Below are 112,336 nucleotides of genomic sequence, written 5' to 3' on the forward strand. Positions count from 1 at the left end.
CATGTGAAAATGGCGGTGGATCGCTCCACCGCCATTTCTCCGAAATATTGATTGCTCAGGCCGCGTTGCGCCTTCGGTCGGGCGAAACAGCCTCGTCGGAAAGCAGCTTCAGCGCGTCGGCCAGCTTGAGCGATTCCTGATCGCGCGAGCCAAGCCGGCGGATGTTGACCGTCTCCTCCTCCGCCTCGCGCTTGCCGCAGACGAGGATCACAGGAACCTTGGCCAGCGAATGCTCACGCACCTTGTAGTTGATCTTCTCGTTGCGCAGATCCGGTTCGGCCAAAAGTCCTGCCGCCTTCAACTGTGCGACAACCTTTCGCGCATAGTCGTCAGCATCCGAGGTGATCGTCGCCACAACCACCTGCAGCGGCGCGAACCACAGCGGGAAATGGCCGGAATAATGCTCGATCAGGATGCCGAGAAAGCGTTCCATCGAACCGCAGATGGCGCGATGCACCATCACCGGCTGCTTCTTTTCCGAATCCGAACCGATGTAGAAGGCGCCAAAGCGTTCCGGCAGATTGAAGTCGACCTGCGTGGTGCCGCACTGCCATTCGCGGCCGATGGCGTCCTTCAGCACATATTCGAATTTCGGCCCGTAGAAAGCGCCCTCGCCCGGATTGATCGAGGTCTTGATGCGGTTTCCCGATCGCGTCCTGATCGTATCCAGCACGTTGCCCATGATCGCCTCGGCATGATCCCAGGCCTCGTCGGTGCCGACGCGCTTATCCGGCCGCGTCGACAGCTTCACGCTGACATCGTCGAAGCCGAAATCGGCGTAGGTCGACAGGATCAGATCGTTGATGCGCAGGCATTCCGCGGCCAGTTGCTCCTCGGTGCAGAAGATATGCGCATCGTCCTGCGTGAAGCCGCGCACGCGCATCAGCCCGTGCAAGGCGCCGGACGGTTCGTAGCGATGCACATTGCCGAATTCCGCAAGCTTTACGGGCAGATCGCGATAGGATTTCAACCCATGCTTGAATATCTGCACGTGGCCCGGACAATTCATCGGCTTCAGCGCGAACACGCGGTCGTCGTCGGTGTCGTCGCCGGCCACCGTCACCTTGAACATGGCATCGCGATACCAGCCCCAGTGGCCCGACGTCTCCCACAGGCTCTTGTCGAGAACCTGCGGTGCGTTGACCTCCTGGTAGCCTTGCTCGTCGAGGCGGCGGCGCATGTAGTTGACCAGATTCTGGAACATCTTCCAGCCCTTGGCGTGCCAGAAGACGACGCCCGGCCCCTCTTCCTGGAAATGGAACAGGTCCATCTCGCGGCCGAGTTTGCGGTGGTCGCGCTTCTCTGCCTCTTCCAGCATCGTCTGGTAGGCATCGAGTTCAGCTTGCTCGGCCCAGGCCGTGCCGTAGATGCGGGTCAGCATCGGGTTGTTCGAATCGCCTCGCCAATAGGCGCCGGCCACCTTCATCAGCTTGAACGCGTTGCCGATCTGGCCGGTCGAGGCCATGTGTGGGCCGCGGCAGAGATCGAACCAGTCACCCTGGGAATAGATCTTGAGATCCTGGTCTTCGGGAATGGCGTCGATCAGCTCGAGCTTGTAGCGCTCGCCCTTCTCGGCAAAGACCTTTTTCGCCTTGTCGCGCGACCAGACTTCCTTGGTGAACGGCTTGTTACGCGCAATGATCTCGCGCATCTTCTTTTCGATCACCGGGAAATCGTCAGGCGTGAACGGCTCGTTGCGGGCGAAGTCGTAATAGAATCCGTTCTCGATCACCGGCCCGATGGTCACTTGCGTTCCCGGCCACAGTTCCTGCACGGCCTCCGCCAGCACGTGTGCTGCATCATGACGGATGAGTTCCAGCGCGCGCGGATCGCTGCGGGTGATGATCTCGACCTTGCCGGACTTGCCAAGCGGGTCGGAAAGATCGCGAACGGTGCCGTCGATGGCATAGGCGACAGCCTTCTTGGCCAGCGACTTCGAGATCGATTCGGCGAGGCCCGCACCGGTCATCGCCGCGTCATAGTCGCGGACGGAGCCATCGGGAAATGTCAGGGAAACGGAATTCAGCATCGGGTATCTCCTATCCAGTCCCGCAAACGAGCGCGGGTGGTCGTGGTGTGAAGCCGGAGGCATCCGGCAGCGGGCGGGTTTTAGAGGCCACGCGGCATCAGGTAAAGAGCCGTCGTTGGCGCAGCTGTCAGGAAATGGCGCGACAGATGTCGCAGGCCAGTCGCACAGGCTTGCGAATTTCCCCGACACGAGGTTGGAATCCCCGGCATGGAAGACGCAAAATCCAGCCGAACCGCCTTGGGCGTCGCGCGCATGCGGGCCCTCCACCAGTTCTCGCAGCAGGCGGCGCTGTTTCGCGACCCATATGCGAGTGCGATACTGGGCGATGCCGCACCGACGGTGCAGGAGCTCGAGCAGGAAGGTGAGCGCAGCCGGCGCATGCGCCTGTTCGTGGCAGCGCGCGCCCGCCTCGCCGAGGACTGGCTGGCTGCGGCGGTGCGCCGGGGCGTCCAGCAAGTGGTGGTGCTCGGCGCCGGCCTCGACACTTTCTCGCTGCGCAATCCGTACCCTGATGTCGCGGTGTTCGAAGTCGATCACCCGGCGACACAGGCCTGGAAACGGAAATGCATCGCCGATGCTGGTCTTGCCGAACCGCGGGCCACCATGTTCGTGCCGGTCAACTTCGAGCGCCAGCGCCCCGCGGATGGCCTGGCATCGGCCGGTTTGCGGCAGACCGAGCCCAGTTTCTTCATCTGGCTGGGTGTCGTTCCGTATCTGAGCCAGGACGCAATCTTCAGCACCCTGTCCTGGATTGCCGGCATGCCCGGTTCGGAGGTCGTCTTCGACTACAGCGAGCCGGCCGAGAACCGCGATGCGGCTGGACAGGCTGCCCTCTCTTTCCATGCGGCGCGCGTCGCCGCTGCCGGAGAGCCCTGGATCAGCTTCTTCGTGCCCGCGGCACTGGCGCAATCGCTGCGCGAGCTCGGCTTCGATGAGATCGAAGATCTGGAAAGCAGCGACATCGCCGCCCGCTTCTCCAGGACGCCAAAGGCGGAGACAAGGAATTCCGGCGGCCACATCCTTCGTGCCCGCCGGAGCACTTGAAGCTAAAGCAAGTTCACTTCACCAGTTGCGGCAACTCCCTCAGTAACGCCGCGCGTGTCGCCGGGCCTTTCGGCATGTCGATCGGCTTGGTGTCGACGACCAGCCGGGCGAAGACGATCCGGCGGCCGCCCTTTTCGGCCCAGCCGACGAACCAGCCCAGCGCGCGCTTGTCCTTGCTGTTTCCCAGCCTGGTGCTGCCGGTTTTGCCCCGCACCGTCCAGCCGCCGGCCTGGAAAGTCGGCAGGATGGCTCGGGTCATCTCATGCGCCTTGGCAGAAACCGGCATCTTGCCGGCGAGCAGCTGGCGCAGGAAGGCTGTCTGTTCGACCGGCGATATCTCAAGCGAGGAATTTATCCAGGATTGCGTGAGCCCGTTGTCCTTGTCGGCATCGCCCGAGACATCCATGTTGCCGTAGCCGAATTTCGAGACGTAGAGGGCAAAGCTTTTTGCGCCGAGCCGGCGCACGATCTCGCGCGAATACCATACGATCGAGTCGCGCTCCCAGATAGTCGGGTCGACGGCTTTGTGGTCGCGGCTCACGGCCCTGAATTCAGGCTTGTAGTCCCAGGTCGGCGTATGCGCATCGCTCAGGATACCGCTGTCGTAGCCGATCAGCGCCAGCGGCACCTTGAAGGTCGACGCCGGGCTGACGCGTTGGTCGCAGACGCCGCTTTGATAGAGCGTCTCGCCGCTCGCCGCGTCCTGGATAAGCGTGCAGGCGACATCGCCAAGCGGCGCCGATTGCGCCCGCATCGGAAATCCCAGAAACCAGGCCAGCAGGAAGAGGACCGCGGCAATGATGAAGGGATGGGTTTCGATCCGACGCATGTGGGCTCTCCTGGGAATGAACAGGAGGCGCTTAGCGAAGTGTCTTGGCTCGATTTTGACTCAAATGCGCAGTCTTTGTGCAGCCCGTTGTTAACCTTACCGGATTGTAAAGAAATGCCGCGCTGGCGATCTGGATCAGGGACCAGCGCGCCCGCCGTCAGGCCTCGCCGCGCTTCCTGCCGATCTGCCAATAACGCCATGGCATGAACCAGACATAGCGCTGATCGAGTACCTCCGGCACGCGATCGATGCCATGCGAACCGAAAGGGCCGCAGCGCAGCACGCGGAACAGCCCCATGAAGCCGCCGGCCCACAGACCATGGCGGGCGATCGCCTCATGCGCGTATTCGGAACAGGTCGGCAGATGCCGGCAGGAATTGCCGACAAATCCGGACAGCGTCAGTTGATAGAGGCGCACCAGCGACGTGCCGAAAATGCGGCCGGGTGTTTTGCGCCAGGGACCGGGCCAGTTGCGCCCGCGCCGGGTCCGTCCGGCGGCATGCACATGCCGATGCTGGTCGCCCACCGCAGTCTCTTTCCGAACGCGACCCGAAACCGGCTTCCGGGTCAGCTTGCGTTTCCAAACCGATAGATGTGAGCTTCGGCCGGCAAACGCAATCCTCTTCACTCACTCGCCTCTTTGTCGGCTTCAGGGTCGCGAGCGGCGAAAGGGATGCCGCTCCGCTGGAGCCGCCCAGCGGGTGGCCGGCCTTTGCTCGGTGCGCTGCACATGATGCTGCCTGTCGCCACGCCATTGAAACGTCGCGATCCGCATCACATCGCCAGAGATTTCCAGAAACTGGATCATGTCCGTGTCTCCTCTAAGAGCGGATTAGACGCCCGCTGGCCTTCGCCTTCAAACGAGTATAATTTCCGGTTCGGATAACTTCGGGTTATGCGAAATGAAGCGCGGACGGTTGCCCCTGACGGCGTTGCGAAGTTTCGAGGCAGCCGGCCGGCAATTGAGCTTTAGCCGGGCCGCCGAGGAGCTGTTCGTCTCGCAGGCCGCCATCAGTCGGCAGATCCGCGAACTCGAGCAGTTCCTGCACCAGCCCTTGTTCCACCGTCACCACCGCCGCGTCGAGTTGACCGAGGCCGGCCAGCGCCTGCTCGATCAGCCGGTCAGGAGTTTCGATGACATCGACAGGCTGCTTTCGGACCTGGTGGCTGTTCCGGCGCAGTCGGTGGTCCGCGTCAGTGTCGAGCCGTCGCTGGCCTCGGTATGGCTGTTGCCGCGGCTCAACCGCTTCAGCCAGTTGCGGCCCGATATCGACGTTTCCCTCGAAGTTGACCCAAGGCCGATCGAGTTCCGCAGCGATCAGCCCGAACTCGCCTTGCGCTTCAGCGCGCGCGCCACCTCATGGCCGCGCAGCGAGGCCGAATGGCTAGCCTCGACCGTCGATTCACCGGTCCTGTCGCCTGCCTTGCTGGGATCGGGCCCTGCCCTCGAAAAGCCGCTCGACCTTGCCCGCTACACGCTGTTGCACGAGGAAAATCGTCAGGGCTGGGCGCGCTGGTTCGAAGCGGCTGGCGTCGCCGCCGACGCCATTCCGGCGCGCGGCCCTATGCTGGCGGATGTGTCGCTGTCGAAGCAGGCCGCCCTGCTCGGCCACGGCGTGGCGCTGGGCGACCTCTTGCAGATCGGCGAGGAGATTGCGTCCGGCGCGCTGATCAAGCCGTTCGACATCGACGTCGCATCCGGCGCCTACTGGCTGGTGGCCAGGAGTTTGAAGGACCTGCCGGAGCCGGCTAAGGCCTTTGCCGACTGGGTGAGAAGCGAATTTGCCGAAAGCAGACGGGCGCAGGAACAGCAGACCTAAGCCGTCGTGCTTCTTAAGCCCTCGGTTCTATTTCTGCTGCGCGCCGGATGACATCACTCGGCCGTCGAAATTGACCGTCGTCTCGCGCCAAGCCTGGTAGCTATCGGCATAAATCGCAAGGCCAATGAAGGGCGCACAACGGGTAATCGCCCGAACTGCGCTGTCATCGAACTTCTTGCCCTGTGGTTCTGTTGCAAGATTGAGTACCTTCGGCGGCGCCGCCAGCGAACCATCCCGGTTAAAGCTGATTTTGACGCGTGTGGCCACAAGTTCGTCGCCGACGGGGATAATCCAGCAGCCAGCCAGCTTGTCAGCGAGGTAGGCGGCAGCCTTCTGCTGCGAGGCGTTTTCTGCGCCGGCAGCATAGCCACTCGTGACCAGCGAAACCACAAGGCCCGAAGCCACCATCAACCAATGCAAACACTTCCTCCGTCATGTCCTGCGCGAAGCCCGCGCTATGTCACGCTGCTTCTTCTGCGCGTTTCTTCTCGATTTGACCGATGGCATCGACGACCGCATCGAAGGTCAGCATGGTCGAGGCATGGCGCGCCTTGTAGTCGCGCACCGGCTCCAGATATCTCAGATCGGCAAAGCGGCCTTGCGGCGGCGCGCCGTTTTCCTTGAGCATCTTCAGCATGGTGTCGCGCACCGCCCGCAATTCGTCGGCGCTGGCGCCGATGACATGTTGAGCCATGATCGAGGACGAGGCCTGGCCGAGCGCGCAGGCCTTCACGTCATGCGCGAAATCGGTGACGACGCCATTGTCCATCTTGAGGTCGATGGTCACCGTCGAGCCGCACAATTTGGAATGGGCCTTGGCCGTCGCATCCGGATGATCGAGCCGGCCGACGCGGGCGATGTTTCCGGCAAATCCCAGAATTTTCGCATTGTAGACGTCGTCAATCATATTTTTCCAATCCGTCGCCGCCAAGCGAACAGCGATTGCCGTTGTACCGTCTTTCATTCGCTGCGTACGAGCATATATAATGGTGGCAGTCGGGTATCGACAAGGCAACGCAAAGCCATCGTCCTTGCCCATTTCGTTCACGCCGCTTGCGGGCTGGAAACCGGGCGAGTTTTCAGCACCCGAAAGGTCGTGGTCCGTTCAACTCGTTCCTCCTGAGAGAGGAACTACGGGAGACGCCTTTATGGATGCCGTCATCAAGAAAATAATGCCCCCTTCCGACTATCTGGACAAGCCGGTCACCGACAGGCCGAGCGAAGCCGAGGTCGAGGCCGCCGTGCGCACGCTGTTGCGCTGGACCGGCGACAATCCGGACCGCGAGGGCCTGATCGACACGCCCAAGCGCGTCACCAAGGCCTTTCTCGAAATGTTCAACGGCTATGACATGTGCCCGGCCGAAGAGCTCGGCCGCACTTTCGAGGAAGTCGCCGGCTATGACGATCTCGTCATCGTCAGGGACATCCAGTTCCACTCGCATTGCGAGCACCACATGGTGCCGATCATCGGCAAGGCGCATGTCGGCTACCTCCCGGATGGCAAGGTCGTCGGCCTGTCCAAGATCGCCCGTGTGGTCGATATCTTCGCCCATCGCCTGCAGACTCAGGAGGCCATGACCGCACAGATCGCCGGCGTCATCCAGGACGTGCTCAATCCGCGCGGTGTCGCCGTCATGATCGAGGCCGAGCATATGTGCATGGCCATGCGCGGCATCCGCAAGCAGGGCTCCACCACGCTGACCTCGACCTTCACCGGCGTGTTCAAGGACACGCCCGAGGAACAGGTCCGTTTCGTCACCATGGTGCGCGGCCTCGGGGCGTAAGCCTCTCGCCGGCATCGCTAGATCAAGGACCGGCGATGTCGGCACTAACATTTCCCAAGGCTCCATCAGACAAGAAGGCTCTCGAAGAAGGCGCGGTGTTTTCCCCGCGCTTCGATGCTGCCGGGCTGGTCACCGTCGTCGTCACCGACGCCGCTGACGGTATGCTGCTGATGGTCGCGCATATGAATGCCGAGGCGCTGGCGCTGACGCTCGAAACCGGCATCGCGCACTACTGGTCGCGCTCGCGCAGCACGCTGTGGAAGAAGGGCGAAACATCAGGCAATTTTCAGACCGTCGTCGAGATGCTCACGGATTGTGACCAGGACGCCATATGGTTGCGCGTCAAAGTGTTGGGCCACGACGCAACTTGTCACACCGGCCGGCGTTCATGTTTTTATCGGACGGTGGGGCTAATCGGCGGCAAGGCAACGCTTGCCGACGATGGCAGCACGCCGCTGTTCGATGCGGAAAAAACCTATCGGAAGCCCGCGTGAACCATTCAACAGTCGCAAACCACTCATATTCACTATTCTCAAACGTCCTTCCTGTAGAACGGACGCGGGACAAGGGAGATCATGATGCTCGAGTGGGCGTCATTGCGTAGCAGACCGGACGTGCGGGAGGCCAATGGCCCCTCATCGTCCGGCGGGGTGCCTGACCCGCAACCCGCGGGCAAGACAGGCATTTCGCTCGCGCTGGGCGGCGGCTGCGCACGCGGCTGGGCGCACATTGGCGTGCTGCGCGCGCTCGACGAAGCCGGCATCGAAGTCTCGATGATCGCCGGCACCTCGATCGGCGCGCTGGTTGGCGGCTGCTATCTCGCCGGCAAGCTGGACGAACTCGAGGAGTTCGCCCGCAGCCTGACCAAGCGGCGCATCTTCGGCCTGCTCGATCTCAATCTGCGCGGCAGCGGCCTGTTCGGCGGCATGAAACTGGACGTCAGGCTGCGCGAGCACATGGCAGGCATCCGCTTCGAGGATCTCACGAAACCCTTCGTCGCCGTTGGCGCCGAAATTCGCACCGGCCATGAGATCTGGCTGTCCAGCGGTTCGCTGATCACCGCGATGCGGGCTTCCTATGCGCTGCCCGGCGTGTTCGAACCGGTGAATTGCAACGGCCGCATTCTGGTCGACGGCGCGCTGGTCAACCCGGTTCCGGTTTCGGTCTGCCGCGCCTACGAGCAGCCGCTGGTCGTCGCGGTCAACCTTCACTACGATCTGTTCGGCCGCGCCGCCGTCATCAAGCACAGCGCCGGCGAACTGCTCATCGAGAAGGACGCGCCCCGGCCAGGCCAGGCCAGCCCCGACCACCAGCCGCACCAGAGCCGTCTCGGCATCACCGGCGTCATGGTCGAAGCCTTTAACATCATCCAGGACCGGATTTCACGCGCAAGGCTGGCGGGCGATCCGCCCGACATGTCGCTGCAACCGAAACTCAGCCATATCGGCTTGACCGAATTCCACCGCGCGGATGAGGCGATCAGCGTCGGTTACCAGGCGACGATGGCGCAGATCAGCGAGTTGAAGCGGCTGCAGACGGTTCTCGCTTAAACCAGTTCGGCAATGTCAGGCTTTGGCCGCATCGGTGATGCGGAACTGCACCGTGCGGTTGCCGTTCCAATAATTCCCCGACAGCGAGCCGGCTACATGGATCGTGTTGCCCCTGTTCTTGAACAGGAATTCGCCCAGCGCGGTATCGACGGATCGAAAGGCGATGCCCTGGATGCGGCCGCCGCTTTCCGACTGCAGATCAGCCCGGATGTGGTTGGTGCCGACAGCCCGCGCGTCGGCCAGCCGATGGCGCGGCAGCGCGAACACCGGCGCGACATGGCCGGCGCCGAAAGGCCCGGCCTTTTCCAATGCATCGAGCAAAGCAATCGTCGCGCCCTCGGCGGCGAGCGCGCCGTCGACGGCCAGACTTTCTTCGTCCTGCAGCCGGAACACTTCGGCCGCCGCGCGCTCCTCGAAGAAAGCACGGAGTTCGCCGAGCTTGGCGCGTTCCACCGTGATGCCGGCGGCCATGCCGTGGCCGCCGCCCTTGACGATCAGCCCGGCATCGGCGGCTGCGCGCACCAGCCGTCCGAGATCGAAGCCCGACACCGAACGGCCAGAGCCGGTGCCGATGCCATTGGCGTTGAAGGCGATGGCGAAGGCCGGCCGCCGCGCATGGTCCTTCAGCCGCGAGGCGATCAAGCCGACAATGCCGGGATGCCAATTGGTGCTGGCGGTGACGATGATGGCCGGCCCGTTGCCGCCGGCAAGTTCGGCGTCAGCCTCGGCGCGCGCCGCTGCCAGCATCTCCAGCTCCATCTGCTGGCGTTCCTGGTTGAGCCGGTCGAGTGTCTCGGCAATGGTCCCGGCCTCAACCGGATCGTCGGTGGCGAGCAGCCGGCTGCCAAGTGCTGCATCGCCGATGCGGCCGCCGGCATTGATGCGCGGCCCAATCAGATAGGCGAGATGAAAGGTGCTTATCGGCTCACCGATGCGGGACACCCGCGCCAGTGCGGCGAGCCCCTCATTCTTCTGCTGCCGCGCCATCTGCAGTCCCTTGACGACGAAAGCGCGGTTCACGCCGATGAGCGGCACCACATCGCAAACCGTGGCCAGCGCCGCCAAGTCGAGCAACGACAACAGGTCCGGTGGCGCTGCGTCGGGCAATCGGCTGCGCAGGACCCTCGCCGTCTGCACCAGAGTGAGGAAGACGACACCGGCGGCGCACAGATGGCCTTGCCCGGAAAGGTCGTCCTCGCGATTGGGATTGACGACCGCGGTCGCCTCCGGCAGCGGGCCGCCGACCTGATGGTGGTCGAGCACCACCACATCGGCGCCTGCGGCCTTGACGGCATCGATGGAGACAGCGCTGTTGGTGCCGCAATCGACGGTGACGATCAGCGTCGCGCCGCGCGAGACCAGTTCGCGCATAGCCTCCGGATTGGGGCCGTAGCCCTCGAAGATGCGGTCGGGAATGTAGATCTCCGAAGGCACCGAGAAATGCGTCAGGAAGCGCTTGAGCAACGCCGAAGAGGCGGCGCCGTCGACATCGTAGTCGCCGAAGATTGCCACCTTCTCCTTGGCCATGACCGCTTCGGCGATGCGGGTCGCAGCCTTGCCCATGTCGGTCAGCGAAGCCGGATCCGGCAACAGATTGCGGATCGTCGGATCGAGGAAGCGCTCGGCCTGGTCCGCGGTGACGCCGCGCCCGGCGAGCACGCGAGCCACAATGTCGGGCACGCCGTGGCCCTGCGCTATGGCCAGCGCAGTCATGTCCTGCCGCTCGCTCAACCGGTGTTCCCAGGAAACACCGGTCGCCGACTGCCTGACGTCGAGGAAGAAGCGTTTGTCGCCCGTCATAGGAGGCGTAGTCTACAGATTGTCATTTCCGGCAATATGCGACGGCTAAACAGGAAAGTCTCAACTTTTCCACCTCCTGGTGACGCGCCTTGATCTCGCGGCTCACGCCTCCGCCAGAACCCGATGATGACTGGTGGGTTCGACCTGAAATCTCAATCCGGCTCCAAATCAAAGAGAGAGAGCATTATGGCGTCCGAAACCATTTTCAGCAGCAGCATCAATCGGTTAAAGGAGAAAAATGACTTGGCCTAGCCCGCACGCTCGATGCGGATAACCTGCGGCTTGTCTGTGAGGTGGCCGTCCTTGGTGATGCCGTCGACAGCCTTGCGCACCGCTGCTTCCGTCGTCTCGTGGGTGACCAGGATCACCGTCTTTTGCGCGTCCGTCTCGCCGCTGACGGCATGCTGGACGATCGATTCCAGCGAAATGTCGTTGTCCGCCATGCGCTTGGCGATCGCGGCGAAGACGCCGATGCGGTCGTGCACGGTCAGCCGGATGAAATAGCCGCCGGCATGGCTGCGCATCTGCGCCTTCTTGTAGGGGCGCAGTTCCTTGGCCGGCAGGCCGAACACCGGACCGTGCTGGAAGCCCGGCCGGCTCTTTGCGATGTCGGCGATATCGCCGACCACGGCGGACGCGGTGGCGTTGCCGCCGGCGCCCGGGCCGGAGAGCAGCAGTTCGCCCAGAATGTCGGTTTCGATGGCCACCGCATTGGTAACGCCATGCACCTGTGCGATCACCGACGCGGTCGGCACCATGGTCGGGTGCACACGCTGCTCGATGCCGCTGTCGGTGCGCTGCGCGACGCCGAGCAATTTTATCCGGTAGCCAAGGTCGCCCGCGGCGCGGATATCGGCCTGGCTGATATTGGAAATGCCTTCCATGTAGATGTCGTTGGCGGCGATCCTGGTGCCGAAGGCCAGGCTGGTCAGGATCGACAATTTATGCGCCGTGTCATGGCCCTCGATATCGAAAGTCGGATCGGCTTCGGCGTAGCCCAGCCGTTGCGCGTCCTTCAGGCACTCGTCGAAGGAGATGCCCTCGGCCTCCATGCGGGTCAGGATGTAGTTGCAGGTGCCGTTGAGGATGCCGAAAACGCGGGTGACCGAATTGCCGGCCATCGCCTCGCGCATCGTCTTGATGACCGGGATGCCGCCGGCAACTGCCGCCTCGTAGTTGAGCAGCACGCCCCTCTTCTCGGCGATTTCGGCAAGCGCCACGCCGTGCTTGGCCAACAGCGCCTTGTTGGCGGTGACGACATGACGTCCGGCTTCAAGTGCTGCCTTGACCGACGCGCGCGCTGCCCCTTCGTCGCCGCCGATCAGTTCGACGAAGACGTCGATATCGGCGGCCTGCGCCATCTTGATCGGATCGTCGAACCATTTGGCGGCGCTGAGGTCGACGCCACGGTCGCGCTTGGGATCGCGCGCGGAAACGGTCGTGACGATGACATCGCGTCCGCACTGGCGCGTCAGCTCCGCTGCCTTGTCGCGCAGCACGCGCGCCACCGAGGCGCCGACCGTACCCAGACCCGCAATTCCAACACGCAACGCTTCAGCCATGCCCGGCGACGCCCCTCAAAAAATCTGCTCGAATAAGATGTGCGGCGACTTTAGCGATGCGCGGCGAGCGGCACCACATTGTTCGGCTGCTTGGCGCTGGACGCCAGGAAGCGCTTGATGTTGCGCGCCGCCTGCCGGATCCGGTGCTCGTTCTCGACCAGCGCGATGCGGACGTGATCGTCGCCATGCTCGCCAAAGCCGATGCCCGGCGCCACCGCCACGTCGGCGTGCTCGATCAGGAGCTTGGAAAACTCAAGCGAGCCGAGATGCTTGAACGGCTCCGGGATCGGCGCCCAGGCGAACATCGAGGCAGCCGGTGCCGGAATGGTCCAGCCGGCGCGGCTGAAGGCATCGACCATGACGTCGCGGCGCTTCAAATAGACCTCGCGCACTTCGGCGATGTCGGCGCCGTCGCCATTCAGCGCATGCGCCGCCGCCACCTGGATCGGCGTGAAGGCGCCGTAATCGAGATAGGACTTCACCCGCGTCAACGCCGAGATCAGCCGCTCGTTGCCGACGGCAAAGCCCATGCGCCAGCCGGGCATGGAGAAGGTCTTCGACATCGAGGTGAACTCGACGCAGACATCGATGGCGCCCGGCACTTGCAGCACCGAAGGCGGCGGATTGCCGTCGAAATAGATCTCCGAATAGGCAAGGTCCGACAGGATGATGATGTCGTTCTTCTTGGCGAAGGCGACCACGTCCTTGTAGAAATCGAGCGAGGCGACCAGCGCCGTCGGGTTAGACGGATAGTTGAGGATCAATGCCAGTGGCTTCGGGATCGAATGACGGACACCGCGCTCGAGCGCCGGGATGAAGCCGTCATCCGGCTCGACCTGCAGCGAACGGATGACGCCGCCCGACATGATGAAGCCGAAAGCATGGATCGGATAGGTCGGGTTGGGGCACAGGATCACGTCGCCCGGCGCGGTGATCGCCTGCGCCATATTGGCGAAGCCTTCCTTCGAACCGAGCGTCGCCACCACCTGCGTGTCGGGATTGAGCTTCACGCCGAAACGGCGCTGATAATAGGCGGCCTGGGCGCGGCGCAGACCTGGGATGCCGCGCGAGGAGGAATAGCGATGCGTGCGCGGATCGCGCACCACTTCGCACAATTTGTCGACGATCGCCTTCGGAGTCGGCAGGTCGGGATTGCCCATGCCAAGGTCGATAATGTCGGCGCCGCGCGAACGGGCGCTGGCCTTCAGCCGGTTGACCTGCTCGAACACGTAGGGCGGAAGCCGGCGGACCTTGTGAAATTCTTCCATGTCAGTTCCAGACGATTTAAGATTGGCTTCAGCACAGTTGGTTTGGCTAGGCGCCCTTGGCAAAGACCGCTTTCGGCGCGCGATATAGCCTTATTTGCAGGTAGGGTCGAGGGCGGGATCGCATTTGGCTTCGATCTGCTTCAGCGTGTCCTTGCCATGGTTCTTCGCCAGCGAATTCAGCGCCGCCGGGCTGGTGGACGGGGCACCGCCGCCGCCCTTGGCCACTTGCCCCTGCTGTTCGCCCTTCAACTGGGCAAGCTTGGCCTGCGTCTCCTCAGGGGTGAGTTGCTTTGCCGCCACCTGCGGTGGGATGTTGAGATTGGGATAAGAGCCGGTGTCCTGCGCGCCCTGGGTCAGGCCGACATTCATCCCGTTGCCGGTGTTGGCGCTCGTGCAGCCACTTGCCGCCAGCAGCCCTGGCGCCAGACAGGCGATTGCAACCGCGATGCGGCAAAAGCGGCCTGCCCCCGAAAAAATGGTCTCGCCGGTGTTAATCGTCATATTGTTTTCCTGGCAGCCGGGGTACAGCGCATTGGACCCGGTCAGATGTCCCATGATAATATGTCAAGAAAACGCCTCGGGAGGAACCCCGCGAGCCATGTCCAAAACACCTGATTCGAGCAAAGCGGAAGATGATCAATCTTCGACCGTCGAGCAATATCTGGTGAAAGACCCGGAACGCTTCGCGTTGAACATGGCGCGCATGGTCGAGCAGGCCGGCAAAGCCGCCTCCGCCTGGGCCGAGCCGCGCGAAAAGGGCGAGGTGCGCGATCATGTCGCCGAACCCGTGGTCGACATGGTAAAAACCTTTTCCAAGCTCAGCGAATATTGGCTGGCCGACCCGCAACGCGCGCTGGAAGCGCAGACGCGACTGTTCGCCGGCTACATGACGGTCTGGGGCAACGCCATCCAGAAGGTTAGCCCGAATGCCGAGGCGCCCGAAGATGCGGTCAAGCCCGAGCGCGGCGACAAGCGTTTTCAAGACCCCGAATGGGGTCGCAACGCTTTCTTCGATTTCCTCAAACAGGCCTATCTCGTCACCTCGCGCTGGGCGGCCGACCTGGTCGAGCACGCCGAAGGCCTCGACGATCACACCCGCCATAAGGCCAGCTTCTACGTCAAGCAGGTGTCCAATGCCATCTCGCCGTCGAACTTCATCCTGACCAATCCGGAGCTGTTTCGAGAAACCGTTGCCTCGAATGGCGAAAACCTGGTGCGCGGCATGAAGATGCTGGCCGAAGACATCGCCGCCGGCAAGGGCGACCTGAAGCTGAGACAAGCTGACTATTCGCCCTTCGAGATCGGCAAGAACGTCGCGACATCTCCCGGCAAGGTGGTCGGGCGCAGCGATGTCGCCGAAATCATCCAGTACGATCCGACGACGGAGACGGTGCTCAAGCGCCCGCTGCTGATCTGCCCGCCCTGGATCAACAAGTTCTACATCCTCGATCTCAACCCGCAAAAGTCCTTCATCCGCTGGGCGATCGAGCAAGGCCATACCGTGTTCGTCATCTCCTGGATCAATCCCGACGAGCGGCACGGCGCCAAGGGCTGGGAAGCTTACATACGGGAAGGCCTGCAATACGGCCTCGACACGATCGAGAAGGCGACCGGCGAGAAAGAGGTCAACGCCATCGGCTATTGCGTCGGCGGCACGCTGCTGGCGGCCGCACTCGCACTGCTGGCACAGGAAGGCGACAACCGCATCAAATCGGCGACCTTCTTCACCACGCAGGTCGACTTCACCCATGCCGGCGACCTGAAAGTCTTCGTCGACGAGGACCAGGTGGCAGCGGTCGAGAAATCGATGAACGAAAAGGGCTACCTCGACGGCACCAAGATGGCGACCGCCTTCAACATGCTGCGCTCGGGCGACCTGATCTGGCCTTATGTCATCAACAATTACATGCGCGGCAAGGATCCCCTTCCCTTCGACCTGCTCTACTGGAACGCCGATTCCACCCGCATGGCGGCCGCCAACCACTCCTTCTACCTGCGCAACTGTTATCTCGAGAACAATCTGACTCGTGGCGTGATGGAACTCGCCGGCCGCACTGTGTCGCTGGCCGACGTCACCATCCCGGTCTACAACCTGGCGTCGAAGGAAGATCACATCGCGCCGGCCCTTTCGGTGTTTCTCGGCTCGCAATATTTCGGCGGCGACGTCGAGTTTGTGATGGCTGGTTCCGGCCACATTGCCGGTGTCGTCAACCCGCCGGCAGCCAAGAAATACCAGTACTGGACCGGCGGCAAACCGACGGGCGATTTTGGCCAGTGGCTCGCCTCGGCGGTGGAGCATCCCGGCTCCTGGTGGACGCACTGGCAGCACTGGATCGAAACCCAGGACGACACCCTCGTTCCGGCCCGCAAACCGGGCAAGAATATGAAAACCCTGGGTGATGCCCCCGGCACCTATGTGAAGGTCCGCGTGTAACGCCGGCACCTTTTGCAGGTGCCTGTGTGTAACGGAATGTAATGTCTGGTGAGTTGACGGGCCGGCAAAACGGGGCGAAATGGTGTCGTCAACCTTCAAGAAGCCTCAATTGGCCTCCAACGAGCAAATAATTCAGAGGCTTGCAGAATTGACACAAGTCTCGTTTCCGGTTTGGGAACACAAGGTTATTGGATGTGAACGTTTCGACGCCGCACCAATAGCAGGCCGACCGGACACCGAGGGGGAATCTAGTTTTGAAATCAGTAGGATCGCGTCTCGCGGGGAGAGAAGGTCGCACTATAGCGGCAGCGCTTTTCTCCGTGCTTCTGGCGTCCTGCACCTCCGCTGGCGACCCCACAATGTCCGCCGGCATGCCTGGCTACAACGCGACCGCTTCTGACATCGCCGCGGCTTCCGGCGCCAGCCCTGCGGCGCCGGGCGATTCGACCGTGCAGGTCACATCCACCGGGCCGCAGATGATGATGACGGCAGCGGGCGATGCGACACTGCCCGAGCAGGTCGCCTATGTGCCGGTGGCCAAGCCCGGCACCGGCTTCCCGGTCAATGTTCCCGCCGGCTCCGAAACCATTGTCGGCCAGACGCCGCAGTCGCTGCAGCAGTCAGCACAGACCGCGGCCGCAACGGACGCCGTGGCGCAGAAGATCGCCGCCGCCGATGCCGGCGTGACCGCGCCGAAACCGACTGCCGCGGCACCCGCGCCCGGCGAGGTCTACGTGACCGCCGCGCCCCAGCAGATCGACACGCCGAAGAAGGGCTTCCTGGCCTCACTGTTCAGCACCACGCCAACCTCGGCGGCACCTGCTCCGCTGGTCAACTCGCGCTCGGGCGAACAGCCTGCGGTTGCTGCCCAGAAGGCCGCCCCGGCAAAGCCGATCATCACGTTGGCCTCAGCCAGTTCGGCCGACAAGCCCTTGCAGCTTGCCTCGCTTGGCAACGAGAGCAACCACATCACCGGCAGCGATGCCTTGCCCGGCGTGCGCCAGACGGCGCTGTTCGAGATCAAGCGCAAATCCGGCCTCGACGACGAAAGCGACGTCGACCTGAACGAGGACGAGGGTTCGGGCGGCGCCTATCAGGTGGCTTCCGCCGCCGGCCTCGCCCGGCTGGCGCCCAACGGCCTGTTGAAGCAAAACGAGAGCGTCGACGTCGCCTGCCTGAAGCCGTCGCTGGTGCGTGTGCTGAAGACCATCGAAGGCCATTACGGCCGCAAGATGATGGTCACATCAGGCTACCGCGACCCGGCCCGCAACCGGCGCGCCAACGGCGCCAAGAATTCGCTGCACATGTATTGCGCCGCCGCCGACATCCAGGTTCCCGGCGTCTCCAAATGGGAACTGGCGAGCTACATCCGAACCATGCCCGGCCGCGGTGGCGTCGGCACCTACTGCCATACCGAATCCGTTCACGTCGACGTCGGCCCCGAGCGCGACTGGAATTGGCGCTGCCGCCGGCGGGGGTAGCATCCCCATTCGGCAAACGGGCCGAGGGGCTGTTAGCAGCCCGCCGTTTTTTCCGATTACCTATCAGCGACGTTCGAGATTAGCCGAGGCACCCGCGACTTCGTCATCCTATGGCGAAGCAAGGAGCGCAGCGACGCAGCGCAGACGCGAGGATGACGACTGCGCGGCGCATTCGTCCAAAGATGTGCAACGACGCGAGGCCAGAAAACCTGCGCTTGCTCACCAAACTGGCCGTTTTCGCCCCTCTTGAAAAAAGTTTCTGCATCTGGCGGCTGATGGGTTGCCGGTTGGCAACAACGCAATTATAAGCCGCTTCGTCTGAGCGCGCCCATCGTCTAGCGGTTAGGACACCGCCCTTTCACGGCGGTAACAGGGGTTCGATTCCCCTTGGGCGTACCAGATCTTTCAGGAAAACAGGAAGCCTCGCGGCAGCCGCCGAACTAGCAGCGGCTGGAAGGGTGGCGCGGCGCATCGGTTGAAACGGCGAACAGCGGCTGCCGTGCCGAGGTTTCCCTCGGCGCCTGCTCGCGGCAATCTCCGGCCACTCACCCTTGGTCGTGCGCTACCTGCGGCCAGCGCTGTAACGCCGCGTGGCCACCCTCGGTCAGCGCGTAGACGCCGCGCTCGGCCCTGGCGAACCAGCCATAGACATTGTCCAATAGGATGCTGGCCGCGCGCGGCGAAATCGCTTTCAGATCGCGCGGGCGTTTCGGCCCGTCGGTCATGGCTGCGGCGCAGGCCAGCGCATCCTGCCGGTAGGCAGTCATGATCGGGGCTCGCGAGCCACCGCCGACCACCGGATCGCCGCGCCGGCGCCGGTGTTCCTCCATCAGCCGCGAGCGCCGCTTTGGATCGCGACGCGGCGGCAAAGCGGCCGGGCTGAGCAGCAATTCGACCTCCCCCTTGCCGCTGACAGCCAGAAGCCCGAAGCCGAGCCGCCGGCACAGCGCGCGAAAACGGCGGTCGTGCTCGCGGCCTTTGCCACGCGCCGACATGCGCGCGGCCAGCCACACTTCGTCGCATGCCGCGGCGCGATCGACACCTTGCAGCACCAGTTCGAGGTTGAACTGCAATTTCAGTTCGCAGATGACCAGCACAGGCGGCTCGCCGTCGCGCACCGCCACGATATCGCAGTGGCCGACTTCGCCCTTCACCGTGAATTCCAGGCTCTCGAGAAACCGCTTCACCGGGATGTAGAGAGACGTTTCCTGCATCGCGCAGGCATAGCCGATTCGGATCGGGTCGGCACAGGGATCGCCGAGAGGCCGACGCTTGCGCTAAACCGCCTCGATCCCACCATCTGCAAAAGCCATCCGTCAGGCAGGTTCTCCGGCGTGACGGTCCCGCCATAGCGCTCGACGATTTCCTTGGCGATGACCGACGTCGCCAGGGCCGAGCGCGACCAGTATTTCATCGCCTGTCTCGCGTTCAACAAGGCGCTCGCCGTGGCTGGGACGGCACGATCGACAGCGTAAGGCCCGAGATTCGTCGACGCCAAGACCGGTCCACGGTTGGCCACACAATGATGAGCGCGTGTGTGCTCTGTTTGAGGCTAGGGGCGGGTGCGCGTCCGGCGCTGCCCCGGTGCGGCATCGTCCGCCTTGAAATGCATCTCGTCCTGGACCGCGGCAAAAAACCGGCGGACATCGTTGGCCGCCGAAGCTGCATCGCTGCCGGCTGCGACCGCCTTGTCGAGGAGTTCGCGCGCCGTGGCCTTCCAGAACGACGTGGCCGTGTCGCCGTGCAGTCTGCCCAGCCTTGCGGCGACCTCGCGCACCAGCACGGTCTGCCGATCTAGCGGGAAGGTACGCACATTGGCTGAAGACATGTTCTGCACCATGAAACCGACGCAACGAATCAGACGCTGCTCTATGGCTCATGCCTAGCTGTGAAGTCGGAAACGGAACCTTAACGCCGCGGAGTCCGCGCCGATTGGAACGAGTCGGTTGGCCGGCCTCCAGGCCAAGCAGAACTCTAGACCCTCAGGCCCCTCGCCTCGCCGGCGCGCTTGGCCGTAACCATCATATCCCTGGCCAGCAGGCCACTGACCCGGCAAAACGCCATGAAGGCGCGCCAGGCATCCTCAGTCCTGACCACATCCACCGTGGCCCCGAAGCAGGCATTGAACGCCGCCTCATAGACCTTGCCCTGTCGCTTCTTTGGCCAGTCATGCAGGATATCCAGCGCCTGTTCGACGCTGTATATTTCCTCTACCGGCAGCCCGGGCGCGGGCGCGATGCGCACCGGCACCTCGAATTGCAATCTGTCCATTCTATATCTCCCGAACTGGCGTCGACCACAGCAACGCCGTTCGTCGTCAAAAGTTGCTTTGGCTGCTTTTGCGCGAAAATGTGTAGTCAGTGCGATCTCGGCATTCGGAGGAGATCGCGCACCTGGTGTCATCTGAGCGGCCGCGCAAGCCAGGAATATCGCCAGTATCAGTCCATTGCCGGCAGTTCTTCCTTGAACCTTGCGGCTTGCAGTGCCAAATCTGGGGAAATTTTCTAACGGGCTGATATGCGCCGCCCGCTTACAGGCAAACGGACACTATGGTCACCTATCTCGACGCCGCCACGGCACCCCTCAGGAACACCGGCCAGATCCGCCTCTACGGCGAAGAAGGATTTGCCGGCATGCGCAAGGCCTGCGATCTCACCGCGCGCTGCCTTGATGAACTGGTGCCGATGGTCCAGCCGGGTGTCACCACCGAGACCATCGACCGTTTCGTCTTCGAATTCGGCATGGACCAAGGCGCGCTACCGGCGACGCTCAACTACCGCGGCTACACCAAATCGTCCTGCACCTCGATCAACCACGTCGTCTGCCACGGCATTCCAGACAACAAGCCGTTGAAGGATGGCGACATCGTCAACATCGACGTCACCTACATCCTCGACGGCTGGCACGGCGATTCCTCGCGCATGTATCCCGTCGGCACCATCAAGCGCGCCGCCGAACGCCTGCTTGAAGTCACTCATGAGTGCCTGATGCGCGGAATCGCGGCGGTCCGGCCCGGCGCCCGCACCGGCGCCATCGGCGCCGCCATCCAGACCTATGCCGAGGCAGAGCGCTGCTCGGTGGTGCGCGATTTCTGCGGCCACGGCGTTGGCCAGCTGTTCCACGACGCACCCAACATCCTGCACTATGGCACCGCCTCGGAAGGCGTCGAGATGCGGCCGGGCATGATCTTCACCATCGAGCCCATGATCAATCTTGGCCGGCCGCATGTGAAAGTGCTGTCGGACGGCTGGACGGCGGTGACGCGCGACCGCTCGCTGTCGGCGCAGTACGAACACACGATCGGCGTCACCGAAACTGGCTGCGAGATTTTCACCCTGTCGCCAAACAAGCTCGACCGCCCCGGCCTGCCGCCGGTCAGCTGAAAACAAGATCGCCTCAAGCCGCAGCTTTGAGGCGCCGTCGCCGAAAAAACTCGACCGCGCGCTGCTTACCGCTCTAATCTGCCGTCGAAGCCTCGGGGAGTGTGGGGGATGGATGGGGAACAGCGGTGACGACGAACGGGGGTTCTTCTCCGAGCGGTGGCTTGAACCACCGGCGAAGGACAAGGCACCAAGAGACAAATCGGCGGAGAAGCCACACTATCACGGCCATCGCGACCGTTTGCGCGAGCGCTTCGTTGCCGGCGGCGCGGACGCCCTGCCCGACTACGAACTTCTCGAACTGCTGCTGTTTCGCCTGATCCCGCGCGTCGACACCAAGCCGATCGCCAAGGCGCTCTTGGCGCGCTTCGGCACTTTTGGCGAAGTGCTTGGCGCACCGGTGGCGCTGCTGCAGGAGGTGAAGGGCATCGGCCCCGCCGTGGCGGTCGACCTGAAGGTGATTGCCGCTGCCGCGCAGCGCATGGCGCGGACCGAGGTTCGCGACCGCGAGGTGCTGTCCAACTGGGCGCAGCTTCTTGCGTACTGCCGCTCGGCGATGGCGTTCGAGAACCGCGAACAGTTCCGCATCTTGTTTCTCGACAAGAAGAACGTGCTGATCGCCGACGAGGTACAGCAGGTCGGCACCGTGGACCACACGCCGGTCTATCCGCGCGAAGTGATCAAGCGCGCGCTGGAACTATCGGCCAGCGCCGTCATCCTGGTGCATAACCACCCTTCCGGCGATCCGACACCATCGCGTGCGGACATCGAAATGACCAAGCAGATCATCGACAGCGCCAAGCCGCTCGGCATCGCCGTCCACGACCACATCATCATCGGCAAGAAAGGCAACGCCTCGATGAAGGGCCTGCTGCTGATCTGAGCCTGATGGGCGCCGGTGCCGTCATCCCAAACGCCACCGCTCGCGAGCCAATCAGCAACATTCCGGCTTGGCTCAAACGCCCACGCTTGCGGTGTAGAAGTGATATTGCGACAGAAGCGCCCGCTTCGGCGACAATGTCGTAGACTCGCGAATACGAAGCAGCCAGTTCCCGTCAGCCATTGCAGGAGATCTATTCAATGATGCTCGAATGCATAAATCCAAATGATCTGCCGATTCCGGAAATGTACTCCCAGGTCGTCGTTGCGACAGGAAGCAAGCTGGTGTTCGTCTCGGGCCAGCAGCCAGAAGACATACACGGCAAGCTCGTTGGCCATGGTGATTTCGCAGTCCAGGCGCGCCTGGCGTTCGGGAATCTCGGCCGAGCGCTTGCTGCCGCCGGCGCTCGGCCCGAGCAAGTCTGCAAGATCACGATCTACATCGTCGATTACAAACGCGACGAACACGTGCCGATCATCGAAGCGGCCCAGGTCGAGCTGTTCGGCGATCACAAGCCGGCAAACGTAGTGGTCGGGATAGCAGTGATGTCTCCCGGCTACCTGATAGAGATCGATGCGATCGCGGTCATCGACCCGTAGGCCAAGCGAGGACGCGTCAAGTCGCCCAAACCAATCCCGGAGCTCGCTGCGAGATTGCCACGACTTTGATCTCTCCATCCATCCACGATCACATCGTCATCGGCAGGAATTGCGATGTCTCGATGAAGAGCCTGCTGCTCACCTGATCAACGTCGGAAACAGGAAACACGCAATGCCCCAGCCCGGCGACGAACCATGGCCGTTCGACAAGCAACGCGCAGCCCTTCTGGTCATCGACATGCAAAGCGACTTTGTCGATGAGGGCGCCGTCATGGAAGTGGCCATGGCCCGCCATCGCATTCCGGCGATGCGGCAGGTGGTCGAGCTTTGCCGCGCGCAAGGCGTCCCGGTGATCTACACCCAGCATGTGCTCAGCGACCATTTCGATATCTCGCCGCTGGAAACCAGCTATCAGCCGAAGCTGAAAACCAAAGGCATGCGGGAAGGCAGCGCCGGCGCCGAAATCGTCGCCGCGCTTGCGCCCTTGCCTGGGGATGTCGTCATCAAGAAGCACCGCTACGATGCCTTCCACAACACGCAGCTCGAGACCGTGTTGCGCAACATCCGTGGCGCAGGCCGGGTCGACACGGTGATCATCATCGGCACCGTGACCAGCATCTGCTGCGAATCCACCGCGCGGAGCGCCTTCATGCGCGACTACAAGGTGGCTTTCATCAGCGACGCCAATGGCGGACTGGACGAGGCATCGCACAATGCAACCCTCGACATCATAGGCAAGGTGTTCGGGCGCGTGATGACGGTTGCCGAGCTTGGGAACCTGTTGCGGAGTTGAACCCCAGCGTCAGCTGGCGTGCGTCTCAAGCTCCGGCGCCGAGCCTGCCCTCAAGAAGGTCGCGCCGCTGCTGCAATTCGCCGGAGACGAATTTGGTGAAGGCGTGGACGCGCGCCGTGCGGCGCAAATCGTCGTGCACCAGCACCCACAGCGCCGAGCCGATCTCCTCGATCAGCCCTCCGACGCTTACAAGCCCGGGCAGGCTGTCGCCGAGATAACAGGGCAGCGCCGCAACCCCGATTCCGGCGCCCGCCGCATGCGACATCGTCACCAGGGAATCGGCGCGCATGGCGATCTCGACATCGGGCAGCGACGACCGCATCCAGCGGGCGACGCCGGTGTTGGCCAGGCTGTCGTCGGGCGCGATCCAGCGCAGCTGACCCAATCTCGGCTCCGGGGGTAGCGTTTCGGCGTAGGAACGTGTCGCGTAGGCGGCGAAGGCGACGCCCGAAATGCGCCGGCCCACCAGGATTTCCTGCGGTTGCGACACCGGCCTGATCGCCACGTCTGCATCCCTTTGCGTCAGGTTGGCGATGGAATTCTGCGTCATCGCCTCGACCCGTATGCCGCGATGGAGCTTATGAAACGCCGCCAGGATCGGCGGCAGCACCGACGCCATCAGCGTGTCGGTGGTGGTGACCCGCAACGTGCCTTCGAACCTGAGATCCTGCCCCGACAGTTTGCGCGCCAGTTCATTGACCGTCTCGGCCATTGTGCGTGCCGCGCCCAGCAGTTCCTCGCCGCCCGGGGTGAGGGCATAACCAGTCGCCAACCGATCGAAAAGGCGGATGCCCAGCCGCGCCTCGAAGGCGTTGACGCGACGCAGCACAGTCGTGTGGTTCACGCCCAGGATCCGAGCCGCCGCCGCCAGCGAAGCGCCATCGGCGACGGCCAGCACCATGCGCAGATCTTCCCAGTCGATATCGCGTGAGCTGTGCATTCTTGCAGAAAGATAAAAGAAAGCGCTGCGCTCTGCGAGTCAAATGACGCTTCGCTGTGCAAAAACGCAGAGCAAGCGGGCGAATCGGCATGTCGATCTGCGCATGCACGCACGCCATATGGAGTCCGACGACAAAAGAACGGTCGCGGAGAAGAGCCATGACGCCGATAGAACTCTACACCTGCCAGACACCCAACGGGCACAAGGCCTCGATCATGCTGGAAGAGGTCGGCCTGCCCTACCCGGTCCGCTTGGTCGACATCGAAAGGGGCGACCAGACCAAGCCTGATTTCCTGGCGCTCAATCCCAACAACAAGATCCCGGTGATCGTCGACCGGGACGCCGGCCGCACGGTCTTCGAATCCGGCGCCATCCTACACTACCTGGCGCGACGGTCGGGCAAGCTTCAGCCGGTGGGCGCGCAGGACGCGGACGATACGCTGACCTGGACCTTGTTCCAGGCGGCCCATGTCGGCCCGACGCTTGGCCAATTGTGGAATTACAAAATCTTCGCGCCGGAAAAAATCCCTTACGTGATCGAGCGTTTTGAGCGCGAAACCGGACGTGTCTTCCGCGTTCTCGATAGCCGGCTAAAGCACCATGAGCACATTGTCGGCAAAAGCTACGGCATCGCCGATGTGATGACATGGCCATGGATCAACGCGGCCGTCACCAGCTCGAACTCAGCCTCGATGACGCGCCAGACCTGGCGCGTTGGTATGCCGCCATAGGCCGACGCTCCGCAGTTGTCAGAGGCATTGCCGTTCCCGCCCTGCCCGAAGCATCGGCTGCCGCTTAGATCATGATGAGATTTGGTTGAAATCTCATCATGACCTAACCCTTTGTTGTAGCATGATCTTTTCCAAAAACCGGCGCCCACTTTTTGGGATCATGCCCTAGCCGCCGCACCTCGCATTCAAGGAATACAATCGTGGAAATCCTCTTCATCCCTCTGGCGCTTGTCGCCGGTGGCCTGCTCGCAGTGCAGGCTGGCGCCAACGCCCAACTTTCAAAGGCGGTCGGCTCACCCTTTGCCGCGACCACGCTTCAGCTCGCGGTCGGCGCCATCGTGCTGTTGTCGATCACGGCCCTCACCGGAACGACACCGGCTCTGCTTGCCGTTCGGCAAGCCGAATGGTGGCATGCGATCGGCGGCATGGCTTCGGCCTTCTACGTCGTTTCGACCATTCTTCTGTTCCCTCGCCTTGGCGCCGTCGTGTCCGTCGGGCTCTTCATCGCTGGGCAGATGCTTGCATCCTTCGCCCTCGACACGTTCGGCTGGCTCGGGATCCCCGAAGCCGGACTGCGAGCCGGGCCTGCCTTCGGCATGCTCGTCTTGCTTGCCGGGGCTGCCCTCATCGTTCTGGGACAGAAGGGCGCGGCCGACAATACCGCATCCTCAAGACCAGGGTGGATCGGACTGGCGCTGCTGGCAGGCGCCGTGCTTCCGGTGCAAGGCGCTGTAAACGCCTTGCTTCGGCACGACCTTGGCGGCGCGCCGTTTGCGGTCGGCACCATCTCGTTCCTGGTGGCGATGCTGGCCATGGCCGCGGTGCTTCTGATCGCGCTTGCCCTGACGAAGACGCCCCGCCCTCGCCTCGCCGGCTTGTCGTCGATGCCCTGGTGGGGCTGGCTCGGAGGTTTTGCCGGCGCCACCTATGTCACGACCGTGTTCACCGCCATCCCCGTCATCGGAGCGGCAGCTGCCGTCAGCCTGACGGTGGCCGGCCAGCAGGTCGCCGGCATCTTCGTCGACACCTTCGGCTGGTTCCGCCTGCCGCAGCGGCTTGTCTCCGGCATGCGGCTCGCCGGCGTCGTGCTGCTTTTGGCCGGCTGCATCATCATCAAGGCGCTTTGATCCCGCTGGAACAAGGCAAGCCGAATCAAACCAGCCCCTGCCCTCCCTGATTTGGGGGGTCAGGTGTCGCTCCGGCGTCACCAACGAAGCAAGGTCCGGGCGCCGCAGAAGCAATTTTTCGCTCCTTCCACAACCGGCTCTAGAATTTCGATCGCAAATCACGCATGATGCACTTGGTATTTTCCCGGGACGGCTTCGCGCCCCCTGAAATACCGGGAGGAACGGGACATGCCCATAGTGGTTGTACTCGTTTTGATCGTCGTGGGCTCGGTGTTGTTCCACTTCCTGAGCCCATGGTGGTGGACTCCGATTGCCTCGAATTGGGACTATATCGACAACACCATCATCATCACCTTTTGGATTACCGGCGTCGTCTTCGCCGCAGTCGTCCTATTCATGGCCTATTGCGTTTTCCGCTTCCGTCACCGCGAAGGCAACCAGGCGGCCTACGAACCGGAGAACAAGCGGCTCGAATGGTGGCTGACGATCGTCACCGGAGTGGGTGTTACCGCCATGCTGGTTCCCGGCCTGTTTGTCTGGAGCCGGTTCGTCAACGTTCCAAGCGACGCAACCGTGGTCGAAGTCGTCGGCCAGCAATGGCAGTGGAGCTTCCGCTTGCCCGGCAAGGACGGCAAACTCGGCACATCCGACACCCGCGACGTCACCGCTGAAAATCCGCTGGGCGTGATCGCCAAGGATCCCAGCGGCCAGGACGACGTCGTGGTCGAAGCGGCCGACCTGCATCTGCCGGTCGGCAAGCCGGTCAAGATGCTGCTGCGCTCGATCGATGTGTTGCACGATTTCTACGTTCCGGAATTCCGCGCCAAGATGGACATGATACCGGGCTCGGTCACCTATTTCTGGTTCACCCCCACCAAGACCGGGACCTTCCAGGTTCTGTGCGCCGAACTGTGCGGCCAGGGGCACCCGATGATGCATGGCATCGTCATGGTCGATACCGAGCAGGACTATGTGGCCTGGCTCGACCAGCAGCAGACGTTCGCGCAGTTGTCGGCGCCGCAGCAGACGGGCTCGGTGGAACAGGCGCCGGGCAACGCGACGGCGTCAGCTCTAGAAGTTGCGGCAAAACTCGAAACTGTCGGGTCCCGCTGAAGGGCACGGAGGTGCTCCGCCTATGGTCGATATCACGCCTGCAGATGCCGTCCCGCCCGCCGAAGTCGCGGAAATGGAGCTTTACCATCCGCACAGCTGGTGGACGAAGTATGTCTTCTCGCAGGACGCCAAGGTCATCGCCATCCAGTATTCGGCGACCGCAACGGCCATCGGCCTGGTCGCGCTGGTGCTGTCCTGGCTGATGCGGCTGCAGCTCGGCTTCCCCGGCACGTTCGATTTCATCACCCCCGAGGCCTACTACCAGTTCATCACCATGCACGGCATGATCATGGTGATCTACCTGCTCACGGCACTCTTCCTCGGCGGCTTCGGCAACTACCTGATCCCGCTGATGGTCGGCGCCCGCGACATGGTCTTTCCCTATGTCAACATGCTGAGCTACTGGATCTACCTCCTTGCCGTGCTGGTGCTGGTGTCGAGCTTCTTTGCGCCCGGCGGACCGACCGGTGCCGGGTGGACGCTCTATCCGCCGCAAGCCATCATGACCGGTACACCTGGCGGCCAGGAATGGGGCATCATCCTGATGCTCGTCTCGCTGATCCTGTTCATCATCGGCTTCACCATGGGCGGTCTGAACTATGTCGTGACGGTGCTGCAGGCCCGCACGCGCGGCATGACGATGATGCGCCTGCCGCTGACCGTCTGGGGCATCTTCACCGCCACCGTCATGGCGCTGCTCGCCTTTCCGGCGCTGTTCGTCGCCTGCGTGATGATGCTGCTTGACCGCGCGCTTGGAACCTCCTTTTTCATGCCCGCGGTCGTCGAGATGGGGGAACAGCTACAGCACAATGGCGGCAGCCCGATCCTGTTCCAGCATCTGTTCTGGTTCTTCGGCCACCCGGAAGTCTACATCGTGGCGCTGCCGGCCTTCGGCATCGTCTCCGATCTGATCAGCACGCATGCGCGCAAGAACATTTTTGGCTACCGGATGATGGTCTGGGCCATCGTTGGCATCGGCGCGCTGAGCTTCGTGGTCTGGGCGCACCACATGTATGTCAGCGGCATGCACCCCTATTTCGGCTTCTTCTTCGCCACCACGACACTGATCATCGCCATCCCGACGGCGATCAAGGTCTACAATTGGGTGCTGACGCTGTGGCGGGGCGACATCCATCTCACCATACCGATGCTGTTTGCCATGGCTTTCATCGTCACCTTCGTCAATGGCGGGTTGACCGGGCTGTTTCTCGGCAACGTCGTCGTCGACGTCCCGCTGTCGGACACGATGTTCGTCGTCGCCCACTTCCATATGGTCATGGGTGTTGCTCCGATCGTCGTCATCTTCGGCGCGATCTACCACTGGTACCCGAAGGTCACCGGCCGGATGCTGAACGAGACGCTCGGCCGGTTCCATTTCTGGGTCACATTTCTCGGCGCCTACCTGATCTTCTTTCCCATGCATTACATCGGCCTGATGGGCGTGCCGCGGCGCTATGCCGAACTGACCGACGTGACGGTCATGACGGAGTCGGCGCATCACCTGAACTCGTTCATCAGCATCATGGCGTTTATCGTCGGCTTCGCCCAGATCGTTTTCCTGTTCAATCTTATCTGGAGCATCCGCCATGGGCGCGAGGCCGGTGGCAATCCATGGCGGGCCACGACACTCGAATGGCAAACGCCGCAGACACCACCCGCGCATGGCAATTTCGGCAAGGATCTGCCGATCGTCTATCGCTGGGCCTATGACTACAGCGTGCCGGGCGCCAAGGAGGACTTCATTCCGCAAAACATGCCGGGCACGTTCGGCCCCTCCAGGGAGCCAGCATGAGCGTCATCCTGGTCTTCCTTCTCGTGATCGCCGGCTTTGCCGGCTGGTGGCTCTCGCATCAGCGGCTGATGGCGAAACCATGGCTCGAGCAAGGTGTGGCAGGAGATTTTGTCGCCTTCGACCGATCGAGCCTGCCGACCGCCAAGATCGGCCTCGGTGTCTTCCTCGCCGTGGTCGGCTGCCTGTTTGCGCTGTTCACCAGCGCCTACTTCATGCGTATGGCGCTGTCGGACTGGCAGCCGCTGCCCATCCCACGCCTGCTCTGGCTCAACACCGGCATGCTGGTGCTGAGCAGCATCGCGCTGCAATGCGCCTCGATCGCGGCGCGCAAGCGCCAGATGGACACGGTCAGGCTCGGCCTTGCCGCGGCTGGGCTCACCGCGATCGCCTTCCTCATCGGGCAGCTCATGGCATGGCGGGACCTGACCGCCGATGGCTATTTTCTGGCCTCCAATCCGGCCAACAGTTTTTTCTACCTGATAACCGGGATGCACGGCCTGCATATCGTGGGAGGGCTGGTGGGCCTGGGCAGGACAACCGCCGGCGCCTGGAACGGGGCACGGCCGGAACGGCTTCGCCTCAGCGTCGAATTATGCGCCATGTACTGGCATTTCCTGCTTTTCGTCTGGCTCGCCATCTTCGCTCTTTTAGCCGGCTGGGCCGCGACGTTCATCGATATTTGCCGGCAGTTGCTGACCTAGGAGGTCGAGGAGCATGGCAGAAACGACACTGACGCATACCGGCCAAACGGAGACGCGGCCCGCAGGCTGGCAAGGCATCGCCGCCGATTGGTCCTCGGATCAGCGCGCGTTCAAGAACGTGTCCTGGGGCAAGGCCATGATGTGGATCTTCCTGCTCAGCGACACCTTCATCTTCGGCTGCTTCCTGCTCTCCTACATGACCGCGCGCGTCTCCACACGTGTGCCGTGGCCCAATCCGAGCGAGGTCTTTGCGCTTCGCATCGGCGGTTCGGACATTCCACTGATCCTGATTGCCATCATGACCTTCGTGCTGATATCGAGCAGCGGAACGATGGCCATGGCGGTCAATTTTGGCTATCGCCGCGACCGCCGCAAAACCGCAATCCTCATGCTTCTGACGGCAGCGCTAGGAGCCACCTTCGTCGGCATGCAAGCCTTCGAATGGACCAAGTTGATCACCGAAGGGGTACGGCCGTGGGGCAATCCCTGGGGCGCGGCACAATTCGGCTCGACTTTCTTCATGATCACCGGCTTCCACGGCACGCATGTGACGATCGGGGTGATCTTCCTCATCATCGTGGCGCGAAAGGTCTGGCGTGGAGACTACGACGTCGGTCGTCCCGGCTTCTTCACCAGCCGCAGGGGTCGCTACGAGAACGTCGAAATCATGGGGCTCTACTGGCATTTCGTCGACCTGGTCTGGGTGTTCATTTTCGCATTCTTCTATCTTTGGTGAGAGGCTGACATGGCTGAAGCAACCGCAAACGGCCTCGGGCAACACGCGCTGCACTCTGATCATGCGCATGAAGGGCCATCGACCGGCGTCGCGGAGGTTCATCAGGAACATCCGATCAAGCTCTATCTGGTGGTCTGGGCATGGCTGTTCATCCTCAGCGCCTGCTCCTACATGGTCGATTATCTCGGCATCCACGGCTATCTCAGATGGTCTCTGATCCTGATCTTCATGATCCTCAAGGCCGGGCTGATCGTCGCCGTGTTCATGCACATGGCCTGGGAGCGGCTGGCGCTGACCTATGCGATCATCCTGCCGCCGCTTCTGATATTGGTGTTCGTGGCGATGATGCTCTTCGAAGCGGACTACACGCTTCTCACCCGGTTGTCCTTCTTCGGACCGGGGCCCTGACGCACAGTCTTCATCTCCGGTCAAAGACCGGAGATGAAGCTTCCCATCAGCTGATCTGCGGGGTCAGAGGCCGACCCGCGTCGGGGACGATGGCGGCTCCACAACCTTGCGGTAGACATGCCAGGTGGCGTGACCCAGGATCGGCAGCACGACCGCCAGCCCGGCAAACACCGGCAGCGAGCCTATGATCAGGGCGACGGCGACAATCAGTCCCCAGACAGCCATGGGGATCGGGTTCGCCAGCACCGCTCGCACCGACGTGTGGATGGCTTCGTAGGCGCCGACGTCGCGGTCGAGCAGCAATGGGAAGGCGACAACCGTCGTGCACAACACCACCGCGGCGAAGACGAAGCCGATGGCGTGCCCCAGGACAATCAGAGACCAGCCGCGTCCGGTGGCAAATATTTCATTGATGAAGCCCGAAATCGATGCAGGCGGAGCCGGGCCGAAGAGATATTCGTAGAACACCTGCGCCGCCAAAAGCCAGGCGATGAAGATTGCAACCAGCATGATCCCGACTGCGGCGATGGCTGGCAGGGCCGGAGAATTCCTGACCTCGAACGCGTGCGTCCAGGAGGTGTCGAGCCCGGCTTCTCGTCTGCGGCTGATCTCGTAAAGGCCGATCGCCGCGAATGGACCGATAAGCGCAAAGCCGGACACCAGCGGAAACAACATCGGCAACGCATTGGCACCCGAAGTCCAGGCAGCGAGCACCACGCCGACAAGCGGATAGATCAGGCAGAGAAAGACGATGTGCGACGGTTTGACCATAAAATCGTCAACACCGCGCTTGAGCGCATCGAAAAGATCGGAAACACTGATTTTTCGGATTTTGGTGTGTTCCAGCGTTTCGCTGGCGCCTGCAATCACGTGAAAACTTGTCATGCCCGTTCCTCCAGACCAGGTCCGGCAAGGTCGCGGTATCACGGTGCTGCCGTTCTGCATGACTGGCCACGCGAACCGCGACCTGCACCGCAATCAATATACCCCATTGACTGGAGCTTGTCGCCCGTTCTTACAAAAGGCTCCCGGAAGGCGAAGTTTCCGAACACAGCGTCATGCCGTCACCCTCCGGCTGACATGAACGCGCGCATCGCGATGGTATCGGCAAGCAGCACGGCAAAGATCGCGAAAAGATAGAAGATCGAATAGGCAAACAGCGCCTTGGCCGGCTTCATCTCCTTGTCGAGGATGACCAGGGCGTTCCAGGCATGCCAGATGAAACCCGAGCCCAATGCAGCCGAAACAATCCCATAAACCCCGCTCGTAAATCCGAACGCCCAGGGCAGCACTCCGATCGGTGCCAGGAGCAGTGAATAGGCGAAGATCTGCCTTCTGGTCGAGGCCTGGCCGGCCACGTTCGGCATCATCGGGATGCCGGCAGCGGCATAGTCGCCGGCCTTGAACAGTGCGAGCGCCCAGAAATGCGGCGGCGTCCACAGGAAAATGATCAGGAACAGGATGAGGCTTTCAATGCCGATGGCGCCGGTGGCCGCCGCCCAGCCGATCATCGGAGGAAGGGCACCCGCCGCGCCGCCGATGACGATGTTCTGCGGTGTCGAGCGCTTCAGCCACATCGTATAGATGACGACGTAGAAAAAGATGGTGAAGGCCAGCAGTGACGCGGCAAGCCAGCCCACCAGCACGCCGAGCGTCATGACCGAAAGTGCGGAAAGCACCAGGCCGAAGCCGAGCGCTTCGCCGGCCGTGACGCGGCCCGACGGAACCGGCCGCTTTGACGTGCGCGACATCAGCGCGTCGATGTCGGCGTCGTACCACATGTTGAGCGCGCCGGCCGCTCCCGCTCCAACCGCAATCGCACCTATGGCGATCACGGCGATGACCGGGTTCATCGCGCCGGGCGCCACCATCAGACCGACGAAGGCGGTAAAGACGGCAAGGGCCATGACCCGAGGCTTCAAGAGCGCAAAGAAATCACTGGCCGTCGCTTCCGAGAGGCGGACGCCGGTATCCTTGAGGCTTTCCTTGACCGACATTTGAGACGACCATCGATGGAACCGGGCAGCCTAGAGCAATTCCAGGAAAAGTGTATGCGGTTTTCCGTCCGGAATTGCGTAAGAACAAAGAGATCGAGCGGATCGCCGTTTCCGTGAAACGGTGAAACGCTCTGGCCGGCCGAAGAGCCAGGTTACGGGGAAAATTGCTTCAGATAGGCGATGACGTTGGCGACGTCCTCGTCCTTCTTGAGGCCGGGAAACGCCATCTTCGTCCCTTTGACCATTGCCTTGGGGTCGTGAAGATACGTCGTCAGTGTCGGCTCATCCCATTTGACGCCGGATGTGCCGGCCGCGATCATGGCTTCGGAATATTTAAAATCCGGATGCGTGCCGGCCGTCCGGCCGATAACGCCATGCAACGAAGGGCCTATCTTGTTGGTGTCTTGGTCTGCGACGTGGCAGACCTTGCATTTGGTGAAGACCTTCTCGCCCGCCGCGGCGTCCTGTGCCCGCGATGGATTGGCGATGAAAGTTGCAACGGAAACGACGGCGAAAAACGCAACCAAGCGCATGGCATTCCTCCCTGATCGTCAAATTTGCCTGAGACGGTCTGCACATGCCGGTAGCACCAGCATGCGCCCTGCACGGCAGAATAGATTCTCCGCTCCTCCCCAGATGGAATTGCGGCACTTGTGTACCACAGAATCTGGCCGGTAGGTAGAACAGGTCGACCGTACAAAGGTTCAGGTGGGCTGCGGTGGCTCAAGGCACATCCGCCACAACGAAAAAGGCCGCCTCGAGGGCGGCCTTTCTGATCTTGTCGTCAGGCGCTTATTCGGCGTCCTTGGCGGCCTTCTTCTTCGGCGCTGCCTTCTTCTTCGGCTCTTCCGCGTCGTCGGCCTTTTCAGCCTTGTCGGCCTTCTTGGCAGCGGCCTTCTTCGCCGGCTTGGCCTTGGCTGTATCGCCCTCTTCGTCGTCAGCCATCAGCTCTTCCTTGCTGACCTTGACGTCGGTGACCGAGATCTGGCTGAGCAGATGGTCGACGACCTTCTCCTCGAACATCGGCGCGCGCAGCGTGTTCAGGGCTTCCGGATTGCTGCGATAGAACTCGAAGGCTTCCTGCTGCTGGTTGGCCGGGTAGCGGCGCACCTGCTCGAACAGGCCGCGCTGCAGTTCCTCGTCGGAAACGGTGACGCCGGCCTTCTCGCCGATTTCGGCCAAAACCAGGCCGAGACGCACGCGGCGCTCGGCAAGCCGCAGATATTCGGCGCGTGCCTCTTCTTCCGTCGTCTCCTCGTCGGCGAAGGTACGGCCGGCGGCTTCGAGATCGCGGTTGACCTGGGTCCAGATGTTGTTGAACTCGGCATCGACGAGCTTCGACGGCGCCTCGAACGAATAGGCCGCGTCAAGCTGGTCGAGCAGCTGACGCTTGACCTTCTGGCGCGTCATCGAGCCGAACTGGTTCTCGATCTGGCCGCGCACCACGTCGCGCAGGCGCTCCAGCGATTCCAGGCCGAGGTTCTTGGCCATCTCGTCGTTGATTTCCAGCGCGCCGGGCTTGGACACTTCCTTGACGGTGACGTCGAAGGTGGCTTCCTTGCCGGCCAGATGCGCGGCCTGGTAGTTTTCCGGGAAAGTGACCGTGACCTGCTTCTCGTCGCCGGCCTTGGCGCCGATCAGTTGGTCCTCGAAGCCTGGAATGAATTCCTTGGACCCCAGAACCAGCGGCTGGTCGGTGCCGGCGCCGCCGGAAAAGGCCTCGCCGTCGATCTTGCCGACATAGTCGATCGAAACGCGATCGCCTTCGGCGGCCTTGCCGGTCTTCGGCTCGAAGCTTCGCGCCGATTCGGCAACGCGCTGGACCTGCTCGTCGATCTCGCTGTCCGGCACTTCGAATACCTGGCGCGTCACCTTGATGTCGGAGAAATCCTTGATCTCGATCGCCGGGATGACCTCGTAGTTGAGGCGGAATTCGAAGTCGGCGCCGCCGGCCAGGATCTTCTCGGCCTCTTTCTCGTCTTCCGTCATGATCACTTCAGGCTGCATGGCGGCCTTTTCGCCGCGCCCCGTGATGATCGAACGGGTCGAATCGTTGAGGATTTCGTTGACCACTTCGGCCATGAACGACTTGCCGTAGACCTTGCGCAAATGCTGCACAGGCACCTTGCCGGGACGGAAGCCGTTGATGCGGACCTTGTTCCTGGCGTCGGACAGCCGCGCCATCAGCTTGGCTTCCATATCACCGGCCGGCACGGTGATCTTGATCTCGCGCTTGAGACCGGAGTTGAGCGTTTCGGTGACCTGCATCGTAAAACCTTTATCTTCACCAAAGAGGCTGCCACGGCGTCTTGCCGTTCACAGCCTGCCGGTACAATCTTGCCGGGAATGGCTTTTGGTACGGAACCTGGCGATTTGACCGAAATTACGGCTCAAATTGTTCCAAACTGCGTTCCAAGATGTGAATAAGTTCTTGTTTTTCCTACTTCTTATCACATTCTGCAGAAGCGGATCGGCGCGTCCCGTCACATTTGACACGCCTTTTGTCACAGGCGAGGCCAATTTTCAACCATCTTCGCGTTGCAGCGAATGACCGCCCCAACGGCAGACATTTTCGCCCCGACATTGACAGAATGATGGCTACATGGGATTGCCGACAAATGCGGATGTGGCGGAACTGGTAGACGCCCTGGATTTAGATTCCAGTGCCGAAAGGCGTGGGGGTTCGAGTCCCTTCATCCGCACCACCCTTCGCTCTATCGAGCTTCGGGTGGCAGGCCACCCAGGAGCTTGATAAAGCGAAGGGTGTCCTCCGAAGCCGTGGCGTAGGAGGACTGGCGGCGACGGCCTACACTTCAAACACTTGACCGGTAAACCACTCCGCCAATTTCGCCAGCTCCGGCCCCAGCACCCGGTCGGCGTCGACCGGGGGCACGATCTTCCTGATATCCGCGACAAAATCCTGCAATGCCGGCGGCGCGGCGCGTTCAGTCACGTACAGGGCCTGCGAGGCGATCATGGCCAGCATCGCCATTGCCGCATCGAGGCAGCGGCCGGCCGTCGCTTCCTTGGTCCAGGCGAAGAATGCGGTGGTGGCGACGTCGTCCTGGCCGGCGCCGGCCGATTCGGTGCCCGGAATGAAGGTGCGCTGCGCCGCGAGCTTGGCCTGTTCGAGATAGCCGGTGATCGCCATCGGGACATAGCCGACATTGCCATGGCCATCGCTGTCGGCCCAATGCCGCCCGGTCATCAACAGATCGGGCAGCAGCGACACCTTGCCGTTCAGCAGCTTTGAGGCGTGGCGGTCGCAAAGCAGGCAGAGATCGGCCCAGATCGCCGCCAGATCGTCCAATGCCGGTGTCGCCATGGCATTGTGGTAGCCGCCGGTGGAGATGCAGCGTCCCAGCGGATGCGCATCGTCGGGCGGGATATAGACCGGATTGTCCGAGATCGAGGCCAGCGATACGGTCGCCGCCTGCTCGGCGCCGGCCAGCGCCCGATGCGCATGGCCGAGCACACGCGGCACGATGCGGTAGCTGACCGGCGCCTGATAATTGCGCCGTCCATCCCCTGCGCCGACCAGAAACTGCCGCAACCCTTGCAAGGCGGCCGCTTCGTGTTCGTCGCCCCAGAGCCCGTCGAGCGCTGCATCATAATGCTCGAGCGGCGCACGAAACGCTTCGATCGACAGCGCGAACACCTTGTGCGCCATGGCGAGGCGACGACGCGCGGCAAGTGCTGCGTCCGCCACCAGTGCCGCCGCGCAGGGCGAGCCGTTGATCAGCGAACCGCGCTCCTTCACCTCAAGCTCAAGGCTGGCGGTAAGCGCAGCAAACAGCGGATAGAGCGCCAGGATCTCGCCGGCGCCACCCTGCCCTTGCGACGGCACCACCGGCATCGGGCCGCCGTCGAGCATCGCCGCGACCGCCCGTGCGATGCGCGGCGTGGTCGCGGCATTGCCTTCGATAAAGTTGGTCAGCCGCGCCAACACGATCGCCCTTACGACGCGCTCAGGCAATGGCTCACCGAACGATGTGGCGGCAGCAAAAGCCTTGATGCGCGCATGGCGGTCGCGCTCGTCAAGTTCGAGCTTGCGGCTTGCCAGCTCGCCCATCGCGGTGGTGACGCCGTAGATGACCGGCGGCGGATCGGACTCAATGAGTTTCAGGAACGAGGCGCGGCATTCGGCAATGCGTTGCAAGGCCTTGTCGCCGATTTCGACCGTGTCGATTCTCCAGGCGACGCGCAAAACGGCATCGAGATTGATATCTTCGCGCGTCGTCACCGTAATCGGCATTGTCTTCGCCCGTCTGGTTTGCATGAGGGCGAAGCGATCGATCGTTGCCGAAGTCCATGCCCTGGGTAATGTCTTCTAGTAGAGCGGTTCCTCAAACAATGTCTTGTCGCCGTCCATCAACGCCTTGATCTGTGCCTGGCCACTGGCGGCGAGCGCGATGCGCACGCCGAATGGCCGCACCCGCATGTCGTTCTGGATCGCCATGCCCTGGCCCTCAGGTAGGTAGAAGCGGTCGATGCCGTATTGCGGTGCGATCGTGGATTCAGGATCAAGCGTCCAGCCCGGCGCGACCTGGCCGACAATATCGGCTTCGTCGGCGGTCGCCGGCGTCGGAGCCTTGCCGAACCAGGCCGTGGTCGCATGCCAATAGCCGTCGGCACCCGGCTTCAGCCGGACCACGATCGGCGTGTTCTCGCTCACGAGCTGGCCGGCCGGGATGTTGGCGATCAGCTTCACCGGCAAGCGCGATATTTCATAGCCGAGGATAATATAGTCGCCGCGCAGCAGATCGCGCGGATCGACCGGCTCGACTTTCAGCAAGACCTCCTTGCCGTTGCGCAGGATCGCCGCGCGGCCGGCGATGATCCAGCTCAGGAAGCCGATCTGGACGAGCGCCAGGACCAGCGCCGAGATGACAAGTTTCGTTCCCGACATCATGCTGCCGCTCCTTCCGGGGCCTTCATGCGTTTTTCCACACGGATGATGACGAGAGCCAGGATGCCGAACAGCACTGCGGCAGCCAGGAAGAAGCCGGCCGTGCCGAGCATCGTCTGCAAGGTCACGACATAGATAATGGCGAGCTCGAAGGCAAAGCCGGCATAGGCAACCCAGCGCAGCCCCCTGCTCTCGCGCCCGCCCAGCATGATCGCCGCGGCAATGCCGGCCAGTGCGACGACCGACGCAATGGCAAAGCCGTTGCTGAAGGCGTTGTCATCGCCCAGTTCGATCTGCATCATCGCCAGCCCGGTGAGAAAGCCGATCAAGGCGTGCAAAGGCAACCGCCCGCCGAGCTGCAAGATCCGGTCGGCCGGCCCAGCGGCGAAGATCGAAACCGCAAACAGCAGCGCCGACACCACGACGAGAGGAATAGCCAGGGCGAGCGTGTTCTGGTCCAGGCCGCGCACCGCGATATAGAAAATGACCGAGAGAATGATCAGGTGGCGTGCCGGCTGGCTGCGCGTCCACAACGAGACGACAAAAAGCACCGGCGCCATGATAACGAAGAAATCCGGAAATACGGGGCGGTCATAAAAGTCGAACGCGCGCACGAACAGCCAGGCAACGGATATGCCGACGGCAGCGACCGTCAGCGGGTTCGAGCGCAACGCCACCGCGGCTAATGCCGTGCCGATGCCCCAGGTGACGATGGCCGAGGCTTCGTCACCCGTGAGATGGTACATCTGGCCGATCAGCGCGATCGATCCGCCGAAGGCCGCGGCGGCCACGATCCACAGCGCCTCGCCGATCGCCGCATGGTCGCGCATCTTCAACACCGCGCCGCCGACATAGCCGGCGAGAATGACGGCAAACAGCGCCGCGACCCGCACCAGCCGCGGGATCGCGTCCCAGTTGGCGGCGACGAAGAGCAGGATCGCGGCGCCGAACAGCAGCGCTGCCATCATAGCCAATATAGTGCCGAAGCTCAGCGATTTGCGCTCGTTTGCGTCGATGTCGCACTTAAGCGCATCGGCCGTCTTGGCGTCGATCAGGCCGGCCTGCAGCCACCGCCCGATATCGGCCCTCGCCCGTGACGAATAACTCGCCATGCCGCTTCTCCCCCAGCTTGGTCTTTCTGACAGCCGATCCGCCCAAATCGTTGACGCAACGTCATTTTCCGATTCGGGTTTCTTCATGACGAAGCCGTGAACGCGCGTTAATGTTGCATTGCACAATTTGCATTGCTGCCATGCGCCAACAGCACTTTTAACTCGATATTACCCAGCCTATTTACTGTTCGTACACAAACGGAATGATCCGAAGAAAGACGAAACGAGCACTACCATGAACCTGATCCGCAACTACCGCAACTGGCGCCGCTACCGGGACACCGTCTCCGAGCTGAGCCGCCTGTCGAACCGTGAACTGACCGACCTCGGCATCAGCCGCAGCGACATCCACTACGTCGCCCGCAAGGCGGTCTAATCCTCTTCGGATCGCAAATGATCCGAACCAGTTTTGAAAAAGAGAACGACAATGAACCTGATCCGCAACTATCGTAACTGGCGCGTTTACCGCGACACCGTTACCGAGCTGGGTCGCCTTTCGAACCGTCAGCTCCATGATCTCGGCATCGTCCGTGACGAGATCAAGATCATCGCCCGCAGGGCTACGATCTAGCCAGAATTTCGCCAGGGTCGACCTCCTCCCCGACCCTGACGGATACGGTCAGCCTTCACCTCCTCCCGAGGGTTGACCACCAAAACGGCGCCCGCCGCACCTCCTCCCGCGGCGGGCGCTGTTTCCAAAGCGAACGCAGTTCGTCTTTCCGAAGCGAACGCTAGTTCGTCTTCAAAGTGAACGCAGTTCGTCTTCCAGGGATTTCGCCTCCCTCGATCCGGCGAAAAGAATTTCGTCAAAGCCGACCTCCTCCCCGGCGATGGCGAATACGGCCGATCCCCACCTCCTCCCGAGGATCGGCCCCAAAAACGACACCCGCCGCACCTCCTCCCGCGGCGGGTGTTGTTGTTTTTGGGCAGGCTTTTCAATTGCGCATGCAGTCGATCGAGGCGCTTTACGCCGCCATCAGACCGTCGCTGCGGACATAAGAAAGTCGAGCTCCGTCGTTGCACGACAATGACCCACGCTCGCACCGGCCAATTGCAAACAGCGCGCCAAGCGATTATTCCGGCGCTCATGAGCAAAAATCCAATCCATATCGTCGGCGGCGGCCTCGCCGGCTCCGAAGCCGCATGGCAGGCAGCGCAAGCCGGTGTTCCCGTCATTTTGCATGAGATGCGCCCGGTGCGCGGCACCGATGCGCATAAGACCGATGGCCTGGCCGAGCTCGTCTGCTCCAACTCCTTCCGCTCCGACGATGCCGAAAACAACGCGGTCGGCCTGCTGCACGCCGAAATGCGGCTGGCCGGCTCGCTGATCATGAGTGCCGGCGACGCCAACCAGGTGCCGGCAGGCGGCGCGCTGGCCGTCGATCGCGACGGTTTCTCCGACGCGGTGACGAAAAAGCTTGAAGCGCACCCGCTGATCACCATCGAGCGCGAGGAAGTGCCGGGCCTGCCGCCGGCGGAGTGGGACCAGGCGATCATCGCCACGGGACCGCTGACCGCGCCGTCGCTCGCCCAGTCGATCGCCGAGGCAACCGGCGCCGACGCGCTGGCCTTCTTCGACGCCATCGCCCCGATCATCCATTTCGACACGATCGACATGGACACCTGCTGGTTCCAGTCGCGCTACGACAAGGTTGGGCCCGGCGGCACCGGCAAGGACTACATCAATTGCCCGATGGACAAGGACCAGTATCTCGCCTTCGTACAGGCGCTGGTCGACGGCCAGAAGACCGAATTCAAGCAGTGGGAAGGCACGCCCTATTTCGACGGCTGCCTGCCGATCGAAATCATGGCCGAGCGCGGCGTTGAGACGCTGCGCTACGGGCCGATGAAGCCGATGGGGCTGACCAATGCCCACAATCCGACGGTAAAAGCCTATGCCGTGGTGCAGCTGCGCCAGGACAATGCGCTGGGAACGCTCTACAACATGGTCGGTTTCCAGACCAAGCTGAAGCACGCCGAGCAGGTGCGCGTCTTCCGCACCATTCCGGGCCTGGAAAACGCCGAGTTCGCCCGTCTCGGCGGCCTGCACCGCAACACCTACATCAATTCGCCGACCTTGCTCGACGCCTCGCTGCAGCTGAAGTCGCGGCCGGGCCTGCGCTTTGCCGGCCAGATCACCGGCTGCGAGGGCTATGTCGAGAGCGCGGCGATCGGCCTGCTCGCCGGCCGCTTCGCCGCCGCCGAGCGGCTCGGCCACGCGCCATCGCTGCCACCGCTCACCACCGCCTTCGGCGCCTTGCTCAACCACATCACCGGCGGCCACATCGTTTCCGACGACGAGCCGGGCAAACGCTCGTTCCAGCCGATGAACGTCAATTTCGGCCTGTTCCCGCCGGTGGAAGCACCGAAGACCGAAGGCAAACGCCTGCGCGGCAAGGACAAGACGGTGGCCAAGCGCCACGCGATCACCTCACGCGCGCGGGCAGATTGTCGGGAGTGGCTAGGGCTGCCGGCGCAAACATCGGAAGCTGCTGAATAGCCAAGTCTCAGAGTCCTAACGCGATTGACGTTTACGTTAACTCGCTGGCCAACCCCGCGTTGCGCGCCTGAGCAACAGCCAATGCCGGCGCAGAGCCGAAAGCCGGGCTGCGCCACCAAGCGGAGAGCGGCCATTGGCCATCTTGCCGAGATAGGCGCTGGTCAGCGCCAGCGGCAGGAACGCCGGACGCAGCGTTTCCGGAAGTGCGGACGCCCCTTGCTCGAAAGCGCGGAGATGCTCCTGCGCCAATGCAATCATCGCAGCCACCGCGCGCTGAGCGCCGGGGCCGCCGTCGCCGCTGACGAACTCCTCCGGCGACGAGCCGGCCGCTGCAAGGATATCCGCCGGCACGAAGCATTGCCCGCGTCGGCGATGCAGCGGCAACAGCAGCAACAGGCCGGTCATCGCCTGGGCGCAGCCGGCCCTGCCCGCCAGTTCGGCAAAGCGCGGCGCCTCATTGGGATCGAGCACCATCGCCGCCAGCTGGATCAGCGCGGCCGCCGTCTCGCCGCAATATCCCTCGAGATCGGTGCGCGACGGCATCGGATCGTCATAGAGGTCGAAGATGCGGGCCTCGAGCATGTTGTCGAAGGCAGTTTTGGGCAGGCCATGGGCAGAAATCGTCGCCTTCAGCGCATCGGCGAGCGGGTTGCCTGTGGCTGCGGCTTCAGCAGCGATGACATCGCGCCACCATTGCAGCCTCACTTCGCCCGGCAATGCCTCGTGGATGCGGTCTCGGACAGACGCAATCTCGGCATTGAAGGCGTAAAGCGAAAACAGCGCCGCGCGCTTGTTGGCCGGTGCATAGAGTGCGCTGACATAGCGGTCATGGTCGCCGGCGCGCACCGTCTCCATGACGATGTCAGCTGTATCGGTCACGTCAGTCGACGGCGATCAGCGCCGCGGCCACGGCGCGGTCTTCGGCAAGCAGAACATTGTAGGTCCGCACCGCTGCCCCCGTCGACATCGGGTCGGAGCCAATGCCAGCCGCTTTCAGCGCCGCCCGAAGTGCTGTCGGCAAGGGCCGCAAATCCTTGCCTGTACCGACCAGCAGGATCTCGACCTTGCCGGCCTCAGCCAGCAGCAGGTCGAAATCCGCCGCCGTCAGGGCCAGCGGATCGGCCGGCTCCCAGCCATGGATGCCGGAGGGCAGGCAAAGAAGCGAGCCGCGATGCGACATGTCGGCGAAGCGGAAGCCGCCATTGCCGTAGGCTTCGATCGGCGCCCGTCCGGGGAAATGCGCCTCGCGGATGACGATGCCTTTTGCCACCAGCGCAGCCGTCAGGTCGCCATGGCCTTGCCGCCACCAACCGGCTTCTCCTCATCGGCGCTCGCTCCCTGCGGCCTGAGCCTGAACAGGATCAGCAAGGGCGCTGCGATGAAGATCGACGAATAGGTGCCGAAGACGACGCCGAACAGCATCGCCATGGTGAACGAGCGGATCACCTCGCCGCCGAACAACACGAGCGCCAGCAGCGCCAGGATGGTCGTCACCGAAGTTAGCGTCGTTCTCGACAGCGTCTCGTTGATGGCGTTGTTCAACAATTGTGGGAGCGGCATTCGTTTGTATTTTCGCAAATCTTCTCGAACACGGTCATAGACGACGATCGTGTCGTTGAGCGAATAGCCGATAATGGTCAGGATCGCCGCCAGCGAAGACTGGTTGAACTCGAGCCCGGTGATGACGAAGAAGCCCAGCGTCATCACCACATCGTGCACCGTCGCCACGATTGCGCCGACCGCGAACTGCCATTCGAAGCGGAACCAGACATAGACCAGGATGCCGATCAGCGCGATGATCATCGCAATCGTGCCTTGCTTGGCCAGTTCGCCCGAAACGGTGGGACCCACCACCTCGACGCGGCGGAAATCGTAATTGTCCTGCAGCTCGCCGCGCACCTTGTCGATGACGGTCTGCTCGGCGTTCTCACCGCCATCCTGGGTGCCAACGCGGATCAGCACGTCATTCGGCGCGCCGAATTGCTGGACCTGCACTTCACCGATATTGAGCTCCGACAGCCGGCTTCTGATATCGCCAATATCGGCGTCGCCTTGCTTGGACTGCACCTCGATGATCGAGCCGCCCTTGAAGTCGATGCCGTAGTTGATGTCGATGGTCAGGAATCCGATAACCGACGCGATCGACAGCAGGCTGGACAGTGCGAACGTCCAGCGGCGGATGCCCATGAACGGGATTTTCGTGCCGGCCGGAACGAAGGTCACCGGCGCACGCGGCAATTCCTTCGGACGCGCACGGCGCAGCCAGATCGACACCAGCAGACGGGTGAAGGTGAAGGCGGTGAAGACCGTGGTCAAGATGCCGATGGCATAGGTGATGGCGAAGCCCTTGACCGGTCCGGTGCCGAGATAGAACAGCACGACCGTGGCAATCAGCGACGTAACGTTGGAATCCACGATGGTCGCCAACGCCTTGGTGAAACCTGTGTCGATCGATTGGATGACCGAACGGCCGGCCCGTCGCTCCTCGCGGATGCGCTCATAGATCAGCACGTTGGAATCGACCGCCATGCCGATGGTCAGCACGATACCGGCAATGCCGGGCAAGGTCAGCGTCGCGCCAAGCAGCGACAAGACCCCGACGATCATCGCCACGTGCACGGCGAGCGCAATGTTGGCGAGGAAGCCGAGAAGTCCGTACGCGACGAACATGAAGGCGACGACGAGAATGGAGCCGATGATGCCGGCGACCTTGCCGGCATGGATCGAATCCTGGCCGAGGCCCGGGCCCACCGTGCGTTCTTCGATCACGGTCAGCTTTGCCGGCAACGCACCGGCCCGCAGCAGCACGGCGAGGTCGTTGGCGCTTTCGGCGGTGAAATTGCCTGAAATCTGGCCGCTGCCGCCGAGGATCGGTTCGCGGATCACCGGCGCCGAAATCACCTGATTGTCGAGGATGATGGCGAACGGCTTGCCGACATTCTGCTGGGTCGCCTGGCCGAACCGTGTCGCACCGCGCGAGTTGAAGACGAACGAAACCACTGGCTCGTTGTTTCGGGAATCATAAGTTGCGGTGGCCTTGGCAAGATCCTCGCCGGACACGATGACGCGATTTTCCACCAGATACGGAACCGGCGGATCGTCCTGCGAATAAAGCACCGAGGAGCCTGCCGGCGGGCGGCCGTTCAGCGCATCCTGCACCGACATCGAGGTATCCACCATCTGGAAGGTCATCTTTGCGGTCTGGCCAATGATCTCCTTCAGCCTTTGCGGATCCTGCAGGCCCGGCACCTGGACGAGCACACGGTCGTCGCCCTGCCGCTGCACGATCGGCTCGGTGGTGCCGAGTTCGTTGACGCGACGCTCGACGACTTCGATCGACTGCGCCAATGCGGCTGAGGTGCGGTATTTGATGCCGGCGTCGGTGACGGTGAATTTGAGCAGCCCGGCTTCGGAATCATCCAGGGACATTTCCTGGATGGAGCCACCGGTGAACAGGCCGGCTGCGACCGGATCGGTCAGCGGCTTAAGCGCCGTCTTAGCGGCATCGATCTGGGTTGGATCGGTGATGCGCACTTGTACGGTCCTGCCGGTGCCGCCAAGGCCGGTATAGCCCACCTTGGCATCGCGCAGCAGCGTGCGGATCTCGTCGCGCGTCGTTTCCAGCTGCGCCTTGACGAGATCATTCTGGTCCATCTGCAAGAGGATGTGCGAACCGCCCTGCAGATCGAGACCAAGCGTCATCTGCCGCTTCGGCACCCAGTTGGGCAATTGCGCCAATGTGCTGGCCGGGAAGAGATTTGGCGCGGCAAGGATGAATGTGACGGCCACGGCGATCCAGATCAGGATCATCTTCAGGCGCGAAAAATACAGCATATGGCGTTGTCCGTCAGGGCGTACTGGCGGATCGTTCCGCCGACAATTCGGTTATTTCTTGGCGTTCTTATTTGCCACCGGCTCGCCCTTAACCCGCACTTCGCCGATTGTCGAGCGCGCTGAGGTCAATTTGGCGCTGCCGCCGGCAGCGGTTTCGGCGTCAATCGCCTCTGTCGGTTCCATTCTAATTCTGATCACCGCCGGGCGCTATCGTGCGCTACTCGACTATTTTCAATCGTGCAGGCATCGGTCCGGAACGCAAAAGCAAGGCCAGATCATCGGCGTTCTCCTTGGTGAGGTTGCCCGATATCTGGCCGCGGCCGTTAAGAATTGGCTCGCGGACGACTGGCACCGAAAGCACTTGGTTGTCGAGGATCATCGCAAATAGCTTGCCGACATTCTGCGAGGTCGCCTGCGCAACGCGTGCCGTTGCCCTGGAATCGAAGGTGAACGAAACCGCCGGCTCATTTGTGACGGAGTTGGGAGTCGCCTGAGCATTGACAATGTCGTCACTGGAAACGATCGTTCGGCTCTCAACCAGATAGGGAACCGGTGGATCGTCCTTCGAATAAACCACCACCGAGCCAGCGGGCGTCCGGCCATTGATCGCATCAGCGACCGGCATCGACTCATCAACCCACTGAAAAGTCAGCATTCCGGTTCGGGTGAGAATTCTCCTCAGCCTTTGCAAATCCGCAACGCCCGAGGTCCGGACCAGCATACCGTCTTCGCCCTCTGGCCGCACTACTGGGTCGGCTACACCAAGATCACGCAGGCGATTCTTAATGACCACGATCGACTGCGCAAGCGCGATCGACATCCGATACTTGATACCTGTGTCTGTTACCGTGAACTTGAGCAACGCTGCTCCGGTATCATCCAGGATCACTTCCTGGACCGGACCAGCGCTGCCAAGGACAGGATCAGTCACCGCCTCCAATGCCATCTTGGCCGCGCCGACCTGAGCGGCGTCGGTGATATGCACCTGAACGGCCCGACCCGACTTAGCAAGACCAGTATAGCCGATCCTTGCATCGCGCAGCAGCGTCCTGATTTCGTCACGCGTCGCCTCCAACCGGCGATCGATCACATCGGTCGCGTCCAATCGAAGCAGCACGTCCGCGCCGGCAGCGTGAAGACTGGGCGCGTCGACGAGCATTGTGGCCATAGCAAGCCAGATCAGGATCATTTTCAGGCGCGAAAAATGGACCATACGCCGTCTTTTGTCAGAGCTCTGCCCGCGGATCGCTCCGCTTGGGAAACTGGCTTACTTCTTGGCGTTCTGGTTGGCCACCGGCTCGCCCTTGACCCGAACATCGGCGATCGTCGAGCGCAGCGCCGTCACCTTGGTGCCGCCGCCAAGGTCGATCTCAAGCTCATTGTCGTCGATCACCTTGGTCACCTTGCCGACGAAGCCGCCGCCGGTGATGACCGTGTCGCCACGGCGCACGGCCGAGATCATCTCCTGGCGCTTCTTCAACTGGGCGCGCTGCGGCCGGATGATGAGGAAATACATGATCACGAAGATCAGAACGAACGGGAGTATCATGCCGATATCCCCGAACGGACCAAGCGGAGTTCCGGTAGCTTGGGCGTATGCCGGTGTGACGAACATCAAGAACTCCTGGTTACGAAGAAGGCCGTAGGGCGGCCTCGCCAAATTTGGCCGGAATATAGTGGGTAAAGTTACCAATGCAACTGCGCGGCCGGGCTTTCAGCTGCTTTTCCGGCCGGTTGACCCGTGTTAGAGCATGCTCCCGGAATACGGGCGTGGTTTTCGCAAAAGATCATGCCCAAACAAAAGCTTGGAACCAGTTTCTATCTCGCCCGGATCAAGACGATTTCGGCCCCTACGCACGTTCGTGCGGAAACATAAAAGACGAGACATGACCGACAGCACCATCGAGGCCCTGAACCAAAAGCTCGACCGCCTGATCGAGGCGGTCACCCGCCTCGCCCCGCCGCCGGTGCCGCAAACCGATCTTGCGGTTGCCGATTGCTTCGTCTGGCAGGCCGACCCCGGCTATCTCGAGCCGGTGCGCAAGGTCAACCGCGTCGACATCGGCCTGATCCGCGGCGTCGACCGCGTGCGCGACATTCTGGTCGAAAACACGGAACGTTTCGCCGCCGGCCATGCCGCCAACAATGTGTTGTTGTGGGGTGCGCGCGGCATGGGCAAATCCTCGCTGGTCAAGGCCGTGCATGCGCAGATCAACGCCCAGGCCAAATCCGACCTGCCGCTCAAGCTGATCGAGATCCATCGCGAGGATATCGACACGCTGCCCAGGCTGATGGGCCTGCTGAAGGCGGCGCCGTTTCGCTTCATCCTGTTTTGCGACGACCTCTCCTTCGACCATGACGACACCTCCTACAAGTCGCTGAAGGCAGCCCTTGAAGGCGGCGTCGAGGGCCGCCCGGCCAATGTCATCTTCTACGCCACGTCGAACCGCCGGCACCTGTTGCCGCGCGACATGATCGACAATGAGCGCTCGACCGCCATCAACCCGTCCGAGGCGGTCGAGGAAAAGGTTTCGCTGTCCGACCGCTTCGGCCTGTGGCTCGGCTTCCACAAATGTTCGCAGGACGAATATCTCGATATGGTCAACGGCTATGCCACCCATCATGGACTGAAGATCGACCCGGAGCAGCTGCGCGCCGACGCCCTGGAATGGGCAACGACACGCGGCAGCCGCTCGGGCCGCGTCGCCTGGCAATTCACTCAGGATCTGGCCGGCCGGCTCGGCAAGCCGCTGAACGACTGATTGATTTCCGTCAGGTCACTGAAAAAGCCCGCCCCTTGCGGAGCGGGCTGAGCCGGCGGGCCGGACTGGAGGTCAGACGGCCTGCAAAACGTTTATTGTTCTATTCCCGACTATTCGAGATAACCTGAGGGATCGACCGGGGCCGAGTTCTTGCGCACTTCGAAGTGCAGTTTCGGCGAGTCGGTGGTGCCGCTCATGCCCGACAGCGCGATCTCCTGGCCGCGCTTGACCTTCTGGCCGCGCTGCACCTCGATCGACCTGGCGTGGCCATAGACGGTGACCAGCCCGTTTTCGTGGCGCACCAGCACCGTATTGCCGAATTCCTTGAGGCCGTCGCCGGCATAGATGACCACGCCGTTCTCGGCCGCCTTGACCGGCGTCCCCTCAGGCACGGCGATGTCGACGCCATCCTTGCCGCCACCAAAATTGGAGATGACGCGGCCACGCACCGGCCAACGCATCTTGCCGATGCCGGTGGCATCGGGCGCAACAGCATCGTCGTCCTCGGCCTGCTGGATGACCTTGGCGTCCTTCTTCGGCGGCGTGTAGGTGGCGAGCGTCTCCGTCGGCTTTGCCGCCGGTTGGGTGGTCGCGGTCGTCACCGGATCAACTTTGGCCGGCTTGGCGCTGGCGACCGTTGCGGTGCCACCTGCCGGAACCTTCAGCGTCTGGCCGATCTTGAGCAGGCCGTCTTGCATGCCGTTCGCCTGCTTCAGCGCCACGACGCCAACGCCGGTCTTCCTGGCGATGGAGGACAGGCTGTCGCCCGACTGGACCGTGTAGGTGCCCGCGCCGGCTTTTGGCGCGGCCGAGGCAGTCTGCGCCGGCTTGTCGGTCTTCGGCTTGTTCGCTGCCGAAGCGTCAACCTGCGCGGCGGACTTGCCGTCCTTGAGTTTCGGCTGCTGCGGCAGTACGGCGACCTTCTCCGGCGCCGGCGCCTTGGGGCTGTTTGCCGGCTTGCCGTCGGCAAGTTTCGGCTCTGTCCCCTTGCTTGAATAGGCATAGGCCGGGATGACCAGTTTCTGACCGGTCTTCAGCCCCTTGGTGGCGCTCAAGCCGTTGACCTTCATGATCACGTCGGCGGGCACATGATAGCGATGAGCGATGCCGGAAATGGTCTCGCCGTCGCTGACCACGATCTCGGTCGCATGCGGCGTACCAGCCGCAAGTGGTTTCGGATCGGAGTCACCGGCATTCTTGAACGGCCTCGCCGGCTGGACGGTGCCGGTAGTCGTTCTGTCGACATGCGGTGCCGGTGCAAGCGCCGGCGCGGAAGCGGTGCGCATCGGAGCAGCTTTGGGCGCGCTCGGCGGCGGCAGCTGCTGGACGGTGACTGGCTCCAGGCTGGAGCGGCTGACCGACTGGTTATGGCTGCCATCGACAGGTGCCGCAGCGATCGGCTCGGCCGCCACATCGCCCGGATAGGGCTGCGCAGTGCTCTGCTTGTCGATGATGGCGCGCTGATTGTTGGTCGAGGAGGTGAAGACGTCGTCGACACCATTGAACCGCGAGACTTGGGAGCTACACCCCGCCGCCACTCCGGCTAGCATGAGGACAGCGCAGCCCCGCGACAGAGTACGCCCGTTTGCCTTCAAAACACTGAATTGCATCGCACTAACCCGCACAGACCCGGTACACACTGGTCATGATTAAAGCGCGTTAATGTTACTGGCGGGTTAACCCCATAGAATCGGACGCAAATTTTCTTAAAACATTTTGTAAGGCGCCTTCACCAACGTCGTCATCCCTGGGCGAAGCAGGCGCGAAGCGCCGTCGCGGAGACCCTGGGATCCATTCCGTGACATTGGCCGAAGAATGCAGCAGAGCAGAATTCTGCGCCGTAGCTACGCCTTGATGGCGCGGCATGGATCCTCGGGTCTGCGCTGCGTCGCTACGCTCCTTGCTTCGCCCGTGGATGACGAAACGATCGGCTTCGGCTTACCTTCGAAGCGCGTGACAGGCAGAATTCAGATAACCGCCGCGACGCTGCGCAGGATCGGCTGCAGGCGCACGGTGCCGATATCCTCGCGCTCGAAGCGGCTGCCGACCTTGGTCAGCTTGGCCAGCACCTGCTCGCCCTCCTCCGGCCCGATCGGGGCAATGACGATGCCGCCGCTCGACAATTGGTCGAGCAGGAAGCGCGGCAGGCTGTCGAAAGCCGCCCAGGCTACGATGCGGTCGAACGGCGCTTCGTTGGCAAGGCCGTTGGAACCATCGGCCTGGCGCACGATGACATTGCCGATGCCGAGCGCCTCGAAGCGTTGCCTGGCCTGCTCGGCCAGCGTCTTGTAGCGGTCGACGCTGACGATGCGAGCCGCGAGCCGCGACATCACCGCTGCCGTGTAGCCCGAGCCGGTGCCGATCTCGAGCACCCGGTTGCCGGGCTCTATTGCCAAGGCCGCAATCACCGCCGCCTGCAGATCGGCGCCCTCGATCGCCTCGCCGCATTCGATCGGCAGCATGCCGTCCGACCAGGCGATCGAATGGAACTGGCCGTTGAGGAAGCCGCGCCGCGGCGTCGCCTCGAAGGCTGCGATCAACGCCTTCGGCACCGCGCCTTGGCCGCGCAGGCGCAGCAGGAAAGCGGCAAAACCCTCGCGATCGTCGAGCGGCAAGTTCATGCCAGAACCTTCTTCATGCGAACACCTTATTCAGCCAGCGCCTTGGTCAGTTGGTCACGGATTTCATGCGCGGTGAGGTCAAGCTGCAGCGGCGTCACAGACACGAGCCGGTTGCGCAGAGCATGGAGATCGGTGCCCTGCTTGCCCTCGACCGGCTCGCGGCCGAAGCGCAGCCAGTAATAAGGCAGGCCGCGCCCGTCGCGGCGCTCGTCGACCCACAGGCTGTGCACCAGCTTGCCTTGCGACGTCACGACGGTGCCGGCGACCTCGTCAGGCAGGCAGTTGGGAAAGTTGACGTTGAGCAGCACGCCGTCCGGCAGCGGCATGGCGACGAGCTTTTTCAGCAGCGCCGGCGCCAGCACCTCGGTGGTCTCATAGGGAACGACGCGGTCCTCGCCGACATAGGAATAACCCTGGCTGAGTGCGATCGAGCGGATGCCGAGCAGCGCGCCTTCCATGGCGCCGGCGACGGTGCCGGAATAGGTGACGTCGTCGGCGATGTTGGCGCCGGAATTGACACCGGACAGGATCAGGTCCGGCGCGCCAGGCAGGATCTTCTTGACGCCCATGATGACGCAGTCGGTCGGCGTGCCGCGCACGGCGTAGTGTTTCTCGCCGATCTTGCGCAGCCGGAGCGGCTCCGAGATCGACAGCGAGTGCGCGTAGCCGGACTGGTCCTGCTCCGGCGCCACGACCCAGACATCGTCCGACAGCGTGCGGGCGATGCGTTCGAGCGACGCCAGGCCCTCGGCATGGATGCCGTCATCATTGGTCAGAAGGATGCGCATTACTTCGATTCGATCTTCGCCAGACCGCCCATATAAGGCCGCAGCACTTCAGGAATGGTTACGCTGCCATCCTCATTCTGGTAGTTTTCGATGACGGCAATCAGCGCACGGCCGACAGCGGTGCCCGAACCGTTCAGCGTGTGCACAAAGCGGTTGCCCTTGCCATCCCGGTCCTTGTAGCGGGCATCCATGCGCCTGGCCTGGAAGTCGCCGCAGACCGAGCAGGACGAGATTTCGCGATAGGCGTTCTGGCCGGGCAGCCAGACCTCGATGTCGTAGGTCTTGCGCGCGCCAAACCCCATGTCGCCCGTGCACAGGACCATGGTGCGGAACGGCAGCTCCAGTCGCTTCAGCACCTCTTCCGCGCACTGCGTCATCCGCTCGTGCTCGGCGAGCGAAGACTCCTGGTCGGTGACCGAGACCAGCTCGACCTTGTAGAACTGGTGCTGGCGCAACATGCCGCGCGTGTCGCGGCCGGCGGAGCCCGCTTCCGAGCGGAAGCACGGCGTCAGCGCCGTATAGCGCAGCGGCAGCTTTTCATGGGCCGTGATTTCTTCGCGCACCAGGTTGGTGAGCGGGACCTCGGCGGTTGGAATCAACCCGAGCCGGCCATCGCCATGCTGCACGAAGAACAGGTCGTCCTCGAATTTCGGCAGCTGGTTGGTCCCGAAAAGCACTTCGTCGCGCACCATCAGTGGCGGGATGACTTCTTCATAGCCATGCTCGGTCGTGTGCAGATCGAGCATGAACTGGCCGATGGCGCGCTCCATCCGCGCCAGCCCGCTCTTCAGCACGGTGAAGCGTGATCCCGACAGCTTTGCCGCCCGCTCGAAATCCATCATGCCGAGCGCTTCGCCGATCTCGAAATGCTCCTTCACCCAGTTCGGCCGGGTCGGCACCTCGCCGACGATATGCTTGACGACATTGTCGTGCTCGTCCTTGCCGACCGGCACGTCGTCGAGCGGCACATTCGGCAGCACCGCCAGCGCATCGTTCAGCGTCTTGTCGAGCTCGCGCTCGCGCGCCTCGCCATTCTGGATGAAGGTCTTGATGTCGCCGACTTCGGCCTTGAGCTTTTCGGCAAGTGCCGTGTCGCCCGAACGCATGGCGTTGCCGATCTCCTTCGAGGCGGCGTTGCGGCGTTCCTGCTTGGTCTGCAGCTCGGTGACGTGCTCGCGCCGCGCTTCGTCCTTCTTGATCAGCTCATCGACCGTGGACTGCGCCTCGTCAGCCGACCACGAGCGCTTGGCCAGCGCCTCGACAAGGGCCTTCGGGTTGTCGCGAATCCATTTGATATCAAGCATGGTTGGTCGTCCTCGAGCTAAGGCCTGAGGGCGTAAACCGCATCCTTCATCGATGCAAGATGGCGGCTGTCGCGTTTTTCCGCTAACGCGGATACCCGAACGCGACAGCCTATGAACGAGCCTGCTTTGAGGACGCGTCCGCCGCCTTTTCGGCCACGGCTTCGGCGGCTTCCTGCTTCTCGCGCGCCAGCTTCTGCTTGACCTGATCGCGCTCGATCAGCCGGGCCGCCCAGATCGACACCTCGTAGAGCAGGATGGTCGGGATGGCCAAACCGATCTGGCTCATCGGATCAGGCGGCGTCAGCACCGCCGCGACGACGAAGGCGATGACGATCGCCCATTTGCGCTTCTCGGCCAGCGCCTTCGACGACAGCATGCCGACGCGCGTCATCAGGCTGGTCACCACCGGCAGCTGGAACACCAGGCCGAAGGAGAAGATCAGCGTCATGATCAGGCTGAGATATTCCGACACTTTCGGCAGCAGCGAAATCTGCACCTGGTCGTCGGTGCCGGCCTGCTGCATGGCGAGGAAGAACCACATCACCATCGGTGTGAAGAAGAAATAGACCAGCGACGCTCCCATCAGGAACAGGATCGGCGATGCGATAAGGAACGGCAGGAAGGCGTTGCGTTCGTTCTTGTAGAGGCCTGGCGCGATGAATTTGTAGATCTGCGTGGCGATCAGCGGAAAGGCGATGACCATGCCGCCGAACATGGCGAGCTTGACCTGGGTGAAGAAGAATTCCTGCGGCGCCGTATAGATCAGCTCGACCTTGTGCGGATCGAGCCCGGCCCACTGCGTGGCCCACTTGAACGGAACGACCAAAAGATTGAACAGCTTCTTGGCAAAGAAGAAGCAGACGAGGAAGGCGACGAAGAAACCGCCGATCGACCAGATCAGCCGCCGGCGCAGTTCGATCAGATGCTCCATCAGCGGAGCCGACGACTTCTCGATCTCGTCCTTTTCGCTGTCCGTAATGCTCACTTGGCGGCCCCCGCCGTCTTCTTGGACGCGGGCTTCGTGGCCGGCGCAGGCTTCGGCTCAGCCTTTGCGACTGCCTTCGGTGCAGCAGCGGGCTTGGTGGCGGCTTTTCCAGGTGCAGCCTTGGCGGGCGCCGCTGACGGCTTGGCCGCAACCTTCGCCGCAGGCGCCGGCTTTGCCGGTGCTGCCTTGGCTGCCGCTGTTTTGGTTGCCGGGGCCTTTGATATCGCAGCCCCCTTGGCGCGCGCGTTTCGTGGCGCTGCTGTTGCTGCAGCCGGTGTCACCACCGCCTGATCGGTCATCGCCGGAAGGATCGGCGCCGCCGGCGCTGTTTCCGGTCCGTTGACACCCGGCATCACCGTCGCGCCGTTCTTGAGCGGCTCGGCCGGCTGTGGTGTTTCTGCCGCGGGCGTTGAGGGGTCGACGGCGGGCTTCGGCTTCATCACCGCATCGACGCCGGAGCGAACCTCGGCTGCCGCCTGTTCGAACGGATTGAGCTGCTTGCGGATTTCGGCCGCCGGATTGAGGCCGCGCAGCGTATCGACAGACTTCTTGACGTCGTCGAGCTCGGCTTCCTTCAACGCCTCGTTGAACTGCTTCTGGAAGTCGGAGGCCATGGCACGCAGCTTCGCCGTCGTGCGGCCGAAGGTGCGCAGCATATTGGGCAAATCCTTGGGTCCGACGACCACGATCATGACGATCGCGATCACCAGCATTTCGGTCCAGCCGACTTCAAACATGGCAATCAGTTCCGACTAGTGCTTGTCGCCCAACAGTGCGAAGCGGTTTTGGGACAACGACTTGCACAAAAGCAACAACCTTCGGCTCAGCTCTTGCTGGCCTTTTCCTTCACTGCCGAAACGGTCTCGTCCGGGCGGTGCTCGACGGTGCGCTTGTCTTCGGCGGTATCGTCGTCGGCCATGCCCTTCTTGAAGCTCTTGATGCCCTTGGCCATGTCGCCCATCAGCTCGGGTATCTTGCCGCGGCCGAACACCAGCAGCACGATCACCAGCACGATCATCCAGTGCCAAATCGAAAATGAACCCATTGTAACTCTCTCTCGAATGTTTTCCCTGGCGATGATCTATGCGTTTTCGCGTTGGGATTCAAACACAACAGCGACAAAGTTTATGAAGGCGCGGCTTATGTCACGCATTTTCGGCAAAGCTGCCCGCTACCAATCGGCGCATCTACCGCAGCAATGCAGCTTTTTGACAGCGGCTTGCGGTCAATCTTCCGTGACGCGCGGCGTCAGCAGGCCGAGTTCCTCGAGATCGATGTCGGTCAACGCATCCTCGTCCTCGGTCAGCGCGTCCGGATCGGCCGGCGGCAACGGGATGGCGAAATTCGACGGCATTCGGCCGGAAAGCAGCCCTGCCCCCTTCAGTTCGTCCATGCCGGGAAGATCGCGGATATCCTCCAGTGCGAAATGGTCGAGGAAAGTGTCTGTCGTGCCGTAGGTGACGGGACGGCCGGGCGTGCGGCGGCGGCCGCGCATGCGCACCCATTCCGTTTCGAGCAGCGTATCCAGCGTGCCCTTCGAGGTCTCGACGCCTCTGATGTCCTCGATCTCGGCGCGCGTCACCGGCTGGTGGTAGGCGATGATCGCCAGCACTTCGAGCGCCGCGCGCGACAGCTTGCGCTGCTGCACCGTGTCGCGGCTCATCAGGAAGGCGAGATCGCCGGCGGTACGGAAAGCCCAGGCATCGCCGACCCGGACCAGATTGACGCCGCGCCGCGCATAGATCTGCTGCAGCTCAGCCATGGCAGCGGCTATGCTGATGCCGTCGGGCAATCTGGCTGCGAGCTGCTTTTCGCTGACCGGCTCGGCGCTGGCGAACACAATCGCCTCGGCCATGCGTATGGCTTCGGCCATATGCAGCCGTTCGCCAGGATTCAGAAGCAGGGTATCAGTCGGATCCTGGGCGATAATGCCCTCCTCGGTCTCTTCTTCGACCTTGAACGGAATGACCGAAGCGTTGGCGCGTTCGCTCATGATGCCACCTCGACTGCCTTGATTGGTTGCGCGCGGCCGCGCAGATAGAGCGGCGCGAACACCTGGTCCTGTCGCATCTCGATGCTGCCTTCGCGCACCAGTTCCAGCGACGCCGCAAACGAGCTGGCAATCGCGGTACGCCGTTCGTCCGGGCTGGTCAGGTAATTGATCAGATAGCTGTCCAGCGCCGTCCAGTCGCGCAGCGAGCCGATCAGCCGGGTCAGGATATCGCGCGCATCCTTGAGCGACCACACGCCACGCCGGGCAATTGTCACATTGGTGATCGCCTGTTTCTGGCGCTGCTGCGCATAGGCGGTGAGCAAATCGTAGAGCGAGGCCGAATAGGCGTTACGCTTCTCGACGATGACCATCTCAGGCATGCCGCGTGCAAACACGTCGCGGCCGAGCCGGTTGCGGTTGACCAGCCTTGCCGAGGCGTCGCGCATGGCCTCCAGACGCTTCAGCCGGAACTGCAGCACCGCGGCCAGTTCCTCGCCGCTTTCGCCTTCCTCGCCGGGCTGCTTGGGGATGAGGAGCTTCGACTTGAGGAAGGCCAGCCACGCCGCCATCACCAGGTAGTCGGCGGCAAGCTCAAGCCTCAGCGCCGTCGCCGTCTCGACGAAGGTCAGATATTGCTCGACCAGCGCCAAGATGGAAATCCGCGACAGATCGACCTTTTGGTTGCGGGCGAGATGCAGCAAGAGGTCGAGCGGACCTTCGAACCCGGCGACGTCGACGACCAGCGACGGGTCGCCGGTGACCCGTGAATCGTCGTTCTCGGCCCACAGACGGTCCATCGGTGCGGCCTTCGCAGCCTTGCTGTCCAATGTCTCCGCCACTTGTTCCTTTACCTCTGGTTAGAGCATGATGCCGAAAAGTGTGAAGCGGTTTTCGGACGACATCATGCTCTCTCTATCTAATTTAGAGACGGATTCAGATTTCAGGTCGAACAGACCTGAAATCATCCGTCTCTAGGCCACCGCATCGAAATAGGTGGCAAACTCGGCGCGTATCTCGGTTTCGTCGGCCCGGTCGCGATCCCTTATATAGGTCAGCGCCCGGTTGGCGCGCTCCAGCGACGTCCCTTCAAGTCCCGTGGTTCGCGATGCGATGCCTGCCATCTCCTCGAAAACGCCATTGCAGTGAAGGACCAGATCGCAGCCCGCCGCAAGGATCGATGCCGCCTTTGTCGGGAAATCCCCAGAAAGTGCCTTCATCGAGGTGTCGTCGCTCATCAACAGCCCGTCGAAGCCGATCTCGCGGCGGATGATCTCGTCGATGACCTTGCCTGAGGTGGTCGCTGGGTTGTTCGGATCGATGGCGCTGTAGACGACATGCGCCGTCATCGCCATCGGCAGATGGCTAAGCTCGCGGAAAGGGGCGAAATCATGCCGCTGCAGGTCGCTCAGCGAGGCGTCGACCACAGGCAGCTCGAAATGCGTGTCGGCGAAGGCGCGTCCATGGCCCGGAATATGCTTCATGACCGGCAACACGCCGCCGGACATCAGCCCTTCCGCGGCGGCGCGGCCAAGTTCGATGACCGGGCGCGGCTCCTTGCCATAGGCGCGCGCGCCGATGACGTCGCTGGCGCCCTCGATCGGCACGTCCAGCACCGGCAGGCAATCGGCCGAGATACCGAAGCGCAACAGGTCGAAGGCGTGCAGCCGCGCCATCAGCCAGGCAGCGCGGGTGCCGGCATCATGGTCCTTGCGCCACAATGCACCGAGCGCGCCGCCGGCGGGATAGTTCGGCGCCAGCGGCGGCCGCAGGCGCTGCACCCGGCCACCTTCCTGGTCGATGAACACCAGCGCATCGGGGCGCCCGATACAGTCGCGCATTTCGGCGACCAGATCGCGGATCTGCTCGGTTTCGCCGATGTTGCGCGCAAACAGGATGAAGCCCCACGGGCATTCATTGCGATAGAAACGGATTTCTTCGCGGGTCAGCGATTTCCCGGCACAGCCGAGGATCATGGATTTTGATTCGGTCATTCCACCAGTTTAGGGCTTCGCGCCGGCAAAGGGAATCTCCCCGGACGGCAAGCGCCTCAACCTCTCGCCCATCCACATGAAAAAGCCGGCGCGACCCTTGGGAACGCACCGGCTCTGATAATTGGATCCGGCCTTACCGAGACACGAAGCAGTTGCCGCCGGCAGCCTTGTAGCTGGTGCACAGATTGATCGCATCGTTGCGCGATTGCGCAGGCACCCGGACACGGTAGAAGGTGCCCTTGCCGGCGATCTCCGCCTTGACGATGTTGGCGGTGCGACCGGCGAGCACATTTCCATAGCGGCGCTGCAGGTCGGCGTAGTTGGCCTGGGCGCTTTCGACCGTCGGCTGCGAAGCGATCTGCATCGACCACGAACCGCCCGATGTCGAAGCCGTCGCCGGGATGGAGGCAACCTGGTCGGGCTTGACCTCGCCGACCACGTCGACCGGCTGGTCGGACGGGCGCTGCGGCGCTACGGCAACCGTCTGCGGCGTGTTGGCGGACTGGGTCTCAGCCTTCGGCGTGGCCGCCGGCTTCACCGGCTTGACCGGCTTGGCGGTCTCGGCACTTGCCTGGTCGCTATTTGCCTGATCGGCAGGCGCCACGGTGCCGGTCTGCTCGGCATCGGCCGAAGGGGCGACGTGCTGCGGCGCCGGGTCAAGCGGCTCAGTCGCCGCAACCTGTGGCGCGGCCGGCGTCGAGTCCTCGCGGGCCACCAACGAGCCGTCGGGCTTGACCACCATGGTCCGCACCTTGCGCGGGGCAACGGCGACCGTATCGGGGTTCTTGTCGGCTTCCTGCAGCACCTGAGCGATGCGGTCCTCGGACTTTGGCGCCGGCGCGACAGCCGCGTCGGGGTTGACGGCAGCTTCGGGGTTGCCGGCAGCGTCGGGGCCTGGGGCAGCGTCGGTATCGTCGGGCGACAGATCGACGACGCGGCTTTCAGGCTCCTGCGCCTTCACATCGACCGGCTCTTCGGTGTTGGTGACCAGCTTCTCCTGAACCGGCTCGGCCGGCTTGGTGCCCTTGGCGACCGCATCATAAACCTTGTTGTCCTGGTTCGGCACCACGGCGCCGCCCGGATTTTCGGGCTTGACCTTGATCGGCCTGTTGTCGGCTTTGACAATGACCGGCGCATCGCCGCCGCCCTTTCCGCCGAACGACAAGGCGAAGGCGCCAAGGCCGCCGGCAATCGCAACCGCAGCAACGACCCCCGCGACCAGCAGGCCGCTCCTGCGCGGCCGTGCGGCTTCCTGCTCGGCGAGGCCCGGCACCGCCATTGCCTCGTCCAGATCCGGATCGTAGTCGAGTTCGTCGACCGCGAAATCGTCGGCCTGCGAAACCGGCTGGCTGCCGGGCAGATCGTCCATGTCGAAGCCGCCGGCGGAATCGGCGTGGTGAGCTTGCGTGGCTGCAAGCACTTCGGCTGGCCGCGCAGCATAGGCGCGCTGGTCGAGCTCGTGGCCCGAACTGAAGCCGGAACTGTAGGAATCGTCATCATAGCCGGCACTGCGTGCGGCAGTGGGCGGCGCCACTTCCACCGCGTTCATCTCGTTGAGCATGCCGGCGAATTCGGCGTCGATGTCGTCATAGGCGGCCGGCTCGTCTTGCTCGAAGCTGAGTTCTGGAATGTCGAGGTCGTCGGCAATCGCCACCACACGCTCCGGCACATCGACCGTCTCGACATCCGGCATCTCGTCATAGGCCTGAGGCGGCGCCTGGCGCGATGGCGTCGGCGCCACATAGGCAGCAGCTGCAACCGGCTGGTCGCGATAGCTTGGCGCTGCCGCCGGCGGCATGGACGGCTTTTCTGCAAAAGAAGGTTGCGGCTGCGCTGCAAAGGAAGGCTGGGCCGGGGTGGGAGTCACGCGGCTCCACGAACGCGCCGGCTCCGGCGGCGTCGAGCGCCAATCGCCAGCGACCGGTGCTGCCGTGTCATTACCGAGATCGATGCCCTTGGCGAGCGCCGCATCGAAGGCATGATCATCGAACTCGATCTCGGGCTCATGGCCCTCGAGTTCGCCGGCAAGCAGATCGTCGAAATCGGCATCGTCCGCCCGGGCCTCCTGAGGAGCCGGCGCGTGTTCGTCCAGGTCCCAGTCGAGATTATCGACCGGAGCGACCGGCATTGCGACGGACCGCTGCACCGGGGCAACCGGCTCATAAGTCCTGGCGGGCTCGATGGCGGCAGCCCTGGTGGGCTCGGTGACGACCGGAATCGGCGCGACTGGCGCCGGGCGTGGTGTGGTCATGGCGCCAAGCAGCGCGTTGAGTTCATCTTCCAACGTCCGTTCGTCAGCGACCGGAGCGGCCGGGGTCGCCATATTGGTAGGCGCCACATAGGCTGGTGCGACCGGAGTTGGCTGAACCGGAGTGGGTGCGATCTCGGCAACCGGCTCGTGATCGGCAAGCGCATCATCGATGCTCAGATCGAAATCGTCGAATGCTTCGTGCGCAGTCTCATGAGAGGGGCTGGCCTCCACAGTCCAGGCCGGCGTCTCGTTCACTTCCGGCGCATCCATCTCAACCGGCGCGCTGGCCTGCAGATCGCTGACATCCAGATCGCGCTCTTCCGGATCCTCGGCCTCAACAGGCTGAGCCTCGAAAGCCTGAGGCTCGAAATGCTCGGCCGCAAAATCCTGGGCTGCAAAATCCTGGGCCGCAAAGTCCATGTCGACATCGGCCATCGCGTCATCGAAATGACCCGCAAAATCCTCGTCGGCAACAGTGTGGTCGGCGACTCCGACGACCGGCGCCTCGGCTACTGGCGCGGCATACTGGTCCTGCGCCGGCGCAGGACCGTCCAGCGTCAGCTCGTCTTCCAGCGACATCGAGACGGCATTGTCGAAATCATCGTCGAACGCGACATCGTCGGCGGGCGCAGCAGCAACCTGGGCTACATCTGCGGCATGGGCGACGGTCGCATCGTCATCGAGCAGCAACCCCTGCTCGAGCGAAGCGGCAAGCTCGTCATCCATCGGCAGGTCGTCTTCGAGCGGCGATACGTTTTCCAGTGAACTGGCCACGGCATTGTCGAAATCGTCATCGAATGCAGCTTCGTCGAATGCGGGCTCGGCAAACCAAGGTTCGGCAACCGAGGGTTCAACGGGAGCAGCCGCAGCCTGCGGGGCAGCGCCGAAATCCAGATCGGCGGCATCGTCGAAGACGAAATCATATTCCAGCGAAGCAGCCAGCGCATCGTCCATCGCGGCATCGGTGGTTTCCGGCTCGCGAATCTCGGCAGCAGGTTCGTAGGGCTCAGCGGCAGGCTGGTGAACCTCGGGAGCCGGCTGGCTGGCCTCCATGGAACCGACTTCATCGCCGAATTCGCCCATCAACTCCTTCTCGAGGTCGATGTCGAAATCGCCCTCGTCTGCAGCCGTCTCGACGGCTGGCGCCTGCGGCTTGACCGGCTGGCGCGGATCGAAACCCATGATCCTGGTCAGTTCAGCGAACGGATCATCTTCGGCGATGTCGTTGTTGTCGGCTACTCTCAGCTGGGTTCTGTCTGCCATTATTGTTCCCGAACTCGCACTCATTCGGACGCCATGGACGTCGCGTAGGGTTGGCCCTTACCAGCGCAATGTGGGCAAATGGTGACAGGTGTTTTAGTTAAACCTAACGCATCTCAGTGGGCGCATCAGCCCCAATCAGCGTCAGGCCGGAGGTCAAAACATCCGAAACAGCCTGCACCAGCCCTAGTCTGGCATGAGTCAATTGTCGGTCGTTAACCTTAACAAAACGTAAGTCGGCATTCTCGGTGCCCCGATTCCAGTGTCCATGGAAGCTGGAAGCCAGATCGTAGAGGTAGAATGCCAGCCGGTGCGGCTCCAGCGCAAGGGCCGCAGATTCGACCAGCCGGGGATATTCAGCCAGCTTCCGGATCAGGCCGATCTCGCCCTCGTCGGTGAGCGACGCCGAGGCCGCGGCCAGGCTGTTGCGGTCGAAATTGGCCTCGCCCAGTTGCTCGCTCGCCTGCCGAAACACCGAATGACAGCGCGCCGAAGCGTACTGCACGTAGAACACGGGATTGTCCTTGGACTGTTCGGTGACCTTGGCGAAATCGAAGTCGAGCGGCGCGTCGCTCTTGCGGTAGAGCATCATGAAGCGGATCGCATCGCGGCCCACCTCCTCCACCGCTTCGCGCAAGGTCACGAAGTCGCCCGACCGCTTCGACATCCGAATCGGTTCGCCATCGCGAAACAGCTTCACCAGATTGCACAGCAGCACCGTGAGTTGCAGCTTCAGATCATCGCCTGCAATCGCCCGCGCCAGCGCTTCCAGCCGCTTGACGTAGCCGCCATGGTCGGCGCCCAGAACATAGATCAGGCCGACGAAACCGCGGTCGACCTTGTCCTTGAGATAGGCGACGTCGGCGGCGAAATAGGTGAACGAGCCGTCGGACTTGACCAGCGCCCGGTCCATGTCGTCGCCGACCGCCGTCGAGCGAAACAGCGTCTGCTCGCGGTCTTCCCAGTCGTCCGGCTTCTCGCCCTTGGGCGGCGGTAGCTTGCCCTTGTAGATATGGCCTTTCAGCGTCAGATCGTTGATCGCCGAGCGGATTTTTTTGGCATTGTCGGCATGCAGAGTGCGCTCGGAGAAGAAAACGTCGTGATGCACATTGAGCAACGCCAGATCCTCGCGGATCATCACCATCATGGCGTCGATCGTGCGGTCCTTGACGATTGCCAGCGACTCATCGTCGGGCATCTGCAAGAGCTTGCGGCCAAATTCGGCAGCCAGCGCCTGACCGACCGGCACAAGGTAATCGCCGGGATAGAGGCCGGCCGGTATCTCGCCAATGTCGTCGCCCAGCGCTTCGCGGTAGCGCAGGAAGGCCGAACGCCCGAGCACGTCGATCTGCGCGCCGGCGTCGTTGATGATGTATTCCTTGGTGACGTCATAGCCGGCGAAGGCCATCAGATTGGCGAGCGTGTCGCCGACAACCGCGCCCCGGCAATGGCCGACATGCATCGGCCCGGTCGGATTGGCCGAGACATATTCGACATTGGTCTTCTTGCCGCCACCAATGGTCGAGCGGCCGTAGTTTTGCCCCTCGCCGAGCACCGCGGTCAGATGTGCCTGCCAGAAAGCGTCCTTGAGCCGGAGATTGACGAAGCCGGGACCGGCGACGTCGGCTTCGGCAACATCGGCGTCGCTGCGCAGCACTTCCACCAGCCGCTCGGCCAGCGCCCGCGGGTTGTGCCCTGTCGGCTTGGCCAGTACCATCGCCGCATTGGTGGCGAGATCGCCATGGCTGGCGTCGCGCGGCGGCTCGACGGCGATGCGCGACAGGTCGGGCGAAACGCCATTATTGTCTTTCAAATCAAGCGCTTCGACGGCTTTTGTGATTCGCGCGCTGAAATCGGCGAAGATGTTCATGGGTCTTGCTCTGGCGGACTGTGCAGGGGAACCGGCTCATTGGCCGGCAAATCGCGCCCGCCCTAGCTTAAATCGGGCGTATGGTCAAACAGACGGCGGTGTTCCTTCAAGGCGTAGGTATCCGTCATCCCCGCCAGGAAATCGGCGACGCTGCGCGCCTTGATGCGGTCCTCCGCCCGGTCGAGCCCCTCCCGCCAGCCGTCCGGCATGGCGCGCGGATCGGCGAAATAGACATCGAACAGGTCGCGCACGATCTGCTCGGCCTGAGTGCGAACGCGCATCACCTCGTCATGCCGGTAGAGGTGCTTGTAGAGAAAGGTCTTCAATTCCTTCTCGGTCGCCGCCACGTCAGCGGAAAAGGTCACCATCGTTTCGCCCGCCGCCCGCACCGCTTCGGCGCTGTCAGGCTTGATGCGCTCAAGATTGGCGGTGGTGGAAACAATGACATCCTCGACCATCATCGTGATCTGCCGGCGCATCAGCTCATGGCCGGTGCGCACATCGTCCAGGCCCGGATAGCGCGCGCGCACGCTTGCCAGGATCGATCCCGGCAGCGCCACCGTTTCCAGCATGTCCAAGGTCAGGAAGCCGGAGCGCAGGCCGTCGTCGATGTCATGGGTGTTGTAGGCGATATCGTCGGCGATCGCAGCACATTGCGCCTCGATGCCGGCGAAATGGTCGAGTTCGAGGTCGTGCAGCTCGGAATAGTCGCGGATCGCCTGCGGCACCGGGCCTTTGAGCCCTTTTCCCTTGGCATCTGTCAGCGGCCCATTGTGCTTGACCAGCCCTTCCAGCGTTTCCCAGGTCAGGTTTAGCCCGTCGAACTCGGCATAGCGCCGCTCCAGCCGCGTCACCACGCGCAGCGACTGCGCATTGTGGTCGAAGCCGCCCCATTGGGCCATCCGCTCGTTCAGCGCGTCCTCGCCGGTATGGCCGAACGGCGTGTGACCGAAATCGTGCACCAAGGCGACCGCCTCGGCCAGATCCTCGTCGCCGCGCAGCGCTCGCGCCAGAGCCCGCGCAATCTGCGCGACCTCGATCGAATGCGTCAGCCGGGTGCGATAGTGGTCGCCTTCATGGGCGACGAACACCTGCGTCTTGTGCTTCAGGCGGCGGAAGGCAGTCGAATGAATGATACGGTCGCGGTCGCGCTGGAATGGCGTGCGAGTCGGGCTCTCGACCTCGTCATAGAGCCGCCCGCGCGACCTGGCTGGGTCGCTGGCATAGGCCGCGCGCGGCCGATAGCCGAACCCAATGTCGCCAAGCTCATTTGTCATGGCTGATGCCGCCGCAGTTGACTTGCCCCTTCCCGCTTCATACCTATCATGTGAAACCGAAAGCAAGGTGACGCCCATGGGCGCTGATGCCAAGACTGCCATGAAAGTCGAGATGACCGAGTCCGCCGCCAGGCGGATCGCGAAAATCGTCTCTGGCGAGGCCGGCAAGACGGCGCTGCGCGTCTCCGTAGAAGGCGGCGGCTGCTCCGGCTTTTCCTACAAGTTCGACCTGGTCGATACGCGCAACGACGACGACGTCGCCATCGAAAAGGACGGCGCCACCGTGCTGATCGACGATTTGTCGCTGGTCTATATGGGCGGCTCGGTGATCGACTTCGTCGACGATCTGATGGGCCAATCGTTCCAGATCCGCAACCCCAATGCAGTCGCCTCCTGCGGCTGCGGCACCAGTTTCTCCATCTAGGCAGATGTCCGGCGTCGGCCCGGTCCGTCAGGTCGCACTGTCGGCCGGGCGCGATCTCGACGTGACGCTGGCCTTCTGGCGCGATGTGCTCGGCCTCAACGTTCACGCCCGCTACGATCCGCCGGGCATCGCCTTCATCATGGCCGGTGATATCAGGTTGCTGTTCACCGATGGCGTTCCGGCCGGCACCGTCTATCTCGATATAGCCGGGCTCGAAGCCTTCCACGCCGAGGCGAAAGCGTCCGGCGTTCCCTTCACCGCACCGCCGGCGCTCGTCCACAACGACACCGAAGGCACGTTCGGAACGGCGGGGGAAAGCGAGTGGATGGCCTTTCTAAAGGACCCGGCAGGCAATACGATCGGGCTTGTCGAACGTCTTTCGCCCGAACATCCCTGAGGCCGCCCATGAAAATCGTCACCTGGAACATAAACGGCATTCGCGCCCGCATCGGCAACCTCACCCACTGGCTGAGCGAAAGCCAGCCCGACATCGTCTGCCTGCAGGAGATCAAGTCGGTCGACGAGCAGTTCCCGCGCGCCGAGATCGAGGCGCTTGGCTACAACGTGGAAACCCATGGCCAGAAGGGCTTTAACGGCGTCGCCCTGCTGTCGAAGCTTCCGTTCGACGAGGTTATCAGGGGCCTGCCCGGTGATGACACCGACGAGCAGGCGCGCTTCATCGAGGGCGTGTTCTCGACCGACCAGGGCGCGCTGCGCGTCGCCTCGCTCTATCTGCCCAACGGCAATCCCATCGATGACGAGAAGAAGTTTCCCTACAAGCTGGCCTGGATGGAACGGCTGCATCGCTGGGCCGAGCAACGGCTGCTTCTGGAGGAGGCGCTGGTGCTGGCCGGCGACTACAATGTCATCCCCGAGCCGGTCGATGCGCGCTTCCCCGAGAACTGGCTTGGCGATGCGCTGTTCCAGCCGCAGACCCGGCAGGCCTTCCGACGGCTGAAGAATCTCGGCTTCACCGAGGCAGTCCGCGCCGTCACCGATGCGGCCGATGTCTATACCTTCTGGGATTACCAGGCCGGTGCCTGGCAGAAGAACAACGGCATCCGCATCGACCATCTGCTGTTGTCGCCCGAAGCCGCCAACCGCTTTTCCTCGGCCTCGATTGAAAAGCACGTGCGCGCCTGGGAAAAGCCTTCCGACCATGTGCCGGTGGCGATCGATCTGGCGCTGCTGCCGGCTTGATATCAGCCGAAACCCTGATGTCGCCACAATCGCGCCATTCAGTCAGAGATCAGCATGGCGGCTGGGGTTCCATGGCACTACGATTCCTCCTTTGCCCGATCGGCCTGGCATTTGCCATGGCCTCCCCTGCAGCGGCACTTGCCGACCAGCAGTGCCTGGCCAATGGCAAGTCCTACCAGGTCGGCCAGGTCACCTGCCTGACGGTTTCAGACAAGAGCCATATGGCCCGCTGCGACCTGGTGCTCAACAACACCTCATGGACCAAGATCGGCGACAGCTGCCCCGACAGCACGATGAAGCCGCATCTGCACGTCACGCCGATCTCGATGCCGGTACACAGAGCGGCGCCGGCGGAACTCACCGAGAACTGATGGATGTGAGCTAATTTCCCCCTTGAGGGGGAGATGGCCGGCAGGCCAGAGGGGGGCGCGAAGAAAGGCGACCTTTCGGTCAAACAAGCTCACCCTCTCAGTCCAACCCGGGCAAACTTTAGTCAACTGAAATGCCAGCGGGACAGCGCCCCCCTCTGCCCTGCCGGGCATCTCCCCCTCAAGGGGGGAGATTGGCAATTTCACTGGTCGCCGCCGCCCTTGGTCAGGATGTCGTCGGCAAGCGAAATGGCAGTGCGACGGTCGGCTTCGCCGGCGGCGGCAAATGCCTCTTCCTGCATGCCGCGGATCCACGGCTGGTCGCTCGGCGAGGCGCGTTCGAGCGCGGCGGTCATCATGGCCAGCCCGCGCACGATCTTGCCGCTCTGGAACAGAAGATTGCCGAGAGTCGCCTGGGCGCCGGCATGGCCTTTTTCGGCGGCGAGTTGGAACCAGCGGCCGGCCTGCTTGACGCTGGCCTTGACGCCGCCCTCGCCCTTCAGGAACATCTGGCCCATCTCGAACTGGGCGTTCGGGTTGCGGTAATTGGCGGCCGCGCGCATGTAATATTCCTGCGCCGCGACCTCGTTTTCCTCGACGGGGCTGCCGGGGATGCCTGTCCGGAGATAGTCGCCCAGCGCCACCAGCGCGTCGGAGACATAGCTTTCCTCCGGCGATCCCGGCTCGACATCCTGATCGACGATCTCGGAGAAGAATTTGAAGGCCGCATAGTCGTCGCGCGTCACGCCGTCGCCTTCGGCGTACATGCGCGCGAGCTTCCAGGTGGCGCCGATCTGGCCGTTCTCGGCGGCGTATTTATAGGCCTCGACCGCCTGTTCCTTATGGCCGCTCTTGTAGGCGGAGAAGCCGAACTGGAACACGGCCCATGGGCTCGATTGCGGCTTCACGCCGGTCTTGTCGTCGAACACCTTGTCGTCGAAGGCCATGGCCTGGCCCACGGCGCCAAAGATCGCAACAGCGACCAGTGCCGGAAGGACAGACGACCTCAACAACTCAGATATCCGCATAGCAATGTGTTTCTTTGGCACCGCCCGGATGGGTGACCGCGCCGTTGCGGGCAGGCCCTACCGTCTGTGCGTATTTCCAGATCGCGCCCGACTGATAGTCGGTCGTGCGCGCCTTCCAGGCCTTCGCCCGCGTTGCCAGTTCGGCCTCGGACAGGTCGACCGCGATCGTGCCTTTGGTTGCATCGATCGAGATCACATCGCCGTCTTTCAAGAGCCCGATCGGGCCGCCAACGGCAGCTTCGGGCCCGACATGGCCGATGCAGAAACCGCGGGTCGCGCCCGAAAAACGACCGTCGGTGATGAGGGCGACCTTGCCGCCCATGCCCTGGCCGTAGAGCGCCGCCGTCGTCGACAGCATCTCGCGCATGCCCGGGCCGCCGCGCGGACCTTCGTAACGGATGACGAGAACCTCGCCTTCCCGGTAGTTGCGGTGCGTGACCGCCTCGAAACATTCCTCTTCCGAATCGAAACAGCGTGCCGGACCTGAGAATTTCAGCTCCGTCATGCCCGCGACCTTCACGATCGCGCCTTCGGGGGCAAGGTTGCCCTTCAAGCCCACGACACCGCCGGTTTGGGTGATTGGTCGGTTGGCGGGACGGACCACATCCTGGCTATCATTCCAGGCAACATGCTCCATGTTTTCGGCCAAAGTACGGCCAGTCACCGTCAGGCAATCGCCATGCAGATAGCCATGGTCGAGCAGCGTCTTCATCAAGAGCGGAATGCCGCCGGCCTCGAACATGTCCTTGGCGACATATTTGCCGCCGGGCTTCAGGTCGGCGATGTAAGGCGTCTTCTCGAAAATCGCGGCGACGTCGAAGAGGTCGAACTTTATCCCGGCCTCGTGCGCAATGGCCGGCAGATGCAGCGCCGCATTGGTCGAGCCGCCGGTTGCCGAAACCACGGTCGCCGCATTCTCCAGCGCCTTCAGCGTGACGATGTCGCGCGGCCGGATGTTCTTGGCGATCAGCTCCATGATCTTTTCGCCGGAGGCAAAATTGAAGCGGTCGCGCATCTCGTAAGGCGCCGGCGCGCCGCAGGAGTACGGCAGCGCCAGGCCGATCGCCTCGGCGACGGTGGCCATGGTGTTGGCGGTGAACTGGGCCCCGCAGGAGCCGGCGGACGGGCACGCCGCCTGCTCGATCTCGAGCAGTTCGGCATCGCTGACCGTGCCGACCGAATGCTGGCCGACCGCCTCGAACACGTCCTGCACAGTGATCTGGCGGCCGCGATAGGAGCCCGGCAGGATCGAGCCGCCATAGATGAAGATCGACGGCACGTTGAGCCGCACCATAGCCATCATCATGCCGGGCAGCGACTTGTCGCAGCCGGCAAGGCCGACCAGCGCGTCGTAGCAATGGCCGCGGATGGTGAGTTCGACCGAATCGGCGATGACCTCGCGCGACACCAGCGACGACTTCATGCCCTGGTGGCCCATGGCGATGCCGTCGGTGACGGTGATGGTGCAGAATTCGCGCGGCGTGCCGTTTGCGGCCGCCACACCTTTCTTGACCACCTGCGCCTGGCGCATCAGCGAGATGTTGCAAGGCGCCGCCTCGTTCCAGCAGGAGGCAACGCCGACCAGCGGCTGTGCGATCTCGGCCGCCGACAGGCCCATGGCATAGAGATACGAACGGTGCGGCGCACGCGCCGGACCGACGGTCACATGGCGGCTAGGGAGCTTAGCCTTGGAAACGACTTTGGCGTCCATTCTCTTCCTTGCCGCGGGCGGTGCGGCCTGCCCCATCGCCGAGCCTTCTGGCGCGTGTCCCGAGACAAATTCGAGGTGCGCCGGGTTTATGGCGGGAAATGGGCAATTTGGTCGAGCGGGACCGTAGCGCGGGGGTTGGCCGGGAACTGTTGCCAAAACGCCACAATCGCGAGAGGCGACGCCGGTGCGGCGTATCTGCAACGCCAACTCTCGCCGGCAAGGCTCGACGCGGTGCCCGCATAAGAAAAAGGCCGGGGAATGCCCGGCCTTTTTCTTTTCAACTTGAAAGGCTTACCACTTCACCTTCAACGAAGTCGAAATGGCCGACACAAGATCGTTGCCGAAGTCAGCGGTGTAGTCCGTACCATAGGTGACGCCATCGTCGCCTACGACTGGATGGATCGACCCGCTGGTAAGCACGCCCAGCGCCCCACCAAGACGAACCTCGATGTTCTGGGTCGGCGTGTAAGCCACGCCACCGCTAACCGTCCAGGTGTCCGTCTGGGCGCTCAGTCCGGTGGAGGTTCCGCGATCCCAGGTCAGAACGGCGGCGCCGCTCCACTGATCATTGAATTTGTGGCCGATACCGCCGGAGACCGTCCAGCCGTCCCGGTAGAGCAGATCAAGTGAAGTAGCGCGGGTCGGGCCGGTCGTGGTGCAAGCACCCGGGGCGGCGGTCGGGCAGAATGGAATGCTTTGCAATACGCTCCAATTGACCCACTTAATGGATCCAAACGCGAGCCAACCCGGAGCAATACCTGACTGGAGCTTGAGTTCCAGAGACTCAGGCACCTCCGAAGAACCGCTTACGTCGGTTATGCGACCCAAAATTGGATTGCTGGGGTCGAGGAATCCGGGAACCTGTGTCAGATCGAGCGTCCCCGAGAGGTTGTCGAGCTTGACGGCTGAATTGTAGACCAGGCTGGCGCGCAGCGCGATGTCAGGAATTTCATAGGCGGCACCGACGCGCCATCCCCAGCCGTCTCCTTCGAGGTCAAGGCGCCCAACGCCTGTACCCAAAAATGCGGGAAGCGGAGCGACCAGCTGCTCCTTGAAGCCCGAGACGTCCTCATGGAACACGCCGCCGATGAAACGAAACTGACCTTTGCCGAGGTTCACCTTGTACGAGCAGGTTCCGCCAACGGCCTCGCTCTCGACCTTGGTTACGATATTGCCGTTCGCGCCGGCCCAGTTGACGCCGGGATTGCTGTACGCACCGATCGGTTGGCCATAGTCGACAAGACAATCGACCGGGCCTATACCAGCCTTGATACCCACGCTCGGCACCCAATAGCTTTCGGTATCGCGGGCGCTGTTGGAAAGGCCCAGCGCGTTAAGGGGGCCGTCAGCCGGATTCGTGTCCACCACATTCTTGAGGTCGCGTTGCGGCATCACATAGGTGCCGGTAACCTCGCCGGCGACCTGCGCAGGATCGAACAGCAGATCGATGTCATAGCCGCCGCGCTCCAGGCCGCCGGCATGCACGGAACCGATCAGGCCCAGCGAAAAACACCCCGCCCCCAGCAGTGTTTTCAAACGCAAATTGTTCATGGATGTCCTCCCCGAAATACTAGTGCGTCAAGCTAGAACCAATTCGGGTTAACGGCGCAACAATGAATTCACATAGCGTACATGTACACTCTTGCGGACCGCATTTCGAACACAGTGGCGGCTTGGCCGGCAGGTTCGAAAATGACCATTTGGGCGGCAGACTGGGGGACAAATCAGAAAAAACCGCTCAAAACGGCACCAAAACCCTCTATTTTGCCGGCATTCGGCCCCATTGTTACATTATGGCAACAATGGGGGTCGAAACTTTCCGTTTACGTCAATATTAACGCAACGGAACGCCTGTTTTTCGAGCAAAAGAACCTTCGCGAAGCGCTGCAAGCGTCTCGCGAATCCGGCGCTCAGCCGGCGTCGCGCACCCGGGTCAACGCCACCGAAAGCTTCTCCTGCTGATCACGGTATTCTGCGAGTTTTTCGCGCTCGGCCGCGACGATCTCTTCCGGCGCGCTGGCGACGAACCGTTCGTTCGACAGCTTCTTGTGCAGCCGCGCGATTTCCTCGGTCACCTTGGCCAGTTCCTTCTGCAGCCGCGCCGCCTCGGCTGAGAGATCGATCAGGCTGCCGAGCGGCAGGCAGATCGTCGCCTCGTTGAGCACGATCTGGGCCGAGCCCTTGGGTGCGGCGTCCTGCTGCGAGATGTCGCCGACCCGCGCCAGCCGCTTGATGGCGGACGCATGGCGTTCCAGCCTCTGGTGAGTCTCGGCGCTGGCGCCGACCACCACCAGCGGCGCGATCGCCGCCGGGGGCACGTTCATTTCAGAGCGCACGGAGCGAATACCGGAGACCAGATCGACCAGCCAGTTGATGTCGGCGGCTGCATCGGCGTCCTCGAAGTCGGGCGACGGCCAGGCGGCGTGGCACAGCAGCGTTGCGCGCGTCCTGCCCTCACCTGCCGTCTGCGCCCACAGCTCCTCCGTCATGAACGGCATCATGGGGTGAAGCAGCTTGTAAATCTCGTCGAGCACGAAGGCGACGCAGGCGCGGCTTTCGGCTTTGGCCGCCTCGTCAGTGCCCATGAACACCGGCTTGAGCAGTTCGAGATACCAGTCGCAAAACAGGTTCCAGACGAAGCGGTAGGCAGCCCCTGCCGCCTCGTTGAAGCGGTATGAGGTGATGCCCTCGGTGATCGCGTGCGACGCCCGGGTCAATTCGGTCAGGATCCAGCGGTTGACCGGCAACTTGGCGTCGTTCAGCCAAAAATCGTCATTGCGCGCGACCTCGTTCATCTCGGCAAAGCGTGTCGCGTTCCACAGCTTGGTGCCGAAATTGCGGTAGCCGGCGATGCGCGCCGGATCGAGTTTCACGTCGCGCCCCTGCGCCGCCATCACCGTCAGCGTGAAGCGCAGTGCATCGGCGCCAAACTCGTCGATGAGGTCGAGCGGATCGATGACGTTGCCTTTCGACTTCGACATCTTCTGCCCGTTCTTGTCGCGCACCAGCGCATGCACATAAACGGTGTGGAACGGCTCCTCGTGCATGAAATGCAGGCCCATCATCATCATCCGGGCGACCCAGAAGAAGATGATGTCGAAACCGGTCACCAGCACGTCGGTCTGGTAATAGGTCTTCAGCTCCGGCGTATGATCCGGCCAGCCCAGTGTCGAGAACGGCCACAGTGCGGACGAGAACCAGGTGTCGAGCACATCCTCGTCGCGGCTCAGGATTTCGCCCGGCTTGAAGGTCTCGAGCTTGTCCTCGACCCAGGCCTTCCATGGACCTTCCAGCGCCAGATAATATTCGATCGCGGCGCCCAGCGCCTCTTCCTCGGTCTTCTCGACGAAGACCCGGCCGTCCGGCCCGTACCAGGCCGGGATCTGGTGACCCCACCATAGCTGGCGTGAAATACACCAGGGCTGGATGTTCTCCATCCAGTCGAAATAGGTCTTTTCCCAGTTCTTCGGCACGAAGTTGGTACGGCCTTCACGCACCGATGCGATCGCCGGCTTGGCCAGCTCGGCGGCGTTTGCATACCACTGCTCGGTCAGAAACGGCTCGATCGGCACGCCGCCGCGGTCGCCATGCGGCACGGCGTGGCGGTGCGGCTCGATCTTGTCGAGGAAGCCGCCGGTCTCCATCAGCTCGACGATTTTCTTGCGCGCGACGAAACGGTCGAGACCGTCGAGCTCGTCCCAGACGGCCTGACGCTCCGGCGTCACGTCGAGCCCGGCGAGAAAATCCTCATTATCCCTGAGCGTTATTGCCGCCTCGATGGTCAGGATGTTGATCGCCGGCAGCTTGTGGCGCTTGCCGACCTCGAAATCGTTGAAGTCGTGCGCCGGCGTGATCTTGACCGCGCCGGAACCCTTTTCCGGGTCGGAATACTCGTCAGCCACAACCGGGATTTTCCGGCCGACGATCGGCAGCACGACATTTTTCCCGACCAGATGCCGGTAGCGCTCGTCGTCCGGGTGCACGGCGACCGCCGTATCGCCAAGCATCGTCTCGGGCCGTGTCGTCGCCACGGTAATGAAGGTCGCCGAATTTTCCGGATCGAAAGTCTCGCCTTCGATCGGATAGCGGAAGTGCCAGAGATTGCCGTTGATCTCCTGGGGCTCGACCTCCAGGTCGGAGATCGCCGTCAACAGCTTCGGGTCCCAGTTCACAAGGCGCTTGTCCTTGTAGATCAGCCCTTCCTTGTAGAGGCTGACGAATACTTCGAGCACGGCCTTGGACAGGCCTTCATCCATGGTAAAACGTTCGCGCGACCAGTCCGCCGAGGCGCCGAGCCGCTTCAGCTGGTTGAAGATGGCGCCGCCGGACTCGGCCTTCCACTCCCAGACCTTGTCGATGAACTCCTCGCGGGTGAGATCGCGGCGATGGATCTGTTTCTCCATCAGCTGGCGCTCGACCACCATCTGCGTGGCGATGCCGGCATGGTCCATGCCCGGCTGCCACAGCACGTTCTTGCCGCGCATGCGCTCAAAGCGCACGAGTATATCCTGCAGCGTGTTGTTGAGTGCGTGGCCCATATGCAGCGAGCCGGTGACGTTGGGCGGCGGGATGACGATGGTAAAGGCCTCGGCCCCCTCTTCCGCACCTGCGCCGGCGCGAAATGCGTCCGCCTCTTCCCAGATTTTGGCGATCTTGGGTTCGACGGTCTTGGCGTCGTAGGTCTTTTCAAGCATGGGAAAGTGGTCCGCGCGGTCGGGAGTTTTGCTGACCCGGTGTAAATCGGAAGGTTTTGGCCAAGTCAACCGCGAGGGCTGCCTCAGTCCTTCAACGCAGATAGGCGGGGCCCTGGTCATTTCAACGGGAAGGCCATGCCCGCACCTTCATCGTCAGCGATCCCGACGGGAAGCTGATCGTGTTCGCGACATCGGCCGGAAGCTGACCTGCAGCGAAAGCTCCGCCCGAAGGCGGCGCTTTAATCCGGAACGGGCTGTGGTAATGCCTACTGCGCGCCGCGCGCGACGCGCTCGATTTCTTCGCGTACCAGGCGCTCGACCAGCGTCGGAAGGTTGTTGTCCAGCCAGTCCTGCAACATCGGCCGCAGCATCTCCTCGGCCATCTCGTCGAAGGTCTTCTTGCTGCGGCTGGCAAAGGCGTCGGAGAGCTCGCCGAAGGCCGCAGCGACCTGCCGTCCCGTATGTTCCGAAACGATCGCCGGCCGAACCGGAGTTGTATCGGCCGGGCGCGCGTGCTCGCTGCGCGAAGGATGAGGCTCGAAAGCCGGCTCGGCAGCGAGATCGTCTTCGAAAGCCTTGACCTCCGCGATTGCTGCCTGCCGATTTTCAGTCTCTGGCTGCCTGGTCTCCGGCTGCCTGATCTCGGGCTGCCGTACTGTCTCAGCCGGTTTTGTCTGATTGCCAACGGCCGCGATTTCGCGGCGCCAATCGGTGACTATCGAGTCGGTGGTTTCCGCCTTTGCCCGCACTGCAGCTTCTGCCCTGACGGCGGGAGCTGGCTCACTGGCTATCCTGGCGCTTACTTCCGCCAATGTCATCGGAGCATGCGCGGGTGGCGCGGCGGTCGTGGCATTTGCCGCAATGGCCGGCTTCACTGGCGACGGGTCGGAGCGCGGCTCCAGCCGCGCAACCACCGGCTCGGCCAGTTGGGCCTGCACCTCGGCCAGCGTCACCGGCTTCTTGCTTTCGGTCGAGCTGTGCAATTCGCTGCGGAATGCCTCGACATCCGAAACAGGCCCGGCGGCCGGCACAAGGTCCTGGCGCAACTCATCGGCGTCGCCCGGCAGCTTGCGGCCGGTGTCGCTGTCTTCGATGATCCTCCTGATGGAAGCCAGTATTTCTTCCATGGAAGGTTCGCGCTGTGCGCTGCTTGCCGTCGCCATCGTCACATCCGCCGCCCCCGCGCATGATCCCGAAAATCGATCTCGATTTTCGAAGAGGATCAGGCGCAAATCAAAGTTCTACAGCGTCCTTTGCGCATCCATCGGACGCGTGGCGCTGTAGTGACCCGTTCCTGGATTCCTGTCCGGCAAAGCCGGATACGAATCATGGCGACAGCGTAGCCGACGGATCGCCATCCGAGAATCCCCAATCTCGGAAGACGCCGGATTTCAACAATTTAGGCTACAAAAGACAAACGCCGCGCATCCATGGGAAGCGCGGCGTGAAATGCTTCAACCCTGGCGGGATTTGAGCCGCCCAGGTGGGCTCAACGACCGTCCGGCGTACGCAGCCCGATCCATTTGTCCTTGACGGCTCTGTAGTGCTCTTCAGGCTTGTACTTCACCACATTCAACGCCAGGCGATCGGCCGACAGGCGGCCCATGGCCGACAGGATGGCGTAGCTGGCTACAACCACATCGCGCTCGGAGCTGGCGAGGTCGATCTTTGCCGAGATGACGGCGTTCTGGGCATTCAACACGTCGAGCGTGGTGCGCTGTCCGACATTGCGCTCCTCGATGACGCCGTTGAGGGCCAACTGTGCAGCCGCGATCACCTGCCGATTAGCGTCGACGCTTTCCCGCGCTGCGATGTATTGCGTCCATGCCGAGGTCACGGCCTGGCGCACCGAGTCACGGCTGACATCCACCTCGATGCGAGCCTGGCTGAGCGATTCCTTCGACTGACGAACGAGTGCGGAGGTACGGCCGCCCGAATAGATCGGAACGGTCAGCGTCGCGCCGACCGTGGCGGCATTGGAGTCGCCGTCCGAATTCCCCGCGCCAGGTACAGTATTTTGATAGGCATGGGAAAGGCCGGCACTGGCAGTCAACTGCGGCAGCAACGCACCTTCCTGCGTCTTTACATCAAATCCCGCTGCATCGACGGAATGTAGGGCGGCCAGGATGGCCGGATGCTCGTTCGATGCAATGCCGATCGCCGCCTCGAGACTCCTCGGCAACAGCTTCGCCAACGGCGACGCGGCCTTGAGCTTGCCCGGCTCGTCACCGACGATCTGATGATAGGTTGCTGCACTGGCCAGAGCCTGCGCACGGGCAGCACTCAATTGCGCCACCGCGGCCGAACGAGACGCGTCGGCCTGCGCCACATCGGTGCGCGTGCCCTCGCCGACCTCGAAGCGCGAGCGTGCCGCCCGCGCCTGCTCGGTCAGGAACTGCAGATTCTGTTCGGTCAGCACCGCCACCTGGCGGTCGCGAATCACGTCCATATAGGCGCTCGCCGCGTTGAACAGCGTGTTCTCTTCGGTGTTGCGCAGGCCCTCGACCGAGGCCCTCACCTGTGCAGCGGCCGACGCGACCCTGTTCTTGGTCTGGAAGCCGTCGAACAGCGTCTGGTCAATCCGAACGCCGAAGCTGCCGGTGGTCAATGCCAGGCTCGCGTTCCTGCCGTTTAGGTGCCTGGAGGTGTAATCGATGTCAGCCGAACCAGTGATCACCGGGCGATAGCCCGACTTGGCGATCGCCACGCCCTCATCGGTGACGCGCACGCCGGCACGGGCCGAATTCAGCGAGGAATTGTTCTGGTAGGCCTTGGAAAGCGCGCCGAGAATGGTTTCCGCCGAGGCGGCTATCGGCGAAAGCGCTGTCGCGGAAATGAGGACGGTAACAAACAGACTCTTGGCTAAGGACGGCACTTTATATCCCTCATTCGTTTTGCACGGGAACCACGCCACGCCAGCCCATCCCTAGGGATCGGCCAGCGCCGCGTCGATCTATCGTTCCCCCGCTGACAGCTCCCGAAACCCCGGTTAACCAATCAGCAACGATTGTTCAATCGTAAGCCAACATGACAGAGTCTTTGCTGCAAGGCAAAATCACTTAGAACTCGAAGGCATGAATGCGTTCAAATCCGGGTAGTGGCTTAATTGCCGCATTAAATGCCCGTCTTCCGGTTACAACCCCCCCTGCGTTGAAAAAGAGCCGGGCTACGCCCGCATTGCCCTGCCCTTCCACAGCCACCAGCCGGCCGCCTTCGGCAAGCTGGTCAAGCAGCGCCGCAGGCACTTTCTCGACGCTGCCGCCGATGAGAATCACATTGTAGGGCGCCTTGGCGGCATGACCTTGCGGCAGTGGGCCGGTGACCACCGTGACGTTATCGCAGCCCTGCGCCGAAAGCGCCGCTTTGGCTGCTTCCGCCAGTGCTGTATCGCTTTCCAGCGCCACGACGGATTTGGCCAACCTGGACAGCAGCGCCGCGGAATACCCGGTGCCGCAGCCGACATCGAGCACCGAATCGCCAGCGTCGATCTCGGCCAACTGCAAAAGCTTGGCCAATGGCGACGGCTCCATGAGGTAGCGCGCACCGCTGCCATTGGTGCCGTCGGAGATGCGGATATCCTCGTCAATATAGGCGAGAGCCTGTTGGCCGGCCCCGACAAAGGCCTCGCGCGGCACGGCAAGCATGGCATCGAGCAATGCTGCGTCGGTCACATCCGTGGTGCGGACCTGGCCGTCGACCATCTTGACGCGAAGTTCGGAAAAATCAGCGCTCATGTCCCAACCAATCCGTCAAAAAGCCAATGCGCTGAAATGCGCTTGTCGCGCCGACACTGCGGCGCATTCGCCCGGAACTCAAGCCCCCGACATGCGGGAGCTGAAGCGACTGGAGGCCTCGCCCGGAATCGAACCGGGGTGCAAGGATTTGCAGTCCTCTGCGTAACCACTCCGCCACGAGGCCTCATCGCTCCCGGCGAGCGAACTCAATATGGTGGCAGCGAAAGGTCGTCAAGCGTGCGCGCGGCATTCCGGCGTGCTTTCCTCATCAGCCTCCGCAACGTGGTTCCCGAGCGGTTTCAGCGGCTGGCGCCGGCATATTGGCCGCTCGTCAAGCATGGCTGCGCGACCGGCGAAACTCGAACCCGCAGCTTTACGCAGCGGGTGCAAACCGGCTTTCACCGCATATCGCGCGCGGCTGGCACCAGCAGTTGCCGTTCTCAAGGAGATCTTGAGGGGGAAATCTGCGACGGGCTGGAAAAGCGAAGCGGCCGCTCCGGGATCGCGCGCCATCGCTTTCAACTTGGCCGGCGACGCCGTTCCCACCAGACGACGAACCGGCGCCGCAGGCGGCGCACCGCGGCAAATTCGTAGGAAAGCACCAAAAGGCCGAGCGGAATCATCCAAAAGCCGAGAATCGGCAGGAAGCCGAGAAGGCCGAAAAACACCAGAACGATACCGATGGCGATCCTCAGCCCGCGCGAGCGCGGCATGGTGAACTCGCGCCCGAACACCGAGATTTTCCGCGCCGGTGCCTGGTTTTCGTCTGCTGCAGTCATGTCGAAAGTCGATCCGGTTGCCTTCGATAAAGCCATATGCGCTAAAGGCTGCAATCGCCGTTCAGGTTCCGCCGACCAAGGTCCGACGGCGCCCAAGACGGCTCATATGTGGTGTCATCCGGCGATTGCCAGAAACCATTGGGTGAAAATGCGCTAAAAAATGCGAAATGCTTCTTTGCAAAGCCGAAAAGGGTTTGCTATAGGCTGCGCCACTCACATGAGAGCCTCTATTCCCCGGTAGCTCAGTGGTAGAGCAACCGGCTGTTAACCGGTTGGTCGCTGGTTCGAATCCGGCCCGGGGAGCCAATTTCCAAACACTTAGCCCGCTTTCCCTTTCCTGAGCGTTTACTTGAGTTCCGGACAGGGCAACATCTGGGGCAACGATGACCTTCGCCCTTGCAATGGTTACTGCTCGCGTGGCGTTCGTCGGCGCAGACCGTCTATACAGCGGCGTGGACAGCATGAAGTCGTTCGCGGCCACCAAGATGGCCAGGCTGGAAACCGCCGACGGTCACGGCTTCATCACCTATGCTGGCGCCGGCGCCAGATCAGGTAGCAAGCCTTTCGAAGTCAGCGAGTGGATCGAGGGCGTTCTGCGCGGAGCGAACCGCACGCTCGATCAGACCTTGCGGGAAATTGCCGCTGCTGCCGAAGAGCAGGGCTTCGATAAACACGCCCCCGGCCACACGTTCGGGTATGTGGGCTTCATCGACGGGAAGGCCCGAGTTGCGGCTATTACGTCGCTGGACCAGATGCAAATGAGGCTGGAGACGGGTGCCTCGACTATCGATACGAAAGGCCAAACCAAATTTCGGGTGATGGACTTGAAGCTCGGGCCGCGTGTTTATAGCTTTGGCATCGCTCTCGGCTCAGGCGCTCCCCACTTCCTGCCCGTGACGATTATGCAAACAATGACGAGACAGGCCGCTCGTGCCAGAACGAAGGAGCGTGCGGCCGATCGTCTCTGCGCATGGTTCGTGCGAATGAACAGGGAGATCAGCGCGAAGGAGCCGGCGACCGTGGGACCGCAAGCACTTTGCGCATGGGCTTACCGCGAAGGCGGCGGGGCGCATTCAGCTTATGATGCCGATGGCCGTCGAATCAACAATACAAGCATGCTGCCATTGATCTCGAAAGGCTTCCCGATGAACCAAGTGCTCGGGCCACTCTGGGAACATGTTCAACGGCAGATGGCGACGGGGTGGAAGACCGGTGAAGCTCCCCCTGTGCCATCGCAGGAAGAACTGAATGCAATTGCTCGGTCCATTGACGATCGACCGCAGCGGAAATTCTAAAAAGCAGCCCGCCATAGCAAGACAGGGGGCTGGTTGTTTCGGCACGGAATGATCTAGCGCGCCCAGCCCGGCACCGCGGGGCGGCGGGCCATTTATCGCCAATTGGCGAAAGGTCAGTCGCGAAGGATGCGCGTCACCCCCGGTATGATCTTCAGCAGAGGTACGTCGCCGATCTCGCCGCTTCGCCAGCGCCCCCAATCGCGCACGACGTCTTCACATAGGCCTGCGTCACATCAGGGCGGCGCTGCGCAAACTCTCGTAGGATTGCCTTCCCGATCGCATAGCCCGAGCCTGAGAAGAGCGCGAGCCCGCCGAGGCCGCTGATGTCGCAGGCATCCTCAAGGCTCCAGGCTTCCAGCCCGACGCCGCTTTGCCCCGTACGGTTGCCCCAGCCAAGGCTCGGCTCGTAGTCCCCTTCGTCCTGCGAATCGTGTCGTCTTGGACGTCGCCACCGTGCTCGTTCTCCTCCTCGCGCTCGCGTCCTGGGCGTGCAATTCCAATTGGCTGCCATATCCCCATCCGAGGCTTTCCTCGAGATCAGGATCCGGGCTCATGGCTCGAGCAGGTCGATCAGTCGCTCTATCGTGGTTGCTATCCCCAGGCGGTCGTTTTCCGCCACGGTGAGGAAGATTGCCCCGTCTTCACGGCGCATGTCAGGTTGATGGATGGTCATGATGTAGGCTCTCTGGTTTCGGCTTCTCACGGCCGGTTGCCAGTGGACAGCACTGGCGCCGGGAGGGTGAGAACATGGCCAGAGACCATGCGCGAACGGCCTTTCCCTTTCGGGTCTTGTATAGCCGCCGCTCTCCCGGCATAGTGCTGCCGTTCGCTCCGACGGCTAAGTCGGCTCGTTCTACCCGTTGGCAATATCGATCCTTGGAGGGATCGCCCCGCCAATGCTCTGGGTGCAGATGGCCCGGCAGGGCCATCCGCGGGAGTTCTCACGCTCCGCCGGTGATGATGCGCCGACACCTTTAAAAACTCAAGCACGCCCTTGCGGGGGCGAAGCTTGCGCGCGATGCTTCAGCCATGAAAGCGATGCTTTGTTCGTTGGTGATGGGTGCGACGATCTGCACCGCGGGCGCCGAAACTACTAAGCGGGAGGCGTTCGAAGCCTGCCTTGGCGCCGGGATCGACCGGTTCAAAGGCCTCTGCGAGCCGGCCGACCTACTGGCCAGGGCAATCCTCTTCGAGTGCAACCCGCAACTCACCGACCTCCTGATATCGATGCCGCTGGGGCCTAGCAATGATAGAGTCGCTTTGGCAGAGAAGCACCGGCGGGACAAAACCGAAGAGGTCTTAACCCTCTTGCTAGAGCACCGGCTGCAACATCCCTGTCGGTAGCAACAGTCCGCGAAAAGAGGAATTATCCCATGGTAGATGATGTATATCTGCAAGCCTACCGAGACGGCGGCTTGAATGCCGTCAACGATCTTCTCAAGGAGCATTTCCCGACCAACCGCGATCGGGTGATGGTCATGGAGGGTCTTCAGGACACCGGCTATTGGGCGATCACCTGGCATGAGAAGAAACACCCGGACGGCGGAATGTACCGCGATTTCGGACGTGTGAAGGCGTACCTCGGCGACGGGGACGAATAGGATTATCCGGCCGCTTCATGCCCTTTGGCGCCGGCTCCTATCGGCCGATATGCCTTCGCAATTGCCTTAGAGGGGCAGTCCAACGCCAACTCTTCGAGCGCTTGAGCGCCTCCATCTCCATCTTCATAGCGTCCCTTTCAATCGCGAGAGCCTGTACTTCTACCGCAAGCGCCTCGGCTCGGCCGTCATCTGGGGCAGCGGGGGGAGGAGGTGGTGTGGGTGGCGAGTCGGGTGTAGCCAGCTTTTCGAGACGGTCGAGCGCAAGTCGGTTCACGGCGTCGGCTGCGGCTTCCCGAATGAGCGCGGTCCAGCCATCGGGATCGACACACATGATGTCCCAGAAGACCTTTTGTTCCAGGTGTCCTGTCGGAATGGCGACCCGTAGCGGCGCCGGAAACCAGATCGACGTCTCACACGCTTTGATGAAGCCCGTCAGCCTCGCGAATCCGGAGTCTCTGAGGTTTTTCCACTTAGCGGAGAAATGCAGGCACGTAGGAAGGCGAAGGTAGCGCACGGCGGCGAAGCCCTTTGTGAGCACGATCCGACGCCAGATCTCCCAGTCTCCCGCCCCGTTCACATCTTCTGGCCACACCGTCCGCTCTGCAAGAGCGCTGGCGCGATATACGACGCCTGAGGCCGCTATCGTGTTCCCTCTCGCCATGAATTGGCGCCGCTCTTCGGGAAAAAACAGGTTGGTAAGATCAGGACCGCAAATGCCGTCGGTCGAGACCCAGAGGACCTGGCCGTAGACAAGTGCCACCGACGGATCGACGAACTGGCCGCGCATGAGTGCAAGATGATCCGGCATCATCAGGTCATCGTCGGCGGCGAAGGCTATCAATTCCCCGCGTGACGATCGAAGCGCCAGATTTCGATTGGCATAGCCAAAGTGAGGCGCCTTGGGGAAATCAAACCAACGAATGCGCGGGTCGGAAAAGCTTTTCACGACCGCTTCGGTCTCCGGTGCTGCACCGTCGCCAACGACCAGAAGCTCGAACGATTGCTCCGTCTGCGCCAGCACCGACTGGATGGCATAGGCAAGAGAGTCGGGACGATTATGGGTCGGCATCAGAACGCTGAAGAGCGGCGGAGCGTCGTCTACCATCCCTTGAGGCCGCCAAAGTCGACCGGGATCAAATCGGTATCCAGCGGCAGCCGGTATTTGTCGGGATTGGCGTGGTCATATTGCATTGTAGGAAAATTGATTGCTCTAACGTCCCTCGCGCCGATGTTGTGGTCCGCGTGCCAGACGAATCTGGGGATGTTCATCAGGCGTGGCCGGGCTGAAGACAGAACAATCCGAAATACCTGTCCGCAGGTGCTCGACTCGGGCCTTGGGTCATACAGGACGACCTCCATCTCGCCATCGACAACGAAGTATCGATCCTCGTGAAGCTTATGCAGCGCCCAACCCTTCACCGTTCTCGGTCGTATGGTAAACATGTAGCAAAAAACAAGCGGATCGGGATGCCAATTCCAGCGAGGGTCGTAGACCTCGGTGACGCTTCCCCTGTCGTCGAGGTGAGCGGTCATGTCGTGAAACGTCACGCCGTCGGGGACCTTGCCGATCGGCTCGCCGGATCGAACCGTCTCCTGATCCTTCTGGGCCCCTGCCAATGTCTTATCGAGAATGCTCTGCGTCATAGGACTCATCCAATCTAACTAGCTTTGGCAGCGCTCCTCATGCCCTTCTTTTAACTGTCTTTCAACGGCAGCGTGGAAGGCCACGCAATCGAAGAGGACGGCACTGTAGCCAATTTCTCCGATTGGAGAGTGGAGCGGAACTGCCGTTTGACTTTCGGTTCGACGACATCACCCGGCTGCGCCAACCGCTGCCGGCGTCTTGCTATACCGCAAGCGCAAGGCCCTTGCGCTTGCGGTAGCCGTCATAAACACGCTGGGTCACGCCCTTCATGGTCGGGCCGTCGGCAGGATGGTTGGAGTAGCCGCGTTCGTGCACCAGCACGAGGTCAAGGCTTTGCTTCTCGCGAGAAACAGCATGCGAGTTCCTTTCCGCCAACTGGCGGGCTGGACGAAGCGCGCGCGAGCAAATATCAGACGGCCGGGCGGGGTATTACTTTGCGGAGGAAACAACTTTGGACCGTCTCGAACAGTTGCGGAGAAATATCGACAAAACCAGCATGTCGATAATTGAAATCGGGCCGTTCTTCAGCCCGATCGCTCCGAGGGCGGACGGCTGGGATACGACAATAGTGGACTTCCAGGACGGCGATGCTTTGCGCGAGATGGCCCGTGGTCACACGGCCGAAGTCATCCGCAACAAGGTTGACGAGATTGAAAATGTCGACATCGTCTGGACCGGCCAGCCCTTGGACGAAGCCGCCCTGGCCGTCCGGCCGGATGGTTTTGATTGCCTCATCGCCAGCCACGTGATCGAGCATACGCCGGACCTTATTCGCTTCCTGCAGCAATGCTCCCGCCTGTTGAAGCCGGACGGCATCATTTCGCTGGCCGTTCCCGATATGCGAAAATGCTTCGACCTGCTCAAGTCTCCCACCAGCCTGCGCGAAATTCTCACCGCCTACCGGGAAGGCCGCATCAGGCATTCACCGGAAGCGCTGTTTGAGGGGCGATGCTCGGCGGCGACACGCGGCGGAAAGTCGGCGTGGATCAAAGGCGATCACTCGCCGCTCGGCTACGCCCACAGCCTTGAAGCGGCATGGACGGAATATCAGGGCGACCTTAAAGGCGACATGTCCGACAGCAGGCCCTATGTCGACAACCACGCATGGTTCTTCACGCCGGCGATGTTCGAGCTGGCGATTTTCGAGTTGAACGCGCTCAAGCTTGTCAACTTTAAGATCGCCTTCATCGAAGAGAATATCGGTTCGGAGTTCGTGGTGCAGCTGCGCCGCAGCGACACCCATGCGGCGCTTTCCAACGACGCCCTAAACGCCGTCCGCATCAACCTCGCTCTGCGGCATCACGCGGAATTCGATGCCGAAGTCGGGCCGGATTATCGCGAAATCCAGCCGGTGAAGATCGAGCGGGAAATCGTCAAGGTGCCGGCCGCCAGAGACACCATCCCCACGCGGGAACTGGTTAGCCTGCTGGCAACACGCATCCGGCGCAGGGTCGGCCTGGACTAGTTGATCAGGCCGTGCGTCCGCAGAGCGTCTTCTAGCGTCTATTTCGGGTTCATCGGGAACCAGGCGTCGAGGTTTTCCCCGGCTGCCTTGCAAACCGGATGGCACGTTCCGGGTTCTCCCGGATCGCCTTCGAAATCGCGTCGACGCTTCGAATTTTGCCCTACTGGGGTCAGTGTGTCAGCACCGCCGAGCGCCTGGGAAATACACTTCTTTGAAGAAATTTTGTGCGAACAAACCCGCGTGCTGGTTTAGAGCGCAATCAGCACTGGCAAATCAGGATAGCTTGCTTTTCTCTTCATCCCTATAAGCGATGATGCGAGTGACGATCGACTTGCGAGGCGGCGCGGCGCCAAGGAATAGCTTGGCACCGGTCTCAATGAAATTGGCAGTAGGGCTGCCGGCGCTCTCCGATATCTTTATATAAGCAATCGGCACTTTAAACGCCGCGCACCAGAGCCGAGCAAGGCCACGTATGAGCCCATCGATCTCGGGCTGCTCGTTTTTCGTCGGTCGACCCTCAACCATTTTTCCATGCCGTCAGCCATAGCGGTCACGCTCGCAAGCAGGCGGTGAAGCACCCGTTTAGCGATCTCGACGTCACCCTCGGTGAACTCAGCCGGAACGAGGCATGCGTTTAGTTCTTCTTCCGATATGGGGACCGGAGCTGCGTCGTCCCAACTATCAGGCACGCGCACACCCGCCCCAAACTCGGTAGCCGTCGACAACTCGAGCTTTTGGCTATCCGAATACTGCACGGTGGACGACACCGCCTCCTGGAGCCTTTTCCATTCATCGACGGTCCCTTGATGTGTTCCCTTTTTCCGCCGCTCAGCCGACCAATGAAACGTATTTGCAATGTCGTGCAGCTTCGTTCTCAGCCAATCGCCATGAGGCATGGAAAACCCTTGGGATTCAGCATTGAAAGGATCTCTCGTTCGGCTCGCTCCGAGAAATCGTGCTGATAGTTGAAATTGAGGGTCATTGACCGGCCGCCTTTATCTGGATGACATTGTTGGCCGTCTTGCGGCCTGTCAGCGCCACAAGCGCGCCCTCCCAGCGCGTCAGGGCGTCTCGCTTCACCTTGAGGCGGTCAGACTGGTTGTACGTCCTGACTAGCGCCGTAGGCACATGCCCGATGACAGCCTCGGCAACCTCGTCCATCACGTCGAGCTCGGACAGCCGGGTGCGAACCGTCCGGCGGATGTCATGATTGACCCACGCCGGCAGCTTGGCCTCTTGATCGTCTTTCCGAAGCGCTGCGAGCATGGCGGCGTCAATCCGCAGCTTGACCTTATGGCCGATCGTCACCGGTCCCGCGCCGTCGAGCGAGCAAAGCCAGTTGCATTTCTTTAACCGCGGCAACTTGGCGATGATGCCGAGCGCTTCGTCAGTGAGAGGCACAACGTGATCGCGGCCGGACTTGAAGCACGCCGCCGGCACAGTCAGCGTCTTGCGGTCAACGTCGACTTCGGTCCATGACGCCTGGGCGATATCGTTGAGGCGCTGGCCGGTCAGCAGCAGCAGCCGATAGACGGCGCTGTAGACGTCGCCAGCGGCCGTGGCAGTCCAGAGCGCCCCAATCTCAGCATCGGTCAGGACGCGGTCCCTTGATCCCTTCTCGCCGATGGTGGTGCGCACCTTCTTTGCCCGGAAGGGTGAGGCGGTGATCAGGTCGTCATCGACACACCAGCCGAAGAACGTCCCGATCTTCTGGGCGATGTTGAGCGCCTGCCGCTGCGCGCCGCGCGCATAGATCGGTTCGACCACTTCCATGATGTCGGCGTTGGTGAGGGTGGCGACGTCCCTGCCCTTCCACTTCGGCAGGCATTCCCGGTTGAGGTCGCGCTCGTCCTCGTCGGCCTTGCGGATGCCATCGCGGCGCCGGGCTTTGATGAACCGTTCAAGGATGGTTTCGAAAGACCGGTCACGGCTCTCTGTCGCTGCCCTCGCCGCCGCCTGCCGCTCCTCGTCAGCCTGGACCTTCGGGTCAATGCCGCGATCAATGAGCGCTGCCCACTGCCTCGCCTTGGTGCGTGCCGCTTCAAGCGACATGACGTCGTACTCTCCCAGCGCGCGGCGGGCTGAGTTGCAACACCGAAACGGGCGATGTAGACAAAGCTGACTTGTCCGGCCTTAAGCTTTGAACCGTTGGACGGCTCCTTGTCGGTTACGCGGACGCCCATGCTCGGGACTTGGGCATCCATGATCACGTATCGCTTGCCAGGAGCAGCCGGCTTCAAAGCCTTCAGGCGGTTGTCGGTCAGGGTCTCGCGGGGCATTAGGGCTCTCCGGGGCAACGTCGGGGCAACAGGATGCAACTGCTGCCTATGTTGCCCTGTGTGCTCTAATGTGCAACAGGAAAGCTGAAATCGTTATGAAACAAGGGGTTTTTCAGGAGTGGAACAACCGGGATATGGCGCTGGTGGGCTATCCCGAGAGCGGCTGTTAACCGGTTGGTCTCTGGTTCGAATCCGGCCCCGGGGAGCCACCGCCTTTTCTAAGCCGTGGTGCGATATTGTACACTACAGCGCCATTGTCCGCGCACTTCGGTCCGCTGAGCTTCTGCCAGAACGGCTGGTAACAGCTACGAAGCCGATCGAGGCAGTTTGGCGGGCATCGCGCCCCTGCCCTCGCCCGAAGGCAGCCTGATAACGCCCGGTATCATCTATGAAAATACCAAATCGGGAGGACGTTGGTGCAAACCAAGAAGATCATCAATGACGGCAATCGCGCCGTCGACGAGATGCTGGAAGGCATCCTGGCTGCGCATCCCCGCCATCTCAAAGCCGTTGACGGATGCCCGCGCTCGATCATCGCCCGCGATGGACCGCGCCAAGGCAAGGTAGGCCTCGTCATTGGTGGCGGCTCGGGCCACGAGCCGAGTTTTCTCGGCTTCGTCGGCAAGGGACTGGCCGACGCGGCGGCGATCGGCAATGTCTTCGCCTCTCCGCCGCCCGACCCGATCCTCGAATGCGCCAAGGCGGCGAGCGGCGGCGCCGGTGTGCTGTTCATGTACGGCAACTATGCCGGCGACGTCATGAATTTCGACATGGCGGCCGAGATGGCCGCGATGGACGACATCGAGGTGCGTACGGTGCTGAGCACCGACGACGTCGCTTCCGCGCCCGTTGGCGACAGGCACAAGCGGCGCGGTGTCGCAGGGAACTTCTTCATCTTCAAGGCGACAGGCGCCGCCTGCGACCGCATGTTGTCTTTCGATGAATGCGAACGCATTGCCGGGAAAGCCAACGACCACACCTTTACCATGGGCGTCGCATTGGCGCCCTGTTCGTTGCCGCAAACCCGCCGGCCGAATTTCGAGATCGGACCCGACGAGATGGAGATCGGCATGGGCATCCATGGCGAACCCGGCATCGCACGCGGAAAACTCAAAACAGCCGACGAGATCACCGACGAAATGCTGGACAGGATTCTCTCCGAGATGGCGCCGGCACGCGGCGAGAAAGTCGCCGTGCTGGTCAATTCGCTGGGTTCGACACCGCTGATGGAACTCTACATCATGAACCGGCGGGTGAAGCAGAGGCTTGACGATATCGGTGTATCCATTCACGCAAGCTGGGTCGGCAATTACTGCACCTCGCTCGAAATGGCCGGCGCTTCGATCACGCTGCACCACCTCGACGACGAGTTGCAGACGATGCTCGACCACCCTTGCGACTGCGCCATGTTTCGCGCCGGGTAAACTGGGGACGGCAAGGAGCAAGAGATGACGACAATCGACACCACGCGGCTTGCCGCGATGTTCGCGGCAATCGCCGACGCCATGTCGGCCGACCGGGACCGGTTGTGCGCGCTTGACGGGGTGATCGGCGATGCCGACCACGGCATTGCGATGGAGCTTGGATTTGCCGCGGCACGCGATGCCGTCGCGGCATTGGATACCGGCGCCACCGATCCGACCATCTTGCTGAACACCGCGGCGAAGTCGTTCCTGAACGCAGTCGGCGCATCCTCGGGTCCGCTCTATGCCACCGCGTTCATGCGCGGCGCGGCCGCCGTCAAGGGCAAGGCGACGCTCGACGACGCCGACGCGGTCGCTATGTTCCAAGCGATGGCCAGAGGCATTCAGGATCGCGGCAAGGCCGAGCCTGGCGAAAAGACGATGATCGATGCGTGGGCGCCGGCCGCAACGGCTGCGGGCGAGGCACTGGCCGCCGGCAAGGGGCTGGCCGGAAGCCTTGCGGCCGCAGCCGAGGCGGCCAAGGCCGGCGCGGAGGCGACCAAGACGATGATCGCCACCAAGGGCCGGGCCTCCCGCCTCGGTGAACGCTCGCTTGGCCATATGGATCCAGGCGCGGCGTCCGCCGTAACTGTGATCGAGGCGATGCGGATCGCCTTGACCGGCTAGGTCGGGAGCGGATCCTCAGCGCTTCGCGTCGAGCTTGTCGACAGCCTGCACATTGGCGGCAGAAGGTCCGTTCGGATCGAATTCGGAAGCCAGCCAGGCGTCAGCGATCGATTTCGCCAGTTCGGGGCCGATGACGCGCGCACCCATCGTGATGATCTGGGCGTTGTTGGATTTCGCAGCGCGCTCCGCCGAATAGGTGTCGTGGGTCAACGCGGCGCGGATTCCGGGCACCTTGTTGGCCGAGATGCTGACGCCGATGCCGGTGCCGCAAAACAGGATGGCGCGGTCGTAATTGCCGTCGACAATTTCGTGGCCGACCGCCGCGGCAATATCGGCGTAGAATCCGGCCTGGCTGAGATCGACGACCTGCAGTTCTGGCTTGGTGGCGAGATGCTTGGCGATGACATCGAGCAGCGGCTTGCCGGCGCTGTCGGCTCCGAGTGCGATCTTCATGGCAATTAACTCCTTCGTTTTCGTGGTCAGCGCGCGATGGCGGCCGACGCCTTTTTGAGAATGTCGATATAGCCTTCCGCTTGCCATGCCGAGCGGCCGATGAACAGCCCATCGATATGCGGCTGGCCGATCAGTTCGGCCGCGTTGCCGGGATTGACGCTGCCGCCGTAGAGCACAAGCGGGGCGGTCGGCAACCGGGTTGCTGCGACCTGCTTGATCAGCGCCTGCTGCTTGTCGGCATAGTCGGCGCTGGCCGGAATGCCTTTCTCGCCGATCGCCCACACCGGTTCATAGGCAAAGAGTATCTCTGCCGACAACTCATTGTTTGCGAGACCCTGCAGCGCGCCCAAAACCTGCGCGGTCAGAATTGTGTCGGCGCGGCCGCCCTCGCGCTCGGCCAGCGTCTCGCCGACACAAATCAAGGGTACGAAGCCGTGCTTGACTGCCGCTGCGGTTTTCAGTCCCACGGTCTTGTCCGTTTCGCCAAAATGCTCACGACGCTCGCTATGGCCGAGTTCGATCAGGTCGAGCCCGCAATCCCTCAGCATCACCGGCGAAATCTCGCCCGTCCAGGCACCGGCATCGGCCCAATGCATGTTCTGGGCGCCAACCTTGACGCGGGTGTTGGCGAGCGCCGCCTTGACCTGCCGCCCCGCGGTGAAGGGCGGAATGACGAAAGGCTGTATCGCCGGATCGAAGCCCGGCACGAACGCCGCCAATGCCTCGGCGAACTGCAGCGCCTCCGCCAGCGTCTTGTTCATCTTCCAGCTCGTGCCGACCCAATACGGGGCCATTCTTCTCTCCTTCGATCCGAAATTCGGATGATGCGTGTTTCCGGGTCTACGCGCCGGCCTTCGGGCCGACGCTTTCCCTCAAGCGCGAGGCGTGAGACTTTCGCGGCCGCTGTCGATGTAAGGCGCCCAGAAATCCACCGACTCGCGGATCATTGCAATAACCTGATGATCGACCGGCTCCCTCTCCCGGAAGGAAAGTTCGAGGCAAATCTCATTGTCGGTTCCGCCACCCGCCCGCACTGCATCGAGCAGCTTCTGCGGGATGATGCGGCCATCCTTGTTGTATGCGGCCGTGAACGGCCAGTGCCCGCCCTTGTTCATCGACGACTGCTTGATGTGGATGATCGGCGATCGCAACGGGAACGCTTTCGCCCAGGCATAGGGATCGGTGTCGTCAGGATTGGGCGAGGTCACGTCGCCATGGTCGATGTCGACCATCATCTGCATCGGGATCGGCAGCTTGGCCGTATCGATGGCGCCCTGCAATTCGACGCAGCTTTCGATCGTGTGGCCGAACTCCCGCCCCACCGACATCGGTTCCCAGAACAAATAGGTCAGGCCCGCCGCCTTGGCGTGCTCGGCCACTTCGCGCCAGCATTCGAGCGCGATGTCGAGAAGCGCCGCGCGCCGCTGCGGATCGTCAAAATCCTTGTAGGTGAATATGGCGAACTGCGTGCCCATGCCCGACGCGCCAAGCTCGGCGGAAATGTCGGCAAAGGTCTTGAACCAGTCGACATAATAGCGGCGCACATCCGCGTCCGGATGGCCGAAATGGTTGAGCCGGCCATAGGGACCGGTCATGCCGGAGGTGATCCGCACGCCAGTCCGCGCCAGCGCGCTGTTGAACAGGCGAACGAACTTGACGATCGTTGCCGCCGGCCAACCCGGATTGACGAATTCATGCGTCAGCTGCACGTCGCGGATGCCGATGCCATAGGCAATGGCGTCGATCAGATCGTCGGGATCGGCGAAGCGATTGACCAGCGGGTTGGTGTTCAGCGAAAGCGTGAAGGCCATCAGTTCACCGCCGCCATTGTCTTTGTGCACCAGTCTTGGAATGTTTTCCGCTCGGCCGCATTGATATGCAGCCCGTGTTTGGTCCGGCGTTCGAGAACGTCGGCGGCGGTCATCGCCCATTCGGTCTCGAACAGGAAGACAGCTTCGAGCTCATAGAAATCCGGGCCGAAACGACGTCCGAGATCGGCTTCGCCTTTTACGCCTTTCAGCAAGGCGCGCGTGCGCGTGCCGTAGCTGCGGGCATAGTGCTTCACCAGCGACGGGCTAAGCCACGAAAACTCGGCGTGCAGATCGCCCAGGAACTGCTCGAAATCCGCGTTGGGCAGGTCGCCTCCCGGCAGGGGAATTTTGGCTGTCCAGGCCTTCTTCATGGTCGGAAAGAAGGGCTGGATCTTTTCCAGCGCATGTTCGGACAGTTTGCGGAAGGTGGTGATCTTGCCGCCGAACACAGAAAGCAGCGGCGCGCCACCGTTCGGGGCGTCGAGTTCGAAGATGTAGTCGCGCGTCACCGCGCTCGGGTTGTCGGCATTGTCGTCATAGAGCGGACGCACGCCCGAGAAACTGTAAACCACGTCTTTCGCGGTCAGCTGTCGCTTGAAATAGCGATTGACCACCTTGATCAGATAATCGATTTCGCTGGCCTCGGCCGCCACTTCTTCGGGCCGGCCCTCGTAGGGAATGTCCGTCGTGCCGATCAGCGCCAGATCGTTCTCATACGGGTTGACGAAGATCACCCGCTTGTCGTTGTTCTGGATCAGATAGGCCTGCCGCCCCTCCCAGAATTTCGGCACGACGATATGGCTGCCCTTCACCAGGCGAACGTTGCGGGTGGAATTCTGCCCGGCGACGCGGCTGACGATGTCATTCACCCACGGCCCAGCCGCATTGACCAGCCCGCGTGCGCGGACCTTCGTCACCGCACCGGTGCGGCCATCCTGCATGTCGATGGACCACATGCCGCCTTCGCGCCGGGCAGCAATACAGGCGGTGCGGGTGAAGACTTTTGCGCCGCGCTGACTGGCGTCGAGCGCATTGAGCAGCACCAGCCTGGCGTCATCGACCCAGCAGTCGGAATATTCGAAGCCGCGCTTGAATTCGTCCTTGATCGGCTCCCCTTCCGGCGCGGTCCTCAGGTTCAGCGTCCTCGTTCCCGGCAACCGCTTGCGGCCGCCAAGATGGTCGTAGAGAAACAGCCCGAGCCGAACCAGCCATGCCGGCCTGTCTTCGGGGCTGTGCGGCAGCACGAAGCGCATCGGCCAGATGATGTGCGGCGCCGCCTCAAGCAGCACCTCGCGTTCGATCAGCGCTTCGCGCACCAGCCGGAACTCGTAATATTCGAGATAGCGCAGACCGCCATGCACCAGCTTGCCGGAGCGCGAGCTGGTGCCTTGTGCAAGATCGTCCTTCTCGCACAGGATGACCGACAGCCCGCGACCGGCAGCATCACGCGCTATGCCGGCGCCGTTGACGCCGCCGCCGATCACGAAGAGATCGACAATATCTGACGTATCACTCAAGACTTTGCTCCTGTGCGGTGCGCCATGCCCTTCCACACCGGCCGCAGCGCCTGGCGCGCCGCGACGAAGGATGGAAACAGCGCATCGTAGGTTTGGGAAAGCGCCTCGTCATAGGCGTCGCATTCGCCCAGAAGCGGCGTCACCCATTCGGCGCAGCAATCATCCATGGAGCGATAGACGCCGAGCCCGACCGCGGCCATCATCGCCGCACCCGCGGCGCCGGCTTCCTGGCGGCTGCTGGTCCTGACTTGCGCGCGGGTCGCCGCAGCGATGATACGGCGCAGCGACGGGCTGCGCGCGGCGCCGCCAGACAGGCGGATTTCGCCGGGCACGCTGCCCATTGCCTGGTAGCAATCGCGGGCCGCGAAGGCCAATCCTTCGAGAACTGCGCGCGCCAGATCGCCAAAACCGTGCTTGACGGAAAGCCCGATGAAGCCCGCGCGCGCGTCTGGATCGACGAACGGTCCGCGTTCGCCGGCAAGCGAGATGTAGGGCTGATAGACCAGCGACCCCGGTTCCGATCCTTCGACCCAGACATCGAGCGCTTTCAGCAATTCGTCGCGCGAAGGCTTGGCGCCGCTGGCGGTCAGCACGTCGCGCGCCAGGCCGAGCAGCCAGTCGATGTTGAGCGTCGCCGCCATGTTGGATTGCAGTTGCGCATAGGCGCCGGGAACCGGCATGGCGATCGTGTAGCCGGACGCGTTGTCGTTGAGGATGACATCGTCGGCTGTGCGCGCCAGGCGCGTGTGGATGCCGGTCGAGCCGATGACCGTGCAGCCAACATTGCCGCTTGGATCGTAGAGGCCGGCGCCGAGCGCGGTGCTGACCATGTCGACATAGCCCAGCACCACCGGCGTGCCCGCAAGCAGGCCGGTCTCGCCTGCTGCCGACGCAGAAAGCGGATGATGGTCGGTCGTGCCTTCGAGCATGGGGGGCAGCAGGCGGCGGTGCGACGTCAGATCGAGAATGTCGAGCACCTCGTCGGAATAGCTGCGCGCGCGGAAATCGCCGAAGGTGAATGTTCCCTCCGAAGGATCGGTGGCGCGCTCGCCGGTCATCTTGAAATAGAGCCAGTCCTTGCAGTGAAAGGCAGTGGCGGCGCGCTCCAGGATTTCCGGGCTGTTTTTCTTCAGCCAGCTGAGCTGAGCGCCCTGCTGGCAGGCGTTGAGCCCGGTGCCGGTGATCTCGAACCGCGTGCGATCCCGGGGATCGCCGCGCATCTCGTCCACCAGATGTCCGGCGCGCGCATCGAGCCAGAGCCACGCGCGCCCGACCGGCATGCCGTCGCCATCGATCAGCCAGGTGCCGTCGCCCTGCCCGGTGACCGCGACGGCCGCGGTTCGCCGCGCGAGGTCTGGAATTTTCGTCGCCAGATCGAGAACGGTCAGCACCATGTCGCGCCAGGTCTGATTAAGGTCCTGTTCGGCGCCGCCGCCTTCCAGCGTGACGAAGCTGTTGGTCACCGATGCCATGTCGAGCTGCCGCCCCGATAGATCGAAAGCGACCGATTTGATCACGGACGTTCCCGCGTCGATCCCGATCAGCAGGTCTTTCATGCCGCAAGTTCCGGATGGTTATGAAGGCAAGTCACAAGGAGCAGTCTTTGTTGTCTCGAAGCCATGGAAGAGCCAGGGAGTGTCCGCAAAGGACACCCCCTGAGCAGGTTTTTATTCCGACAGCACGAAGGGTGCGGTGTACTTGTCCACATTGTCCTTGGTGATGAGCAGGCAATCGAACAGCTGCTTCTCGCTGGTGGCGCCAGTAGCGCCCGACTTGATGAACGAGTCGGCCTGCTGCACAGCCTTGGCCGAGAAGATGGCCACCGGCTGAAGCACGGTGTACTGCAGTTCGCCGGACTTGATGGCCGCAACCGCATCCGGGGAACCGTCAAAGCCGCCGACCTTGATGCCGGCGAGCTTGCCAGCTTCCTTCAGCGCCGCAACCGCGCCAAGCGCCATTTCATCGTTGCCGCTGATCACGGCGATGATGTCGGGATTGGCCTGCAGCATGCTCTGCATCTTGTCATGGCCCTGGGTACGATCCCAGTTGGCGACCTGCGAAGCGGCCTTTTCGAGATCCGGATACTGGCTGAGCACAGTCGCGTAGCCGTTCGAGCGCGTGGCGGCGTTGTTGTCCGACGGGGCGCCGAGCAGTTCGACATACTTGCCCTTTTCACCGACCGCCTGCACCCACTGCTGGGCACCGAGAGCCGCACCCTGGGCGTTGTTGGAGACGAGCTGTCCCTTGGCAAGACCTTCCTGGTTGATCTCGGCATTGACGAGGAAAACCGGGATGTTGGCGGCAATCGCCTTCTTCACCGCGCCGACCGAACCATCGGCATTGGCCGGGTCGAGGATGATCGCCACCGACTTGTTGGTGATGGCGGTGTCGATCAGATTGCTTTCGGTATTGGTGTCGCCCTTGTGGGCGGCGACGTTGGCTGTATAGCCAAGCTTTTCGGCTTCGGCCTTGGCAACGTTGCCTTCGGTCAGCCAGTAGGGGTTGGCCGGATCGTTGACGATGATCGAGATCAGGCCCGCGGCCGATGCGGCTGCGCTAAACCCGACCACCATCGCGGCGGCAAGCAAACTTCTAAGCACGATTTTCATGTACATTCCTCCAATGATTTTACGCGGTCCTGCTGCCAGTCAGCTGGCAGTCTTCCCTTGGGCAGGATTGGCCGGTTCGGCCTTCCCCCGTTTCTGAGAAGTCGGTTGGCCGCCCGTCGAAGCTGGAAGCTTGCTACGGCGGCGATACTGAACGGCATTGAGGAGCACGGCGAGCACGATGACGGCGCCGGTGAACACTGTCTGCCAGTAGGATGAGATGCCGATGATCACCAGACCGTCGGACAGGAAGCCGATGACGAAGGCTCCGAGCAGGGTGCCGCGAATGTTGCCGCGCCCGCCGGTGAGTGCGGCGCCGCCGATGACGACGGCGGCGATGGCCGTCAGTTCGTAAGTGGTGCCAGCGGTCGGTCCGGCCGAGGTCAACTGCGAGGACAGGATCAGGCCGGCAATGGCGGCACAGATGCCTGAAAGCACATAGACCGAAATCTGCACAGTCTTGACCGGAACGCCGGACAGTTCGGCGGCGCGCTCATTGCCGCCCGAGGCGTAGAGCCAGCGCCCGAACGCGGTGCGGTTCAACACGATGCTGCCGATCAGCGCGATGACCGCCAGCACCACCACGCCGGTCGGCACGCCGAACAGACGGTTGAAGCCAAGCGCGTCGAAACCGGTGTTGCCCAACTCCGGCTTGCCGCCGAGATTGTTGTAGGTCAGGCCGCTGGTCATCAGCAGTGCCAGGCCGCGCGCCATGTACATGACGCCGAGCGTGGCGACAAAGGCCGGAACCTTGAACCGCGCGATCAGCACGCCGTTGATCAGCCCGACAGCGGCGCCCAGCATGCAGGCCAGCAGCGCGACCACCCAGACCGGCGGATAGAGAACGACGCCGAGCCAGGTCAGCGTCACGCCTTGCATCAGAAAACCGGCGACGACGCCGGCAAGCCCGAGCGTCGACCCCACCGACAGGTCGATGCCGCCATTGAGGATGACGAGCAGCATGCCGATGGCGAGAATCCCGAAGATGGCGACATGCGAAGCCATGGTCAGGAAATTCGCCACCGAGAGGTAGTAGGGCGACAGGATCGAGAAGACGACAATGATGACGATCAGGGCAAAGAAGGCCCGGCCTTCGAGCAGCAGCTTGGCCACGTCGAAGCCCTCTCCGCCCGCATTGGGGCTGGACTGTTTGCTGGCCTGGCTGACATCGCTCATGGGTCGGGGCTCCGGAAATTCTGTGGTCAGGCGACCACGGCTTCGCCGGAGGCGGCCATGATCTGCTCTTTGGTGGCGTTGGCGCCGAATTCGGCTGAAATCTTGCCGCGCCGCATGACGACGATGCGGTGGGCGATGCTGAGGCACTCATTGACCTCCGAGGTCGAGAAGACGACCGCCAGGCCTTGCGCGGCACGCTCGCTGAGCAAGCGAAAGACTTCGGCCTTCGCGCCGACGTCGATGCCGCGGCTCGGCTCGTCGAGAAGGATGACCTTGGGATTCGTCGTCAGCATCTTGCCTATGACGACCTTCTGCTGGTTGCCGCCCGACAGCGATCCGATCATGGCGTTGCCGCCCGCGGTCTTGATGGTCACCTTGCGGATCGAATCGTCGATCAGTGCGCGCTCCCTCTGCCGGGAGAGGAAGAGCCCCTTGGCGAATGCCTCGATGCTGGCAAGCGACAGGTTGCGGCCGACGGTCATGGTCTGAACCAGGCCATCGCGCTGGCGATCCTCGGGGACCAGAACCAGACCTCGGGCGATGCGCTGGGCAATGGTCAGTCCCGAAACGTCCTCACCCTCCAGCAGCGCCCGCCCGCCCGCCATGGGCACACGGCCGGCGACGGCCTCCAGCAATTCCGTGCGGCCCGCGCCCATCAGCCCATAGATGCAGACGATCTCGCCCGCTTTGACATCCAGCGACAGATGATCGACGACGTAGCCTGAACCCGAAGCGTCGGTGACGCTGACATCCTCGATCGACAGCGCCACCGCGCCGAACTCGTGGCCGGTCGGCGGCGAGCCGAGATCGAAATTCTCGCCCACCATGTTGCGGACGATCCATTCGAGGTCGATGTCCTTGGCCTCGGCCGTTGCCGTGATCGCCCCGTCACGCAGCACGACGGCGTAGTCGGTGATCTGCAGCGCCTCTTCGAGGTGATGCGAGATGTAGACGATGGAGACACCGCGGCTGGTCAGATCGCGGATCACCTTGAACAGCACCTCCACCTCGGTCGCACTGAGTGCGGAGGTCGGCTCGTCCATGATCAGGATGCGGGAATCGACCGACAGCGCGCGTGCGATCTCGACGATCTGTTGCTGCCCCAGGCGCAGGTCCTCGACCAGGGTCATCGGATCGATGTCTTCTTCGAGGTCGGCCATCAGCGCCCGCGCCTGGCGCGCCTCCTCGGCGAAGTCGAGGCCGGTTCTGGTGCGCAGTTCGCGGCCCATGAAGATGTTGTCGCGAACGCTCAGATTCGGCGCCAGGCTGAGCTCCTGGTGGATGATCGAAATGCCGCGATCGCGCGCGTCCGAAGACGAGGCAAAGCTGACGAGATTGCCGTCGAGCACGATGTCGCCGGATGTCGGCGTCACCACGCCGGACAGGATCTTCATCAGCGTCGATTTGCCGGCGCCATTCTCTCCGAACAGGGTGGTGACCTTGCCGCGATGGATGTCGAAGTTGACGCCCTTGAGCGCGTGGACGCCGCCATACGACATGACGACATTGCGCGCCGAAAGCACGGCATCGCCAGTCGCGGGTTCTGTGCCGGCAGTCATTGTCATTTGACGTCCAGCCTCACCGGTGTGACCAGCCAGCTCTTCGGATTGACCAGCTTGAAGACGCCGACCACCGCTATTGTCTTGCCGGTCAAGGCACTGGTATCGACTTTCGCCAGCACCTCCTTCTTCATCTCGTTGTTCAGCGCCGAGCCGGCGTCCTGATACTCGATCTGGTTGGTGAACTGACCAAAGGTGATCTTGCCGGTGGCGTCGCGAAGCTCGGTTCCGTTGATCGCCGGCCCAGTCTGTACGCGGACGGTCAACGTGTCCGGCAAACGGTCGACGGCGACCTTGTAGATGCCCGATTTTCCCTCGCCGACGACGCCGGTGAACTTGACCGAGATGACCGGTCCGACTCCCGCCGGCACGCCATATTCCTTTTCGGCCGTCGCCCTGTCCTTGGCGATTGCCGTCGCCACCGTCGCGGCGTCGGCGGCACGCGCTTCGACATCGGCTTGCACCTTGGGGAATTCAGATTTGCCGTAGTCGGCGGCCGAAAACACGGCGTTGCGAACATCGCCGGCAGAGCCGATCTTGATCACCTTGGTGTCGAGCGCCATGGCGCCGAGCAGAACCAGAGCCGCGGCGCTGGCAAGGACCCGGCGCAGGTTGGGCGAAGCTTGCCGGGCGGTGGCAGCCTTCGCGCTCATGATGCAACCACCAGCGATTTTCCGTTGTCACGCATTCGAAGTTCCTCCGTTCACGCGGCGCTTCGCGGCCCCGGCTGCATCGTCGAGCTCGACCAGCGCGCGGGCCGTGCATTCGTCGGTGATCAGGCCGCTGAGATAACGGCTTTCGAGTACTGCCTTGATGGCGCGCACCTTCACCTTGCCGCCGGCGACGGCAACGATCCTGCGGCCCTTCAACTGATCGCGCGGAAGCGCCAGTATTCTTTCCGACAGGGCCGTTTCGACCGGACGCCCCTTGTCGTCGAAGAAATGCGCCAGCAATTCACCGACGCCGCCGTCCCGCTTGACCTCATCGATTTCGGAAGGCTCGATCATGCCGGTGGCGACCAGCGACGCCTCCCGCTCGGCCGTGCCTATTCCGACGAACATCAGGTCGGACCGGCTGGCGAGAGCGAACACATCGCTGATGCCGCGTTGGCCAAGCAGCACTTCACGGTCCTCGGCGGTATTGGCGACAAAAGGCACCGGCATGACAAAGGCCTGCGCGCCTGTCCGCTCTGCCAGGCGATGCATGACGTCGTGCGGGTTGGCGGCGAATTTGCGCGTCACGCCGCCAAGCAGCGAGACGAAACGGATGTGAGCAGCAGTTGCGCGCGTCAGATATTCGACGCTGGCGGCAAGCGTGCGGCCATGGCCGACGCCGATCAGCATGTCTTCGCCGCGATCGATTTCGCGCTTCAGGAACTGGGCGCCTGCAATGCCCAGCCCCTTCAGCGGCAGTTCGTCCTGATCGAGATCGGGAACCACCTCGCAATAGTGGAGCCCATAGGCGGCGATCAGGCGCTGTTCCAGGTCGACGCATTCGGCGACGTCGCCGTCGATGAAGACCCTGACCAGACCTTCCTGGTTGGCCTTGGTGATCAGCCTATGCGCCTTGAGGCTGGTCAGGCCAAGCCGCTTGGCCACCTGGGCCTGGGTCAGACCACCGGCATAGTGCAGCCAGGCCGCGCGCGTGGCGAGGCTGGACTCATGGTCGCGGTTTGCGCTTCCGCCGGAATTCAAGCCATCCCCTCCCCAGGTGATAATATTATCTTTGTGTGCAAAAATTTTCATACCTTTGCATCGCTGTCAATCCCTCCGCAGATGGTTGCCTCAGCCGATGTTCGGCAGCCAACGCGGGCCTATTAGAAGCTAAGCATATAATCCGACCATACGGCAGTGTTAATTTAACGTCAATTTGTGTTACCTCATCCAGGTGACGGCATGAACCCGTAGGGCGCCGGCAAAATCCCAATCCGGGTGCAAAATGGGAAGGTTGATGCACACGGCGCAACAAGGGCAAATCGATCGGATTGCCTCAGGAAAAGCTAAGGTGTCGGCGATGGAGCGATCAGTCCAGCCGCATCAGGTTCCTGCCCTCGAGTTCGACAACAGCGGCTTCGACCTCCCGCGCGAGGCGCTCGGTGCTCCACCCCAACGCCCGCCCGGCGATCGCGGCAATCTCCTGCAGGTCGCGGCTCGTCAACGAGCCGCCTATCGCCAACGTGCTGCGGCGCATAACGACATCGGCCAGATGTTCGACGAATTCGTTGCGCACGATGTAGTCGATTTCCGCCTTGCCGTAGCCGTCCGAGTCCGGCAGACGACCCTCATCATCCGACCCATGCCTGGCGATCTCAACGGCTCTGGTCCCGTAGCGCGACAGCAATTGATCAAGGCGCCCTTCCCCGGCGCCTGTTGCCTGCTGTGCCTCGGCCAGCCAGTCCGCGCGGGCCGGGGCGTTGGCCGGGAAATCCCTCCCGCCGCCGATCGGCATGGCTCGCGTCGTCACCTTGCGGCTGCGCTGCAAGCGCTTGAGTACGGTATCAGTGACTTCCTCGGCAAAGCCGCGGAACGTCGTCCATTTGCCGCCGACCAGCGAAATGACTGCAAAGGGCCTGTTGCCGTCCGGCTCGGCAACGGGCGCCGAATGATCGCGGCTGATCAGTCCGGGCGTCGCTGCTTCAGACGTCGGCAGCGGCCGGATGCCGCTATAGGCGTAGACGATCTGGTCGCGCTCGAACGCCATGCCCGGCAGCAGCGTTCGCACGCTGTCGAGCAGATAGTCGACTTCTTCGGGTTCGCAGCGGACCGCGTCCGGATTGTCGGCCTTGATGTCGGTCGAGCCGACCAGCGCCAGGCCGAGATAGTCGTAGACCAGGCAGATGCGCCCGTCATCGGCCTCGAAATAGAGCATGCGCCCGGCGAGGCTTTTGACCAGTTCGTCATGCCTTAACAGGATATGCGAGCCCTTGGTGCCGCCGATCATCTTCGATGGAGCACCAAGCAGCGCGTTGACGTCGTCGATCCACGGACCGGCGGCGTTCACCACCAGCTTCGGCCGCACCGAAAAGGCCGCGCCGTTTTCCGGCTGGAAGGTGAGCGCGCCGTTGGCTGAAGCCGCCAGTGTCGTGTAGTTGGCACCGGCAGACGCCGCGTGAGCCTGCAAGCCGTCGAGGATCAGTTCCAGCACCAGCCTTTCCGGGTGACTTATCTTGGCGTCGTAGTAGGTGCCGGTGGCGACGATCGCCGGATTGAGCGCCGGCATCTCAACAAGCGCCTGCCGCCGCCCGACCATGCGGTGGCGCGGCATGACCTGGTTTCGTGAACCGTAGAAATCGTAGATCATCAAGCCGATCTTGATCAGCATGGCGCCGCGGCTGCGCGGCGCGCTGGTCGAGCCGAACAGCGTTCGCAACGCCGCGAGCATGCCCTTGCTCCACGAGAAGATCGGGATGACGGTCGGCAGCGGGCTGACATAGTGCGGCGCGTTTTGAAGAAGCAGATTGCGTTCGAGCGTCGACTGCGCCACCAGCCCGAACTCGCCGGTCTCGAGATATTTCAAGCCGCCGTGGATGAGCCTCGACGGCGCGGCACTGGTGCCCGAGCCGAAATCCGCCTTTTCGACGATCAGGCAGCTGACACCTTGCGCGCACAGATCGCGAAACAGCCCAGCCCCGTTGATGCCGGCGCCAAGAATGACGACGTCGACTTCGCCGGTCCCGGCCATCGCGGCGAGACGCCCGGCGGGATTGTCCGCCGCTGCTCCATCTGTTGGGTTCATGGCGCCTTCGTCTTGACGATGCGCAGTTTCACCCCGGCTCGCTCGAGGCTCTGCGCCTGCGCATCGCCGAGGCCCTCGGTCACCAGCACGGCGTCGAAACTGGTCAAATCGTCGAAGACATGCAGCGCGATCCGGTCGAACTTTGCGTGGTCGACCAAAAGGACGCGCTTCACGGAGGCGGTCATCATCGCCTGCTTGACCCGCACGACATTCGGATCCTGGATGAAAGCAGTGGTTCCGGTGACGGCCGAAGCCGAACAGATCAGCACATTGGCGCGCAACTGCGCCACGGCGTTCTCGCAGACAATGCCGATATAGGCATTGTAAGTGGGATGATACTGGCCGCCGAGGCAGATGAAATCTATATCGTCCACATTGATCAATTGGCCCGCCGTCGAGACGCTGTTGGAAATGACGGTCAGCGGCTTGACGTCGAGCAGCAGCGTCGCGACCGCGTTTGCCGTCGATGAATCGTCCAGCATCACCACCTGGCCGGCCTCGATATAATCCAGTGCCGCCCGCGCCAGTGCATCCTTCTCGGCTCGATTGACGGTCACCCGGTAGCGGAAAGCGCTCTCGTAGAGGCCGGAAGGCTGGACCGTCACCGCACCGTGCAGCTTGCGCAGCACGCCCTGCTGCGCCAGCCGGTCGATATGCCGGTGGATGGTCATGCGCGACACGCCGAAATGCTCGACCAGATCATCGATGCGCACCTGGCCGAGCTTGATCACATAATCGGCGATCTCTTCGCGTCGTTCGTCGGCCTTGATCATGCGTTTACCCCCGCCAGCCTTTCGATATCAGGCCAATGCGACTTCAGCTGCTCGGCTATGCGGCAGTAGAGCGAAAACCGCTCATTGAACACAGCACTGGAGGCGGGCACGGGTTGATACGTCCGCTCCGTCATCCCGACCTGCCTTGCCCCCTCTTGCGGTGTCTTGAACAAGCCGACCGCGGCACCCGCGCAAAGCGCGGCACCCAAAGCCGCGGTCTCATCCGTCGAGGTGACGGTGACCGGGGCGTTCAGCACGTCGGCAAACATCTGGACGAAAGCAGGATTACGCGAGCCGCCCCCGGTCAGGCGGATCTCGCTGACCGCAAAGCCGTCGCGCAAGGCCTCGACATGGGTGCGGTGATTGAAGGCGATGCCTTCCAGAACCGCCTTCAGCATGTCGCCGCGATTGTGCCAGCCATGCAGGCCGACAAAGCTGCCGCTGGCCAAATCGCCATAGGGAGAGCCGAACAGATAGGGATGAAACAGGATGGTCGAAGGCTTCTTCAACGCCGCGTCGATCTCTCCCGCCAGCAATTCGTGGAGGGAGCCGCCATCCGTCCTGTCTTGCTCCAAGCGACAGAAGGTGTCGAGAAACCAGTCGTAGTTCGCGGTCGAGGCCGGCGAGATCGACATGTTGTTCCAACGGCCCGCATCGATGGCGTTGCGGCAGAACCAACGTCGGTCGACGCGCGGTTGCGAAGAGACGACTTCGTTGATGGAATAGGTGCCGGCGACGATGGCGAGCACGCCCTCCTCATGGCCGCCCATGCCAAGCGCCGAGGCGGCCACGTCGTGCAGGCCGCAGGCGACCGGTGTCCCCTTGCGAAGGCCGGTCCTTTCGGCGGCATCGGCGGTCACTTGACCGGCGATTTCAGCGGAATGCGCCACCGGCGGCAGCGCGTCGAACAGATCCTCCAACCCGAAGATGCGCAGCGCTTCAGGCGCATAGGCTTGCGTGCGAAAATCCGTGAATGAGGTGCTTGCCTCCGTGCGGTCGGTGCCGATCGTGCCGCTCAGGCAAAAGCGCAGCCAGTCCTTGCAGGCCAGCACATGGCCGATGCGGCCATAGCGATCAGGATCGTTCTGCTTGAGCCATGCCAGCAGCGCCGACGGCGCCGAAACATGCGGCGTCTGGCCTGTCGTCGCCAGCGCATCTGTGAAAACGGTACCGGCGGACCACCTGTCGACAATGTCGCCGGCGCGGCTGTCGAGCGACAGGGTGCCTGGTCCCAAAGGCTGACGATCATGATCGAGCAGATAGAGACCATCGCCATGCGCGGTCGCCGCCACCGCCTTGATGTCTTCCGCCGGCCTGCCGGAGAGCGCGATCGCCTCCTTGATGGCGTCGGCGGTTGCTTGCCACAGGCCTGACATGTCGCGCTCCACCCAGCGCGCGTGGGGCATCGATTGCGGCACCCGGCGACGGGCCACGGACAATTGCGTGCCGTCGGCATCGAAGATGACCGCCTTGGTGACCGTGAGGCCGTTGTCGATTCCGAGCAGGCTGGGCATGATCACCGCCTCTTTCAGCAATTGGCGATTGCTACAGGGCGATCCTGCAGTCTGATGCAAGGGCGAAACACATGGCGACAACCCCGATAGAGCAAGGCGGATAAATGGCAAAAGTACCTTGCCCCAACAAAACACCCATATCTTTATGTGAATTTAACGTCAACATGCGCGACAAAAACCGCTACGGCGCCGTTAGAGGGCATGAATGGATCTCGCGGTTGCCAGGCGACGCGTAATCAGCTGCTAAGGCCGTCACGGATGGCGCTGAAATAGCGGTCGGGTCCAACCTGCCCGCCCTTGAGTGCCACCTCCAGCCCATCGATCGCCTTGACGCGCGAGTGAGCGACGCAAAGCGGCGAGCCCGGCGACGCCGGCAACGGCATCCGCACGGTCAGCGCATCGACACCCATCTGGCCGAGCGCGTGGCTCGACGTATCGCCGCCGGCAACGACCACGCGCTGCAACTTCTGCTCGATGGTCAGCGCGCGAAGCAGTTCGCCGAGGCCCCGCCCGAGCTTGTGGCGGGCGCCTTCCTGGCGGTCGATGTCGCCCCCCCTATCGGCCGCGGGTCCAAGGGCCGTGTAGAGAACGACGCTGCGTCCGCCTTCCAGGCTGGCGCGACCGGCTGCTGCTGCGCGTGCGATCGCATCTCCGGAAGCTTCGGAGACCAGTTCGACGGGATCGACCTCGATGCCGTCGAAGCCGTCAGTCAAAGCGTGACGGATCTGTCGTTCGGTCGTCGACGAACAACTGCCCGAGACGACCGCGATCCGGTCGGCGGCACCCGGCGGCGAAAATTCTGGTTCAGCTCTGACTGTCCCGTTCGACACCCATTCGGCCAGCAGCGCATATTCGATCCCCGACGAGCCGACGACGAACGAACCGCCCGGCTTGCGGGCGCGCCATATCTCCTTGCCGGCAAGCGCCTGCGTCTCGAGGCTGTCGACATCGACAAGTACGATGTCGGTGCCCTTTGCGAGCAAGCGGTCGAAGGCTTCCGAGCGCGACGCCGACTGCAACGTCGCGAGATCGACCAGCCCCGACGTGAGCTCCGTCTGCCGCGACAGATGGATCAGCAGGTCGGATTCATCCATCGGCGTCGTCGGGTGGCGGCTCATCACCGGATGGCGGTCGATGCGGAAATACTTTTCACGATAGGCCGCGAATAGATGACCGAAGGCAGTGTAACGCTTGAGTTGCGGCGCCCCGACCAGCAGCGGCACGCTGTCCTGCGCGAAGACCGAGCGGCCGATCTCGATGGCGCGACCGATGCTGCCGATGGTCGGGCTGGAATCGAAGGTCGAGCAGACCTTGTAGTGACAGATCGCGGCATTCAGCGTCTTCAGCCAGGCGAAGGCATCGCTCAGATGCGTGTCCATCCATTGCGGGGTTTCGCTGCGGCTGGTGCCGGCCAGGCCAACGGCTCGGCAATGTGCGAACTGCGCAAGCATGGCCGCGTCCGGCTGGCGCATGAACAGCACGGTCGGCACGCCGCCGAGTTCGAGCGCTTCCATGACGTCGGTCGAACCGGTGAGGTCATCGCCATAATAGCTGAGAAGCAGATCTTGCATCGCTTCAGGCCGCTTTGCCGTCGCCGAACTTTTCGATCGACCGCGCCAGTTCGGGATGGCTCAAGGCGAAATCCGCCAGCGGAATGCCGTCGACCGCCGCCTGCCAGGCTTGCTGCACGGCACGCACCCCGGCGCCCGGTCCATCCGGATGGCTGACGATGCCGCCGCCGCACAGATAGAGCAGATCGACGGTCCGGCCGGTCCGTTCATAGGTCTCGGGCGCTTGCCCGCCCCATTGGCCGGAGCCCGCCACAGGCAAGGCGCAATCCTCAGGGGCAAAAATCGGCGTCGTCACCGCCTTGAAGGACTCGACGAAAGACGCGTCCGGCTCCCAGTATTTCGATTGGATGCCGTTGATCTGGAACTGGTCGACGCCGAGCAGCCGCCAGAACTGTTGCCAGACCTTGAAGTTCATACCGAGGCCGGGATGGCGGGTAAGGATGTCCCAGCCGTTGCGATGAGCGTGAAGCACCAGGCTGGAGCGTTTTCTCAAGAAGGCCAGGCCACCGAAACCGACGGAGTTGATGTTGACCACCGCGCAATTTCCGCCGGCCTTGGCCACCAGATCGTGATTGCGCATCATCTCGTCCGGGTCGGCATGCGAGATGCCGAAGGCATACATCACCTTCTTGCCGGTCCTCTGCTCGTGGTCGAGGATCAGCGGCATGATTGCCTTTACCCGCTCCGCCAGCGGCGAATAGGCTGGGCTCATCAGCTTCTCATCGTCCTTGATGAAATCGACACCGGCGGCGATCAGCTCGCCCACCATCGCGGCGGTCTCGGGGGGCCGCAGCCCCAGCGCCGGCTTGACGATGGTGCCGATGATCGGCCGATCCGTGACACCTGTCAGCCTGCGGCTGCCGGCGACGCCGAATTGCGGACCTGGATGGGCGCCGCGGAATTGCTCCGGCAGCTTCATGTCGACAACGCGAATGCCGGTTAGGCCCTTGATCGAATAGGCGCCGCCGATGGCAATGGTCATCAGAGCCGACAGGTCGTGGCCGATGGCATCGAATGGAAAGGCGATGTCGACATCCGCGCGCTTGAACGGCCCGTTACCGGCCTCGGGAATGGAGGGGCGAAGTGCGTCCGGCAGGTGCCGAATGGCCAGGACACGCGCGGCCACCCGGGCTTTCAGTTCCTCGGTCTCGCCGGGCAGCGCGACGAAGGTTCCAGTCGACTGGTCGCTGGCGATCTTGGCTGCCAGCGTCTCGATGCTGCCTGATGTCTCGATGCGGTAGGTGAGCGTGATCATGGTTCGTTGTCTGAGGCCGCAGGGGGTTCGAAAAGAGTTCCTTGATCGTCGGAATCTGGTATAATGAGTACATAAGCTTTGCAAGCAATATCCTGTCTGGCGGCTATGGGCGATCGGGGCGACAGCCATTCCGGGAACAGCTGCGGCAGTGCTAGATAGACACAGGTCAAGGGAGTGATTCGCGACGATGAACCGTTCGGAGCCGATCGTCCGGCGCAAACTTTCCGACGAAGTGTTTTTGCGGCTGAAGCGCCTGATCACCAGCGGAGAATTGACGCCGGGCGACGACATGCCGTCGGAGCGCGAGTTGATGGAGCGCTTCGAGGTCGGCCGTCCCGCGATCCGCGAGGCGATGCAGGCGCTGAGCAATATGGGCCTCGTCGCGATCTCGCATGGGGAACGCGCCAAGGTGCTGCAGCTGACCGCCAAGTCGATCATCAAGCAGGTCGACGGCGCAGCCAAGATCATCCTGTCGTCGTCGAAGGACACGCTGGAGCACCTGAAAACGGCGCGCATCTTCTTCGAGCGCGGCATGGTCAGGGAAGCCGCCGAAAATGCCACTGCCGAGGACGTTGAGCAGCTGCGGGCCACAATTGCCGAACAGCGTGGCTTTCGCGGCGATTCCGAGGCTTTCATTTCAGCCGACATGAAGTTTCACACCCAGATCGCGGCCATTTCAGGCAACCCGATCTATATCGCCGTCAGCGAGGCGATGCTCAGTTGGCTGAAGGAATATCACACCGAAATGCTGATCTGGACCGGCAAGGAACAGTTCACGCTGACCGAGCATGAAGAGATCATCGGCCGCATCGAGAAGAAGGATGCCGACGGCGCCGAGAAGGCGATGATCAAGCACCTCGAGCGCTCGCGCGCGCTTTATGTGATGAACTCCGGCAACTGATTTCAGCTGATCCGCGTGATCGCGTAAGGGGTCATCACCAGTTGGCCTCGGCCAAACGCTGAGATGTCGACCGTCACGTCGTCCGCCGTCAGGTTCGCCAGCCACGCCACGGTCTTGCCCGAAGCGGAGCGGCCGGCCAGCGCCAGCACCTTGGTCTCGTCGCTCGTTTTCGTCGCCACATACGTAAGGCCGGCCAGTTCGCAAAGCCCCTTGATGGCATCGAAGATCGGCCGAGGCGATCCTTCCGCGACGGGTTCGCCGGATGCTGCGAGCACGCCGAGAGGCCCGGCGAAGCCGGACAGCGTGAGCAGTTCCAGCCCGGCCGGCGCGACACGCGCGGCATAGCCGATCGCCCATGCGGCTGCGAACAGGCCGGCATGGCGAGGGTCGCGATCGGCCATGGCGATGCGCTGGCCCCCGGGATTGCCCTTGGTCGCGCCGCCATAGGGGTTCTGGCGCATGGCGATCGTCGATGGACCGATGCGGTAAGGCTTTTCCCCGAAGATCGCCCGCGCCGACGCGGTGATGAAGGGCAGCGCCTCCAGCGACTGCATGACGCTGAGATCGTCGGCGGCGTGCACGATCGGGCACGTGCAGTGGGTGACGAAATCGAGTTGGCCCGCCGGCACGCGCTTGCGGTTGAGCTCGGTGAAATAGCTGAACATGCCGCCGCCGAGCCGGATATCGGGAAAGGCGCGACGGGCCGCGGCATAGACGTCTTCGAGCGGCGGACAGTCCGGCCACGCTCTGCCCGGCGGTGTCGACTGCCGGTCAACCGAAGGCGAGACGGCAATGGCCGAAAGCTTCAACCCGGCTTGACGCACCATGTCGGCAACGCCTGACAGCTCGGCATCGAGGTCGCCCGCGCAGGCAACGACGCATTCCAGCGTCGTCTGCACCGGATAGGCGGCGGTGAGCCTTGCATAAGACTGCAATGCTTCGACGCCGTGACCGCGCGTCGGATCGTAGTGGAAGACAAGTTGCTGCGGGCCGAGCTCGGTCAATGTCGAAAGATTTGCGAGCGCTGCTTCGACCTCATCCGGGTAGATGATCACGCCGAGATCCGGCAGCCTCTGCCCGGTCTCGCCGAGTGCGACGCTGACCGGTTCGGCGGCAGATGCTGCGGCCGGCATTCCCCCCTCGCCGGTGATGCGCAGGCTGACCGTCTGGCTTACAGTTTGGCCGGCCGGCAGCACATAGGGCCAAGGCAACGCCAGTGGCCGCACATAGGTCTTGTAGGACGCGTCCGACCAGTTACGCTGGTCCTCCATCTCGAAAGTGTCGCCCTCCATCCGGCATTCGGCAGTGATGCCCGGCCGAACCTCATGGGTGATCGCGCGCAAATCCTTGAAAGGCTGCCAGGGATCGATCAACAGCGGCAGGTTCGTCGCCACCACGCTGCCGTCGGTATGCTCGACCGTGACCGGGCTGCCGGCGAGGCCGGCGATCGGATGCAGGATGCAGAAGCCGCAGCGGTTGGTCTCGAAATCGCTTTCGGGCAGAGCAGCTACGTCGAAGACAAGACGACCGTCGGCTGAGCCTTTGATCATGGCGTGGAAGCCGAGCCGGCTATCGCCCGGCCCGGTGCACTTTGCCGTGTAGCTGACCGAGAAAGTGTCGGCTCCCTCTTTGATGACAAGGTCGGTCAGCTCAGGCTCGTAAGTGCCCCAGTCGCGGTCGCGCACGATGTAGGCGATGGCGCGCAGCACTTCGATGCCGCCGTAACGGATGGTGCGCAGATTGCCGTTGACAAAGTCGGCGCTGAGCAAGCCCGCACTCAGCCTAACCGGCTCGGCCTCGACCACGCGTGTGCCGTATATGAGGAAGGCGTCGGCTGTCATGTCAGCAAGCCATCCAGGTGGACAGGTTCGTGGCTCGCGGCGCCCAGATAGGCCGCCTCGACCAGCGCGAATGTCTTGAGATTGTCGGCGCCCGAGGTCGCCGGCTCGGTTCCCTTTGCCAGGCAGTCGACCCAGTGTTGCTGGATGGCGACGACGCTCTCCTGGATGTTGTGCCATGGGCGCGATGCCCAGGCGAGTACGGGCGGCGAAACGTCGGTGATCTTCGTGCCGCTCCTGCCGGTGACGGTGAGCCGATATCCCTGCGCCAAGCGGATCGTGCCGTCGCTGCCGTCGATCTCGATCAGCGTTTCGGGAAACGGTTCGGTGGCGAGCTTCGTCGCGTAGCTACAGTCGACCACTGACGTCGCCCCGCTCTTGTGGTCCATCAGCATCGTCGCGACATCTTCGCCCGCGATGCAAGGGTTGATGCGCGCGGTTCGCGTCGTGATCGTCGACACGTCGCCCAGTAGAAAACGGGCGATGTCGAGACTGTGGATACCGAGGTCCTCGATGATGAAGCGCTTTCCCTTGGCGAGATAGGGCTGGCCGGAAAACACGTCATAGGCAGAGCGGAAGGAGATGCGCCCGAAGAACGGCGTGCCGATCTCGCCGCTGTCGAGCACGGCACGCACCGCCTGGATCGCCGACTGCCAGCGAAAATTCTCATGCACCATCAGCGGTACGCCGGCTTCCACGCAGGCCCTCACCATCGCCTTGGCGTCGGCAAGCGTCGGCGCGAACGGCTTTTGGCAAATCACCGGCACACGGTGCAGCGCCGCCATCTCGACCAGCGGACGATGGCTGGGAACGGTAGTGGCGATATCGACGAAGTCGAGGCATTCGCTTGCAAACATCTCCGCCGCGTCGGTGTAGCGCTTCGCAATGCCGAACTGGTCGCCGATGATGCGCAGCCGCTCCGGGTCGCGGTCGCAAATGGCGACCATCGCGGCGCCTTCAATGTCGCGCCAGGCATGCATCTGGTTGATGGCAAAGAAGCCGCAGCCGATGAGCCCTCCCCGCAACTCCGCCATGCTCAGCCTGCCTTTGCCATCTGCATCAGCGTCACCCGGCTCTGCAGCCGGCGCTGCGCCTGGTCGACGACGACGGCGACGATGATGACAAGGCCCTTGATCACCATCTGCCAGAAGGAACTCACGCCCATCATCACCAACCCGTCCGAAAGAATGCCGATGACGAAGGCGCCGACAATGGTGCCGCCGATCGTGCCGCGCCCACCCGACATCGAGGTGCCGCCGAGCACCGCCGCCGCAATGGCGTTGAGCTCGAAACTTTCGCCTGTTGCCGGGTGCGAGGCCATCAGTTCGGACGAGATGATCAGGCCGACGATCGCCGCGCAGAAGCCGGAGAACATGTAGACGAACATTTTCACCATGTTGACACGAACGCCCGAAATTCGCGACGCCCGTTCATTGCCGCCGACGGCGAAGATGTGGCGGCCGAGCGGGGTGTATTTGGCGAGGTAGGCCGCCGCCAGCGCAACGACGATCAGTATCCAGATCGCCACCGGCAGGCCGAGCAGCCGCCCGGCGCCGAGGAAACCAAACCCGGTGGTGCCAAGCTCTGGCTTGCCGACGAGGTTGGGGAAGGTGCGGCCGTCCGACGACAGCAACGCCAGGCCGCGCGCGACATAGAGCACGCCGAGCGTGGCGATGAACGGCGCGACGTTCAGCCTGGTGATCAGCAGTCCGTTGACGGCGCCGATCAATATGCCGACCGCCAGCGTGATCAGCGCGATCTCGACGACGTTGAAATAGACGGTGTAGCCGAATTGCAGGTCGATGCCGTTGAGCACGAGGTAGCCGGCGACCATGCCGCACAGGCCGACGATCGAGCCGACTGAGAGATCGATGCCGCCGGTGATGATGACGAAGGTCATGCCCATGGCGAGGAAGGCGTTCAGCGCCACATGTTTCGACATCAGGATCAGATTGGCGGTCGACAGGAAATTCGGCGCCGCGATCGAGAAGAAGATCAAGACGGCGATCAGCGCGATGAACGTCCTCGCCTTCATCAGCGTCAGCAGCAGCGAGCCGCTCGAAACGGAGGAGACAGCCGCCTTGGCTGGGATGTCAGTCATGGGTTCTCCGTGTGCGGGGCCGGTCCGTGGCCAAGTGCCGAGGCGGCGACAAGGGCTGCCTCCGTCGCCTCGGCGCGATCGAACATGCCGGTCAGTTTTCCGTTGCTCATCACCGCGATGCGATCGGACAGCGCCATCACCTCATCGAGATCCGAGGTGGCGAACAGAATGCCCAGCCCGTCGCGCGACAGCTTGCGCATGGTGCCGAAGACGTCGGCCTTGGCGCCGACATCGATGCCACGGCTCGGCTCGTCCATCAGCAGCACCTTCGGCCCGGTGAGCAGCGCCTTGCCGATCACCACCTTTTGCTGGTTGCCGCCCGACAGCGACGAGACCTCCTGCGCCGGGTCGGCGACCTTGATCGCCAGTTCCCGCACCATCTGCGTCACCGCCTGCTTCTCTTGGCCGCCACGAATGTGGAACATGCGCACGAACCGCGACAGGCTGGCCAGCGTCAGATTGCTGGCGACGGACAGGATCGACACCAGCCCTTCGCGTTGGCGGTCTTCGGGGATCAGCGCCAGCCCGCGCCGGATGCGCCGCGTCGTGTCGCGCTCCTTGACCTTTTTGCCGGCGATGAAGATCGCGCCGGTCGCCTGGCCATGGCGGCCCATGATGCAGTCGAACAGCTCGCTTCGCCCGGCGCCCATCAGGCCGTATATGCCGAGTATCTCGCCGGCGCGCAGCGACAGCGAGACGTGATCGACCGCCAGCCCGCCGGTAGCCCGCGGCAGGCAGATGTCCTCGGCGCGGAATATCTCTTCGCCGGGAACATGGCCGTCGGCTTTGGCAAAATCCTTGGCGTCGGAGCCGATCATCTGCCGCACGATCCACCGCGTGTCGACGTTTTTCATCTCCTCCTGGCCGGTGATGTGCCCATCGCGCAGCACGGTGATGTAGTCGCCGATGCGGATCAGTTCTTCCAGCCGGTGCGAGATGTAGACGATCGCCACGCCGC

Annotated in this window: 106 protein-coding genes and 4 tRNA genes (1 of these 110 cut by a window edge); 37 read left to right on the plus strand and 73 right to left on the minus strand. The window is 62.7% G+C overall.

Annotation, left to right across the window (positions count from 1 at the left end; genetic code table 11):
• Window positions 1–55 precede the first annotated feature (55 nt).
• Entirely contained in the window at window positions 56–2,029 is a 1,974-nt protein-coding gene (thrS, locus tag NKJ18_RS05380) for a threonine--tRNA ligase (protein ID WP_352757929.1), read from the minus strand.
• Window positions 2,030–2,236: 207 nt separating this feature from the next.
• On the opposite strand from thrS, the gene NKJ18_RS05385 reads away from it, so the two are divergent.
• A complete protein-coding gene (locus tag NKJ18_RS05385; protein ID WP_023695453.1) occupies window positions 2,237–3,073 on the plus strand; it encodes an SAM-dependent methyltransferase in 837 nt (278 codons plus the stop codon).
• A 13-nt stretch (window positions 3,074–3,086) separates the two neighbouring features.
• On the opposite strand, the gene blaOXA is transcribed toward NKJ18_RS05385, so the two are convergent.
• The 3 genes from blaOXA to NKJ18_RS05400 form a co-directional block, all read right to left on the minus strand.
• Window positions 3,087–3,902: a class D beta-lactamase gene (blaOXA, locus tag NKJ18_RS05390; RefSeq protein ID WP_352757930.1), complete on the minus strand. Its 816-nt coding sequence runs from the start codon at window positions 3,900–3,902 to the stop codon at window positions 3,087–3,089.
• A gap of 157 nt (window positions 3,903–4,059) precedes the next feature.
• Window positions 4,060–4,428, minus strand: coding sequence for a membrane protein insertion efficiency factor YidD (gene yidD / locus NKJ18_RS05395; protein ID WP_023667617.1), 369 nt, complete (start codon window positions 4,426–4,428; stop codon window positions 4,060–4,062).
• A gap of 123 nt (window positions 4,429–4,551) precedes the next feature.
• Complete coding sequence (locus tag NKJ18_RS05400) at window positions 4,552–4,710, minus strand: hypothetical protein (protein ID WP_352757931.1); 159 nt, start codon at window positions 4,708–4,710, stop codon at window positions 4,552–4,554.
• A gap of 94 nt (window positions 4,711–4,804) precedes the next feature.
• Between NKJ18_RS05400 and NKJ18_RS05405 the strand changes: the two genes are divergently transcribed.
• On the plus strand, window positions 4,805–5,722 hold the full coding sequence (locus NKJ18_RS05405) for a LysR substrate-binding domain-containing protein (protein WP_352757932.1): 918 nt from the start codon (window positions 4,805–4,807) through the stop codon (window positions 5,720–5,722).
• A gap of 27 nt (window positions 5,723–5,749) precedes the next feature.
• On the opposite strand, the gene tolA is transcribed toward NKJ18_RS05405, so the two are convergent.
• Entirely contained in the window at window positions 5,750–6,130 is a 381-nt protein-coding gene (gene tolA, locus NKJ18_RS05410) for a cell envelope integrity protein TolA (RefSeq protein WP_023667620.1), read from the minus strand.
• Window positions 6,131–6,182: 52 nt separating this feature from the next.
• Window positions 6,183–6,629, minus strand: a complete 447-nt coding sequence (locus NKJ18_RS05415) for an iron-sulfur cluster assembly scaffold protein (protein ID WP_023691130.1) — start codon at window positions 6,627–6,629, stop codon at window positions 6,183–6,185.
• A gap of 241 nt (window positions 6,630–6,870) precedes the next feature.
• On the opposite strand from NKJ18_RS05415, the gene folE reads away from it, so the two are divergent.
• The 3 genes from folE (at window position 6,871) to NKJ18_RS05430 (ending at window position 9,056) form a co-directional block, all read left to right on the plus strand.
• Entirely contained in the window at window positions 6,871–7,506 is a 636-nt protein-coding gene (gene folE / locus NKJ18_RS05420) for a GTP cyclohydrolase I FolE (RefSeq protein WP_023667622.1), read from the plus strand.
• Window positions 7,507–7,541: 35 nt separating this feature from the next.
• Window positions 7,542–8,000: a phosphoribosyl-AMP cyclohydrolase gene (gene hisI / locus NKJ18_RS05425; RefSeq protein WP_023695458.1), complete on the plus strand. Its 459-nt coding sequence runs from the start codon at window positions 7,542–7,544 to the stop codon at window positions 7,998–8,000.
• An 84-nt stretch (window positions 8,001–8,084) separates the two neighbouring features.
• Complete coding sequence (locus NKJ18_RS05430) at window positions 8,085–9,056, plus strand: patatin family protein (protein ID WP_023667624.1); 972 nt, start codon at window positions 8,085–8,087, stop codon at window positions 9,054–9,056.
• A 15-nt stretch (window positions 9,057–9,071) separates the two neighbouring features.
• Here NKJ18_RS05430 and recJ read toward each other — a convergent pair whose 3' ends face one another.
• From recJ to NKJ18_RS05450, 4 genes are all read right to left on the minus strand, one after another.
• A complete protein-coding gene (recJ, locus tag NKJ18_RS05435; protein WP_023695459.1) occupies window positions 9,072–10,856 on the minus strand; it encodes a single-stranded-DNA-specific exonuclease RecJ in 1,785 nt (594 codons plus the stop codon).
• A 248-nt stretch (window positions 10,857–11,104) separates the two neighbouring features.
• Window positions 11,105–12,418, minus strand: coding sequence for a homoserine dehydrogenase (locus NKJ18_RS05440; RefSeq protein ID WP_023695460.1), 1,314 nt, complete (start codon window positions 12,416–12,418; stop codon window positions 11,105–11,107).
• A 50-nt stretch (window positions 12,419–12,468) separates the two neighbouring features.
• A complete protein-coding gene (locus tag NKJ18_RS05445) occupies window positions 12,469–13,686 on the minus strand; it encodes an LL-diaminopimelate aminotransferase (protein WP_023681615.1) in 1,218 nt (405 codons plus the stop codon).
• Window positions 13,687–13,776: 90 nt separating this feature from the next.
• Window positions 13,777–14,187 carry a hypothetical protein gene (locus NKJ18_RS05450; protein WP_023667627.1) on the minus strand — a complete coding sequence of 137 codons (411 nt, stop codon included), beginning with the start codon at window positions 14,185–14,187 and terminating at the stop codon, window positions 13,777–13,779.
• Between the two features lie 97 nt (window positions 14,188–14,284).
• Here NKJ18_RS05450 and phaC point away from each other — a divergent pair, with 97 nt between their 5' ends.
• From phaC to NKJ18_RS05465, 3 genes are all read left to right on the plus strand, one after another.
• Window positions 14,285–16,120 carry a class I poly(R)-hydroxyalkanoic acid synthase gene (phaC, locus tag NKJ18_RS05455; protein ID WP_023744796.1) on the plus strand — a complete coding sequence of 612 codons (1,836 nt, stop codon included), beginning with the start codon at window positions 14,285–14,287 and terminating at the stop codon, window positions 16,118–16,120.
• Window positions 16,121–16,479: 359 nt separating this feature from the next.
• The gene (locus tag NKJ18_RS05460) at window positions 16,480–17,601 is read left to right on the plus strand and encodes a YcbK family protein (protein WP_352757933.1); all 1,122 of its coding nucleotides are present in this window, start codon (window positions 16,480–16,482) and stop codon (window positions 17,599–17,601) included.
• Window positions 17,602–17,925: 324 nt separating this feature from the next.
• Window positions 17,926–18,000, plus strand: a tRNA-Glu gene (locus NKJ18_RS05465).
• A 146-nt stretch (window positions 18,001–18,146) separates the two neighbouring features.
• On the opposite strand, the gene NKJ18_RS05470 is transcribed toward NKJ18_RS05465, so the two are convergent.
• The 3 genes from NKJ18_RS05470 to NKJ18_RS05480 all read right to left on the minus strand — a co-directional run bounded on the left by NKJ18_RS05470 (window position 18,147) and on the right by NKJ18_RS05480 (window position 19,872).
• Window positions 18,147–18,815, minus strand: coding sequence for a DUF2161 domain-containing phosphodiesterase (locus NKJ18_RS05470; protein WP_023688243.1), 669 nt, complete (start codon window positions 18,813–18,815; stop codon window positions 18,147–18,149).
• A gap of 338 nt (window positions 18,816–19,153) precedes the next feature.
• The gene (locus NKJ18_RS05475) at window positions 19,154–19,429 is read right to left on the minus strand and encodes a DUF6074 family protein (protein ID WP_023725693.1); all 276 of its coding nucleotides are present in this window, start codon (window positions 19,427–19,429) and stop codon (window positions 19,154–19,156) included.
• Between the two features lie 146 nt (window positions 19,430–19,575).
• Window positions 19,576–19,872 (minus strand): DUF982 domain-containing protein, encoded by a 297-nt coding sequence (locus NKJ18_RS05480; RefSeq protein ID WP_023688240.1) that lies wholly within the window; start codon window positions 19,870–19,872, stop codon window positions 19,576–19,578.
• A gap of 278 nt (window positions 19,873–20,150) precedes the next feature.
• Here NKJ18_RS05480 and map point away from each other — a divergent pair, with 278 nt between their 5' ends.
• The 4 genes from map to NKJ18_RS05500 all read left to right on the plus strand — a co-directional run bounded on the left by map (window position 20,151) and on the right by NKJ18_RS05500 (window position 23,253).
• Window positions 20,151–20,984, plus strand: a complete 834-nt coding sequence (gene map / locus NKJ18_RS05485; protein ID WP_023681623.1) for a type I methionyl aminopeptidase — start codon at window positions 20,151–20,153, stop codon at window positions 20,982–20,984.
• Window positions 20,985–21,096: 112 nt separating this feature from the next.
• Window positions 21,097–21,864 carry a RadC family protein gene (gene radC, locus NKJ18_RS05490; RefSeq protein ID WP_352637900.1) on the plus strand — a complete coding sequence of 256 codons (768 nt, stop codon included), beginning with the start codon at window positions 21,097–21,099 and terminating at the stop codon, window positions 21,862–21,864.
• Window positions 21,865–22,061: 197 nt separating this feature from the next.
• A complete protein-coding gene (locus NKJ18_RS05495; RefSeq protein ID WP_352757934.1) occupies window positions 22,062–22,460 on the plus strand; it encodes a RidA family protein in 399 nt (132 codons plus the stop codon).
• Window positions 22,461–22,632: 172 nt separating this feature from the next.
• A complete protein-coding gene (locus NKJ18_RS05500; RefSeq protein WP_023751542.1) occupies window positions 22,633–23,253 on the plus strand; it encodes an isochorismatase family protein in 621 nt (206 codons plus the stop codon).
• Window positions 23,254–23,278: 25 nt separating this feature from the next.
• Here NKJ18_RS05500 and NKJ18_RS05505 read toward each other — a convergent pair whose 3' ends face one another.
• Complete coding sequence (locus NKJ18_RS05505) at window positions 23,279–24,193, minus strand: LysR family transcriptional regulator (protein WP_352757935.1); 915 nt, start codon at window positions 24,191–24,193, stop codon at window positions 23,279–23,281.
• A 158-nt stretch (window positions 24,194–24,351) separates the two neighbouring features.
• On the opposite strand from NKJ18_RS05505, the gene NKJ18_RS05510 reads away from it, so the two are divergent.
• The 7 genes from NKJ18_RS05510 (at window position 24,352) to NKJ18_RS05540 (ending at window position 30,801) form a co-directional block, all read left to right on the plus strand.
• Window positions 24,352–24,924, plus strand: coding sequence for a glutathione S-transferase family protein (locus NKJ18_RS05510; protein WP_352757936.1), 573 nt, complete (start codon window positions 24,352–24,354; stop codon window positions 24,922–24,924).
• A 200-nt stretch (window positions 24,925–25,124) separates the two neighbouring features.
• Entirely contained in the window at window positions 25,125–26,051 is a 927-nt protein-coding gene (locus NKJ18_RS05515; RefSeq protein WP_023705987.1) for a DMT family transporter, read from the plus strand.
• 228 nt (window positions 26,052–26,279) lie between these two features.
• Window positions 26,280–27,164, plus strand: coding sequence for a cytochrome c oxidase subunit II (locus NKJ18_RS05520; protein WP_023667661.1), 885 nt, complete (start codon window positions 26,280–26,282; stop codon window positions 27,162–27,164).
• A 22-nt stretch (window positions 27,165–27,186) separates the two neighbouring features.
• Window positions 27,187–28,956: a cytochrome c oxidase subunit I gene (gene ctaD / locus NKJ18_RS05525; protein ID WP_023681631.1), complete on the plus strand. Its 1,770-nt coding sequence runs from the start codon at window positions 27,187–27,189 to the stop codon at window positions 28,954–28,956.
• Window positions 28,953–29,657 (plus strand): cytochrome c oxidase subunit 3, encoded by a 705-nt coding sequence (locus tag NKJ18_RS05530; RefSeq protein ID WP_023681632.1) that lies wholly within the window; start codon window positions 28,953–28,955, stop codon window positions 29,655–29,657. Before ctaD ends, NKJ18_RS05530 begins: the two co-directional genes overlap by 4 nt.
• Before the next feature lie 13 nt (window positions 29,658–29,670).
• The gene (locus NKJ18_RS05535; RefSeq protein ID WP_023667664.1) at window positions 29,671–30,393 is read left to right on the plus strand and encodes a heme-copper oxidase subunit III family protein; all 723 of its coding nucleotides are present in this window, start codon (window positions 29,671–29,673) and stop codon (window positions 30,391–30,393) included.
• Window positions 30,394–30,402: 9 nt separating this feature from the next.
• Complete coding sequence (locus tag NKJ18_RS05540; RefSeq protein ID WP_023667665.1) at window positions 30,403–30,801, plus strand: cytochrome C oxidase subunit IV family protein; 399 nt, start codon at window positions 30,403–30,405, stop codon at window positions 30,799–30,801.
• Between the two features lie 63 nt (window positions 30,802–30,864).
• Here NKJ18_RS05540 and NKJ18_RS05545 read toward each other — a convergent pair whose 3' ends face one another.
• From NKJ18_RS05545 to tig, 4 genes are all read right to left on the minus strand, one after another.
• The gene (locus NKJ18_RS05545) at window positions 30,865–31,686 is read right to left on the minus strand and encodes a DUF2189 domain-containing protein (protein ID WP_023691119.1); all 822 of its coding nucleotides are present in this window, start codon (window positions 31,684–31,686) and stop codon (window positions 30,865–30,867) included.
• A gap of 179 nt (window positions 31,687–31,865) precedes the next feature.
• On the minus strand, window positions 31,866–32,798 hold the full coding sequence (locus tag NKJ18_RS05550) for a heme o synthase (RefSeq protein ID WP_023807355.1): 933 nt from the start codon (window positions 32,796–32,798) through the stop codon (window positions 31,866–31,868).
• A 152-nt stretch (window positions 32,799–32,950) separates the two neighbouring features.
• Entirely contained in the window at window positions 32,951–33,331 is a 381-nt protein-coding gene (locus tag NKJ18_RS05555) for a c-type cytochrome (protein ID WP_023667668.1), read from the minus strand.
• A 259-nt stretch (window positions 33,332–33,590) separates the two neighbouring features.
• Window positions 33,591–35,066, minus strand: coding sequence for a trigger factor (tig, locus tag NKJ18_RS05560; protein ID WP_023681635.1), 1,476 nt, complete (start codon window positions 35,064–35,066; stop codon window positions 33,591–33,593).
• 352 nt (window positions 35,067–35,418) lie between these two features.
• Here tig and NKJ18_RS05565 point away from each other — a divergent pair.
• Window positions 35,419–35,503: transfer RNA gene (locus NKJ18_RS05565), tRNA-Leu, on the plus strand.
• A 101-nt stretch (window positions 35,504–35,604) separates the two neighbouring features.
• Here NKJ18_RS05565 and NKJ18_RS05570 read toward each other — a convergent pair.
• From NKJ18_RS05570 to NKJ18_RS05580, 3 genes are all read right to left on the minus strand, one after another.
• Window positions 35,605–37,053, minus strand: coding sequence for an aromatic amino acid lyase (locus NKJ18_RS05570; RefSeq protein WP_352757937.1), 1,449 nt, complete (start codon window positions 37,051–37,053; stop codon window positions 35,605–35,607).
• A 75-nt stretch (window positions 37,054–37,128) separates the two neighbouring features.
• Window positions 37,129–37,710 (minus strand): GDYXXLXY domain-containing protein, encoded by a 582-nt coding sequence (locus NKJ18_RS05575; protein WP_352757938.1) that lies wholly within the window; start codon window positions 37,708–37,710, stop codon window positions 37,129–37,131.
• Complete coding sequence (locus tag NKJ18_RS05580; RefSeq protein WP_352757939.1) at window positions 37,707–38,819, minus strand: DUF2157 domain-containing protein; 1,113 nt, start codon at window positions 38,817–38,819, stop codon at window positions 37,707–37,709. Before NKJ18_RS05580 ends, NKJ18_RS05575 begins: the two co-directional genes overlap by 4 nt.
• Before the next feature lie 235 nt (window positions 38,820–39,054).
• On the opposite strand from NKJ18_RS05580, the gene NKJ18_RS05585 reads away from it, so the two are divergent.
• The 3 genes from NKJ18_RS05585 (at window position 39,055) to trmFO (ending at window position 41,319) form a co-directional block, all read left to right on the plus strand.
• Window positions 39,055–39,195 (plus strand): DUF1127 domain-containing protein, encoded by a 141-nt coding sequence (locus tag NKJ18_RS05585; RefSeq protein WP_006335194.1) that lies wholly within the window; start codon window positions 39,055–39,057, stop codon window positions 39,193–39,195.
• 51 nt (window positions 39,196–39,246) lie between these two features.
• Window positions 39,247–39,390, plus strand: a complete 144-nt coding sequence (locus NKJ18_RS05590; protein ID WP_023667673.1) for a DUF1127 domain-containing protein — start codon at window positions 39,247–39,249, stop codon at window positions 39,388–39,390.
• 516 nt (window positions 39,391–39,906) lie between these two features.
• Complete coding sequence (trmFO, locus tag NKJ18_RS05595) at window positions 39,907–41,319, plus strand: methylenetetrahydrofolate--tRNA-(uracil(54)-C(5))-methyltransferase (FADH(2)-oxidizing) TrmFO (protein WP_023753359.1); 1,413 nt, start codon at window positions 39,907–39,909, stop codon at window positions 41,317–41,319.
• 36 nt (window positions 41,320–41,355) lie between these two features.
• Here the strand turns inward: trmFO and NKJ18_RS05600 are convergent, their stop codons facing one another.
• The 5 genes from NKJ18_RS05600 to yajC all read right to left on the minus strand — a co-directional run bounded on the left by NKJ18_RS05600 (window position 41,356) and on the right by yajC (window position 46,768).
• Complete coding sequence (locus NKJ18_RS05600; protein ID WP_502902956.1) at window positions 41,356–42,174, minus strand: phytoene/squalene synthase family protein; 819 nt, start codon at window positions 42,172–42,174, stop codon at window positions 41,356–41,358.
• Window positions 42,175–42,199: 25 nt separating this feature from the next.
• Window positions 42,200–42,589, minus strand: a complete 390-nt coding sequence (locus NKJ18_RS05605) for an Mth938-like domain-containing protein (protein WP_023688226.1) — start codon at window positions 42,587–42,589, stop codon at window positions 42,200–42,202.
• A gap of 11 nt (window positions 42,590–42,600) precedes the next feature.
• On the minus strand, window positions 42,601–45,153 hold the full coding sequence (secDF, locus tag NKJ18_RS05610) for a protein translocase subunit SecDF (protein ID WP_023729954.1): 2,553 nt from the start codon (window positions 45,151–45,153) through the stop codon (window positions 42,601–42,603).
• A 217-nt stretch (window positions 45,154–45,370) separates the two neighbouring features.
• Window positions 45,371–46,366: a SecDF P1 head subdomain-containing protein gene (locus tag NKJ18_RS05615; protein ID WP_023744782.1), complete on the minus strand. Its 996-nt coding sequence runs from the start codon at window positions 46,364–46,366 to the stop codon at window positions 45,371–45,373.
• 54 nt (window positions 46,367–46,420) lie between these two features.
• Window positions 46,421–46,768 carry a preprotein translocase subunit YajC gene (yajC, locus tag NKJ18_RS05620; RefSeq protein ID WP_023667680.1) on the minus strand — a complete coding sequence of 116 codons (348 nt, stop codon included), beginning with the start codon at window positions 46,766–46,768 and terminating at the stop codon, window positions 46,421–46,423.
• A 271-nt stretch (window positions 46,769–47,039) separates the two neighbouring features.
• Between yajC and NKJ18_RS05625 the strand changes: the two genes are divergently transcribed.
• Window positions 47,040–47,915 carry an ATP-binding protein gene (locus NKJ18_RS05625; RefSeq protein WP_023667681.1) on the plus strand — a complete coding sequence of 292 codons (876 nt, stop codon included), beginning with the start codon at window positions 47,040–47,042 and terminating at the stop codon, window positions 47,913–47,915.
• A gap of 110 nt (window positions 47,916–48,025) precedes the next feature.
• Here the strand turns inward: NKJ18_RS05625 and NKJ18_RS05630 are convergent, their stop codons facing one another.
• From NKJ18_RS05630 to NKJ18_RS05690, 13 genes are all read right to left on the minus strand, one after another.
• The gene (locus NKJ18_RS05630; protein ID WP_023667682.1) at window positions 48,026–49,525 is read right to left on the minus strand and encodes a peptidoglycan DD-metalloendopeptidase family protein; all 1,500 of its coding nucleotides are present in this window, start codon (window positions 49,523–49,525) and stop codon (window positions 48,026–48,028) included.
• 357 nt (window positions 49,526–49,882) lie between these two features.
• Complete coding sequence (locus NKJ18_RS05635; RefSeq protein WP_023667683.1) at window positions 49,883–50,536, minus strand: protein-L-isoaspartate(D-aspartate) O-methyltransferase; 654 nt, start codon at window positions 50,534–50,536, stop codon at window positions 49,883–49,885.
• A 26-nt stretch (window positions 50,537–50,562) separates the two neighbouring features.
• Window positions 50,563–51,324, minus strand: coding sequence for a 5'/3'-nucleotidase SurE (surE, locus tag NKJ18_RS05640; protein ID WP_023667684.1), 762 nt, complete (start codon window positions 51,322–51,324; stop codon window positions 50,563–50,565).
• On the minus strand, window positions 51,324–52,628 hold the full coding sequence (gene serS, locus NKJ18_RS05645; protein WP_023667685.1) for a serine--tRNA ligase: 1,305 nt from the start codon (window positions 52,626–52,628) through the stop codon (window positions 51,324–51,326). Before serS ends, surE begins: the two co-directional genes overlap by 1 nt.
• Before the next feature lie 109 nt (window positions 52,629–52,737).
• Window positions 52,738–53,613 (minus strand): twin-arginine translocase subunit TatC, encoded by an 876-nt coding sequence (gene tatC, locus NKJ18_RS05650; RefSeq protein WP_023667686.1) that lies wholly within the window; start codon window positions 53,611–53,613, stop codon window positions 52,738–52,740.
• Window positions 53,610–54,350 carry a Sec-independent protein translocase protein TatB gene (tatB, locus tag NKJ18_RS05655; RefSeq protein WP_023691107.1) on the minus strand — a complete coding sequence of 247 codons (741 nt, stop codon included), beginning with the start codon at window positions 54,348–54,350 and terminating at the stop codon, window positions 53,610–53,612. Before tatB ends, tatC begins: the two co-directional genes overlap by 4 nt.
• Window positions 54,351–54,436: 86 nt before the next feature.
• Window positions 54,437–54,658 carry a twin-arginine translocase TatA/TatE family subunit gene (locus NKJ18_RS05660; RefSeq protein ID WP_023681650.1) on the minus strand — a complete coding sequence of 74 codons (222 nt, stop codon included), beginning with the start codon at window positions 54,656–54,658 and terminating at the stop codon, window positions 54,437–54,439.
• A gap of 180 nt (window positions 54,659–54,838) precedes the next feature.
• Window positions 54,839–55,606 (minus strand): SMC-Scp complex subunit ScpB, encoded by a 768-nt coding sequence (gene scpB, locus NKJ18_RS05665; protein ID WP_023735290.1) that lies wholly within the window; start codon window positions 55,604–55,606, stop codon window positions 54,839–54,841.
• Window positions 55,603–56,403: a segregation and condensation protein A gene (locus NKJ18_RS05670; RefSeq protein WP_023751550.1), complete on the minus strand. Its 801-nt coding sequence runs from the start codon at window positions 56,401–56,403 to the stop codon at window positions 55,603–55,605. The genes scpB and NKJ18_RS05670 overlap by 4 nt, the downstream gene beginning before the upstream one ends.
• Window positions 56,404–56,577: 174 nt before the next feature.
• Window positions 56,578–57,597: a beta-N-acetylhexosaminidase gene (nagZ, locus tag NKJ18_RS05675; RefSeq protein WP_023735289.1), complete on the minus strand. Its 1,020-nt coding sequence runs from the start codon at window positions 57,595–57,597 to the stop codon at window positions 56,578–56,580.
• Between the two features lie 133 nt (window positions 57,598–57,730).
• Window positions 57,731–61,111, minus strand: a complete 3,381-nt coding sequence (locus NKJ18_RS05680) for an SPOR domain-containing protein (protein ID WP_352757940.1) — start codon at window positions 61,109–61,111, stop codon at window positions 57,731–57,733.
• Between the two features lie 103 nt (window positions 61,112–61,214).
• Window positions 61,215–62,978, minus strand: a complete 1,764-nt coding sequence (argS, locus tag NKJ18_RS05685; protein WP_352757941.1) for an arginine--tRNA ligase — start codon at window positions 62,976–62,978, stop codon at window positions 61,215–61,217.
• Between the two features lie 62 nt (window positions 62,979–63,040).
• Window positions 63,041–64,255: a deoxyguanosinetriphosphate triphosphohydrolase gene (locus NKJ18_RS05690; protein WP_023739017.1), complete on the minus strand. Its 1,215-nt coding sequence runs from the start codon at window positions 64,253–64,255 to the stop codon at window positions 63,041–63,043.
• Between the two features lie 76 nt (window positions 64,256–64,331).
• On the opposite strand from NKJ18_RS05690, the gene erpA reads away from it, so the two are divergent.
• The 4 genes from erpA to NKJ18_RS05710 all read left to right on the plus strand — a co-directional run bounded on the left by erpA (window position 64,332) and on the right by NKJ18_RS05710 (window position 66,250).
• Window positions 64,332–64,679 carry an iron-sulfur cluster insertion protein ErpA gene (erpA, locus tag NKJ18_RS05695; protein WP_027050337.1) on the plus strand — a complete coding sequence of 116 codons (348 nt, stop codon included), beginning with the start codon at window positions 64,332–64,334 and terminating at the stop codon, window positions 64,677–64,679.
• Between the two features lie 4 nt (window positions 64,680–64,683).
• Entirely contained in the window at window positions 64,684–65,076 is a 393-nt protein-coding gene (locus NKJ18_RS05700) for a VOC family protein (RefSeq protein WP_023667697.1), read from the plus strand.
• Between the two features lie 8 nt (window positions 65,077–65,084).
• The gene (gene xth / locus NKJ18_RS05705) at window positions 65,085–65,879 is read left to right on the plus strand and encodes an exodeoxyribonuclease III (protein ID WP_023729965.1); all 795 of its coding nucleotides are present in this window, start codon (window positions 65,085–65,087) and stop codon (window positions 65,877–65,879) included.
• Between the two features lie 71 nt (window positions 65,880–65,950).
• Window positions 65,951–66,250, plus strand: coding sequence for a hypothetical protein (locus NKJ18_RS05710; RefSeq protein WP_023667699.1), 300 nt, complete (start codon window positions 65,951–65,953; stop codon window positions 66,248–66,250).
• Between the two features lie 200 nt (window positions 66,251–66,450).
• Here NKJ18_RS05710 and NKJ18_RS05715 read toward each other — a convergent pair whose 3' ends face one another.
• The 3 genes from NKJ18_RS05715 to NKJ18_RS05725 all read right to left on the minus strand — a co-directional run bounded on the left by NKJ18_RS05715 (window position 66,451) and on the right by NKJ18_RS05725 (window position 70,537).
• Window positions 66,451–67,275: a tetratricopeptide repeat protein gene (locus NKJ18_RS05715; RefSeq protein WP_023667701.1), complete on the minus strand. Its 825-nt coding sequence runs from the start codon at window positions 67,273–67,275 to the stop codon at window positions 66,451–66,453.
• Window positions 67,262–68,986 carry a dihydroxy-acid dehydratase gene (gene ilvD, locus NKJ18_RS05720; protein WP_352757942.1) on the minus strand — a complete coding sequence of 575 codons (1,725 nt, stop codon included), beginning with the start codon at window positions 68,984–68,986 and terminating at the stop codon, window positions 67,262–67,264. Before ilvD ends, NKJ18_RS05715 begins: the two co-directional genes overlap by 14 nt.
• Window positions 68,987–69,277: 291 nt before the next feature.
• On the minus strand, window positions 69,278–70,537 hold the full coding sequence (locus tag NKJ18_RS05725; protein ID WP_023688210.1) for an OmpP1/FadL family transporter: 1,260 nt from the start codon (window positions 70,535–70,537) through the stop codon (window positions 69,278–69,280).
• A 141-nt stretch (window positions 70,538–70,678) separates the two neighbouring features.
• Between NKJ18_RS05725 and NKJ18_RS05730 the strand changes: the two genes are divergently transcribed.
• Window positions 70,679–70,948 carry a hypothetical protein gene (locus NKJ18_RS05730; protein WP_352757943.1) on the plus strand — a complete coding sequence of 90 codons (270 nt, stop codon included), beginning with the start codon at window positions 70,679–70,681 and terminating at the stop codon, window positions 70,946–70,948.
• Here the strand turns inward: NKJ18_RS05730 and NKJ18_RS05735 are convergent.
• From NKJ18_RS05735 to NKJ18_RS05760, 6 genes are all read right to left on the minus strand, one after another.
• The gene (locus NKJ18_RS05735; RefSeq protein ID WP_352757944.1) at window positions 70,897–73,680 is read right to left on the minus strand and encodes a valine--tRNA ligase; all 2,784 of its coding nucleotides are present in this window, start codon (window positions 73,678–73,680) and stop codon (window positions 70,897–70,899) included. The two genes, NKJ18_RS05730 and NKJ18_RS05735, sit on opposite strands and share 52 nt — an antisense overlap.
• A gap of 266 nt (window positions 73,681–73,946) precedes the next feature.
• Window positions 73,947–74,843 carry a PopZ family protein gene (locus NKJ18_RS05740; protein WP_352757945.1) on the minus strand — a complete coding sequence of 299 codons (897 nt, stop codon included), beginning with the start codon at window positions 74,841–74,843 and terminating at the stop codon, window positions 73,947–73,949.
• 326 nt (window positions 74,844–75,169) lie between these two features.
• A complete protein-coding gene (locus NKJ18_RS05745) occupies window positions 75,170–76,555 on the minus strand; it encodes a TolC family outer membrane protein (protein ID WP_023667706.1) in 1,386 nt (461 codons plus the stop codon).
• Between the two features lie 184 nt (window positions 76,556–76,739).
• A complete protein-coding gene (locus NKJ18_RS05750) occupies window positions 76,740–77,414 on the minus strand; it encodes a protein-L-isoaspartate O-methyltransferase family protein (RefSeq protein ID WP_023744773.1) in 675 nt (224 codons plus the stop codon).
• 110 nt (window positions 77,415–77,524) lie between these two features.
• A tRNA-Cys gene (locus NKJ18_RS05755) sits at window positions 77,525–77,598 on the minus strand.
• Window positions 77,599–77,932: 334 nt separating this feature from the next.
• Entirely contained in the window at window positions 77,933–78,193 is a 261-nt protein-coding gene (locus tag NKJ18_RS05760; protein WP_031203994.1) for a PGPGW domain-containing protein, read from the minus strand.
• A 231-nt stretch (window positions 78,194–78,424) separates the two neighbouring features.
• On the opposite strand from NKJ18_RS05760, the gene NKJ18_RS05765 reads away from it, so the two are divergent.
• A tRNA-Asn gene (locus NKJ18_RS05765) sits at window positions 78,425–78,499 on the plus strand.
• Window positions 78,500–78,576: 77 nt separating this feature from the next.
• On the plus strand, window positions 78,577–79,488 hold the full coding sequence (locus tag NKJ18_RS05770) for a hypothetical protein (protein WP_352757946.1): 912 nt from the start codon (window positions 78,577–78,579) through the stop codon (window positions 79,486–79,488).
• 550 nt (window positions 79,489–80,038) lie between these two features.
• Here NKJ18_RS05770 and NKJ18_RS05775 read toward each other — a convergent pair.
• Window positions 80,039–80,161 carry a hypothetical protein gene (locus NKJ18_RS05775; protein WP_280790514.1) on the minus strand — a complete coding sequence of 41 codons (123 nt, stop codon included), beginning with the start codon at window positions 80,159–80,161 and terminating at the stop codon, window positions 80,039–80,041.
• Window positions 80,162–80,517: 356 nt separating this feature from the next.
• Between NKJ18_RS05775 and NKJ18_RS05780 the strand changes: the two genes are divergently transcribed.
• Both NKJ18_RS05780 and NKJ18_RS05785 read left to right on the plus strand, forming a co-directional pair.
• Window positions 80,518–80,832 (plus strand): hypothetical protein, encoded by a 315-nt coding sequence (locus tag NKJ18_RS05780; protein ID WP_023739027.1) that lies wholly within the window; start codon window positions 80,518–80,520, stop codon window positions 80,830–80,832.
• A 29-nt stretch (window positions 80,833–80,861) separates the two neighbouring features.
• Window positions 80,862–81,089, plus strand: coding sequence for a hypothetical protein (locus NKJ18_RS05785; protein WP_352536929.1), 228 nt, complete (start codon window positions 80,862–80,864; stop codon window positions 81,087–81,089).
• Window positions 81,090–81,126: 37 nt separating this feature from the next.
• Here the strand turns inward: NKJ18_RS05785 and NKJ18_RS05790 are convergent, their stop codons facing one another.
• The 3 genes from NKJ18_RS05790 to NKJ18_RS05800 all read right to left on the minus strand — a co-directional run bounded on the left by NKJ18_RS05790 (window position 81,127) and on the right by NKJ18_RS05800 (window position 83,055).
• Window positions 81,127–82,194 (minus strand): glycosyltransferase family 2 protein, encoded by a 1,068-nt coding sequence (locus NKJ18_RS05790; RefSeq protein ID WP_023746767.1) that lies wholly within the window; start codon window positions 82,192–82,194, stop codon window positions 81,127–81,129.
• On the minus strand, window positions 82,188–82,733 hold the full coding sequence (locus NKJ18_RS05795) for a cupin domain-containing protein (protein WP_023681672.1): 546 nt from the start codon (window positions 82,731–82,733) through the stop codon (window positions 82,188–82,190). Before NKJ18_RS05795 ends, NKJ18_RS05790 begins: the two co-directional genes overlap by 7 nt.
• Before the next feature lie 202 nt (window positions 82,734–82,935).
• Window positions 82,936–83,055, minus strand: coding sequence for a glycosyl hydrolase 108 family protein (locus tag NKJ18_RS05800; protein WP_245274389.1), 120 nt, complete (start codon window positions 83,053–83,055; stop codon window positions 82,936–82,938).
• Between the two features lie 130 nt (window positions 83,056–83,185).
• Here NKJ18_RS05800 and NKJ18_RS05805 point away from each other — a divergent pair, with 130 nt between their 5' ends.
• Window positions 83,186–84,199, plus strand: a complete 1,014-nt coding sequence (locus NKJ18_RS05805; RefSeq protein ID WP_352757947.1) for a class I SAM-dependent methyltransferase — start codon at window positions 83,186–83,188, stop codon at window positions 84,197–84,199.
• Between the two features lie 416 nt (window positions 84,200–84,615).
• On the opposite strand, the gene NKJ18_RS05810 is transcribed toward NKJ18_RS05805, so the two are convergent.
• Window positions 84,616–85,095 carry a hypothetical protein gene (locus tag NKJ18_RS05810; protein WP_352757948.1) on the minus strand — a complete coding sequence of 160 codons (480 nt, stop codon included), beginning with the start codon at window positions 85,093–85,095 and terminating at the stop codon, window positions 84,616–84,618.
• A gap of 82 nt (window positions 85,096–85,177) precedes the next feature.
• Complete coding sequence (locus NKJ18_RS05815; RefSeq protein WP_352758016.1) at window positions 85,178–86,269, minus strand: tyrosine-type recombinase/integrase; 1,092 nt, start codon at window positions 86,267–86,269, stop codon at window positions 85,178–85,180.
• A 625-nt stretch (window positions 86,270–86,894) separates the two neighbouring features.
• On the opposite strand from NKJ18_RS05815, the gene NKJ18_RS05820 reads away from it, so the two are divergent.
• Together NKJ18_RS05820 and dhaL are read left to right on the plus strand one after the other, a co-directional pair.
• Window positions 86,895–87,902 carry a dihydroxyacetone kinase subunit DhaK gene (locus NKJ18_RS05820; protein WP_352757949.1) on the plus strand — a complete coding sequence of 336 codons (1,008 nt, stop codon included), beginning with the start codon at window positions 86,895–86,897 and terminating at the stop codon, window positions 87,900–87,902.
• 24 nt (window positions 87,903–87,926) lie between these two features.
• Complete coding sequence (dhaL, locus tag NKJ18_RS05825) at window positions 87,927–88,568, plus strand: dihydroxyacetone kinase subunit DhaL (RefSeq protein WP_352652039.1); 642 nt, start codon at window positions 87,927–87,929, stop codon at window positions 88,566–88,568.
• 15 nt (window positions 88,569–88,583) lie between these two features.
• Here the strand turns inward: dhaL and derI are convergent, their stop codons facing one another.
• From derI to oiaX, 15 genes are all read right to left on the minus strand, one after another.
• On the minus strand, window positions 88,584–89,021 hold the full coding sequence (gene derI / locus NKJ18_RS05830; RefSeq protein WP_023672592.1) for a D-erythrulose-4-phosphate isomerase: 438 nt from the start codon (window positions 89,019–89,021) through the stop codon (window positions 88,584–88,586).
• A 26-nt stretch (window positions 89,022–89,047) separates the two neighbouring features.
• Entirely contained in the window at window positions 89,048–89,815 is a 768-nt protein-coding gene (locus NKJ18_RS05835) for a triose-phosphate isomerase (RefSeq protein WP_352757950.1), read from the minus strand.
• Between the two features lie 78 nt (window positions 89,816–89,893).
• Window positions 89,894–90,832 carry a sugar phosphate isomerase/epimerase family protein gene (locus tag NKJ18_RS05840; RefSeq protein WP_023744770.1) on the minus strand — a complete coding sequence of 313 codons (939 nt, stop codon included), beginning with the start codon at window positions 90,830–90,832 and terminating at the stop codon, window positions 89,894–89,896.
• Window positions 90,832–92,349 carry a glycerol-3-phosphate dehydrogenase gene (locus NKJ18_RS05845; RefSeq protein ID WP_023714403.1) on the minus strand — a complete coding sequence of 506 codons (1,518 nt, stop codon included), beginning with the start codon at window positions 92,347–92,349 and terminating at the stop codon, window positions 90,832–90,834. Before NKJ18_RS05845 ends, NKJ18_RS05840 begins: the two co-directional genes overlap by 1 nt.
• A complete protein-coding gene (locus tag NKJ18_RS05850; protein ID WP_023753377.1) occupies window positions 92,346–93,905 on the minus strand; it encodes an FGGY-family carbohydrate kinase in 1,560 nt (519 codons plus the stop codon). Before NKJ18_RS05850 ends, NKJ18_RS05845 begins: the two co-directional genes overlap by 4 nt.
• A 111-nt stretch (window positions 93,906–94,016) precedes the next feature.
• Window positions 94,017–94,958 carry a D-ribose ABC transporter substrate-binding protein gene (locus tag NKJ18_RS05855; RefSeq protein WP_081725422.1) on the minus strand — a complete coding sequence of 314 codons (942 nt, stop codon included), beginning with the start codon at window positions 94,956–94,958 and terminating at the stop codon, window positions 94,017–94,019.
• 39 nt (window positions 94,959–94,997) lie between these two features.
• On the minus strand, window positions 94,998–96,131 hold the full coding sequence (locus NKJ18_RS05860; RefSeq protein WP_352757951.1) for an ABC transporter permease: 1,134 nt from the start codon (window positions 96,129–96,131) through the stop codon (window positions 94,998–95,000).
• 26 nt (window positions 96,132–96,157) lie between these two features.
• On the minus strand, window positions 96,158–97,696 hold the full coding sequence (locus NKJ18_RS05865) for a sugar ABC transporter ATP-binding protein (protein WP_023833798.1): 1,539 nt from the start codon (window positions 97,694–97,696) through the stop codon (window positions 96,158–96,160).
• Window positions 97,693–98,343, minus strand: a complete 651-nt coding sequence (locus NKJ18_RS05870) for a DUF2291 family protein (RefSeq protein ID WP_502898732.1) — start codon at window positions 98,341–98,343, stop codon at window positions 97,693–97,695. Before NKJ18_RS05870 ends, NKJ18_RS05865 begins: the two co-directional genes overlap by 4 nt.
• A 27-nt stretch (window positions 98,344–98,370) precedes the next feature.
• The gene (locus tag NKJ18_RS05875) at window positions 98,371–99,435 is read right to left on the minus strand and encodes a sugar-binding transcriptional regulator (protein ID WP_245270874.1); all 1,065 of its coding nucleotides are present in this window, start codon (window positions 99,433–99,435) and stop codon (window positions 98,371–98,373) included.
• A 277-nt stretch (window positions 99,436–99,712) separates the two neighbouring features.
• Entirely contained in the window at window positions 99,713–101,425 is a 1,713-nt protein-coding gene (locus tag NKJ18_RS05880) for a glycerol-3-phosphate dehydrogenase/oxidase (RefSeq protein ID WP_502898731.1), read from the minus strand.
• On the minus strand, window positions 101,422–102,198 hold the full coding sequence (locus tag NKJ18_RS05885; RefSeq protein WP_031249056.1) for a DeoR/GlpR family DNA-binding transcription regulator: 777 nt from the start codon (window positions 102,196–102,198) through the stop codon (window positions 101,422–101,424). The genes NKJ18_RS05880 and NKJ18_RS05885 overlap by 4 nt, the downstream gene beginning before the upstream one ends.
• Window positions 102,195–103,712 (minus strand): FGGY-family carbohydrate kinase, encoded by a 1,518-nt coding sequence (locus NKJ18_RS05890; protein WP_352757952.1) that lies wholly within the window; start codon window positions 103,710–103,712, stop codon window positions 102,195–102,197. The genes NKJ18_RS05885 and NKJ18_RS05890 overlap by 4 nt, the downstream gene beginning before the upstream one ends.
• A 236-nt stretch (window positions 103,713–103,948) precedes the next feature.
• Window positions 103,949–105,283 carry a four-carbon acid sugar kinase family protein gene (locus NKJ18_RS05895; RefSeq protein ID WP_352757953.1) on the minus strand — a complete coding sequence of 445 codons (1,335 nt, stop codon included), beginning with the start codon at window positions 105,281–105,283 and terminating at the stop codon, window positions 103,949–103,951.
• Between the two features lie 4 nt (window positions 105,284–105,287).
• The gene (gene oiaX, locus NKJ18_RS05900; RefSeq protein ID WP_023697638.1) at window positions 105,288–106,538 is read right to left on the minus strand and encodes a 3-oxo-isoapionate-4-phosphate decarboxylase OiaX; all 1,251 of its coding nucleotides are present in this window, start codon (window positions 106,536–106,538) and stop codon (window positions 105,288–105,290) included.
• A gap of 187 nt (window positions 106,539–106,725) precedes the next feature.
• On the opposite strand from oiaX, the gene NKJ18_RS05905 reads away from it, so the two are divergent.
• A complete protein-coding gene (locus tag NKJ18_RS05905) occupies window positions 106,726–107,439 on the plus strand; it encodes a transcriptional regulator NanR (RefSeq protein WP_023710718.1) in 714 nt (237 codons plus the stop codon).
• Window positions 107,440–107,441: 2 nt separating this feature from the next.
• Here NKJ18_RS05905 and apnL read toward each other — a convergent pair whose 3' ends face one another.
• The 4 genes in view from apnL to NKJ18_RS05925 are tightly spaced (at most 2 nt apart) and all read right to left on the minus strand, a layout consistent with a single transcriptional unit that may run on beyond the window.
• Complete coding sequence (gene apnL, locus NKJ18_RS05910; RefSeq protein ID WP_352757954.1) at window positions 107,442–109,280, minus strand: D-apionate lactonase; 1,839 nt, start codon at window positions 109,278–109,280, stop codon at window positions 107,442–107,444.
• Entirely contained in the window at window positions 109,277–110,311 is a 1,035-nt protein-coding gene (locus NKJ18_RS05915; protein ID WP_352757955.1) for a Gfo/Idh/MocA family protein, read from the minus strand. The genes apnL and NKJ18_RS05915 overlap by 4 nt, the downstream gene beginning before the upstream one ends.
• A gap of 2 nt (window positions 110,312–110,313) precedes the next feature.
• Window positions 110,314–111,378, minus strand: a complete 1,065-nt coding sequence (locus NKJ18_RS05920) for an ABC transporter permease (RefSeq protein ID WP_023688190.1) — start codon at window positions 111,376–111,378, stop codon at window positions 110,314–110,316.
• Window positions 111,375–112,336 carry the 3' portion of a sugar ABC transporter ATP-binding protein gene (locus NKJ18_RS05925; protein ID WP_352757956.1) on the minus strand. 586 nt of this gene lie beyond the right edge of the window, so only the last 962 of its 1,548 coding nucleotides appear in the window; the start codon falls outside the window, past its right edge — the gene reads right to left on this strand; its stop codon occupies window positions 111,375–111,377. The genes NKJ18_RS05920 and NKJ18_RS05925 overlap by 4 nt, the downstream gene beginning before the upstream one ends.

It is taken from the genome of Mesorhizobium sp. M0217, from assembly GCF_040321955.1.
GTDB lineage: Bacteria > Pseudomonadota > Alphaproteobacteria > Rhizobiales > Rhizobiaceae > Mesorhizobium.

Excerpts from the sequence above, each read along its gene's own strand:
- thrS (WP_352757929.1), bottom strand. The coding sequence starts at position 2,029 with ATGCTGAATTCCGTTTCCCTGACATTTCCCGATGGCTCCGTCCGCGAC.
- NKJ18_RS05385 (WP_023695453.1), top strand. The coding sequence starts at position 2,237 with ATGGAAGACGCAAAATCCAGCCGAACCGCCTTGGGCGTCGCGCGCATG.
- blaOXA (WP_352757930.1), bottom strand. The coding sequence starts at position 3,902 with ATGCGTCGGATCGAAACCCATCCCTTCATCATTGCCGCGGTCCTCTTC.
- NKJ18_RS05400 (WP_352757931.1), bottom strand. The coding sequence starts at position 4,710 with ATGATCCAGTTTCTGGAAATCTCTGGCGATGTGATGCGGATCGCGACG.
- NKJ18_RS05405 (WP_352757932.1), top strand. The coding sequence starts at position 4,805 with ATGAAGCGCGGACGGTTGCCCCTGACGGCGTTGCGAAGTTTCGAGGCA.
- tolA (WP_023667620.1), bottom strand. The coding sequence starts at position 6,130 with ATGGTGGCTTCGGGCCTTGTGGTTTCGCTGGTCACGAGTGGCTATGCT.
- NKJ18_RS05415 (WP_023691130.1), bottom strand. The coding sequence starts at position 6,629 with ATGATTGACGACGTCTACAATGCGAAAATTCTGGGATTTGCCGGAAAC.
- folE (WP_023667622.1), top strand. The coding sequence starts at position 6,871 with ATGGATGCCGTCATCAAGAAAATAATGCCCCCTTCCGACTATCTGGAC.
- hisI (WP_023695458.1), top strand. The coding sequence starts at position 7,542 with ATGTCGGCACTAACATTTCCCAAGGCTCCATCAGACAAGAAGGCTCTC.
- NKJ18_RS05430 (WP_023667624.1), top strand. The coding sequence starts at position 8,085 with ATGCTCGAGTGGGCGTCATTGCGTAGCAGACCGGACGTGCGGGAGGCC.
- recJ (WP_023695459.1), bottom strand. The coding sequence starts at position 10,856 with ATGACGGGCGACAAACGCTTCTTCCTCGACGTCAGGCAGTCGGCGACC.
- NKJ18_RS05440 (WP_023695460.1), bottom strand. The coding sequence starts at position 12,418 with ATGGCTGAAGCGTTGCGTGTTGGAATTGCGGGTCTGGGTACGGTCGGC.
- NKJ18_RS05445 (WP_023681615.1), bottom strand. The coding sequence starts at position 13,686 with ATGGAAGAATTTCACAAGGTCCGCCGGCTTCCGCCCTACGTGTTCGAG.
- NKJ18_RS05450 (WP_023667627.1), bottom strand. The coding sequence starts at position 14,187 with ATGACGATTAACACCGGCGAGACCATTTTTTCGGGGGCAGGCCGCTTT.
- phaC (WP_023744796.1), top strand. The coding sequence starts at position 14,285 with ATGTCCAAAACACCTGATTCGAGCAAAGCGGAAGATGATCAATCTTCG.
- NKJ18_RS05460 (WP_352757933.1), top strand. The coding sequence starts at position 16,480 with ATGTCCGCCGGCATGCCTGGCTACAACGCGACCGCTTCTGACATCGCC.
- NKJ18_RS05470 (WP_023688243.1), bottom strand. The coding sequence starts at position 18,815 with ATGCAGGAAACGTCTCTCTACATCCCGGTGAAGCGGTTTCTCGAGAGC.
- NKJ18_RS05475 (WP_023725693.1), bottom strand. The coding sequence starts at position 19,429 with ATGTCTTCAGCCAATGTGCGTACCTTCCCGCTAGATCGGCAGACCGTG.
- NKJ18_RS05480 (WP_023688240.1), bottom strand. The coding sequence starts at position 19,872 with ATGGACAGATTGCAATTCGAGGTGCCGGTGCGCATCGCGCCCGCGCCC.
- map (WP_023681623.1), top strand. The coding sequence starts at position 20,151 with ATGGTCACCTATCTCGACGCCGCCACGGCACCCCTCAGGAACACCGGC.
- radC (WP_352637900.1), top strand. The coding sequence starts at position 21,097 with ATGGGGAACAGCGGTGACGACGAACGGGGGTTCTTCTCCGAGCGGTGG.
- NKJ18_RS05495 (WP_352757934.1), top strand. The coding sequence starts at position 22,062 with ATGATGCTCGAATGCATAAATCCAAATGATCTGCCGATTCCGGAAATG.
- NKJ18_RS05500 (WP_023751542.1), top strand. The coding sequence starts at position 22,633 with ATGCCCCAGCCCGGCGACGAACCATGGCCGTTCGACAAGCAACGCGCA.
- NKJ18_RS05505 (WP_352757935.1), bottom strand. The coding sequence starts at position 24,193 with ATGCACAGCTCACGCGATATCGACTGGGAAGATCTGCGCATGGTGCTG.
- NKJ18_RS05510 (WP_352757936.1), top strand. The coding sequence starts at position 24,352 with ATGACGCCGATAGAACTCTACACCTGCCAGACACCCAACGGGCACAAG.
- NKJ18_RS05520 (WP_023667661.1), top strand. The coding sequence starts at position 26,280 with ATGCCCATAGTGGTTGTACTCGTTTTGATCGTCGTGGGCTCGGTGTTG.
- ctaD (WP_023681631.1), top strand. The coding sequence starts at position 27,187 with ATGGTCGATATCACGCCTGCAGATGCCGTCCCGCCCGCCGAAGTCGCG.
- NKJ18_RS05530 (WP_023681632.1), top strand. The coding sequence starts at position 28,953 with ATGAGCGTCATCCTGGTCTTCCTTCTCGTGATCGCCGGCTTTGCCGGC.
- NKJ18_RS05535 (WP_023667664.1), top strand. The coding sequence starts at position 29,671 with ATGGCAGAAACGACACTGACGCATACCGGCCAAACGGAGACGCGGCCC.
- NKJ18_RS05540 (WP_023667665.1), top strand. The coding sequence starts at position 30,403 with ATGGCTGAAGCAACCGCAAACGGCCTCGGGCAACACGCGCTGCACTCT.
- NKJ18_RS05545 (WP_023691119.1), bottom strand. The coding sequence starts at position 31,686 with ATGACAAGTTTTCACGTGATTGCAGGCGCCAGCGAAACGCTGGAACAC.
- NKJ18_RS05550 (WP_023807355.1), bottom strand. The coding sequence starts at position 32,798 with ATGTCGGTCAAGGAAAGCCTCAAGGATACCGGCGTCCGCCTCTCGGAA.
- NKJ18_RS05555 (WP_023667668.1), bottom strand. The coding sequence starts at position 33,331 with ATGCGCTTGGTTGCGTTTTTCGCCGTCGTTTCCGTTGCAACTTTCATC.
- tig (WP_023681635.1), bottom strand. The coding sequence starts at position 35,066 with ATGCAGGTCACCGAAACGCTCAACTCCGGTCTCAAGCGCGAGATCAAG.
- NKJ18_RS05570 (WP_352757937.1), bottom strand. The coding sequence starts at position 37,053 with ATGCCGATTACGGTGACGACGCGCGAAGATATCAATCTCGATGCCGTT.
- NKJ18_RS05575 (WP_352757938.1), bottom strand. The coding sequence starts at position 37,710 with ATGATGTCGGGAACGAAACTTGTCATCTCGGCGCTGGTCCTGGCGCTC.
- NKJ18_RS05580 (WP_352757939.1), bottom strand. The coding sequence starts at position 38,819 with ATGGCGAGTTATTCGTCACGGGCGAGGGCCGATATCGGGCGGTGGCTG.
- NKJ18_RS05585 (WP_006335194.1), top strand. The coding sequence starts at position 39,055 with ATGAACCTGATCCGCAACTACCGCAACTGGCGCCGCTACCGGGACACC.
- NKJ18_RS05590 (WP_023667673.1), top strand. The coding sequence starts at position 39,247 with ATGAACCTGATCCGCAACTATCGTAACTGGCGCGTTTACCGCGACACC.
- trmFO (WP_023753359.1), top strand. The coding sequence starts at position 39,907 with ATGAGCAAAAATCCAATCCATATCGTCGGCGGCGGCCTCGCCGGCTCC.
- NKJ18_RS05600 (WP_502902956.1), bottom strand. The coding sequence starts at position 42,174 with ATGGAGACGGTGCGCGCCGGCGACCATGACCGCTATGTCAGCGCACTC.
- secDF (WP_023729954.1), bottom strand. The coding sequence starts at position 45,153 with ATGCTGTATTTTTCGCGCCTGAAGATGATCCTGATCTGGATCGCCGTG.
- NKJ18_RS05615 (WP_023744782.1), bottom strand. The coding sequence starts at position 46,366 with ATGGTCCATTTTTCGCGCCTGAAAATGATCCTGATCTGGCTTGCTATG.
- yajC (WP_023667680.1), bottom strand. The coding sequence starts at position 46,768 with ATGTTCGTCACACCGGCATACGCCCAAGCTACCGGAACTCCGCTTGGT.
- NKJ18_RS05625 (WP_023667681.1), top strand. The coding sequence starts at position 47,040 with ATGACCGACAGCACCATCGAGGCCCTGAACCAAAAGCTCGACCGCCTG.
- NKJ18_RS05630 (WP_023667682.1), bottom strand. The coding sequence starts at position 49,525 with ATGCAATTCAGTGTTTTGAAGGCAAACGGGCGTACTCTGTCGCGGGGC.
- NKJ18_RS05635 (WP_023667683.1), bottom strand. The coding sequence starts at position 50,536 with ATGAACTTGCCGCTCGACGATCGCGAGGGTTTTGCCGCTTTCCTGCTG.
- surE (WP_023667684.1), bottom strand. The coding sequence starts at position 51,324 with ATGCGCATCCTTCTGACCAATGATGACGGCATCCATGCCGAGGGCCTG.
- serS (WP_023667685.1), bottom strand. The coding sequence starts at position 52,628 with ATGCTTGATATCAAATGGATTCGCGACAACCCGAAGGCCCTTGTCGAG.
- tatB (WP_023691107.1), bottom strand. The coding sequence starts at position 54,350 with ATGTTTGAAGTCGGCTGGACCGAAATGCTGGTGATCGCGATCGTCATG.
- NKJ18_RS05660 (WP_023681650.1), bottom strand. The coding sequence starts at position 54,658 with ATGGGTTCATTTTCGATTTGGCACTGGATGATCGTGCTGGTGATCGTG.
- scpB (WP_023735290.1), bottom strand. The coding sequence starts at position 55,606 with ATGAGCGAACGCGCCAACGCTTCGGTCATTCCGTTCAAGGTCGAAGAA.
- NKJ18_RS05670 (WP_023751550.1), bottom strand. The coding sequence starts at position 56,403 with ATGGACCGTCTGTGGGCCGAGAACGACGATTCACGGGTCACCGGCGAC.
- nagZ (WP_023735289.1), bottom strand. The coding sequence starts at position 57,597 with ATGACCGAATCAAAATCCATGATCCTCGGCTGTGCCGGGAAATCGCTG.
- NKJ18_RS05680 (WP_352757940.1), bottom strand. The coding sequence starts at position 61,111 with ATGGCAGACAGAACCCAGCTGAGAGTAGCCGACAACAACGACATCGCC.
- argS (WP_352757941.1), bottom strand. The coding sequence starts at position 62,978 with ATGAACATCTTCGCCGATTTCAGCGCGCGAATCACAAAAGCCGTCGAA.
- NKJ18_RS05690 (WP_023739017.1), bottom strand. The coding sequence starts at position 64,255 with ATGACAAATGAGCTTGGCGACATTGGGTTCGGCTATCGGCCGCGCGCG.
- erpA (WP_027050337.1), top strand. The coding sequence starts at position 64,332 with ATGGGCGCTGATGCCAAGACTGCCATGAAAGTCGAGATGACCGAGTCC.
- NKJ18_RS05700 (WP_023667697.1), top strand. The coding sequence starts at position 64,684 with ATGTCCGGCGTCGGCCCGGTCCGTCAGGTCGCACTGTCGGCCGGGCGC.
- xth (WP_023729965.1), top strand. The coding sequence starts at position 65,085 with ATGAAAATCGTCACCTGGAACATAAACGGCATTCGCGCCCGCATCGGC.
- NKJ18_RS05710 (WP_023667699.1), top strand. The coding sequence starts at position 65,951 with ATGGCACTACGATTCCTCCTTTGCCCGATCGGCCTGGCATTTGCCATG.
- NKJ18_RS05715 (WP_023667701.1), bottom strand. The coding sequence starts at position 67,275 with ATGCGGATATCTGAGTTGTTGAGGTCGTCTGTCCTTCCGGCACTGGTC.
- ilvD (WP_352757942.1), bottom strand. The coding sequence starts at position 68,986 with ATGGACGCCAAAGTCGTTTCCAAGGCTAAGCTCCCTAGCCGCCATGTG.
- NKJ18_RS05725 (WP_023688210.1), bottom strand. The coding sequence starts at position 70,537 with ATGAACAATTTGCGTTTGAAAACACTGCTGGGGGCGGGGTGTTTTTCG.
- NKJ18_RS05730 (WP_352757943.1), top strand. The coding sequence starts at position 70,679 with ATGACCATTTGGGCGGCAGACTGGGGGACAAATCAGAAAAAACCGCTC.
- NKJ18_RS05735 (WP_352757944.1), bottom strand. The coding sequence starts at position 73,680 with ATGCTTGAAAAGACCTACGACGCCAAGACCGTCGAACCCAAGATCGCC.
- NKJ18_RS05740 (WP_352757945.1), bottom strand. The coding sequence starts at position 74,843 with ATGGCGACGGCAAGCAGCGCACAGCGCGAACCTTCCATGGAAGAAATA.
- NKJ18_RS05750 (WP_023744773.1), bottom strand. The coding sequence starts at position 77,414 with ATGAGCGCTGATTTTTCCGAACTTCGCGTCAAGATGGTCGACGGCCAG.
- NKJ18_RS05760 (WP_031203994.1), bottom strand. The coding sequence starts at position 78,193 with ATGACTGCAGCAGACGAAAACCAGGCACCGGCGCGGAAAATCTCGGTG.
- NKJ18_RS05770 (WP_352757946.1), top strand. The coding sequence starts at position 78,577 with ATGACCTTCGCCCTTGCAATGGTTACTGCTCGCGTGGCGTTCGTCGGC.
- NKJ18_RS05775 (WP_280790514.1), bottom strand. The coding sequence starts at position 80,161 with ATGACCATCCATCAACCTGACATGCGCCGTGAAGACGGGGCAATCTTC.
- NKJ18_RS05780 (WP_023739027.1), top strand. The coding sequence starts at position 80,518 with ATGAAAGCGATGCTTTGTTCGTTGGTGATGGGTGCGACGATCTGCACC.
- NKJ18_RS05785 (WP_352536929.1), top strand. The coding sequence starts at position 80,862 with ATGGTAGATGATGTATATCTGCAAGCCTACCGAGACGGCGGCTTGAAT.
- NKJ18_RS05790 (WP_023746767.1), bottom strand. The coding sequence starts at position 82,194 with ATGGTAGACGACGCTCCGCCGCTCTTCAGCGTTCTGATGCCGACCCAT.
- NKJ18_RS05795 (WP_023681672.1), bottom strand. The coding sequence starts at position 82,733 with ATGACGCAGAGCATTCTCGATAAGACATTGGCAGGGGCCCAGAAGGAT.
- NKJ18_RS05810 (WP_352757948.1), bottom strand. The coding sequence starts at position 85,095 with ATGCCTCATGGCGATTGGCTGAGAACGAAGCTGCACGACATTGCAAAT.
- dhaL (WP_352652039.1), top strand. The coding sequence starts at position 87,927 with ATGACGACAATCGACACCACGCGGCTTGCCGCGATGTTCGCGGCAATC.
- derI (WP_023672592.1), bottom strand. The coding sequence starts at position 89,021 with ATGAAGATCGCACTCGGAGCCGACAGCGCCGGCAAGCCGCTGCTCGAT.
- NKJ18_RS05835 (WP_352757950.1), bottom strand. The coding sequence starts at position 89,815 with ATGGCCCCGTATTGGGTCGGCACGAGCTGGAAGATGAACAAGACGCTG.
- NKJ18_RS05840 (WP_023744770.1), bottom strand. The coding sequence starts at position 90,832 with ATGGCCTTCACGCTTTCGCTGAACACCAACCCGCTGGTCAATCGCTTC.
- NKJ18_RS05850 (WP_023753377.1), bottom strand. The coding sequence starts at position 93,905 with ATGAAAGACCTGCTGATCGGGATCGACGCGGGAACGTCCGTGATCAAA.
- NKJ18_RS05855 (WP_081725422.1), bottom strand. The coding sequence starts at position 94,958 with ATGAAAATCGTGCTTAGAAGTTTGCTTGCCGCCGCGATGGTGGTCGGG.
- NKJ18_RS05860 (WP_352757951.1), bottom strand. The coding sequence starts at position 96,131 with ATGAGCGATGTCAGCCAGGCCAGCAAACAGTCCAGCCCCAATGCGGGC.
- NKJ18_RS05865 (WP_023833798.1), bottom strand. The coding sequence starts at position 97,696 with ATGACAATGACTGCCGGCACAGAACCCGCGACTGGCGATGCCGTGCTT.
- NKJ18_RS05870 (WP_502898732.1), bottom strand. The coding sequence starts at position 98,343 with ATGAGCGCGAAGGCTGCCACCGCCCGGCAAGCTTCGCCCAACCTGCGC.
- NKJ18_RS05875 (WP_245270874.1), bottom strand. The coding sequence starts at position 99,435 with ATGAAAATTTTTGCACACAAAGATAATATTATCACCTGGGGAGGGGAT.
- NKJ18_RS05880 (WP_502898731.1), bottom strand. The coding sequence starts at position 101,425 with ATGAACCCAACAGATGGAGCAGCGGCGGACAATCCCGCCGGGCGTCTC.
- NKJ18_RS05885 (WP_031249056.1), bottom strand. The coding sequence starts at position 102,198 with ATGATCAAGGCCGACGAACGACGCGAAGAGATCGCCGATTATGTGATC.
- NKJ18_RS05890 (WP_352757952.1), bottom strand. The coding sequence starts at position 103,712 with ATGCCCAGCCTGCTCGGAATCGACAACGGCCTCACGGTCACCAAGGCG.
- NKJ18_RS05895 (WP_352757953.1), bottom strand. The coding sequence starts at position 105,283 with ATGCAAGATCTGCTTCTCAGCTATTATGGCGATGACCTCACCGGTTCG.
- oiaX (WP_023697638.1), bottom strand. The coding sequence starts at position 106,538 with ATGATCACGCTCACCTACCGCATCGAGACATCAGGCAGCATCGAGACG.
- NKJ18_RS05905 (WP_023710718.1), top strand. The coding sequence starts at position 106,726 with ATGAACCGTTCGGAGCCGATCGTCCGGCGCAAACTTTCCGACGAAGTG.
- apnL (WP_352757954.1), bottom strand. The coding sequence starts at position 109,280 with ATGACAGCCGACGCCTTCCTCATATACGGCACACGCGTGGTCGAGGCC.
- NKJ18_RS05915 (WP_352757955.1), bottom strand. The coding sequence starts at position 110,311 with ATGGCGGAGTTGCGGGGAGGGCTCATCGGCTGCGGCTTCTTTGCCATC.
- NKJ18_RS05920 (WP_023688190.1), bottom strand. The coding sequence starts at position 111,378 with ATGACTGACATCCCAGCCAAGGCGGCTGTCTCCTCCGTTTCGAGCGGC.